Here is an 81,671-nt window from a genome sequence, read left to right as displayed (position 1 = left end):
GGTGTTGTGACCTTCGACAAGCCACAGCCCACTCGGGGGTTCTCGTTACGTCAACGCTTTGAGCCTGGAACCAACGTCATGGCCGGGTACAGCTAGAGCCCCAGCGCCTGCGCCACGTGGGCGTTGAGCAGTGTGCCGTCGGGGTCGACGCGGGCGCGGAGCGCGCGGAAGTCGTCCAGCCGTGGGTACGCCGTGCCGGGCTCGCGCTGCCTCCCGGGCACCTTGCCCCAGTGGGCGCGGGCGGCGTACGGCGCGAGCGCGTCGGCGACGCGCTCGGCGCAGGCCGCCACGCGCTCGGGCTCGAGCCGCCAGGTGAAGTGGATCGCGAGCGTGTCGCGGCCGTGGGCGGGTGAGAGCCACAGGTCGTCGCCGCGCACCGCGCGCAGCTCGGTCACGGAGAGCAGGTCGACCAGCTCGGGGTCGCCGGCGGCGAGCTCGGTGACGGCCCGCAGCGCCGGCACGGCGTCGGCCAGGGCGACGAACCACTCGCTCTGGATCTCCTGGCCGAAGCTGGGCTGCCGGTCGGCGCGGAAGTGCGGCAGCCGCTCCGACCACGGGCCGGGCTCGCCGCGACGGGTGACGTGGTCGCCGTCGCCGAGCGAGCGGAAGACCGCGTCGTCGGCGATCGGCTCGCCCCAGGTGAGCTCGGCGTCGGTGCCGACCCGCGTCTTGACCAGCACGTCGGTGGGCAGGTCGTCGCGCCAGCGACCGAAGACGCTGACGCTGTAGGCGGCCGCGAGCACCTCACCGATCTGCTCGACGACCTCGCTCCAGCCGAGGTGCTCGTAGACCTGCTGCACCACGTCGTAGGTGGGCTCGCAGTCGAGCTCAAGCGCGGTGACCACGCCGAGGGTGCCCAGGGCGACGACGGAGCCCTCGAAGTCGGCGTCGCCCCGGCGCAGCACCTCGAGCGTCCCGTCGGGGCGCACCAGCTCGATCGCCCGCACCGCGGCGGCCAGCACCTGGTTGCCGGTGCCGGAGCCGTGGGTGCCCGTGGCGGCGGCGCCTCCCACGCAGATGTGCGGGAGCGAGCCCATGTTGGCCAGCGCCCGGCCGTGCTCGTGCAGCCAGGGCGCCAGGGCGGCGTACGTCGTGCCGGCGGCGACGCGCACCGAGGCGCCGTCGTCGGCGAGCTCGGGCTCTCCGGTCAGGCCGGCCAGGTCGAGCAGCACGCCGTCGGTGTCGCACATCGCGTTGAAGGAGTGGCGGGTGCCGAGCACCCGCAGCCGCTGCGCGCCGGCCACCACCCGCTGCACCTGCGCGACCGACTCCGCACGCACGTGCTCGCCGGCACGGTAGGTGTGGTTGCCGGCCCAGTTCACGAGGTCGCTCACCGGCTCAGCCTGCCACGCGCGATGATCGGCCGGTGACTCCAGCCGGGACTCCTCTCGTGACCGCCGCCGACGTCGACGCCGCGGCCGCGGTGCTCGTCGGCACCGTGCCCACCACGCCGCTGGAGGACAACGCCCGGCTCACGCGGCGCCACGGCTGCCGGGTGCTGCTCAAGCGGGAGGACCTGCAGCCGGTGCGCTCCTACAAGTCGCGCGGCGCCTCGCACTTCCTGGCGCGGCTGACCGCCGAGGAGCGGGAGCGCGGCGTCGTCTGCGCCAGCGCGGGCAACCACGCCCAGGGAGTCGCCTTCGCGTGCGCCGCGCTCGGCGTCTCCGCCCGGATCTACCTGCCGCGCACCACCCCGCGGCAGAAGCGGCTGCGGGTGGCCGAGCTGGGCGGCGACGGGGTCGAGGTCGTGGTGCAGGGCGACTCCTTCGACGACGCCGCCCAGCTGGCGGGCGAGCACGCCGCGGAGACCGGGCGGGTGCTGGTGCCGCCCTTCGACCACCCGGCCACGGTGGCGGGCCAGGGCACCGCCATCCGCGAGGCGGTCGACCAGCTGGGCGCGGCGCCCGACGTGGTCGTCGTCCCCGTGGGGGGCGGGGGGTTGCTGGCCGGCACGGTCGCCTGGCTCGGCGAGCGCCACCCCGGCGTCCGGGTGGTCGGCGTCGAGCCCGCCGGGGCCGCCTCGATGACGGCCGCGCTGGCCGCCGGCGGCCCGGTCACCCTCGAGCAGGTCGACCCCTTCGTCGACGGGGCCGCCGTACGCCGCGTCGGCGAGGTGACCTTCGCCCAGGTGCGGGCCGCGGGCGTCGAGGTCGTGCCCGTCGACGAGGGCGCGGTGTGCACCGAGATGCTCGAGCTCTACCAGTCCGACGGCGTCGTCGCCGAGCCGGCGGGTGCTCTCGCCACCGCCGCGCTGCACCAGCTCGATCTCGAGCCCGGTGCGACGGTGCTCTGCGTGCTCTCCGGCGGCAACAACGACGTCAGCCGCTACGCCGAGATCGTCGAGCGCTCGCTGGTGCACACCGGCCTGAAGCACTACTTCCTGGTCGACTTTCCGCAGGAGCCGGGCGCGCTGCGCGCCTTCCTCGACGACGTGCTGGGCCCCGACGACGACATCACGCTCTTCGAGTACGTCAAGCGCAACAACCGCGAGACCGGCCCGGCGCTGGTCGGGCTGGAGCTCTCCACCGCCGACGACCTGGCGCCGCTGCTCGCCAGGATCGAGGCGTCGCCCGCCCACATCGAGCGGCTCCCGCCCGACTCCCCGCTGACCCGCTACCTCACCTGAGGGGACCCACTAGGCTGCCCCTCGCGGGTGCCGACGACGTCGCCTGGGCCTGGAGGAGATCGCTGCGACCTCCTCGACCACCGTGCCGCCGACCCCTTGGAGGGCCTGATGTCCGAGCACCTGCCCGCCGACGCCGAGGCGCCGCTGCGCCGCGACATCCGCATGGTCACCTCCATGCTGGGCGAGACGCTGACCCGCACCCACGGGCAGGAGCTGCTCGACCTCGTCGAGGACGTGCGCAAGGCCGCCAAGGACGACTCGCTCGACCTGCCCGAGCTCGACCTCGAGACGGCCACCACGCTCGCCCGGGCCTTCACGGCCTACTTCCACCTCGCCAACGTCACCGAGCAGCAGCACCGCGGCTCGGTGCTCGCCGAGCGTCGCGGGGAGCACGGCGGCCCCCTCGCGGGCGCGCTGCAGCGGGTGCGCGAGGCGGGCATCGGGGCCGACGACGTGGCCGAGACCGTGGCCCAGGTGTCGGTGCGCTCGGTCTTCACCGCCCACCCCACCGAGGTGCAGCGGCGTACGACGCTCGACAAGCTGCGGGCCGTCGCCGCGCTGCTGGCCGAGCCCGAGTCGCCGTCGCGCACCCGTGACCTCGAGGGCGCCGTCGACCTGCTGTGGCAGACCGACGAGCTGCGCATCGACCGCCCCGACCCCGTCGACGAGGCGCGCAACGGCGTCTACTACCTCGAGGGCCTGACCACGGCGGCCGTGCTCGACGTGCTCGACGAGCTGGGCGCGCGGCTGGCGGCCTACGACGAGGAGCAGCCGGTCGCGCTGCCGCTGGAGACCTGCCCGCTGCGCTTCGGCACCTGGATGGGCGGCGACCGCGACGGCAACCCCAACGTCACGCCCGACACCACCCGCGAGGTGCTCCGGCTGCAGGCCACCCACGGCATCGCCGTGATCCGCCGCAAGATCGACGCGCTGCGCCGCACGCTCTCGGTGAGCGTGCGGCTCTCCACCGTCGCCGACGAGCTGGTGGCGCGCACCGAGGAGATGCTCGAGGAGCTGCCGGAGGTGGAGCCGCGCTACCGGCGGCTCAACGTCGAGGAGCCCTACCGGCTCTTCCTGACCTGCGTCGACCTGCGGCTGCGGCTGACCGACCGCCGCATCGCCGAGGGCGCCGTCCACGTGCCCGGCCGCGACTACCGCGACGACGCCGAGCTGCTCGCCGACCTGGTGCTGCTGCACCGCTCCGTGCTCGAGCACCAGGGTCCGCGGCTGGCCGGCGGCGAGCTGGAGCGGCTGGTGCGCACCGTCGCCGCCACCGGTCTCACGCTCGCCACGCTCGACGTCCGTGAGCACGCCGAGAAGCACCACCACGCGGTCGGCCAGCTGCTCGACCGGCTCGACCCGGGTGGCGCGCCGTACGCCTCGCTCGACCAGCCCGCCCGCGCCCGCGTGCTCTCCGAGGAGCTCGCGGTGCACCGCCCGCTCTCGCAGCAGCCGCCCCCGATCGACGACGACGGACGGCGCACGGCCGAGGTCTTCGCCGTCATCGCGGAGGCGCTCGACACCTTCGGCGAGCGCGCGATCGAGAGCTACATCATCTCGATGACCACCGACGTCGACGACGTGCTCGCGGCGGTCGTGCTGGCCCGGGAGGCCGGGCTGGTCGACCTCGCGGAGCGGGTCGCGCGGATCGGCTTCGTGCCGCTGCTCGAGACCGTCGAGGAGCTCGAGCGCGCCGAGCCGATCCTCGAGGGCCTCTTCTCCGACCCCTCCTACCGCGCCGTGCTCGCCGCGCGGGGCGACGTGCAGGAGGTGATGCTGGGCTACTCCGACTCCAACAAGAGCGGCGGCATCGCGACCTCCCAGTGGCAGATCCAGCGCGCCCAGCGACGCGCCCGCGACATCGCGTCGCGCTTCGGCGTGCGGCTGCGCTTCTTCCACGGCCGCGGCGGCTCGGTCGGGCGCGGCGGCGGGCCGACGTACGACGCGATCATGGCGCTGCCCTTCGGCACCGTCGACGGCGAGGTCAAGCTCACCGAGCAGGGCGAGGTGATCAGCGACAAGTACGCCCTGCCGGCGCTGGCGCGGGAGAATCTCGAGCTGCTCGTCGCCGCCACGCTGGAGGCCAGCCTGCTGCACCGCCGCGACCGTCGTACGCCGGAGCAGGCGGAGCGCTGGGACGGGCTGATGGACGCCGTCTCCGAGGCCGCCCACGCCCGCTACGTCGAGCTGGTCTCGCGCGAGGACCTCCCGGCGTACTTCCTGGCCTGCACGCCGGTCGACCTGCTGGGCTCGATGCACATCGGCTCCCGGCCCTCCAAGCGCCCGCAGCAGGACGGCGGCCTGGAGGGGCTCCGCGCGATCCCGTGGGTCTTCGGCTGGACCCAGTCGCGGCAGATCGTGCCGGGCTGGTTCGGCGTCGGCACCGGGCTGGCCGCGGTGGGCGAGGAGGGTCGCGAGGCGCTGCGCGAGATGTACGCCGGCTGGCCCTTCTTCCGCACCTTCCTCGACAACGTCGCGATGACGCTCTTCAAGGCCGACATGGAGGTCGCCGAGCGGTACGTCGCCGCGCTGGCGCCGGAGCCGACCCGCGAGATCCTCGACGTGATCCGGGCGGAGTACGACCTCACCGTGGCGGAGGTGCTGGCCGTCACCGGCGACGAGCAGCTGCTGCAGCGCGAGCCCGTGCTCCGGCAGACGCTCGAGGTGCGGGAGAACTACCTGGAGCCGCTGCACCTGCTCCAGGTGCAGCTGCTGCGCCGGCTGCGGGCCGGTGAGGAGGGGCGCGACCTCGAGCGTGCCCTGCTGCTCACCGTCAACGGCATCGCCGCCGGGATGCGCAACACCGGCTGACCGCTGGCGTGCGTCTCACCGGGCCTCGAGGCCCTCGCCCGGGGGCTCGGGCACCTCGACCACCCCGGCGCAGGGTGGTCGAGGTGCGAGCGCAGCGAGCCTCGAGGCCCCGGCACCCGACGTACGGCGGTGGGCGGGCGTGTGTCTCACCGGGTCTCGAGGCCCCGGCACCCGACGTACGGCGGTGGGCGGGCGTGTGTCTCACCGGGTCTCGAGGCCCTCGCCCGGGGGCTCGGGCACCTCGACCACCCCGGCGCAGGGTGGTCGAGGTGCGAGCGCAGGGAGCCTCGAGACCCCGGCACCCGACGTACGGCGGTGGGCGGGCGTGTGTCTCACCGGGTCTCGAGGCCCTCGCCCTGGAGCTCGGGCACCTCGACCACCCCGGGAGGGGACCCGCGCCCCGACGTACGGCGGCGGGGTCAGCCGCCGTCGAGCTCGCCGGGCACGTCCTCCTCGAAGACCATCGGCTCGGGCACGCCGGCGGTGATCTTGGTGCCGTCGGCGCGGGTGCCGCCCAGGTGCGGCTTGTCGCCGAGCAGCCCCGGGATCCGTGGGCCCTGGTGGTCGAGCGGCACGGTCACGGGCGTGCCCTCGACGACCTGGTGCAGCTGGCCGCGCACCCGGACGTGCACCGAGTCCTCGCCGGTGGCCACGACGGTGAAGGTGATGGCGTCCTGCCGCAGCTCCACGACCATCCGCGAGCCCCGCCAGGCGAGCCGGAAGCGCAGCAGGGGCCAGCCATCGGGCAGCCGCGGGTCGAAGCAGAGCCGGCCGTTGCGGTCGCCCATGCCGGCGAAGCCGTAGGTCAGGGCGCTCCAGATGCCACCGGCGCTGGCGATGTGCATGCCGTCGACGGTGTTGCCGTGGAGGTCGCCGAGGTCGACGTAGAGCGCCTGGCGGAAGTAGTCGAGCGCGAGCTCGTGGTAGCCGACCTCGGCCGCCACGATCGACTGCACCACCGCCGACAGCGTGGAGTCCCCAGTGGTGATCGGGTCGTAGTACTCGAAGTTGGCCCGCTTCTGCTCGTCGGTGAAGCGGTCGCCGTGGAGGAACATCGCGAGCACGACGTCGGCCTGCTTGAGCACCTGGAAGCGGTAGATCACCAGCGGGTGGTAGTGCAGCATCAGCGGCCGCAGCTCGTGCGGGGTGCGGGAGAGGTCCCACACCTCCCGGTCGAGGAAGAAGTCGTCCTGCGGGTGGATGCCGAGGCCCTCGTCGAAGGGGATCGTCATGCCGGCGGCGCAGCGCTCCCACGACTCGATCTCGCCGGGCTTGAGGCCGAGCCGGTGCACCAGCTTCTGGTAGTCGCGGGGGTGGCGCTCCTCGATGCGGCGGCACACCAGGGCGGCGCGCTCGAGGTTGTAGCGGGCCATCACGTTGGTGAAGAGGTTGTTGTTGACCACGGTGGTGTACTCGTCGGGCCCGGTGACCCCGTGGATGTGGAAGGTCGGCTCGCCGTTGGTGCGCCAGAAGCCGAGCTCGGCCCACATCCGGGCGGTCTCGACGAGCAGGTCGGCGCCGTCGCGCACCAGGAAGGCCACGTCGTTGGAGGCCCCGACGTACTGCATCAGCGCGTAGGCGATGTCGGCGTCGATGTGCATCTGCGCCGAGCCCGCGGCGTAGTAGGCCGAGGCCTCCTCGCCGTTGATGGTGCGCCAGGGGAAGAGCGCGCCGCTCTGCGCCATCTCGCGGGCCCGGGTGCGCGCCGCGGGGAGCATCCGGGTGCGGAAGTGCAGCAGGTTGCGGGCGACCTGCGGCTGGGTGAAGGAGAGGAAGGGGACGACGTAGATCTCGGAGTCCCAGAAGTAGTGGCCCTCGTAGCCCGAGCCGGTCACGCCCTTGGCCGGGACGCCCTGGCGGTCGGCGCGCGCGCTGGCCTGCGCGAGGGTGAAGAGGTTGAAGCGGATCGCCTGCTGGAGCACGTCGTCCTGCTCGACCTCGACGTCGCTGGCCGCCCAGAAGTCGTCGAACCACCGACGCTGCTCGGCGTGGTGGTGCGCGGCGTCGTGGCCGGCGGTGCGGTCGAGGGTGCGCTCGCAGCGGTCGGCGAGCTCGCGCACCGGGACGCCGCGCGAGGTGTGGTAGGTGACGGTCTTCTGCAGCCGGATGGTGCGGCCCTCCGAGGCCTCGACGCGGAAGACGGTCTTGGTGAGGTCCTCCTCGCCCCGCACCACGACCTCGTGCTCGTCGTCGGTCTCCAGCCGGTGGTCGCAGGCGACCGCGATCGTCATGCGGGAGCGGGCGCACTGGTAGCCGAGCAGCGAGCGCCGCTCCCCGGCCTCGTGACGCCGTGGCAGCAGCACGCGCTCGTCGAAGGCCGCGGCCTTGCGCGGGTCGGTGCCCTCGCCCATCGCCTCGTACGGCACGTGGTACTCGTCCTGGCCGTCCTGCCGGTTGAGCAGCTGGGAGGAGATCACGATCGGGGCGTCGCCCTCGAGCATGGTGACCTCGAGCGTCATCAGCGCCAGGTGGCGCTGCGTCATCGACACCATCCGCGTCGACTCGATGAGCACCCGCTTGCCCGACGGCGTGCGCCAGACCAGCCGCCGGCGCAGCACCCCGTCGCGGAAGTCGAGCGAGCGCTCGTACTCCTCCACGTCGGCGGTGCCGAGGATGAGGGGCTCGTCGTCGACGTAGAGCTTCATCAGCTTGGCGTCGGGGACGTTGACGATCGTCTGGCCGGTGCGGGCGAAGCCGAAGGCGGCCTCGGCGTGACGGATCGGCCAGGTCTCGTGGAAGCCGTTGACGAAGGTGCCGTGGGCGACGGCGTCGCGACCCTCCTCGGGGTTGCCCCGCATGCCGAGGTAGCCGTTGCCGACCGCGAAGAGCGTCTCGGTGGTGCCGAGGTCCTCGGCCCGGTAGGTCGTCTCGACCAGCCGCCACGGGTCGGCCGGGAAGCGACCGCGGTCGAGCGGGTCGACGACGGAGCCGCGGCGGTTCACTCCGGGGCCCCTGGCACCAGGTCGGCGAGGTCGGGGACGACGAGGTCGGCGCCCGCGTCGGTGAGCACCTGCGCCCCGGCCCCGCGGTCGACGCCCACGACCAGGGCGAAGTCGCCGGCCCGGCCGGCGCGCACGCCGGAGACGGCGTCCTCGAGCACCACGGCGTGCGCCGGGGTGGTGCCGAGCACCTCGGCGGCCCGCACGAAGGTGTCGGGGGCGGGCTTGCCCGGCAGTCCCTCCTGGGTCGCGACGCGACCGTCGACGACGGTGCGGAAGCGGTCGGCCAGTCCCGCCGCCTCCAGCACGGCGGGCGCGTTGGCGCTCGAGGAGACCACGGCGAGCGGCAGACCGAGGTCGCGCAGGTGGTCGAGCAATGCGACCGAGCCGGGGTACGCCGTGACGCCGTCGCGCTCGAGCACCGCGTTGAAGGCGTCGTTCTTGCGGTTGCCCAGCCCCTTGACGGTCAGCCGGTCGCCCGCGTCGTCCGGCTCGCCCTCGGGCAGCTCGATGCCGCGGGAGGCCAGGAAGTCGCGCACCCCGTCGAAGCGGGGCTTGCCGTCGACGTGGGCGAAGTAGTCGGCGTCCCGGTAGGGGGACCGGTCACCACCGCCGGCGTCGGTCTCGGTGAGGAAGGAGTTGAACATCTCCGCCCAGGCGCGCATGTGGACCTCGGCGGTGGGGGTGATCACGCCGTCGAGGTCGAAGAGCACGGCCTCGTGGGAACCCCACGCGACCCGGTTGCTTGAGTCGTCACTCACCAGACGAGAGTAGGGCCCACGCGTGTCGCGCGTGTGTCAGCCCGCCGCACTGGGGCGTCGCGGGAGCCGAGCGGACTGGACCGGCGCGCTGGTCAGGGCCGCGTCGAGCGCCGTGGCGAGGCCGGCGTCGACGACCTGGACCCGCAGCCGCGTCAGCTCGGGACGGGCCTCGTCGGGCAGCACCTCGGCCCGCAGCGAGACCAGCTCGAGATCACGGTCGAAGGCCTGCCAGGTGACCACCGAGCCGAAGCCGCCGATCCCCGTGAGCCGCCACCCCTGCGCCGGCAGGGCGCTCGTCAGCACGGCGACCACCGAGGCTGGTGGTGCCTCGAAGAGGGCCTCGACGACGGGCACGGATGCTCCTGAGCAGGGGGTTCGTCCCATTCAACCGCGTCCCCCCGCAGGCGTCGGGTATTTCCTGCATGTCCTGTGTACAGGTGTTCTGGTCAGGGATTCAACTAGTTGTCCGGTTCGTGAGGCCTCGGCCGTCGCGTCCGGGTCGTCACCGCGGCGCCGGCCTCATCGCGCCGGGAGCACCGTGCCGGCGACCTCGCCGAGGGCCAGCCGGCCACCGCCCGTCGAGGGCGCGGTGTAGCGCAGCACCACCTCGTCGCCGTCGGCGAGCCACGGTCCCTCGCCGTCGGTCAGCTCGAGCAGGCAGCCGCGCTGGTCGTCACGGGGACCCGAGATGGTGCCGGAGGCGAAGAGGTCGCCGGTGCGCAGCGTGGCGCCGTTGGAGGTCATGTGCGCCAGCATCTGGGCGGGCGACCAGTACATCGAGGCGTACGACGGGCGGCTCAGCACGCGACCGTTGAGCACGACCTCGACGTCGACGTCGAGTCCGCGCGGCGTCTCCGGGCAGAGGTACGCCGGCGGCGGCGGGTCTTGATCCGGGCCCTCCACCCAGGCCGCGTCGAGCGCCGCCAGCGGCGTGATCCACCCCGAGATCGAGGTGGCGAAGGACTTGCCGAGGAACGGTCCGAGCGGCCGCGTCTCCCAGGCCTGCAGGTCCCGGGCCGACCAGTCGTTGACCCCGACCACGCCGAAGACGTGGCGGTGCAGCGCCTCGCAGCCCACCGGCTCCTCCGCGCCGACGCCGACCACGAAGCCGAGCTCGGCCTCGAGGTCGAGGCGCCGGGTGGGGCCGACGTCGCCGGGGCCGCGCTGGCCGGTGGGGCGGCGCACGGGCGTGCCGGAGGCGACGACGGTGCCGGCCCGGCCGTGGTAGCCGATGGGCAGGTGCTTCCACGCCGGCGGCAGCGGGTCGCCGTCGGGCCGGAAGAGGGCTCCGACGCGGCTGGCGTGGTGCTCGGAGGCGTAGAAGTCGACGTAGTCGGCGACCGCGAAGGGCAGCTCGAGCTCGATCTCCTCGACCGGGCGCAGGTGGGGCTCGACCTCGGGGCGGCAGGCGGGGTCGGTGAGGAGGCGGACCAGCTCGGTGCGCAGCTGCGCCCACAGGCGCGGGCCGCTGCGCAGCAGCAGGTGCATCCGGGCCGTGCGCAGCAGCGGGCTGAGCATCGCGTGGTCGACCACCGCCGCGACGTCGAGGGCCAGGTCGCCCACGCGCACCGCGATCCACCAGTCGTCACGGTCGGGCGCGCTCGCCTCGCCGTAGGGGAGGTGGTCGACGTCGTACGACGACCCCGCGGCACCCGGCACCCACGTCTCGACCATTGCGGGAACGTACCCACTAACGTCGGGACAGTTCCCCTCAGCGACGAGTGGAGGTCGAGGGTCGATGGCGTACTACCGGCAGGTCGGCGAGGTGCCGCCGCGACGGCACACCGCCTTCCGCGACGAGCGTGGCGCGCTGCGCTACGAGGAGCTGATGGGCGAGGAGGGCTTCTCCTCCGACTCCTCGCTGCTCTACCACCGCGGCGTGCCCTCGGCGGTCGTCGCGAGCGAGGTCTGGGAGCTGCCCGACCAGACCACCACCCCCAACCACCCGCTCAAGCCCCGCCACCTGCGGCTGCACGACGTCGCGGCCGGTGGCGACCCGGTGACCGGGCGCCGGCTGGTGCTCGGCAACGCCGACGTCCGGATCTCCTACGTCGTCACCGACGCGCCCTCGCCCTACTACCGCAACGCCGTCGGCGACGAGTGCGTCTACGTCGAGTCCGGCCGCGGCACCGTGGAGACGGTCTTCGGCACGCTGTCCTACCGCGCCGGCGACTACGTGGTGATCCCGCGGGCGACGACGCACCGCTGGCTGCCCAGCGATGTCGACGGAGAGGTCAGCCGGCTCTACCCGATCGAGGCCAACAGCCACGTCGCGCCGCCCAGGCGCTACCTCTCCCGCTACGGGCAGCTGCTCGAGCACGCGCCGTACTGCGAGCGCGACCTGCACGGACCCACCGAGCCGCTGGTGTGCGAGGGCGACGACGTGGAGGTGCTGGTCAAGCACCGGGGCCACGGCCCGGGCGGGCTCGTCGGCACCCGGCTGACCTACGCGACGCACCCGCTCGACGTGGTCGGGTGGGACGGCTGCCTCTACCCCTACACCTTCAACCTCGACGACTTCATGCCGATCACCGGCAAGGTGCACCAGCCGCCGCCGGTGCACCAGGTCTTCGAGGGCGCGAACTTCGTGATCTGCAACTTCCTGCCCCGCAAGGTCGACTACGCCGAGGGTGCGATCCCGGTGCCCTACTACCACTCCAACGTCGACTCCGACGAGGTGATGTTCTACGTCGGCGGCGACTACGAGGCCCGCAAGGGCTCCGGCATCGACGTCGGCTCGATCACGCTCCACCCGGGCGGCCACGCCCACGGGCCGCAGCCCGCGGCGATCGAGGCGAGCATCGGCGCGGAGTACTTCGAGGAGTCGGCCGTCATGGTCGACACCTTCCGTCCGCTCGAGCTCGGCGAGGCCGCGCTCGTGACCGACGACGGCAGCTACGCGTGGACCTGGGCGGGGCGCTCGCTCTAGCTCAGGCGAGCTGGAAGGTGCGGCAGCTGGCGACGTCGCCGGAGGACTCGATCGCGACGTCCTGGGCGGTGCACTCGAGCGCGGCGTTGAAGACGCACTCGCTGCGGTGGCACGCGCCGACGGAGGCGGTGGCGTCCTGGCCGGCCTGCGTGCCGGACTCGACGTAGGTGCCGCAGGTCGAGGCGTCACCGGTCACGGTGATGGCACCGGCGTGACAGGCGGAGTCGCGGTTGTAGGCGCAGGAGGACGCGCTGCAGGTGCTGACGAGGGGGAGCTGGAGGGTGGTCATGGGCACACCTTGGACCATCTTCTTGATCAGTTCCAGCAAACGTAGCCTTGCCTAAACCGCAGGTCAGAGGCGGTTTGTGAGGTCAGGCTCCCCTCAGTTCGCGGGGGTCAGGCGTCGCCCTCCATGGCGGCGACGTAGTCGCGCTTGACCGCCCGCCAGGCCTCGTCGTCCATGGTGCGGCGCCAGTAGGGCGAGCACGACATCTCCGCGCGCGGGACCTCGCGCTCGACGAGCAGGTGGCGGCGCAGCGCGCGGACCTCGTCGGCCTCGCCGTGCACGAAGGTGCACACGTCGTGCCAGGCCAGGTCGACCGTGCGCAGGGCCTCGAGCAGCTCCTGCCCCGACCCGTCGCGGTGGAGCCAGCGCAGGTCGAGGTCGGCGTCGGTGGGCAGGTCGACCTCGTGGTCGGGGCCGTCGCAGACGAGCAGCACCGTCAGCGGCCTCCCGGCCGGCACGGCCTCCGTCGAGGCCGCGATGGCCGGCAGTGCCGACTCGTCGCCCACCAGCAGGTACGCCGCCGCGTCCGGTCGCGGCCGGTAGCCGCCGCTCGGGCCCTCGAGGACGAGCACGTCGCCCTCGGCCGCCCGCGCGGCCCACGGGCCGGCCACGCCCTCGTCGCCGTGCACCACGAAGTCGAGCGTGAGCTCCCGGGTCGTGGCGTCCCACGCGCGCACGGTGTAGCGGCGTCGCGCCGGCCAGGCCTCGCGCGGGTGCGCGTCGCGGACCTCGCGCGGGTCGAAGACCGGGCCGTACGCCGCCCCCTCGGGCGGCACCGCGATGTTGACGTAGGCGTCGGTGGCGTCGCCGCCCCGCACCTGCGGCATCGCGAAGCCGGCGAGACCGTCGCCGCCGAGCACGACGCGGACCAGGCCCGGCGTCAGACGGGAGGTGCTGAGGACGCGACCGTGCATGGGCTTCTCCTGGGAGGACGAGAAAGTGGAGAGGAGGTCTTGCGCAGTAAGGCAAGCCTTACCTACATTGTACCTCGGACGCGGTCCCGCCCGTCCTGGGCTGGGTACGGGCGGGCCGCTCCCTCGCTCGCAGGACCTTCGGCCCCGCCGTGGGCCGGGGGCATCCGGGTCGGGCCGTGCGCCGCGACGAGCGCGACCGCGGCGTCGTACTCCTCCGGGGAGCACGGGTAGGCCGTGCGTCGGGCCATCCGCAGGATCGGGTGCGTGGCGAAGGCCGACTCGCGCAGCTCCAGGACCGAGACGGGGTCGTGCACGACGTAGTCGGTCACGCTGAGGTCGACGTAGGGCTTCGGCGACCCGGCCTCGGTGGTCGGCTCGCCCTCGACCCGGGCGACGGCGTGCACGCCGCGGTGCGCCGGGTCGCGGTTGGCCAGCCACAGCAGGACGCCGTCGCCCACTGCGACCTGCCGCTGGACGCCGGTCACGCACCAGCGCGTCACCGGCTCGGTCCAGAGGCGGTGCGGATCCTCCCAGCGGGTGGGGTTGCCCTGCAGCACCCAGTGGGCCACGGCTTCCTCCCCGGGGTGTCGACGACGCTCACCGGCCAGCGTGCCACGCCCGGTCGCCGCGGCACTGTCCGGCGGCTCGGCGGGTACCCGGGGACCACGGACGCAAGCACGAGGGAGGGTCTGCGGTGACGGAGCGGGCGCAGCCGACCGACGACGGCCACCACGTCGTCATCGACGGACGCCGCTGGCGCGCGACCGACCCGGAGATCCCGGAGGAGCGGCGCGAGGAGCTGGTGCGGGCGCTGATGGCGTGGCGGCGCGAGGTGCGGCGTACGAAGGGCACCGACGAGGAGCGCACCAGCCGCGACGGCGTGCAGGCCGCCAAGGTCGCCCTCGGCGAGCGCGGCTCGCCGCCCTGGTGGGAGCAGTCCGACGCCGAGCGCCGCGAGCGCTGGTCGCGCGAGGTGCCGGAGCCGGGCTGAGGTCGGCGCAGGCCCGCCTCAGGCCAGGTAGGCACGCAGGTCGAGCAGGGCGTCCTCGAGCCGCCGGCGCAGCGAGGGGCCGGGCTCGCGCAGCCACAGGGTGTACGCCGAGAGCGCCAGGGCGAGCGCGACCTGGCTGACCACCTCGGGCAGCGGGTCGGTGGGCGCGAGGCCGCGGCGGGCGGCGACGTACTCCGCGATGACGGCGCGCCAGTCGGCGTAGCGGTGCACCGAGTGCGCGGAGAGCGCCGGGGTGGTGAGGATGAGGTGCATCCGCTCCCGGTGCGGCGGGTCGGCGTGCTCGTCGTAGACGTTGAAGGCGACCACGGCGCGGTGCACGGCCTCGTGCAGCGGCAGCTCCTCGGGCATCGTGGCCAGGGTCTCGCGGAAGGTCTCGAGGGTGCGGTCGAACTGGCCCCAGGCGATGTCGTTCTTGGAGGGGAAGTAGCGGAAGAGGGTGCGCCGGCTGACCCCCACCTCGCGGGCGATGTCGTCGAGCGTGGTGCCCTCGAAGCCGCGCTCGCGGAAGAGCCGGAAGGTCGCCTGCTCGATGGCGGCGTGCGTGGTCGCGACCGGTCTGCCCCCGGCTCCGCGCGAGCCCTGCTCCTCCGTCATGACGGGGCGGAATCTACCCGTCCGGAGAGGTCCGTTGTGGCACCCGGTGCAGTTACTTTCGGCGCACCACCACCCCACCTCAGGAGGCACCATGAGCCCGGAGCCGCAGGAGCCGCAGGACACCGAGGCGACCGACGTCGCCGCCGAGGACCTCATCGAGGAGGTCTCGATCGACGGCATGTGCGGCGTCTACTGATGCCGGACCCCTTGCTCGGTGAGGCCTGGACCCTCTCGCCGGCGGTGGCGCTGCGCCCCGAGCCCTTCGGCGCGCTGGCCTACCACTTCGGCAACCGCAAGCTCACCTTCCTCAAGCGACCGGAGCTGGTGGCCGTGGTCCGGTGCCTCGCCGAGCACGGGTGCGTGCGCGCGGCCCTCGAGGCCAGCGGCGTCCCCGAGGCCCAGCACGCGGCGTACGCCGCGGCGCTGCGCGGCCTCGCCGAGACCGACATGATCCGCCCCAGGGAGAGGCAGGCCGCCGCATGACGCTCGCCCCCGCACGACCCGCCCCGGCACGAGCCGCCAGGAGCACACGCCTCGTCGACCAGTTCGAGCTCGGCCTCGACGCCCCCATCTGCCTGACCTGGGAGCTCACCTACGCCTGCAACCTCGAGTGCGCCCATTGCCTCTCCAGCAGCGGCCGCCGCGACCCGCGCGAGCTCACCACCGAGCAGTGCAAGGCCGTGATCGACGAGCTGCAGCGGATGCAGGTCTTCTACGTCAACGTCGGCGGCGGCGAGCCGACCATCCGGCCCGACTTCTGGGAGCTGCTGGAGTACGCCGTCGCGCACGACGTGGGCGTGAAGTTCTCCACCAACGGCGTGCGGCTGACCCCGGAGCGCGCCGCCTTCCTGGCGGCCACCGACTACGTCGACGTGCAGATCTCGCTCGACGGCGCGACCGCCGAGGTCAACGACTACGTGCGTGGCCCGGGCTCCTACGACACCGCGATCCAGGCGCTGGCCAACCTCCAGGAGGCCGGCTTCCGCGACGCCAAGATCAGCGTGGTGTGCACCCGGCAGAACCTCGGCCAGCTCGACGACTTCAAGGCACTGGCCGACCGCTACGGCGCGACGCTGCGCCTGACGCGACTGCGCCCGAGCGGCCGCGGCGCCGACGTCTGGGACGAGCTCCACCCGCTGCCCGAGCAGCAGCGCGAGCTCTACGACTGGCTGGTGGCCCACGGCGACGAGGTGCTCACCGGCGACTCGTTCTTCCACCTCTCGGCGTACGGGCCCGAGGACGGCAGCGGAGCGCTGCCCGGCCTCAACCTCTGCGGCGCGGGCCGGGTGGTCTGCCTGATCGACCCGGTGGGCGACGTCTACGCCTGCCCCTTCGCGATCCACGACGAGTTCCTCGCGGGCAACCTGCTCGCCGACGGGGGCTTCGGCCGGGTGTGGCGCGAGAGCGAGCTCTTCGCCGACCTGCGCTCCCCGCAGACCGGCGGCGCGTGCAGCAAGTGCGCCTTCTTCGACTCCTGCCGGGGCGGCTGCATGGCCGCGAAGTTCTTCACCGGCCTGCCGCTCGACGGACCCGACCCCGAGTGCGTGCAGGGCTACGGCGAGCAGGCGCTCGCCGGCGAGCGGGTGGTCCCGGCCTCCAGCCAGGACCACTCCAAGGCAGGGCCCACCCGCAACCAGCCGGTGATGCTCCAGCTCCTCACCCGCCCGCCCGTGAGCGCGTGCGCCGAGAGCCCGCTGGCCGGCTTCGACCCGCAGGCGCCCTCGTGAAGCTCGAGAACCCCTGGAAGCAGAACCCCTGGTTCGAGTCCGTCGCGGTGGCGCAGGAGCGGGCGCGCAAGCGGCTCCCGCAGCCCGTGTACGGCGCACTGGTCGCGGGCAGCGAGCGCGGTCAGAGCGTCTCCGACAACGAGGCGGCCTTCGCCGAGCTCGGGCTCGCGCCGGTCGTGGCGGGCCAGCAGGCCGAGCGTGACCAGGCGACGACGCTGTGGGGCCAGGAGATCAGCCAGCCGGTGGTGATCAGCCCGACCGGCGTGCAGGCCGTGCACCCCGACGGCGAGGTGGCCGTCGCGCGGGCCGCGAGCAACCGCGGCACCCTGACGGGGCTGTCGAACTTCGCCTCGAAGTCGGTCGAGGACGTCACCGCGACCGGCGCGCGCACGATGTTCCAGATGTACTGGACCGGCGAGCGCGACGTGATGCTGCAGCGGATGCAGCGCGCCCAGGACGCCGGTGTGGTCGGGTTGATCGCCACCACCGACTGGTCCTTCTCGATCGGCCGCGACTGGGGCTCCCCGGAGATCCCCGAGAAGGTCGACCTGAGGACCATGGTCCGCTTCGCCCCGAAGGTCGCCACCAAGCCGCGCTGGCTGTGGACCTTCGGGCGGACCGGGACGATCCCCGACCTCACCGCGCCCAACCTCGCCCCGCCCGGTGAGGCGACGGGCCCGACCTTCTTCGGCGCCTACTACGAGTGGATGACCACGCAGCCGCCGTCGTGGGACGACATCGCCTGGATGCGCGAGCAGTGGCAGCAGATCAGCGGCGGCAAGCCCTTCGTCCTCAAGGGCGTGTGCCGCTTGGACGACGCGCTGCGGGCGGTCGACGCCGGCGTCTCCGGCATCTCGGTCTCCAACCACGGCGGCAACAACCTCGACGGCACACCCGCGCCGATCCGGGTGCTCGCCCCGATCGCCGAGCGGGTCGGCGGCGACATCGAGGTGGTGCTCGACGGCGGCGTACGCCGGGGCTCCGACGTGGTCAAGGCCCTCGCGCTCGGGGCGCGGGCGGTGCTCATCGGACGCGCCTACCTGTGGGGCCTGGCGGCCAACGGCGAGGAGGGCGTCGGCAACGTGCTCGACATCCTCCGGATGGGCGTCGACTCCGCGCTGCGCGGCATGGGCCTGGCGAGCATCCACGAGCTCACCCCCGAGCACCTGATCGTGCCCGACGGCTTCCACCGCACGCTGGGGGGACCCGTCCCGGCTCCGGCACCACGATGATCCTGGCCGAGGCCACCTCGCCCGAGACCGCTGATGCGGACCTCGTGCTGGTGCCCGTCGGCTCGCTGGAGCAGCACGGCCCGCACCTGCCGCTCGACACCGACACCACGGTGGCGGTCGCGGTCGCCGAGGCGGCCGCGGAGCAGCTGCCCGGCAGCTGGGTGGCACCGCCCGTGGCGTACGGCGCCTCCGGCGAGCACCAGCACTTCGCCGGCACCGTCTCGGTCGGCCACGTGGTGCTGCGTGCCGTGGTGGTCGAGCTGGTGCGCTCGCTGCGCTGCTGGGCGCGCCGCGCGGTGCTCGTCAACGGCCACGGGGGCAACGTGCGCACCCTCGACAGCGCGGTCGCCCAGCTGGTCGCCGAGGGTCACGACGTCGCGTGGGTGCCGTGCGCGGTGCGCGACGGGGATCTGCACGCCGGTCGCACGGAGACCTCGCTGATGCTCCACCTGCGACCGGCCTCGGTGCGTCTCGAGCGCGCCGTACGCGGTGACACCCGTCCGCTCGCCCAGCTGCTGCCGACCATGCTCGAGGGCGGTGTCGCGGCCGTGACCGGTACCGGCGTGCTGGGGGACCCGGCCGGCGCCTCGGCGCACGAGGGGGAGCGGCTGCTGGCCGAGATGGTCGACGCGGTGCTCGAGCGGCTCGCCGTGGTGGCGCGCCGGTGACACGGGTCGCCCTGGTCACGGGCGCTGCCGGTGGCATCGGGCGGGCCACGGTCGCACGGCTGATCGACGAGGGGTACGCCGTCACGGCGTACGACCGCGACGGGGCGGTGCGCGACCTCGACGGACCGATGGTGCTGCCGGTGGTCGGCGACGTGCGGGTGCGCGAGGAGCTCGACGCCGCCGTGGCGGTGACGCGGGAGCGCCACGGCCGGCTCGACGCGGTCGTCGCCGGCGCGGCCGTCGTGGCGGGCGGCAGTCGGCTGTGGGAGACCCCGGTCGAGCAGCTCGACGACCTCTGGGCCGCCGACGCCCGCAGCGTCTGGCTGACCGCGGCGGCCACCGTGCCGGTCATGCTCGCCGGTCCGGACCCCGCCGGGTGCCGCTTCGTCGCGGTCGCCTCGGCCGCCGGCCACCGCGGGCTCTACGGGCTGACGGCGTACGTCGCGGCCAAGCACGCTGTGGTCGGCATCGTGCGCGGCCTGGCCGCCGACCTCGCGGGCACCGGCACCACCGCCGCCGCCGTCTCGCCGGGCTCGACGCGCACGCCGATGCTGACCCGCACGGCCGAGCTCTACGACGTGCCGGAGTCGGACCTCGCCGCCGCGCAGCTGCTCGGCCGGCTGCTCGACCCCGACGAGGTGGCGGCCGCCGTCGCCTTCTGCTGCTCGGTGGCCGGGGCCGCGGTCAACGGCTCGGTCGTGCACGCCGACGGGGGCTTCCGGTGACGACCGCGCCGGCCGATCCCACGCTGCCCGACGGCTTCCGGGTGCGGGTGCGGCGCGACGTGCGCCGTCTCGACGACGGGCGGGTCCTGGTGGGCGGCTCGCCGCTCCGCGTGATCCGGCTCGGGGAGCCGGCGCAGCGGCTGCTGCACCGCGACGAGGTGCGGGTGGCCGACCGCACCAGTGCGGCACTGGCCGAGCGGCTGCTGGGCGCCAACGTCGCCGACCCGGTCCTCGACGACCAGCGCGTCGACCCCGCCGACGTCACCGTCGTCGTCCCGGTGCGCGACCGCGCCGCCCAGCTCGACCGCTGCCTGCGCGCGATCGGACCGCAGCTCCACGTCCTCGTGGTCGACGACGCCTCCCACGACCCCGCAGCGGTGCGTGAGGTGGTGCTGCGCCACGGGGCCCACCTGGTGCCGCTGGCGGTCAACGGCGGCCCCGCGGTGGCCCGCAACGCCGGGCTGCGGCAGGTGCGCACGCCGTACGTCGCCTTCGTCGACTCCGACGTGCGGGTCACCGCCGCCACGCTGCTCCGCCTCGCGCGGCACCTGAGCGACCCCCGCGTCGCCCTGGTGGGTCCGCTGGTGGCGGGCGACGCGACGTCGGCCCGGCCGCGCTGGTTCGAGCGCTTCGACGAGCGCGCCTCCTCGCTGGCCCTCGGCGACGTCGCCTGCGAGGTGCGTCCGGGGGCTGCCGTGGCGTGGCTGCCCAGCGCCTGCCTCGTCGGTCGCGTCGCCGACCTCGCCGGCGGCTTCTCGGAGGAGATGCGCGTGGGCGAGGACGTCGACCTGGTCTGGCGGCTGGTCGCGCGCGGCCGCACGGTGCGCTACGACCCCGGCGAGCGCGCCGACCACGACACCCGCACGACGGTGCGCGCCTGGCTCGGCCGCAAGCACCTCTACGGCACCGGCGGCGCCCCCCTCGCCGCGCGTCACGGCGACCACACCGCGGTGGCCGTGCTCTCACCGGCGATGGCCGTCGCTGGCGCGGCGGTGCTGCTGCGCCGCCGGTGGTCGGCGCCCGTCGTCGCGCTCGCGACCCTGCGCGCGGCCCGGCTCGTGGAGCGGTCGGTGCCCGCCGACCTCCCCGGACGCCATGCCGAGTCGGCCCGCCTGGCCGTGCGCGGTCTCGGCTGGGCGGTGCGCCAGGAGTCCGCGCTCGCGCTGCGCCACTGGTGGCCGCCGGTCCTGGCGGCCTGCCTGGTCAGCCGCACGGCCCGCCGGATGGTCGCCACGGCCCTGCTCGTCGACACCCTCCAGGCCCTGCCCGCCACCACCCCCCGCGACCTCCCCGCCACCCTGCTCGGCCGCCGCCTCGACGACGCGGCGTACGGCGCCGGCCTCTGGACCGGGGCCCTCCGCGCCCGCTCGCTGCGCTGCGTCGGCGTCCGCCTGCTGCGCTCGCGCTGACGGGGGTGCGGCGTACGCCGCGTCAGCCCACGGGCACGGTCCAGGTCACGGTGGTGCCGGCCTCGGGGGAGGAGGCGACGGTGCAGTGGCCGCCGCGGGCCTCGGCGCGGGCGCGGATGTTGGCCAGGCCGCTCTCGGTGACGTCGGGAGGCAGGCCCCGGCCGTCGTCGCAGACGACCAGCTCGACGGTGCGCGACGACGCGCGCAGCGAGACGGTGACGGCGGTGGCCGAGGCGTGGCGACTGGCGTTGGAGAGGGCCTCGCCGAGCACCGCGAGCACCTCGGGGGCGAGGGCTCCGGTGACCATGGTGCGCACCGGGCCCTCGATGCGCAGCGTGGGGCGGAACTTCAGCGCGACGCCGGCCCGCTCGACGATGCGGGTCACCTCGGCCTGCACGTCGGAGGCGCCCTCGACCGAGCCCAGCGCGAAGATCGAGCGCCGGATGTCGCGGATGGTCTCGTCGAGGTCGTCGACGGCCTGCTCGAGCCGGGCCGTGACGGCGGTGTCGCCGGTACGCCGGGCGGCACCCTGCAGGCTCAGGCCGATGGCGAAGAGCCGCTGGATCACGAGGTCGTGCAGGTCGCGGGCGATCCGGTCGCGGTCCTCCAGGAGCGCGAGCCGCTCCCGGTCCTCGCGCTGGCGGGCGGCGTCCTCGAAGAGCCGGGCGTTCTCGATCGCGACGCCCGCCGCCGCGGCGAGCGCCACCACGATGTCCTCGTCGGCCTGGGTGAAGTCGCCGGTGCCGACCTTCTCGGTCAGGTAGAGGTTGCCGAAGACGCGTCCGCGGATCCGCACCGGCACCCCGAGGAAGGAGTGCATCGGCGGGTGGTGCGGAGGGAAGCCGTACGACGCGGGGTGGCTGGCGATGTCGCGCAGCCGCAGCGGCTCCGGGTGGTCGATGATCAGCCCCAGCAGCCCGTGGCCCGAAGGCAGGTGGCCGATCTCCTGCACCACCTCCTCGTCGATGCCCTGGTGAACGAAGGTGCGCAGCCGGTCGCCGCCGGAGTCGGGGTCCAGCACGCCGAGCGCGGCGTACCGCGCGCCGGCCACCTCGCGTGCGGTCGCGACCAGCCGGGTGAGGACGCCGTCGAGGTGGAGGTCGCTGGCCAGGGTGAGCACGGCGTCGAGCAGCAGCCGCAGCCGCGGCTCGTCGAGCTCGGGTCCCGGCGTCGGTGTCACGGGCGTGGGTGCTTCACGGCGAAGATGGCGGCCTGGGTGCGGCTGGAGAGCCCGAGCTTGGCGAGCATCGAGGAGACGTAGTTCTTCACCGTCTTCTCGGCCAAGAAGAGCTCGCCCGCGATCTGCCGGTTGGTCATGCCCTGGCCGATCAGGTCGAGGATCCGCTGCTCCTGCTCGGTCAGCGCCGCGAGCTCCTGGTCGCGGGGCACCCCGTGCCGCACCCGCTCCAGCACCGCCGCGGTGACCGAGGGGTCGAGCGTCGACTGGCCGGCGGCGACGCGGCGGACCATGTCGACCAGGTCGTTGCCGCGCACCTGCTTGAGCACGTAGCCCGCGGCGCCGGCCATGATGGCGGCGAAGAGCGCGTCGTCGTCGTCGTACGACGTGAGGATCAGCGCCCTGATCGAGGGGTCGACCGACCGGATCTCGCGGCAGACGTCGATGCCGGAGCCGTCGGGCAGCCGGCCGTCGAGGATGGCGACGTCGGGCCGCGCCGCCGGGATCCGGCGGGTCGCCTCGGCCGCCAGCCCGGACTCGCCGACCACCTCGATGTCGGGCTCGCCCTCGAGCAGCTCCTTGATGCCGCGGCGCACGATCTCGTGGTCGTCGAGCAGGTAGACGCGGATCACGGGACCACGGTAGACCCCCGGACGCCTGTCGGCTGGTGCTCGGCGACCCCCCTGGTCGGGACCTTGGTCCCTGCCCGCGGCGCCCGCGTCGGCGCAGCCTGGGCGCATGTGTCAGACCGCGACCGCCGTGCCCCACCGCGCGGCGCTGCGGGTGCTCGAGCTGGCAGGGCGGGCCCCGAGCGCCCACAACGCCCAGCCCTGGGCCTGGCGGGTGCGGCCGCGCAGCCTCGAGCTGCACCTGGACCCGGCGCGCACGGCCGCGTCCGGGATCGACGCCGAGGCCGCCGAGCGCAACGCCGTGGTCTCGTGCGGCGCCGCGCTGCACCACCTCGAGGTGGCGGCCGCGGCCCTCGGCTGGGAGGCCCGGGTGCTGCTGCTGCCCGAGCCCGGCCACCCGACCCTGCTGGCGCGCCTCGGGCTGGTACGCCGCCCGCCCGCCCCCGAGGCGGGCGCCCGGCTCGACGCGCTGCTGCAGCGCTGCACCGACCGGCGCCGCTTCACCGCCTGGCCCGTGGAGCCGGCGGCGCTGGTCGACCTCGCCGCCGTGGCCGCGCCGTACGGCGCCACCGTGCTGCCGGTGCTCGACGCGGTCGACCATGCCCGGCTCGAGCGGCTGGTGCTCCGGGCGGTCGAGGCCTCGGCGCGGTCCGGGCTGGACGATGGCGACCACGCCGTCGAGCTGTGGAGCTCCGACGGCGTGCTCGTGCTGGGGGACGCCGACGACGACCGGCGCGCCTGGCTGCGGTCGGGGCGCGGCCTCGGCGCGCTGTGGCTGGAGGCCACCCGGGCGGGCCTGAGCGTCGTCCCGCTGAGCCGGGTCGTCGAGCTGCCCGAGACCCGGCAGGCGCTGCGCGGCGAGGTGCTCGGCCGCCGGCTGCGGCCCCACCTGCTGCTGCGCATCGGCTGGCAGGCGATCGGGCGCAGCGGCGTACGGCTGACCTCACGGCTCCCGGTGGAGGAGCTCCTGCTCGACGACTGAGGACCTAGGTCCCGGCAGCACGGGCCCGCGGTCCGTGTCGAGCGACCACGTCCGCGTCGTCTGCTTTCTCCCGTGGACCCGACCGACATCGCACGCTGGCAGTTCGCCATCACGACCGTCTACCACTTCCTCTTCGTGCCGATCACCATCGGTCTCTCCGCGATGGTCGCGGGCTACGAGATCGCGTGGCTGCGCACGGGCAACGAGCAGTGGCTGCGGCTGACCCGCTTCTTCGGCAAGCTCTTCTTGATCAACTTCGCCCTCGGTGTCGTGACCGGCATCGTGCAGGAGTTCCAGTTCGGGATGAGCTGGAGCGACTACTCCCGCTTCGTCGGCGACGTCTTCGGGGCGCCACTGGCGGTGGAGGGGCTGCTGGCCTTCTTCCTGGAGTCGACCTTCCTCGGCCTGTGGATCTTCGGCTGGGACCGGCTGGCACCCCGCCTGCACGCGGCCTGCATGGTGCTCGTGCACGTCGGCACGCTCTTCTCGGCGTACTTCATCCTGGCGGCGAACTCCTGGATGCAGCACCCGGTCGGCTACGCCTACAACCCCGAGACCGGGCGGGCGGAGATGGACGACTTCGCGGCGGTGCTGCTCAACGAGGTGCAGCTGGTCACCTTCCCGCACGTGGTGCTCTCGGCGTACCTGACCGCGGGTGCCTTCGTCGCCGGCGTCGCCTTCTGGCTGCTGACGCGTGGCCCGCGCCCCGAGGACCGCTCGATGTACCGCGCCGCGCTGCGCACCGGCGCCACCGTGGTGCTCGTCGCAGGCCTCGGCGTCGCCGTGACCGGCGACCTCCAGGGCAAGGTCATGACCGAGGTGCAGCCGATGAAGATGGCGGCCGCCGAGGCGCTCTACGAGACCGAGGCCCCCGCCGACTTCTCGATCCTGACCATCGGCTCGCTCGACGGGTCGGAGGAGCGCTTCGCGATCAAGGTCCCGCGCCTGCTCTCCTTCCTCGCCCACGGAGACACCACGAGCGAGGTCGTGGGGATCAACGAGCTTCGCGAGCGCTACCAGGAGGAGTACGGCGCCGACCCCGGGGCGACGTACTACTCGCCGGGTGACTACACGCCGGTCATCCCGCTGACCTACTGGACCTTCCGCCTGATGATCGGCTTCGGGCTGGCCGCCGCGGCGGGCGCGGCGTGGCTGCTGTGGGCGACCCGCAAGGGCCGGGTGCCGATGGGTCGGCCGCTGCTGTGGACCGCGGTCTCGCTGCCGTTGCTGCCGCTGGCCGCCAACAGCGCGGGCTGGATCTTCACCGAGGTCGGCCGGCAGCCCTGGGCCGTCTTCGGCCTGATGACCACCGACCGCGCGGTCTCGCCCGGGATGTCGACGGGCGAGGTGCTCACCTCGCTCGTCGTGCTCACCGCGGTGTACGGCGTGCTCGCGGTGGTCGAGGTGGGCCTGCTGCTCGCGGCGATCAGGAAGGGCGCCGACGCGCTGCCCGACGCGAGCCCCGACGGCGACGACAGCGACCGGCCGCTGGCCTTCGCGTACTGACCTGCCCCGAGACCCGGAGGAGAGATCGATGGAGCTCACGACCGTCTGGTTCGCCCTCATCGCCGTGCTGTGGACCGGCTACTTCTGCCTGGAGGGCTTCGACTTCGGCGTCGGCATGCTGCTCCCGGTGCTCGGCCGCGACGACACCGAGCGACGCGTCCTCATCAACACGATCGGCCCGGTCTGGGACGGCAACGAGGTGTGGCTGCTGGTCGCGGGCGGGGCTACCTTCGCCGCCTTCCCCGAGTGGTACGCCACGCTCTTCAGCGGCTTCTACCTGCCGCTGCTGCTGATCCTGGTCGCGCTCATCGTGCGCGGGGTCGCCTTCGAGTACCGCCACAAGCGCGGCGACGACCGGTGGAAGCGACGCTGGGACGCCGCCATCGTGGCCGGCTCGCTCGTGCCCGCGCTGTTGTGGGGCGTCGCCTTCGCCAACATCCTGCGGGGGGTGCCGATCGACGCCGACCTGGAGTACGTCGGCGGCTTCCTCAACCTGCTCAACCCCTACGCGCTGCTCGGTGGCGCGACGACGCTGCTGCTCTTCCTGACCCACGGTGCGATGTTCGTCGCACTCAAGACCGACGGCCCGGTCCGCCACCGCGCTCGCGACCTGGCGCAGCGGCTCGGGCTCGGGGCGGCGGTGGTCACCGTGCTGTTCCTGACCTGGACCCAGGTGACGACCGGGACGCTGGCCTCGGCGAGCGCCTTCGTCGTGGCGGCGCTCGCGCTGGTCTGCGGCCTGGTGATGGCAGCCCTGGGCCGCGAGGGCTGGGCCTTCGCCGGCACCTTCGCGGCGATCGGGCTGGGCGTGGTCGGGCTCTTCCTCGCGCTCTTCCCCGACGTGATGCCGACCTCGCTGGCCGACGGGGTGTCGCTGACGACCACCAACGCCGCCGCGACGTCGTACACGCTCGGGATCATGACCGTGGTGGCCGTGGTCTTCACGCCGCTGGTGCTGGCCTACCAGGCGTGGACCTACTGGGTCTTCCGCCGGCGCATCGCCACCCACCACATCCCGGTGCACGCGTGAGACCCACCGACCCCCGCCTGCGTGCCCGGCTGGCGCCGGCCCGGGCGCCGCTCGCCGGGGTGTTGGCGAGCGGCGTCCTCGGGGCGGCACTGGTGGTGGCACAGGCGTGGCTGGTCACGGGGCTGGTCGTGGCGGTCGTGCGGCGGGAGGACGTGGTGCCGTGGGGCCTCGGCGTCGTCGCGGTGCTGCTGGGGCGCGCGGTGTCGGGCGCCCTCGGTGACCTGCTGGCCGCCCGCGCGGCGACCCGGGTCGCCACCGACCTCCGTGCCCGGCTGCTCGCGCGGCTCGCCGACGGTGTCGCGGTGCCGCCGGTGCTGCTGACCCGGGGTGTCGCCGCCGCGGAGCCCTACCTCACCCGCTATCTGCCCGCGCTGGTGCTGGCGGCACTGCTGCCGCCGCTGGTCGTGGTCGCGATGGCGACCCAGGACCTGCTCAGCGCCGCGATCGTGGTGGCGACGCTGCCGCTCGTGCCCGTCTTCGGGGGGCTGGTGGGGCTCGCCACCCGCGACCGTGCGGCGCAGCAGTGGCGGGCGATGGCCTCGCTGTCGGGGCACTTCCTCGACGTCGTCCGCGGGTTGCCCACGCTCGTGGCGCACCGCCGGGCCGTCGCCCAGTCGCACCGCGTCGCCGAGGTGACCGAGCGCTACCGGGTCGCGACCCTGCGCACGCTCAGGATCGCCTTCGCGTCGTCCGCGGTGCTCGAGCTGGTGGCCACGCTGTCGGTGGCGCTCGTCGCCGTGACGGTCGGCGTCCGGCTCGCCCAGGGTGACCTCGACCTCCGCACCGCGCTGGTGGTGCTCCTGCTCGCACCCGAGGCGTACTGGCCGCTGCGTCGTGTGGGCGCGGAGTTCCACGCCGCCGCCGAGGGCGTGGCCACCTTCGAGCAGGCCCACGCGCTGCTCGACGCCGGGCCGAGCGAGGAGGCGGTGCCGGCCGAGGGCGACCTGGTGCTCGACGAGGTCTCGGTGACCTATCCGGGGCGGACGTCGCCCGCACTCGCCCCGCTCACCGCCGTGGTGCAGGCGCGCGGCGTGACGGCGGTGACGGGACCGTCGGGCTGCGGCAAGTCGACGCTGCTGCGCGTGGTCGCCGGGCTCGTGGAGCACGAGGGCGTCGTCACGGGGCGCCCGTCACGCGAGCAGGTGGGCTGGCTGCCCCAGCAGCCCCGCTTCGTGTGCGGCAGCGTGGCCGACAACCTGCGGCTCGCCCGGCCCGACGCCACCGACGTCGCGCTGTGGGACGCGCTGCGCCGGGTCGCGCTCGCCGAGCGCGTGGCCGCCCTACCGCGCGGGCTCGACAGCACGCTCGGCGAGGACGGGCTCTCGCTCTCGGCCGGGGAGCGGGCCCGCCTCGCCCTGGCCCGCGTCGTCCTGGCCGACCGGCCGTGGAGCCTGCTCGACGAGCCCACCGCCCACCTCGACGAGCTCACCGAGCAGGTCATCTGCGACGTCGTCCATCGGCTCGGCCGACGCGGCGCCGTGCTCGTCGTCGCCCACCGCCCCGCCCTGCGCGCCGTCGCCGACCACGTGTTGCCCCTCCTCCCCGCCGACCCGCCTCAGATGTCCGCCGACCCGCCTGAGATGTGCGCCGACCCGCCTGAGATGCCGGCATTCGAGGCGGATGGGCGTGCAGATGAGGCGGGTCGGCGAGGGGGGTTGGAGGTGGCGACCGTGATCGGGGCGCTGGCGTCGGCGTCCGGGGTGGCGCTCACGGCCACGGCGGGCTGGCTGATCGTGCAGGCCTCGACGCAGCCGGCCGTGCTGACGCTGCTCGTGGCGGTCGTCGGCGTCCGCGCCTTCGGGCTCGCCCGCCCCGTCCTGCGGTACGCCGAGCGCCTGCGGGCCCACGACGCCGCACTGCGGATGCTGGCCCGTCGGCGCGTGCAGGTGTACGACGCGCTGGTGCCGCTCGTGCCCGGCCGCGTGGGCCGGCGCGGCGACGTGCTGGGCGCGGTGGTCGACGACGTCGACGGCGTCGTCGACCGCGAGCTCCGCGTCCGGATGCCGCTGCGCCAGGCCGTCGCCGTGGTCCTGCTCGCCGGTGCGGTGACCGCGTGGCTGCTGCCCGCCGCCGGCGCCGCGGTCCTCACGGGCGGGCTGGTCGCGACGTCGTCGGCGTACGGGCTGGGCCGCTGGGGCGGCTCACGTGCCGAGCGCGACGCCGTGGCCACGCGCGCCCGGCTCTCCGAGCAGGTCGTCGAGGCGACCCAGGTCGCGGAGGAGCTGCGGATGTGGCAGGCCGTCGACGCGGTCGTGGCGCGCGCGTCGGCGACCAGCGACACGCTGGGGCGTGCCGCCGAGCAATCGATGCGCTGGCTCACCGTGGCCAGGGCAACGGTAATGGCCGTGACGGGTCTCGGTGTCGCCGTCGCGGCCTGGCTGGTCTCGCCCGTGGTCGGTCAGGCGGTGAGCGCCCCGGTGGCCGCCCTGCTCGTGCTGGTCCCGCTGGCGCTCGCCGACGTGCTGCTCCCCGTGGCTGACGCCGGGGCACTCTCGGCGCGCACCGCCGCGGCAGCGGCGCGGCTCGCCGCGCTGGAGTCGGCGGCGCCCGCGGTCGACGACACCGGCCGCCACCCCGCCGGCGACGACCCCACCACCGCCGTGCACGGCGCCCGCCTGCGCGGCTTGGCACTCTCGCTCGCGCTCGACCCGGGCGAGCGGCTCGTGGTGGTGGGGCCCTCCGGCTCCGGCAAGAGCACGCTGGCCTCGCTGCTGCTGCGCTTCCTCGACCCCGAGGCCGGTGTGGTGAGCCGCGGCGGGGTGCCGTTGCGCGAGCTCGCCCTCGACGAGGTGCGGCGCACGACCGGGCTGGTCGACGACGCGCCGTACGTCTTCGCCACGACGCTGGTGGAGAACGTGCGGCTCGCTCGCCCCGGCGCCACCGACGCGGAGGTCGCGCGGGCGCTGCGACGGGCACGGCTCGGTGGCTGGCTCGACGCGCTGCCCGACGGGCTGCACACCTGGCTGGGGGAGGGCCACGCGGAGGTCTCCGGGGGCGAGCGCGCCCGACTGGGGGTGGCGCGCTCGCTCCTGGCCGACCAGGCCGTGCTGGTGCTCGACGAGCCGACCGCCCACCTCGACCACGCCACCGCCGAGGAGCTGGCCCGGGAGGTGCTGACCGGCCCACGCGAGCGGTCCGTGCTCTGGATCACCCACGAGCCGGTCGGCCTGCCGCACGCCGACCGGGTGCAGGACCTAGGTCCCGCACCCGCGGGGTCTTCCGCCGCTGCCGCTCGCGCACTAGCGCGACGAGGCTGAGAGCGAGCCAGAGGAGGCGAGGACCATGACCACTCAGACCACCCGCATGACCAGTGACCGCAGCGCGACGTCCCCGACGAGGGAGGTGGAGGTCGTGCGCAGCAGCCGCGCCCGGCAGGCCCTGGCCGTGCTGCGCCTCGGCTTCGGGCTGACCTTCCTGTGGGCCTTCGTCGACAAGCTGCTCGCCCTCGGCTTCGCCACCGGGCGCGGCGAGGACGGCGTGGTCGACCGCTTCGGTCCCGCCGCCTGGGTCAACGGGGGGAGCCCGACCGAGGGCTTCTTGAAGTTCGGCGCCGACGGGCCCTTCGCCGACCTCTACGGCTCCATCGCCGGCGCGGCCTGGGCCGACTGGCTCTTCATGCTGGGCCTGCTCGGCATCGGGCTCGCGCTGACGCTGGGCATCGGGATGCGGATCGCCGCCGCCACCGGCGCCCTGCTCTACGTGCTGATGTGGACCGTCGTCCTGCCCCCGCCCAACAACCCCGTCCTCGACGACCACCTGCTGGGTGCGGTGACCCTCGTGGTCCTCGCCCTCACCTACGCAGGGGACACCTGGGGCCTCGGCCGCCGCTGGGCCGAGCTCCGCGTCGTGGAGTCGAACCCGGTGCTCCGCTAGTTGTAGTTCCCCGTGAGGTTGTGAATGCGGTCGGCGGGTGTGAGGCCCTCGATGCCGGTGTGGGGTCGGTGGTGATTGTAGAAGTGCAGCCAGTCGGCGTAGGTCGCTGCGCGTGCGGCGTCTGATAGGTAGACGACGGCGTAGGCCCACTCGGCGGCGAGCGTGCGGTTGAAGCGCTCGACCTTCCCGTTGGTCTGGGGTCGGTAGGGGCGGGTGCGACGGTGCTTAACCTCGCCGAGTGCTTCGGCGAAGACCTTGGAGCGGTAGCAGGCACCGTTGTCGGTCATCACCGTCGTGACGCTGATCCCGGCTTCGGCGAAGAACTCCTTGGCACGCAGCCAGAAGCCGGCGGCGGTTTCCTTGCGCTCGTCGGGGAGCTGTTCGGAGTAGGCCAGCCGGGAGTGGTCGTCGACAGCGTGATGGAGGTACACGTAGCCACGTGAGGCTGGTGCCCCGGCGCGGGCTGCTCGATCGCTGACCACCTGCGCCCTGCGGTGCTGCGCCGATGTGCGACCGAAGGCCCGCCACCCGCCGCCGTCGGGGATCTTGCCGAGCTTCTTGATGTCGACGTGGACCAGGTCGCCCGGCTTGCCGGCTTCGTAGCGCACGGGTGCAGGTCGGCGGACCGGGAGTCCTGTGGCTTGGTCGAGGTGAGCCAGCAACGGCATCCGGTACCGGGCCAGGACCCGACCCACTGTCGAGCGTGGGACGCCGAGGTGGAAGGCGATGCGGTGTGGCCCCCAACGCCGCGTGTGGCGCAGCTTCACGATCCGGTGCTCGAGCCGGCGGCTGCAACGTCGCGGGCTGCTGCGTGGTCGGGAGAGCCGGTCCGTCATGGGTTCGCCGCGGCGATACCGGGTGGCCCACTTCGACACCGTGGCCGGCGAGACCTGGAACCGTTCAGCCGCCCGCTGGACCGTCCACTTCTTCTCAACGACCGCGACCGCGAGTCGACGACGTCCCTCAGGAGTCAGCGGGGCATTAGCGTGGGTCATGAGGACCTCCAGACGGTGGGTTGGTGTGGTAACCCCCTCCGTACTGGAGGTCCTCGTCATTCGTCTACCGTCCGGCATTCACAACGTCTGTGGGAACTACAGCTAGTCACCTCTGCGCTGGTCCCCCTGCGACAGCCCCCGATCACGCCCCCCGTGGTCGGGGGCGCCGCGCGTCACGCACGCCGGGTCAGCGACGGACGACGGCGGCGAGGCCGCCGACGACGGCGAGCACGGCTGCAGCGGCGGCCGCACCCCAGAGCGCGAGCCGGAGGTCGGTGGTGACGCCGTCCCAGACGGCCGCGCTCAGCGCGCGGTCGGAGCCGGGCACCGCGGCGACGGCGCGGTCGCGCACCTGTTCCAGCGCGAGGAGCATCAGCAGCAGGGTGGCGGCGCTGCCGGCGCCGAGCAGGGCCAGCACCCGGCTGCGCTGGCGCGCCACCAGCAGTGCGAGCGCCACGAGCACGACCCAGACGACTGGCAGCACCACGCCGGCGGCGGTGAGCGCCTGGTACGCCGTCCGCGCGCGCGTCACCTGCTGGCCCTCGAGCACGGTGACCGGCGCCTCGACCTCGGGCGGGCTGACCGCGACCGGCAGCGAGTCGCCGACCTCCTCGACGACCGCGTCGAGCACCCGGCCCAGGTCGAGGGACACGTCGGCAGCGTCGGCGCCGGGGCGCAGCCCGGCGACCAGCTCCTCGTGCGCCGCGGTGTTGGCGGCGTCCCAGGCGGGCCGGAACTGCGGGCTCCGGACGACGAGCCGGACGCCGTCGGCGATGCGGTCCTCCAGCCTGCCTGCGACGAGCCCGCCGACCGCGCCCCCGCGGGCCTCGACCTCGGCGACGACGCGCTGCGTCAGCGAGCGCTCCACCGCGGCGAGCACGCGCGGATCCTCGGCCAGGGGGCTCACTGTCCGGACGTAGCGGTCGGTGTCGTCGACGACCGCCCCCAGCCACACCGCGACCATCGCGACCGGCAGCACGACGCACGCGGCGAGCGCCGTGAGCCAGGCGACGGCGGCTCTCACGGGGTGGGCCACCCCGCGAGCACGACCTTGCCGACCGCGCGGCCCCGCTCGACGAAGGCGTGCGCGCGCTGCAGCGTGGCGGCGTCGATCGACCCGTAGACCGCGTCGGTCGTGGTGCGCAGCGTGCCCTCGTCGACCAGCGCGGCGACCTCGGCGAGCAGCCGCTGCTGCTCCTCCATGTCGGGGGTCTCGAACATCGAGCGGGTGAACATGAACTCCCAGTGCAGCGACCCCGACTTCTGCTTCAGCGGCATCACGTCGAGCCCCGCCGGGTCGTCGATCACGCCGAGGTGGCCCTGGGGCGCCAGCACCTCGACCAGCTGCTCGTAGTGCTCGTCGGTGTGGGTGAGCGAGGCGATCAGCTCGACCGACTCCACGCCGAGGTCGGCCAGCTGCGGCGCGAGGGGGGAGCGGTGGTCGATCACGTCGTGGGCGCCGAGGCGGCGTACCCAGTCGGCGGACTCGGGACGGGAGGCGGTGCCGACCACGCGCAGCTGGGTCAGCTGCGCCGCCAGCTGCACCAGGATCGAGCCCACGCCGCCCGCGGCGCCGACGACGAGCAGGGTGCTGCCCTCGCCGCGGTCGCGCTCGACGCCCAGCCGGTCGAAGAGCAGCTCCCACGCGGTGATGGCCGTCAGCGGCAGGGCAGCGGCCTGCGCGAAGTCGAGGGAGGCGGGCTTGCGCGACACGAGGCGCTCGTCGACGAGGTGCAGCTCGGCGTTGGCGCCGGGCCGCACGAGCGACCCGGCGTACCAGACCTCGTCGCCGGGGGCGAGGTCGACGACCTCGCCGCCGACCGACCGCACGACCCCCGCGACGTCCCAGCCGAGCACGTGGTGCGTCTCGCCCTCGCCGGGTCCCTGCCGACGCCGCACCTTGGTGTCGACGGGGTTGACCGAGATGGCGCGGACCTCGACGAGCAGGTCGCGCCCGGTGGGCTCGGGGTCGGGGAGCTCGACGTCCTCGAGCACCTCGGGGTCGCCGGTCTGCTGGTATCCGATGGCACGCATGGGCCCCATCCTGTCCCCTTCGACCCTGGCGGGTCACGGGCGGGCGCGCGTACGTTGCTGACGACGCCCACCCCCGCCGAGGAGTACCGATGAAGAAGCTCATCAACGACCCAGACGACGTCGTCAGCGAGGCGCTGCTCGGCATCGACGCGGCCCACCCGGAGCTCCGGGTCGACCACGCGCAGAAGGTCATCTACCGCGCGGAGCCCACCCGTCGCGGCAAGGTCGCCATCGTCTCCGGCGGTGGGTCGGGCCACGAGCCGCTGCACGGCGGCTTCGTCGGGCTCGGCATGCTCGACGCCGCCTGCGCGGGGGAGGTCTTCACCTCGCCGGTGCCCGACCAGATCCTGGCGGCCACGCAGGAGGTCGACGGCGGCGCGGGGGTGCTGCACCTGGTGAAGAACTACACCGGCGACGTCATGAACTTCGAGATGGCCGCCGAGATGGCCGCGGCCGCCGCCGACGTCGAGGTGGTCTCGGTCGTCACCGACGACGACGTCGCCGTGCAGGACAGCCTCTACACCGCCGGACGCCGGGGGGTCGGCGTCACGGTGCTGGTGGAGAAGATCGCCGGCGCGGCCGCGGAGGAGGGTCGCGACCTCGCCGAGGTGGCCCGCGTCGCCACCGAGGTCAACGCCCGTGGCCGCAGCATGGGCGTCGCGCTGACGCCGTGCACCGTGCCGGCCGCCGGCAAGCCCGGCTTCACCCTGGCCGACGACGAGATCGAGATCGGCATCGGCATCCACGGCGAGCCCGGCCGCCGCCGCGCCAAGCTCGGCACCGCCAAGGAGACCGCCGCGCTGCTCGTCGACCCGATCCTCGAGGACATGCCGCTCGACCGCGGCACCCGCGTGATCGCCTTCCTCAACGGCCTGGGCGGCACGCCGCTCATCGAGCAGTACCTGATGTACCACGAGGTCAGCACCCTGCTGGAGGGTCGCGGCATCGAGATCGCGCGCTCGCTGGTGGGCAGCTACATCACCTCCCTCGAGATGGCCGGCGTCACGCTGACGCTGCTCGAGGTCGACGACGCGATGCTCTCGCTGTGGGACGCGCCGGTCTCCACCCCCGGCCTCCGCTGGGGGGTGTGATGACCGACGCGCTCTCCCTGGAGCAGCTGCGCGCCTGGGTCGACGGCTTCGCCGCGTCGGTCAAGGAGCACCGCGAGGAGCTGACCGAGCTCGACTCGGCCATCGGCGACGCCGACCACGGCAGCAACATGGACCGCGGGCTGCGGGCTGTCGGCGAGGCGCTCGAGGCCAAGCCTCCGGCCGACGCCGCCGCCCTCTTCACCACCGTCGGCATGACGCTGGTCTCCAAGGTGGGGGGCGCCAGCGGGCCGCTCTTCGGCACCTTCTTCATGCGTGTCGGCCAGGCCCTCAAAGGCGTCGACGCCGTCGACGTCGCGGCCCTGACCGCGGCGCTGGAGGCCGGCACCGAGGGGGTGGTCGCGCGCGGCAAGGCCGAGGCCGGCGACAAGACGATGTACGACGCCCTCGCGCCCGCCGTCGCGGCGCTGCGGGAGGCCGGCGCCGCCTCGCCGGGGGAGGCCCTCGCCGCCGCGGCGTCCGCCGCCCGCGCGGGGGCCGAGGCCACGGTCCCGCTGCAGGCCCGCAAGGGCCGCGCCAGCTATCTCGGCGAGCGCAGCATCGGCCACCAGGACCCGGGCGCCACGTCGGTGGCGCTGCTGCTCGAGGCGGCCGCGGCGGCAGGGGGAGGGGCGCGCGCGACGTGAGCGTCGCGATCGTCGTCGTCTCCCACAGCGAGCCGCTGGCGCGCGCCGCGGTCGCGCTGGCCGGCGAGATGCTGCAGGGCGGCGAGGTGCGGGTCGAGGTCGCCGCCGGGCTCGACAACGGCTCGGGAGGGTTCGAGGTCGGCACCGACGCGATGCGGATCAAGGAGGCGATCGAGGCGTGCGTCGACGCCGACGGCGTCCTCGTGCTCGTCGACCTCGGCAGCGCGGTGATGAGCGCCGAGATGGCGCTGGACTTCCTCGACGACCCCACCCTGCGCGAGCGCGTCACGATCTCGCCGGCGCCGCTCGTCGAGGGCCTCGTGGTCGCCACCGTCGCCGCCGCGGGTGGCGCCACGCTCGCGGAGGTCGCCGCCGAGGCGCTCGACGCCACCGCCGCCAAGGCCGCCCACCTCGCCGACCCGCCTGAGATGCAGACCGACCCGTCCTCGCCGGTCGAGCCGTCCTCGCCGGTCGAGCCGTCCTCGTCGGTCGAGCTTGTCGAGACCCCTCCTGCCATGTCGGGCCGCTTCACCGTGCGCAACCCCCACGGGCTGCACGCCCGCCCCGCGGCCCGGCTCGTCCAGGAGGTACGCCGCCTGGCCGCCGACGTCGAGCTGGTCAACCTCACCACCGGCGCGGGCCCCGAGCCCGGGTCGAGCATGATCCGCGTCGCGGTGCTGGGGGCCGCCCAGGGCCACGAGGTGGAGGTGCGCGCCCGCACGCAGGAGGCGGTCGACGCGGTCGTGGCGCTCGCCGAGCGGGGCTTCGACGAGTCCTTCGAGACGCCTCACGAGCCGGCGGCCGACCAGGAGCCGGCGACGTCGGCGGGTGGTCCACGAGGCGCCTCGCCCGGCGTGGTGCTGGGCCCGGCGCGACGGCTCGTGTCGGCGCCGCTGGAGGTCAGCGAGGCGGGCGGCACGCCCGAGGAGGAGTCGGGCCGGCTGGACGTGGCGCTGGCCGCCGCGCGCGGCGAGGTCGAGGCGACGCACCGCGCGCTGCGGCAGACGCCGGAGGCGGAGATCTTCGAGGCCCACCTCGCACTGCTCGACGACGACAGCCTGCTCGGTCGCGCCCGCGCGCTGGTCGCGGAGGGGCGCAGCGCCGCGGCCGCCTGGACCGACGCCGTCGCCGAGGTGCACGACGAGTGGGCGGCCCTCGACGACCCCTACCTGCGCGAGCGCGCGGCCGACGTCGACGCGGTCGGGGAGCAGGTGCTGCGCTCGATCACCGGGGTGGCGCCGGCAGCGATGCCCGCCGCGGGCGTGCTGCTGGCCGACGACCTGACGCCCGCCGAGGCCGCCGCGCTCGACCTCGACCTGGTGCAGGGGGTCGTGCTGGCGGCGGGCAGCCCGACCTCGCACGCCGCGATCCTCGCGCGGGCCCGCGACGTGCCCCTGGTCGTCGGTGCGGGCGACTTGGCGCGCACCGCCCCCGACGGCGCCACGGTCGCGCTCGACGGCAGCACGGGGGAGGTGCACGTCGACCCCTCCGACGAGGTGCGGCGTGACTTCGAGCGCCGCGCCGAGGCGGAGCGCGAGCAGCGGCGTACGGCGCTCGACGCCGCGCAGCGGCCCGCCGCCACCACCGACGGTGTCACCGTCGTCGTCGGCGCCAACCTCGGCTCGGTGGCCGACGCCGAGCTCGCCCGCGCGAGCGGGGCCGACAAGGCCGGCCTGGTGCGCACCGAGCTCCTCTTCCTCGGCCGCGACGACGCGCCCGGCGAGGACGAGCAGGCCACGACGTACGCCGCCGTGGCCGCCGCCCTCGACCGCCGGGTCACGCTGCGCACCCTCGACGTGGGCGGCGACAAGCCGCTGCCCTACGTCGCCGCTCCGGCCGAGGACAACCCCTTCCTCGGCGTGCGCGGCGTCCGGCTGAGCCTGCGCCACCCCGACCTGCTGCGCACCCAGCTGGCGGCGATGGCCAGGGTGGCGGACGACGCCGACGTCGAGGTGATGGTGCCGATGGTCGCGGTCCCGGCCGAGATGGACGCGGTGCGCGCGCTGCTGCCCGAGGGGTCGAGCCTGCGGCTCGGGATGATGGTGGAGGTGCCCAGCGCGGCGCTGAAGCTGCCGGCCCTCGCGGCGCACGTCGACTTCGTGAGCATCGGCACCAACGACCTCACCCAGTACGCCGTCGCGGCCGAGCGCGGCAACCCCGGCGTGGCCGAGCTCGGCGACCCGCTCGACCCGGGCGTGCTGCAGCTGGTCGAGCGGGTCGTCGCCGCCGGCCTCCCGACCGGCGTGTGCGGGGAGGCGGCGGCCGACCCGGCCGGCGTACCGCTGTTGCTCGGGCTCGGCGTCCGCGAGCTCAGCGTGGCCCCGCCCGCCGTGCCGCGGGTCAAGGCGCTGGTGCGCACCCTCGACACCGCCAGCTGCGCCGCGCTCGCCCGGGAGGCGCTGACGCTGCCCGACGCGGCCGCCGTACGCCGCCTGGTGGCGGGGTCGTGAGCGCGCAGGGGCGGCCCGCGTCGCTGTCGATGACGGTGCTGATGACGCCCGACCTGTCGAACTTCTCCGGCAACGTGCACGGCGGGCAGCTGCTGAAGTTCCTCGACCAGGTCGCCTACACCTGCGCCAGCCGCTACGCCGGCACGTACGCCGTGACGCTGAGCGTCGACCGGGTCGTCTTCCGCGAGCCGATCCGCATCGGCGAGCTGGTCACCTTCGACGCGAGCGTCAACCACACCGGCCGCACCTCGATGGAGATCGGCGTGCGCGTCAGCGCCGAGGACCTCAGCACCGGCGAGCGCCGCCACACCAACAGCTGCTACTTCACGATGGTCGCGATGCACGACGGCGCGCCCGTGCCCGTCGCCCCGCTCGAGCTCGACACCCCGACCAAGCGCCGCCGCTCCGAGGCCGCCGTACGCCGCCGCGAGCTGCGCGCGGAGATGGAGCGCCGCGAGGCCGAGATCCGCGAGCGCTGAGGCGTCAGCCCAGCAGCGAGCGGACGAGCAGGGCGCCGGCGGAGGCGCCACAGACGACGAGCACCGCCGGCCGCACCAGCGAGGGGCGAAGGCGGTGGCGGAGCAGCCGGCTGGTCTCGGCGCCGAGCAGCAGCAGCGGCACCATGAGCAGCGCGACCTCGGCCTGCAGCCAGGTCAGCTCCCCCGCCAGGGCCAGCCCGAGGAGGCTCATCGAGGCGCCGACGAGGAAGTAGACCGCGAGGGTGGTGCGGATCTGCCGCGGGTCGCGGCGCGCGTAGAGCAGGGCCATGGGAGGTCCGCCGATCGAGCTGGCGGTGCCGGTGATGCCGCTGACGAAGCCGGCGGTGGCCAGGGTGCCGCGGTTGACCGGTGGGGTGACCGCCCGCCAGGTGAGCAGCACCGCGGCCAGCACCATCGCCCCGATCAGCACGCCCAGCTGCCGGTCGTCGACGCGCGCCACCACGACGACGCCGACGACGGTGCCGAGCAACCGGGTGGGGAAGGACCAGCCGAGTCCGCGCCAGTCGATGTCGGCGTGCTCGCGCGAGAGCGTCATCAGCGGCAGCACCGAGACGATCAGCAGCATGGTGCCGGGCATGAGGGAGGGCGCCACCAGCGCGGTGACCGGCGCGGCCACCAGGCCGAGCCCGAGTCCGACCGTCGTCTGCACCAGGGTGCCGACGACCACGGCGAGGCATAGCACCGTCAGCGTGGGAAGTCCGAGATCGAGCACCCCGACAGCGTCTCAGCCGAGGTCGCGCAGCGCCGCACGGGCCGCCAGCCAGCCGCACATGCCGTGCGCGCCCGCCCCCGGCGGCGTCGCGGCCGAGCACAGGTAGACGCCCGGCACGCCCGCGGCGTACGGCGCCAGCGTCACCCGCGGCCGGAAGACCAGCTGCCGCACCGTGTTGGCGCCGGTGACGATGTCGCCGCCCACGTAGTTGGGGTTGTCGGCGGCGATGGTGCGGGTGCTGCGGGGCGTCATCGCGACGACGCGCTCGCGCAGGCCCGGCGCGAAGCGCTCGAGCTGGGCCAGGATCGCCTCGGTGGCGTCGCCGTCGTAGCCCGCCGGCACGTGGGCGTAGGTGTCGACGGGGTGCACGTCGCCGGCCGACCGCGCAGGGTCGGCGAGGTACTGCTGGCCCGCCAGGACGAAGGGCCGCTCCGGCATCCGGCCGCGCCACGCCTGCGCCTCCGCGTCGGCCACCTGCTCGAGCGAGCCGCCGACGTGCACCGTGCCGGCGCGGCGGGAGGGCTCGTGGGCCCACGGCACCCCGCCCTCGACGGCCAGGGCGACCTGGAAGGCGCCGGGGCCGTGCCGGTAGCGGCGGTAGGCGCGGCGTACCCGCGGCGGCATCAGGTCGCCGGCGATCTCCGCAGCCGCCCGCGGCGAGGTGTCGAGGAGCACGACGTCGGCCTCGCACTGGGCGAGGTCGGTGACGCGCACGCCGGTCTCGACCCGCCCGCCCGCCTCGGCCAGGCGGGTCAGCAGCGCGGCGGTGATGGCCTCGCTGCCGCCGATCGCGACCGGCCAGCCGGTGTGGTGCGCCGAGGCGCCGAGGGCCAGCCCGATGCCCGACGTCGCCGGGCGGTCGAGCGGCCGGAAGGCGTGCGCCGCCGCGCCCGCCCACAGCGCCCGCGCCTCGTCGGTGTGCCAGCGCCGGGCCAGCGTCGTGGCCGGCAGCAGGGCCGGTACGCCGAAGCGAGCGAGCGCCACCGGGTGCCGCGGCAGGTGCAGCAGCGGCTGCAGGAACTCCTCGGAGACCGCGCCGAAGCGGTGCGCCGTACCCCCCAGCAGGCGGCGGTACGCCGCCGCGTCCGGCCCCAGCGCGCTCGCCGTCCGCTCGGCCGAGCGCCACGCCGCCGCCCCGCGGCCGCCGTCGAGCGGGTGGGCGTACTGCACCTGGGGCCACGCCCAGCGCAGCCCGGCGCCCTCGAGGTCGAGGTCGCGGTAGCAGGCGGAGCCGACCGCGAGCGGGTGGAAGCCCGAGCACTCGTCGTGCAGCGCCCCGGGCACCGTCGCCTCCACCGACCGCGCACCCCCACCCGGCCGGTCGGCCGCCTCCAGCACGGTGACCTCGAGCCCCGCCCGGGCGAGCGTGACGGCGCCCGCGAGCCCGTTGGGTCCGCTCCCGACGACCACCGCCCGCACCATGTGAATCTAGGCCATCTCTTGCGCATGCCGAGCCCGCTCGCGGGAAGTTGCTTGTGCGCCGTCTCCTCCGCGTGGTCGAGGAAGGCACCCTCGCGAATCACCGTCCGTCCACCAGCCTTGAAAGCCTAGTAAGGCTCGGTAGGCAGCGGGACGGCGACGCCGTGTGCAGAGCCAGCCTGACTCCCATCCGCGAAGTGCCTTAGGTCATCCGGGTGGCCGTGAGCGCGCTATCGGAGTGAGTCGTCTGGCGGCACGCCAGCGTTGGCGTCACCCGTAGCGCCACGGCGTGCCGCGCCACCGAGGCGAGGCCACCATGGGGCTGGCGATCACGGCCTGCCCGGTGCCACAAGTGTCGCCGGCCGCTGCCATGCTTCAGCTGTGCTGAGCGCTGAGGATCCACTCATCCCTGTACCGATTGAACTGGACTCCTACGTGGCGTGGGCGATGCACGAGGACTCGACAGTCGACGTGTGGTCCGTACGATCGCGCTACTTCCACGAGTTCGCCCCCCGGATGGCCGGGTTCGACTCGCTGGGAACCCCGCTGATTCCGCCCGACACGCACGTCTTGGACCACCTGGCACGCGTATGGGATCTCGTCGACGAAGACACGGCAGCACACCGCCCTGCTGCCGCCACCGTGGCCTGCCCGGTCGAAGAACTTGAATGCGACCTCTGTGAGTCACGAGCGCGCTACGAGACCCCGGTGCTGAACCGCGGCGAAACGGTGCCCATCTATGCCTGCCTCGATTGCACGCGCGCCCACGGCGATCCGGTCCTGGGTCCAGGTTCATCGGTCTATCTGATGTACGAGGACGAGATCCCGCAGCGCGTTCGCAAGGTATGTGATGAGATCCGAGATCTTCAAGGCAAGAACAGCATCTGGTCCTCGACCACCGGCCCCGAACCTGCCGAAGGCCCCGCTGGCGGCGATCGAGCCGCGTCGGTAATCCAGAGCCTGCGTTCAATCATCCGTGAGGAAATGAACGCGGTCCGCAGCGACGCCGAACGCATGGTTGAACGGTTCGAGTTAGGCGAAGACGGCAAATACAGTTTGACGCGCAGCGAGTACGACGCCTACGTGGGACTCGTGACGCGAGCCAACCGTCTCAAGTCTGCGCTAGACGAGTCGGCAGATGGCTCCAGCAGCCGACAGGCGCAGCCTGCGCCAACCATGGAGCGATCGACGACAAGTGTCGTCGGAACCACCACGGCACTGGCACGGTCGGACCAGGATCCACTCACGCTGGACGCAAAGGCGGTCTCTGTGCGTCTCCGCTCCTTGTGGGTTGGAGCGATCGGTCCGATGCTCGAAGAGCACGAGCATGACCTAGCCGAGGTGTGGTCGCGCGCGAGCTTGCAGCGGGTCGGATCGGAGCTCGTGATCAGCGCCCCCATGAACTTCGGCGAGGGCGATCCCCTTGACGACGAGCATGGCGCGACACTCAAGACACTGATCACCCAGGAGTCCGGAGGCGTAATTACGACGGTGACCTACCAATACGCCGACCGCCCACTTCCAAAGCTCCGCCGCGCAAGGACCCACAGCCTCGACATCTACCACCCCGAAGACGCCGCTGCACCAGACTGCACCGCTCTGGCCGCTGCGCTAGCAGGGAAGCTAGTCGGCGCAGGCGCGCACGCGAAACCAGTGCTCGCACAACTGACTGTGGCCGGCGCGAGCAAGTTCAGACTCTGGCTCGCGGCGCCGACCGAGGCCGACCGAAAAGCCGTCGGATCGACTCCCGGCGCGGCTGCAGACTTGCACCTGGCCATCGCCGCGATCCAGCGCGGTCAACCGCTTTATGACATCGTGGTCGACCCCCAATCCTGGCAGCGCTACCCAAAACTGGAGCTCGGGTGATCGCCTCAGAAACCCTGTGGATTGGAAGCCGAGAGGTTCACTCAACTTCTCATCCGCAGCTGCGCCCCCGTGCCTCCACGCGGGGCGCACGCCCGGCATCTGAATCGGCGGCACCGCGACCGCCCCAACGTCGGTAATGCCCTCACACTAGAAGCGCTCGCCCCCCGTGGGCGGGAGCATCCTGTTGCTGAAGTCCGCTGCGCCTGTCATCTCCGCGTAGCGACGGAAGAGCACCTCTTGCCGCTCCTCCTCGGATTCGCACATGCACTTGGCCCCGAAGGCCCGATCGACGACGTCATCGAGCGCGACGTGAGCCGCGAGCAGCTCGGGCGACATCTGGCTGGGCGTGTAGTGCTGGGCGAGCGACTTGTCCGGCTCAAGCTCCCGGGCCGCGAGGACTGATTTGCCGCCGGCGATGATTGCGGCCCGCTCGGGTGACCCCAACACGGGGAGCGGAAGGGTGTTCCATACGAGGGAACTGGAGAACGACGGACGTGACTCCAATCTTCCGCCTACCGTCTTTTGCCAAGCGATGAACATGCCCGACGAGATCAGACCGAATAGGAATCCGTCCTCGTCGGGGGCAGTGAAGAGCTTGATCGACGCGATGACGGACTGGTCCAGCCTGCCCGCAGTGGCATACATGCGATTCTCGCTGAAGGTCTGCGGGATGCCGAGGTAGTGGCCCGATGGCTGCCGGCGTTCACCGAACAAGTGCGGAGTATCCGCCAGGGCGTTCGTTGCTGCACGATCACTTTTGTGCAATCTCACCTCACGTACCTTGCGCACACGCTTCCGTAGGACGGGGCTTTTGGCGGAGTCCGCCTTGCCGCCAGGCCCATCCAGCCAGAGGCACCACCGCTCCAGGTCATGGATGAGCTCCTTGCCCCCGGCGAAGCGTCGCAGATAAGTTCGCGCGATCGGGTCGGAGCGCGCCTCTGCGAGGTCAGCCAGCTCAACCGTGAGATGACCCCAGTCGATCGGCGTCGACCCGGCCCTGATCTTGGGCAATCCTTCGTGGAGTGGCTGCCGACGTGGCGTCACGACGACGTCAACTCCCGGAACTAGGTAAGGATTGATGTTCGGGACACGATGCTCCGCAGGCGGACCCTTCGGGTGGTCGTAGGAGAAGAGGCGACGGTCCCCGAGGGATCGTGTGAACCCGACGATGACGCAGTGAACCGCTGCCTGGCCGGTAGCCTCGGAAGACCATGCGAATGTCCGATGGGCGAACATGATGTGCCAACCTCGGTCCTTGATCTTCGGGAAGAGGAGCGGCACAGACTCGCCTTGGGCGACAGAATTGGTAGAGACGAAGGCCCAACGCCCTGGCAGTGACTCGAAGTAGTCGAGCGCCTTGGCGTACCAGCCTGTGACGTAGTCGAGATGCCCGACTTTCGTGGTGCGCCACACATGCTTCAGGTCGTCGCCCTGTGCCGTTGATCGCTCTTTGTGACCCAAGAAGGGAGGATTGCCGGCGACGACGACAGAGTCGCCCGGCGGGCAGACCTGGGCCCATTCCAGTCGCAGTGCGTTACCGACGACGATCTTCGCTTCGCGCTGAATCGGCAGCCGCTGCGGCGCCTCTCCGAAGCGTTCCTTGAGTCGCAGGTCGCACTGCCGGTCGACGAGGAACATCGCGGTCTCAGCGATGCGCGCTGGCCATTCGTCGACCTCAATGCCGTAGAAGTGGTCGAGGGTGACCTTCAGGTCCAGCGTCGGATCGAACGAGAGTTGCGAGTAGCCGGTCAGGTCCTGGAGCGCGAGCATGATGTCGAGCTCGATGGCTCGGAGCTCGCGGTAGGCGACGATGATGAAGTTGCCGCATCCGCAGGCGGGGTCCATGTAGCGGAGTTCGGCAAGCCGCTCCCACAGCGCGTTGAGCGCGTTGGCCTTCTTCTTTTCGGTGTCGCGCGCGAGGGCGGCTTCGTGCTCGGCGCGGAGCTCGTCGAGGAAGAGTGGGTTGAGTGTCTTGAGGATGTTCTCCTCGGATGTGTAGTGCTCGCCGAGCTTGCGGCGGGTCTGGGCGTCGCGGACCGATTGGAACATGGACCCGAAGATGGCGGGGCTGATGGTGGACCAGTCCACAGCTGCGGCGTCGAGCACGGCGTTGCGAAAGTCCTCATTGAGGTCAGGGAGGACGATGCGTTCCTCGAAGATGCCGCCGTTGACGTACGGGAAGGCCGACACTTCCGAGGCCTGGCCTTTCCGGGAACTCGGCGGGGTATCGAGGGCTCGGAACAGCTTGTTGAGCTTCGGGCCGAGGTCGGAGCCGTCCCGGTTGGTGTGGTCCTTGATGAAGTCCTGGAACAGTTCGGTGGACCACATCTCGGTGTCGTCGCCGAAGAGCAGGAAGAGGATGCGGGCAAGGCTGACCGAGATTTCGTGGTCGCGCTTCTTAGGGTCGTAGCCGGCCGGGTACGCCTTCTCCAGGGCGGTGTACATGCGCGCCATGAGCTTGGAGGCGCGCTTGGACTCGTTCTTGGTCTCGACGTCGAAGGCGCCGCGCACTTTGGCGAGCACCTGGTTGGCGTCGAGCACGATGTCGTCGGGCAGGTAGATGGCGTCGAGCTTTGCCGCGAACTTGGGGTCGTTGGATCCGGTCCGGTGGACGTGGCGAGCTGGTCGGGAGCTGACGATGGCGCCGCGGGTGGTGCGCGAGGGCCAGCGCCAGGCCTGCTTCTTCTCGTCGTGGAAGATGACGATGCGGTTGGTGGTGGTCTTCGCGAGCAACTGGTCCAGCTTGGCTTCGGCGACCGCTCCGGGCAGGTGTGGGATTTCCCAGACGCGCAGGCCCTGGTAGGAGGAGACGTTGGTGGCGGTGTAGGTCTCACCGTCCACCTCGAGGGTGATCGCGTCCTGGTCGGGTGAGCTCCAGTTGAGGTCGAGCCGGAACAGGTCGGAGTAGTTGCGCGTCTCCGATCGGGCGACGAGGTCGTGGGTCATCGGTCGGTCACTCCGATCGAGCAGACGATCGTGATCGCGTCCTTGTCGCTGGTTCCGATGACGAGTCGCTCCTCTTCGTGGAGTTGCTTGATGAGGTCGGCGAGGTCTTGGTCGCCGTACTTGCTTCGGCGGGCTTGGCGCAACCGCAGGTTGGCGTGTTCGGTCAGGGGCCGGTCCATCATGGCCGCCAGGGCTTGGCTGGCGTCGTCGCCGAAGATGGTGCCGCCCAGCCGTTCGACGGCCCACTTGCGGGCGCCTTTGAGATTCCCGGCGGCCACCATCTCCGTGGTGAGTTTCCCGTGCACCAGGGCGCCTTCACGTTCGAAGTGGTCCTCACGCAGCGGGGCGGTCGGGGTGGTGTCCTCGGCGCGGAAGATGTGCAGGGCCTCCAGGGGGGTCAGGAGGCGCTCCACTTCGCGGCCGCCGTCGCCGGTGTACGACGTTGCGAATGCGTGCACGCCGGAGGCGGTGCTGGCGAAGCAGGTGACGCCGGTGCGGAGTTCGTGGTCGCGGGGATCGCGGGTGCTGTGGACCATGTCCTGCATCCGGACCACCTTGGCGGCTAACTCCGGCTTGTCGTCCTTGACGCGGGACCAGACCAGCCAAGCCTCGCTGACGGCGTCGGCCTCACCTTCGGAGCTGTCCAGCTCGTCCTCGCTGGGGACCGAGCCCTTGTAGAGGTCGTCGAGGAGGTTGATCTCGTCGTCTCCGCCGAAGAACTGTTCGTCGGAGCCGAAGGCGGCGGCGTTGTCGCCGAGCCGCTGGCGTATCCGCTGGCGCAGCCTGATCGCCTGCTCCACCTTCTCGTGGGTGATTAGGTAGATGTGGACGGTGTCGGACTTCTGTCCGACGCGGTCGACGCGGCCGGCACGCTGGATGATCCTGATGATCGCCCAGGGGAGGTCGTAGTTGACCACGACGTGTGCGTCCTGCAGGTTCTGTCCTTCGGAGAGGACATCGGTCGCGACCAGGACATCGATCGGGTCGTCCACGGTCGCCTCGGCTTCCTGGCCAGGGAGCCGGTTGCTCTCCGGGGAGAATCGCCGGGCAAGGTCGGCGAGGTCTTCGGTGTTGCCGGAGGCGAGGCCGACGTTGTCGATGCCCGCCTCGCGGAGAGCCTGGGCGACGTAGTCAGCCGTGTCGACGTACTCGGTGAAGATCAGCACCTTGTCCCCATCGTGAGTGGTGCGGAGCAGGTTCACTAGGACGTCGACCTTGGAGTCCTTGCTGGGGTCCCAGGCCCCGAATGTGTCGAGCAGCTCCGTGATGATCTTGTTGTCGCGCAGCAGGTCCTTCTTCAGGCTCGGCTTGAACACCGTGGTGCTCAACCACTTCGTCGAGGCGGGGAGGCGGCGTTGGAGCTCGGTGTAGCGGGTCTCCGTGGTGCCGTGGAGGTCGGTGCCGTCCTCCACGTCTTCGTCGGTGATCCGGAACTGCTGATCGCTGAAGGTGCCCAGGGGAACGTCGAGACCCTGGTCGATCGCGTACAGGAACAACTCGTTGCGGGCTCGCTGTCGCTGCAGGCTCAAGATGAAGGAGTGTCCTGAGGACGACAGGCGCTTGAACAGCCCGATCCTGACGAAGCCGCTCACGTTGCCGCGACCGGAGCGGATGTCGGCGAGGATCTTGGCGTCCTTGTCGCTGTGCTCCGCCCGCGGGTTGTCGTAGTCGGCGAGCCGATAGCGCGGCAGGCACAAGTCACGGATCGCGTCGAGGGTGTCGTCGTCCTCCATCAACCGGGCGGGGTCGTCCTTGGCGAAGTCGTGACTCAATGGCTCGGAGATCCGCGTAGGGAAGTGGAACCGCTCCCCACTCGCGAACTGTAGGAACTCGCGTTCCTCGGTGGTGCCGTCTGGCAGCGCGACGATCTCCTTCTTGGCGGTCCGCTTGATGAACGAGCGGGTGCGGCGCACCAGGTGGTCGCTCATCAGCCGCTTCCAGTCCTCCGGCTCCTCGGACCTACGGAACGCGGCAAGGGTGGTGACCTTGCCGTCCACCTTGTCGGCCAACCCCGGGTCCTGCGACATCGCTGCGGTTGGCTGGATGCCCAGGTCCTCGTCGTCGTCGATGTAGAGGCCGATCTGGTTGGCCACGTCGGCGAACGCCAGGTTGTACGGCGTGGCCGTCAGCAGCAGCACCTTGGAGCCGTTGCGGCGGATGTAGTCGTGAATCGCCTCGGCGGCCTTGGTGCTGTTGTTGCGCAGGTTGTGCGACTCGTCGCAGATCACCAGATGGAAGCGCTTCAGCTCAGGCAGCTTCTTGTCCACCATCGAGTACGGCATCACCCGCGCACCCACCAGGCCGTAGCGCTCGAGGTGCTCCTCCCACATCCGCTCGAGGTTCTTTGGGCACAACACGAGAGTCGCGTAGTCCTCTGCCCCCTCCAGCATGAGCGCGGTGGCGACCGCGGTCAGGGTCTTCCCCAAGCCAACCACGTCTCCGAGCATGGTCCCGCCGCGTCGCACAATCCGTCGTGCGAGGGTCCGGACCGCGGTCTCCTGGTAGTCGAGCAACAGGTTCTGCATCGAGGGCGGCAGCACGTAGCCCATGCCCTCGCGGGCGTCCTCTGAAAGGCTGTGGCAGACCTTGAGGTACACCTCGTACGGGGTCGGTTGCTCCTCGGATGCCCACGACTCCTCGATCAGGTCGATGATCTCGGTGGTGATGTCGCGGGAGAACTTGCTCGACCAACGGTCCTCGAACCACCGGGCGAGCTTGTCGGTCGCGTCCCCGTCAGCGACGTCGATATTCAGTTCCAGGTTCCTGAAGAACCCCGCCGCGGTCAGGTTGGAGGATCCGACGTAGCCACGCCGCTTGAGGAAGGCGTTGTCTGGGTCATGGAAGAGATACGTCTTGCCGTGCAGCGGTGCCTCTGTGAAGACCTTCATCCGCACCGCTCCCGACGCCAGCTGTGCGCGGAGTTGTTGCAGCGTCCGCTGCTCTGCCCGGTTCGGGACGCCGCGCATTAGCTGGCTGCGCAGGTGCTTGACCAGGTGCTCCTTGGCTGCCAGAGCCTTCTGCGCGTCGGGAAGGTTTGACCCGTGGTGGGGCGGCTGTACCTGATCCTGCAACCTGCTCAGCATCGCCGCGGCGTCGGAGGGCATCATCATGCCCACCAGCACTCGAGCGACCGGCTGTCCGTCCTCGCCGGTGTGGCTCTCGTCGGCGTCGATGATGTCGGCGAATCCTGCCCAGCCACGCAGGTCGAGATAGCCGGTGGCCACGTCGACAGTGTCGAAGTTCTTTAGGTCTTCTTGCAGCATCGGCCCAAGCCGAGACTCGTCGCTGATGTTGTCGAAGATGTTCGGCACGCGCGGCCCTTCCTGGTTCGTGAGGGTTTGACCTTATGCAGCGCCTGGCTCGGGCAGCACGGAATGCGCTCACGAACCGCTCGTCAGCGAGTGAGTTCGGCGCAGACGCAGCCCTCGGGACTCATGCTGGCCAAGTCAAGCGCTGCTCGTTCAGCACGACTGATTGGGTCAGCATGTGCAAACGGGTCAGCCTGCTCGGAAAGCGGACAAACTAGCGGACTTGCGTCGTGCTCGGGAGCGGTCGATTGTTCCGAATGATGGTGCTTGAGACCGGAGGCGTGACTCCAGCCGTCCGCCCACGGTCACCTGCCAGGCGATCATTTTCGCCGATGTATCAGCCCGCTTAGGTTGCTCGCGCCGTGGGGACATTCCGTATCCGGTCGCGGAGCGGCGAAGGATTACTCCAGCGCCCCGTACTCAAAGTCGGCACAGATCGCAGCTCAGGAGGTCCAGGCGCGCCAGAGGGCGGCGTACTCCCCGTCGGGCCGGTCGACCAGCTCCTCGTGGCTGCCGAGCTCGACGATGCGGCCGTCGACGACCACGGCGATCCGGTCGGCGTCGTGGGCGGTGTGCAGCCGGTGGGCGATGGCGACGACGGTGCGGCCGCCGAGCAGCGCGTTCATCGAGCCCTCCAGCGAGCGCGCCGTGCGCGGGTCGATCAGCGAGGTCGCCTCGTCGAGCACCAGCGTGTGGGGGTCGGCGATGATCAGTCGGGCCAGCGCGATCTGCTGCGCCTGGGCGGGCGTCAGCGACTGCTGGCCCGACCCGATCCGGGTGTCGAGTCCGCGCGGCAGCCGCTCGACCCAGTCGCGCGAGCCGACCGCGGCGAGCGCGCTCCAGACGGCCTCGTCGGGGGAGTCCTCGCGCGCCAGCACGATGTTGTCGCGCACCGTGCCGATGAAGACGTGGTGCTCCTGGGTGACCAGGGCGACCTCGGTGCGGAGCACCTCCAGCGGCAGGTCGACCAGCGCGACCCCGCCCACCGTGGCCGAGCCGGTGCGGGGCCGGTTGATGCCCGAGAGCAGCCGGCCCAGCGTCGACTTGCCCGAGCCGGAGGGCCCGACGATCGCGAGCCGCTCGCCGGTGGCCAGCTCGAGGTCGACGCCGTGCAGCACGTCGTGGTCCTCGCGGTAGGCGAAGCGCAGGTCCTTCCCGACCAGCCGCGGCCCGTCGGGGCGTACGTCGAGGGGCGTGCGGTCGGGAGGCACCTCCGCGATGCCGAGCAGTCGCGCCGTGGAGGTGGCGCCGACCTGCAGCCGGTCGAGCTCGCCGATGAGGCGGTCGAGCGGACCGGCGAGCGCCTCGACGTACAGCACGGCGGTGGTGATCTGGCCGAGCGAGAGGTAGCCGTAGGCGTAGCCCCACGCGCCGACCGCGAGGGTGACCACCCGCGGGGTGTTGAAGGCGACGTCGATGACCGCGAAGAGCAGGTTGCGCAGCGACATCGTGTAGCGCTCGGCCTGCGCGGAGACCTCGATGTCGTCGTCGCCCTGCCGGACCCGCCGGCCCGCGAGGCCGAGCGCCTCGACGGTGCGCGCGCCCTCGACGGTCTCGGTGAGCGTGGTGTTGATGCGGGAGTAGGTCGCGCCCTCGGTGATGTAGCCGCGCGGCGCGGCGCGCAGGTAGCGGCGGACCGCGACGTAGCTGGTGCCGATCACCAGCAGCGACGGCACCGCCAGCAGCACCGAGTTGAGCAGCATCGCCACCACCGAGAGGGCGACGGTGAGCAGCGAGATGATGGCCATGGGCAGGCCGAACTGCACCGCCCGGCTCATCGTGCCGACGTCGCGCGTCACCCGGGTCACCAGGTCGCCGGTGCTGGCGCCTTCGACCCGGCTCAGCGGCAGCCGCAGCACGGTGTGCACGACGTACTCGCGCGCCGAGGCCAGCAGGTCCTGCCCGAAGAGCGTCGAGGTGCGCTGCGCCAGGAAGGTGAAGAGCGCCTGCAGCACCACCACGCCCACGACGAGCAGCCCGATGCGTCCTGCGCCGGCGCCGTCGGACTCGACGGTGAGGTCGACGAGGTCGCCCAGCAGCCGGGGCACGACGAGCGCCGTCGCCGCGGCCAGCGCGTTGAGCGCCACCAGCGCCACGAAGGCGCGCTTGCGCTCGGCGATCAGGGTGCGCGCGAAGCGCAGCACCTCGCGGTCGCCCGCGACGGGCCAGCCCCGCGCCGGGTGGCGCGAGGCGGCGTAGACCTCGTCGGCCTGCTCGCGACGCAGCCGGTGGCGCCGACGCCAGGCGGCGAGCCGCTCGCGCGGTGGGGCGTCGTACGGCACGCGCAGCCGGGGGTCGACGACGTCCTCGGGCTCCGGGTCGTCGCGCCAGGTGGCGGCGGAGGTGTCGAGCAGCGACGCCGTCATCGCGAGACCTCCTCCTCCTGCATCGTGCGGGTCACGACCGCGCGGTAGGCCGCGTCGTGCGCCAGCAGGTCGTCGTGGCGCCCGTCGGCGACCACCCGGTCGTCGTCGAGCAGGACCACCCGGTCGGCGTGGTGGAGCCACAGCGGCGAGACGGTGCACACCACGGTGGTGCGCCCGGCGCGCGCCCGGCTCACCCGCTCGGCGATCCGCGCCTCGGTGTGGGCGTCGACCGCCGAGGTCGGCTCCACCAGCACCAGCACGGGAGCGTCGACGGCGAGGGCCCGGGCCAGCACGACCCGCTGGCGCTGGCCGCCCGAGAGGCCACGGCCGCGCTCGTCGAGCTCGCCCTGCCAGCCTCCGGGGAGCGCGTCGTAGACGTCGACGGCGTCGGCGGCCAGCAGCGCCTCCTCGGCCTGCTCGCGGGTGAGCCGGCGGTGGGGGTCGACGGCGTCCTGCAGCGTGCCGGCGAAGAGCTGGCTGCCGGTGTCGCTGACCAGGATCGTGGCGCGCACGTCGGCCATGGCGGCCGCGGCGAGGTCGACCTCGCCCAGCCGCACGCCCCACGGACCACGCGTGCGCTCGGCGTCGCGGGCGGCGATCTCGGCGCGCCGCCGCGCACGCTCGCTCCGGGCGCGGCGCGCGGCGCGGCCCTTGAGTCGCAGCTCGGGCTCCTCGCTCACCGGCTCGGTGTCGGCCGGGAGGTAGCGGCCGAGCCGATCGGCCAGCCGCGCGGAGTCCTCCGGCACGGCGCTGACCACCACGGTCAGCTGGCCGGGTCGCAGCGTCAGCCGGGTCAGGTCGTCGGTGAGGGGCGCGGTGGCGTCGAGCGGGGCGGCGGCGGTCGGCTCCTGCCACGGGGAGTCGGGGGAGAAGATGGCGATCGCCTTGCGGGCGCTGACCAGCGAGCGGGTGAGCTTCTGCGCGAACTCGAAGAAGGTGCGGATCGGGCCGATCAGGTAGAGGCCGTAGCCGAGGAAGGCGATGAGCTCGCCGACCGTCAGCCGTCCGGCGAGCAGCTCGCGGGTGCCGAGCCAGAGCAGCAGCACCAGGAAGACGCCGGAGAAGAGCACGCCGAGCGCCTCGATGACGGCCTGCCAGATGCCGGCGGAGACCCCGGCCGCGCGGGAGCGCTGCGACTGCTCGGCGTAGTTGCGCCCGAAGGTGCGCTCGCCGCCGATGCCGCGCAGGATCCGCAGCCCGGCCACGATGTCGGTGGCCATGGAGGTGAGCTCGGAGTTGCGGGAGCGCTCGAGCTCCTGGCGCCGGTGCAGCGGGCGGAGGAAGGGCAGCGCCACGCCCACCAGGAGCGGCGCCGCCAGCAGCACCACGACGCCGAGCCGCGGCGAGGTGGCGAGCACGATCGCCGCCACGGCGAGGAAGGAGAGCAGCTGCGAGCCCGCCCGGGCGATGATCTCGGTCAGTGCCCCGAACTCGTCGGAGTCGCTGGACGCCACGCTGAGGATCTCGCCGGTCGGCGAGCGTCGGGGCAGCACGTGGCCCATCTGCGCGGCCTTGCGCGTCACGTTCTTCGTCGTGCCGTAGAGGCTGATCAGCCAGCTGCGCACCACCAGGGTGTGGAGCAGGATGCCGAAGACGGCGCCCACCAGCGTGACGGCCAGGAGCACTCCCGCGCCCACCGCCACGGCTGCCGGGTCCTGACCCACGACACCGGTGTCGATGGCCCGCCCGAAGATCCAGGGCCCGACCACCAGCGGCAGCTGCCACAGCACCCCGAAGAGCGTGGCCACGACGACCACTCCGCCTTGCTGCCGCAGCACCCACCACAGGAAGCGCACCGGGCTCCGCGTGTCGGGCGCTTTCGCCACCGGCTCCCCGTAGGGCGACCAGAAGGTCGAGACGAGGGGAGGGAAGTCACGCATGGCCCGACGAGCCTAGGTCCGGGGCCCGACAACAGACGAACGGATTTCTGCACGCACGTTTTGTCCGGTTCGTCTGACAGCTCGTCTGCCGCGAGGCATCCTCGACGTCTTCGGGGGGAGACCGAGATGAGCGAGCTCGCCGTACCGGCGGACGGGACGACGGTGACGCGGTGGCGTCGCTACGGGCACGACCGGCTCTACGTCAGGGACGCCGCAGGGGGCGACCTGGGCTACTGGGACCTCAAGACCGACGAGGTCCGTCCCGCCGAGGAGCGCTGGCGTGACGCCGTGACGGCTGCGGCCGTCGCCTGGCGGCTCGGCGACACCCCGACTCCGGCCCCGCCCCCGGCCGCGCTCCCGCCCGAGCCGCCGGCGCCCGTCCTCGAGCGCGCGTGGCTCGACCTGGCGACCAACCGACCCGGCGCCAGCGTCCGCGAGACCGCCGAGGCTGCGTACGCCGCCGCCCCGGTCCGCTCCACCCTCGGCCGTCTCCTCGGCGTCCGCACCGAGGAGACGGCGTGGCGGCTCGGGGCCAAGGGTGAGGAGAAGGTGGGCGCCCAGCTGACCAAGCTCGAGCGCCGCGACCCGCGCTGGCGCTCGCTGCACGCCATCCCGATCGGCACCCGCGGCTCCGACATCGACCACCTCGTGATCGGGCCGGGCGGCGTCTTCACCGTCAACGCCAAGCACCACCCCGGCAAGAAGATCTGGGTCGGCGGCAGCACCTTCCTCGTCGACGGCTTCCGGCAGCCCTACGTGCGCAACGCCCGCTTCGAGGCGGCGCGCGCCGCTGACCTGCTCTCCCGAGCCTGCGGGCTCAGCGTCGCGGTGCACGGGCTCGTCGTCCCCGTCAACGCCGCCGAGGTCGTGGTCAGGAGTCAGCCCACCGACGTCGACGTCGTGCCACGCCGGCAGCTCGCCGGGTGGCTCCGGCGCCTCGGCCCGTCGCTCGACGACGACCAGGTGGCCATGGTGTACGACGCGGCGCGCCGCTCGACGACCTGGCGCTGAGCACTTTTCCGCAGGCGACACTCGGCGCGCTCTGTGGCTTCCCTCAGGTACGCCGGTCAGGATGGCGGCTCCGTCCGAGCCGCAGGAGGTCCCGTGCCGCGCACCAGCACCGGTCGTCTCGGCGTCGCCGTCACCACGGCCGCGCTGAGCGGTGCCGCCCTGCTCGCGACGTACGCCGTCGCCGTGCGCACTGCCGGCGGGCAGGCGTGGGACACCGCGGTGATGCTGCGCCTCGGCTCGCTCACGCAGTCGTCGCGGTGGGCGGAGCTGCCCGGCGAGGTCCTCGGCCTCGTCTCGCCCGTCACTGTGCTCCTGGGCGGCGTCGCCGTGGTCCTGCTCGGCCTGGCGGCCGGGGGTCTGCGCGCCGCCGCGGCCGGCGGCCTGACCGTGCTCGGCACGGTGCTGGGCGCGCAGGTGCTCAAGGCGGTGCTGGTGCGCCCCGAGCTGCTCGACGGCGCGAGTGCCTACGGCTCCAACAGCCTGCCCAGCGGTCACACGGCCGCCGTCGCGGGACTCGCCGCGGGGCTCGTCGTCGCGCTCGGCCTGCACGGCCGCGGCTGGGCCTGGCTGCTCGCGGCGGGCGTCACCGGCCTCGCGGGGCTCTCGACCGTCGCGCTGCAGTGGCACCGTCCGAGCGACGTCGTCGCCTCGACGCTGCTGGCGGTCGGAGTCGCGGCGACCGCCTGGGTCGCCTCCGGCCTGGCCCGCCCCGCGGTGCGCGGGCGGGCGCCGTACGCACGCGCGGCCTGAGCCCTCGCCGCAACGACGTACCCTGGCGGGCGGTCCACCCAGAGCAGGAGCAGCGCCCCCATGAGCACCCCCGACCGCCGCCCGCGGCGTACCTTCGCGGTCATCAGCCACCCCGACGCCGGCAAGTCCACGCTGACCGAGGCGCTCGCGCTGCACGCCCGCGCGATCCAGGAGGCGGGCGCGGTGCACGGCAAGTCCGGCCGCAAGGGCACCGTCTCCGACTGGATGGAGATGGAGCAGCAGCGCGGCATCTCGATCACCTCGGCGGCGCTGCAGTTCGAGTACGACGGCCACGTCATCAACCTCGTCGACACCCCCGGCCACAGCGACTTCTCCGAGGACACCTACCGGGTGCTCTCGGCCGTCGACTCCGCGGTGATGCTCGTCGACGCGGCGCGCGGCATGGAGCCGCAGACGCTGAAGCTCTTCAAGGTCTGCGCGCTGCGCGGCATCCCGGTCATCACCGTGATCAACAAGTGGGACCGCCCGGGCCTCGACCCGCTCGAGCTGATGGACCTCATCGAGCAGCAGATCGGTCTGCGCCCCACGCCGATCACCTGGCCGGTGGGGGAGTCGGGCGACTTCAAGGGCGTGCTCGACCGCACCACGGGTGAGTTCGTGCAGTACACCCGCACCGCGGGTGGCGCGACGATCGCGCCCGAGCGCCGGATGGGCTCCGACGAGGCGCTCGAGGTCGAGGGCGACCTGTGGGCCGTCGCGGTCGACGGCGACGAGCTGCTCGCCGCCGACGGCGCCGACCACGACCAGGAGGCCTTCCTCGCCGGCCGCACGACGCCGGTCATGTTCGCCTCCGCGCTGCTCAACTTCGGCGTCGCGCAGCTGCTCGAGCGCCTGCTCGAGCTCGCCCCCGCGCCGCACGCGCTGGAGACGGTCGAGGGCACGCCGCGCGAGGTCGACGACGATTTCAGCGCCTTCGTCTTCAAGGTCCAGTCGGGCATGAACGCCGCCCACCGCGACCGGCTCGCCTACGCCCGCGTCTGCTCGGGCACCTTCGAGCGCGGCATGGTCGTGACGCACGGCCCGAGCGGCAAGCCCTTCGCCACGAAGTACGCCCAGGCCGTCTTCGGCCGCGAGCTCTCCTCGGTCGAGACCGCCAGCCCCGGCGACATCATCGGCCTGGTCAACGCCAACGCGCTGCGCGTCGGCGACACGGTCTACGTCGGCGACCCCGTCACCTACCCGCCGATCGCGACCTTCGCCCCCGAGCACTTCGTCACGTGCACGGCGTCCGACATCAGCAAGGACAAGCAGTTCCGCAAGGGCGTCGAGCAGCTCGACCAGGAGGGCGTCGTGCAGGTGCTGCGCTCGGACCTGCGCGGCGACCGCAGCCCCGTGCTCGCCGCGGTCGGGCCGATGCAGTTCGAGGTGGTGCAGGCGCGGATGGAGGCGGAGTTCAACTGCCCCGTGCGGCTCTCCCCGCTCGGCTTCGCGCTCGCGCGGCGTACCGACAAGGACGCGCTCGACGTGCTCAGCACGATCCGCGGCGTCGAGGTGCTCGAGCGCCGCGACGGCTCGCTGCTCGCGCTCTTCCCCGACCAGTGGCGCGCGACCAAGACCGAGCGCGACCATCCTGACATCACCCTCGAGGCCCTCGCCGCCGGCTGACCCACCCGCTGGCCGGCCGTGCTCTCTGCCGGTCGAGCCTGTCGAGACCCCGCGTCAGCCCTTCCGGAGACCCCACCACCGCAGCAGCAAGAGCAGCGGTACGGCGAGCACCGTGGTGACAGCCGTCTGCACCAGTCCCTGACCGGCGCTGCCGCCCTGGACGACGACGGCGAAGCCGCTCGCCACGCCCACGGCCACACCGGTGAAAAGGGTGGTGCGGAGATCGAGTGTCAGCTCCGCCGTCGCGACGGGCCGGCCCGCCTCCCGAGGCCATGACCACAGGTGGCCACCGACGAGCACCGCTGCCAGGACCAGCGCCCAGACGATCGGCGCGACCCGCCCCAGCGCCGCCGCGACCATCGCGACCCCGAGCAGGGCGACGACGAAGAACGTCAGGACCGACCGCGTACGCCGCAGCGGGGTGCCTTCCGGGCCGAGGAGAGAGGTCACCGTCGGCTCAGCCCTTCGCGAGCCGGCGTACCTCGCGCGCCGAGGGGTTGGTCAGCCACCGCTCGCCCACGCGCACGGTCGGCACGGTCTCGTCGCCGCCGTTGTGCTCGCGCGCGAGCGCCCGCGCGTCGTCGTCCTCCCAGATGTTGCGCCACTCGGCCCGTACGCCGAGCACCCGCAGCGCCACGCGCAGCTTCAGGCAGAAGGGGCAGCCCGGCCGCCACAGCACCTCGGGCGTGGTCGTCGTCCCCGGCATCCGCAGACCTCCTCGCGTGCGCGGTCCGCGTCGCTCGCCAGGCCGCACCTCCGACGCTACCGTCGGCGCGTGCTCCACCTGCTCGCCGTCGTGCTTCCGCTGGCGCTGGCAGCGGCGGTGAGCCCGGTGATGCTCACCGAGCAGGCGGTGATCCTGGCGGCGCCGGGTGGTCGCAGGCTCGCCTGGCGGTACGCCGCCGGCACCGCCGTCGTCCTCTCGGCCCTCGTCGGCGTCGTGGTGACGGCCGGTCAGTCGCTCTCGCTGCCGCAGGCGCCGCGGCTGAACGCCTCGCTCGACCTCGCCGTGGGGGCCGCACTGCTCCTTCTCGCGCTGGTGCTGTGGCGCTTGCAGCGGGAGCGCCCGCCGCGGGCGAAGCCGCCCCGCGAGCGGATGTCCCCGTCCCGCGCGTTCGGCTTCGGTGCCTTCTCGATGGCCACGAACGTCACGTCGCTCGCGCTCGTCGTCCCGGCCGCCAAGGAGATCGCGTCGAGCGACCTCGCGACCGCCTCGTGCGTCGTCGCCGCGGTGCTGCTCGTCGGCGTCGTTTGCCTGCCCGCCTGGGGTCCGGTCGCGGCCACCGCGCTGGCTCCGGCGGTCGCCGAGCGGGTGCTCACCCGCCTGCACGACCTGATCGACCAGCACGGCCGGACCCTGGTCGTCCTCCTGGTCGCGGCCGCCGGCACCTTCCTGGTCGTCCGGGGGGTCGTGCGGCTCGTGACGGGCTGAGCCTCAAGCGCGGGGAGCGCGTCCCCAGCCATGCCCACGAGGGATCGGTCCCACGTCCGTACGACGCCCCGGCGCACGCGCCGCGTGCTGCTGACCCGGGCCGAGCCCGTCGCGGGCACGAGGGCGTCGGCGACGAGTCCCGTCGCGAGGCCGTAGACCGTCTTGTGGAGCAGGTCGACGGCCAGCTCGGCGCGAGGCCACGTCTGTGGTGGCGCGCCGACGCCGGTGGCGTTCTCGAGGATCTGGTCGTTGGTCAGCCGCACGACCGCGAACTGCGCGGACGCCCACGGCCCACGCAGCCCGACCTGTGCCATCAGCGCGCGCACGACGCCCAGCGCGATGCCCACACCGGCGTGCATCAGCAGGTTGTCGCGCTCCCGGCCTCGGCGTTCGGCTGTCGGGAGAGCCATCGGCGTCCTATGATCCAGCACCGGCTCGGCCGGTTCGGGAGTTGGGGGACGCGGTGCTCGGACGGGTCATGGGTGCGCGCTGGCTGGCGGTGGCCGGTCTGCTGGGCTCCTCCCTCGCCATCGCCGCGGCGCCGGGGGCACAGGCGGCCACGGACCAGCCCACGGTCGTCGAGCTCGGGGCGGAGTGGCGGGCGGACCCGCGCGCCGTACGCCTGGTCGGGCGCAGCGACGACGGTCACGTGGCGTTCGAGGACGAGCTCGATCCGGCTCCCGACAGTGGGCCGGACGGCATGGGTGCGTCGGTCACCCGGGTGCGGAGCCCGCAGGGTGCCCTGGAGGAGTCCTCCGAGGGGATCGGCGGCGTCGTCGGTGATCGACTGGTGGGGTCGTGGACCTCGTTCGGCCCACCGAGCGAGGTGCGGCACCGTCAGCTGGACGACGACGCGTGGTCCCGGCTCGCCGTGCCCGCGGCCCACACCCTTCTCGACTACTCCGCCGACGGCCTGCTGCTGCGGTCGGACGCGTCGGCCGAGGCACCGCTGAGCCTGCTCCCATGGACGGGCGGGGCGCCTCGACCGGTGACCGGCGTCCCTGCCGACGTCCGTCCCTCCGCCGCAGGCAAGGGCGTGTCCGACGGGTCGCTCGCCCTGCTGAAGTACACCCGCCCCGACGTCACGAACGGGCTCCTCCTCGTCGACACGGCGACGAGCCACGCGACCTTCGTCGCTTCGACGGAGCCCGACTGCCCCACGGCCCACGGCAGCACCTGGGCCGTCAACGAGGGCGTCGTCGCCTGGCAGGGCAGGTACGACGGCCAGGAACGACGCGCGCTCTGCACGGTGACCATCGATCCGCTCACCGGGGAGCCCAGCGCCGTACGCCGACGCACGGGCGTCTCCGCCGGCGACCGGGTGTACGAGGACGCCTACCGACTGCTGCCCGTGGGCGAGGAGGTCCTGGTCTCCAGTGCCCCGCGTCACGACGGCACGTGGGGCGCCGACCCGGGTCAGCCGCTCGTCGCCGTGGCCGCCGACGGGTCGGCCCGCACCCTGGCTCGATGGGCCCACTCGGTGGTCGCCTCGACCGACGGGCACGTCCTGGCCGTCACGGGCGACGCCCCGGGATCGGCCGCGGTCGTCGACCTCGACGTGAGCGACGGTGCGGTCACGCCAGTGATGCCCGTCGACCCGGTGAGGGCGTGGCACCGCGGCATCGCCGTCGACGGCGCGCGGGTCGTCACGGTGGACGACTCGGGGCACCTCGGCGGCGTCCGCGAGCGCATCGTCGATTTCGCGGGCGGCACGGCGGGGCGGTCGACGCTGCTCGACTCCGACGCACGCCCCGGCCTCGCGGCCGGTGAGGGTGGCACGGCGTGGTCGAAGTCGGGGTGGCAGGGCCACTACTCGGCGCACAGGAGCCCGGCCGGCGTGGTGGCACGGAGCAACCTCTCGGGGGTCGCGCAGGCCGACGCCCGCTTCTCCGCCTCGTCCGGGGGCTTCGTCCTGGACTCGCGCACCGGATCCATCCGGCCGCCGCACACCTCCAGGACCTCCACGGCGCTCCAGAGCGGCGTCTCCTACATCCCCGGGGGCCAGGTGCCGGGCGGTCCGGGCACGAGCGTCGTGGCGACGAACCTCGCCTCGGGGACGGCGGCCGAGATCCCCGTCGGGTGCCACGTCAACGAGGTGCAGGTCGCCGGGTCCTGGATGCTGGTGTCGTGTGCGGTGCCGTTCCCGGAGCCGAGCCTGCTGCTGGTCGACAGGGCCGGGGTGCACCCTCCCCGCCGGTTCGTCGCTCCGGGCGAGCCGCTCCTGGGCAACGGGTTCCTGGTGGCACGCGCGTCCGGCGGCGACCTGCGCTGGACCCCGCTGACGGGCAGCCTGGGCGGCACGTGGCGCCTGCTCGCCGCCGCGGCTGCGCCGAGGGAGGCAGGGGAGAGCGCGGTGGCCGTCTCACGTGGGCAGGTGCCCACGGTCGGCTGGGTCTCCGGTCGCCGGGCGTACGCCGCGAGGCTCCCCGGTGTCGTGGCGAGCGCCGTCCCCGGCCCGCTCAGCGGCGTCGCGCCACCCACCGTCCCCGACGTCACGGCGGCCGGTGTGGAGAGCGGTGTCGTGGTGCGCTGGAAGCGAGCGCCGGGGCAGCAGATCCGGGCCTACCACGTCACCGCGAGTGCGACGCGCGGCCTCGACCGTCGCTTCGGTCGCGCGGAGGTGGCAGGCGACGCCGACAGCGCCGTGGTCACCCAGCTGGCGAACGGCGTGCCGTACGACGTCACGGTCACCGCGTGGAACCTCGCGGGTCGCGCCGTGACCTCCACGATGCGCGCCACCCCGGTCCCGGCCCCGTCACCGCCGACCGACCTCAAGGCGGTCGTCGACCCGGCCAACGGCCGGGTCAAGGTCACCTGGCAGCACACCGCGGGTCCTGACGAGGAGCCGGTGCGCGTCTTCACCATCGAGACCGGACCCGACTGCATCGACGTACCGGGTGGGCAGCGCTCGGTGTCCCTGCCGTGGCCGGCAGGGACGGAGGGGATGCTGATCATGAGAGCGCAGGGAGCGGCCCAGGGCAGCGCTGATGTGCTCAGCAACCGCTTCACCATGCCCGTGACGCCTCCTTCCACGGTCGACGCGGTGGCCCCGACCGCGCGGGTGGGCGCGCTGCCTCGTGCGTCCTTCTCCAGCAGCCTCGACCTGTCGCTGACGGCGCGCGACGACGTCGCGCTCGCCGCGCAGCCCATGACGGTGCGGTGGCGGGTGGGCTCGCCGGGTCGATCGCTGGGCGGTTGGTCCTCCCCGGCGCGCTGGCAGCAGGTCCCGGCGGGGCGACTGCGGGTCACGGGGCTGCGTGCCGGCCAGACGGCGTGCTTCTCGACCAGGGCCGCCGACGCCGCGGGGAACGTGTCGGGCTGGTCCGCCGCGACCTGCACGTCGGTGGCGCTCGACGACCGGGCCCTCAAGCGGCGCGGCACCACCCGCGCGAAGGCGTCCGGCGCCTACCACCGGAGGGCCGCGACCCAGCTGCGCGGGACCACGGCGTCGCTCGCGACCTCCAGCCGAGTCGCCAACCGTGGGTGGATCCTGGCCACCACCTGCGCGAGGTGCGGCAAGGTGCGGGTGCACCTCGGGGCTCGCTCGTACGGCGTCGTCGACCTCACCAGCCGCACCACGCGCCACCGGCAGCTGCTGCGGCTGCCGGGTCCGGCCACGGCCAAGGGCGTCCTGCGCCTCTCGCCGGCAGCCAGGACCAAGCCGGTCACCATCGACGGACTGGTCCTGCCGGTGCGCTGACAGGTCCGCGGCTCAGACCCAGTGGGTGTCGTGGCGGATCATGAAGGCCGCGCGCTGCTCCTCGGTCATCTCCTCGCGGCGGGCCAGGGTCTCGAAGTAGTCCTCGCGGGGGCCGCCGGGGGCGAACATCAGCAGCATCGAGGCGCCGCCCCCGCCGCGGAAGGCGTGCAGCCCGCCCTCGGGGACGTAGAGGAAGTCGCCGGGCCGCGCGGTGATCCAGGCGCGACCGTCGTAGAGCCGCACCTCGCCGGAGAGCACGTAGAACTGCTCGGAGATCGACCGGTGGAAGTGGGCGTCGGGCCCGGTCTCCTCCTCGCCGAAGGTCCAGCGGTAGAGGCCGAAGCGTCCCTCGGTCTGGTCCCCACGGGCGAGGTACTCGCAGGTCCCGCCGCTGGCGTAGGTGATCTCGGGCTCGGTGTCACGGCCACGGAGCCAGGCGGAGACCTCGCCGCCCTCCCCGCGGTAGAGGTCGGGCGGATAGCTGCGCGGCAGTGACACGTCGTCCTCCTCGTCACCGGCAGGCTGCCATGACCAGCGACACAGGTGAAGGGATCGGTGACAGCGGGTAACCAACGACGTGAGCACCTTCCCGAGCAACTCCGCCAGCACCGCCCCTGACCACCCGACCGCCCTGGTCGTCGGCGCGACCGGCATCGCCGGCTCCGCCCTGTGCCGCCTGCTGGTGGAGCAGGGCTGGCGCGTCCTCGGCCTCTCCCGCAGCGGGGGTACGCCGGTGGACGGCGTCGAGCCGGTCAGTGCCGACCTCACCGACCCCACGGCGCTGGAGCGGGCGCTGGCGGGCCACGAGCCGACGCACGTCTTCCTGACCGCCTGGATCCGCCAGCCCACCGAGGCGGAGAACATCGAGGTCAACGGCGCGCTCGTGCGCGACCTGCTCGGCGCCGTCCGCGGCGCGGGCTCGGTGCGCCACGTCGCCCTGCTGACCGGCCTCAAGCACTACCTCGGCCCCTTCGAGGCCTACGGCCAGGGCGAGATGCCCGACTCGCCCTTCCACGAGGACGAGCCGCGGCTGCCCTACGACAACTTCTACTACGCCCAGGAGGACGAGCTCTTCGCCGCCGCCGAGCGCGACGGCTTCGCCTGGAGCGTCCACCGCGCCCACACGATCATCGGCCACGCCGTCGGCAACGCCATGAACATGGGGCAGACGCTCGCGGCGTACGCCGCCCTGTGCCGCGAGGCGGGCCGGCCCTTCGTCTTCCCCGGCTCGGAGACGCAGTGGAACGGGCTGGTCGACATGACCGACGCCGGCATCAACGCCGAGCAGATGGTGTGGGCGGCGACGACGCCGGAGGCGGCCGACACGGCCTTCAACATCGCCAACGGTGACGTCTTCCGCTGGCGCTGGCTGTGGCCGCGGCTCGCGGACCGGCTCGGCGTCGCGTGGGAGGGGTACGCCGACGCGCCCCGCCCGCTCGAGGAGCAGATCGCCGCGTGGGACGACGCCGAGGGCACGTGGTCACGGATCGCCGAGCGCGACGGGCTCGTGGAGCCCGACCTCTCGCGGGTCGCGTCGTGGTGGCACACCGACAGCGACCTCGGTCGCGACGTCGAGTGCCTGACCGACATGACCCGCAGCCGGGAGCGCGGCTTCACGGCGTACCGCTCGACGCCGCACGCCTTCGAGGCGCTCCTCGACCTGCTCGAGGAGCAGCGGGTGGTGCCGCGGCCCGGCTCGGCCGGCTGAGGAGGTCGGGGAGGGGTCCGCGCGGGACGCTCGTGAGGGACCGGTCGTGACTGGGGTCACAGGTAGTCTCGGCCCATGCCGGACGCACCGCCGCGGGCCTCGTCGGGCACCCGGACGGGTGCCCCCTCAGGCAGCACCGCGGGCGGCGCCGCGCCTCGCGCGTTCTCCACGGTCGGCCTGCCCCTCGAGCAGCGCGTCGAGCTGTGGGAGACGCACAACGAGGACGCCCTGATCGGCCTGCGCTGCCGCACGCTCTCGGGGGGCGTGCTGGAGGCGACCGAGGTCAACGTGCAGGTCGACCGGCTGCACCTGGCGCGTGTGCGGGGGAGCTCGCACGTCGTGGAGCGCGACCTCGGCCTGGTGCGCCGGCGTCCGGCGGAGTCGGTGGCGCTGTTCTTCAGCCTGGTCGGCGAGGCGTTCTTCTACCACGACGACGGCGTCCGCAAGCTGCGTCCGGGGCAGCTGCTGATGTGTGACGCCGACCGGCCCTTCATGCGCGGCTTCTCCCAGGGCCTGGAGGAGCTGGTGGTCAAGGTCCCGCGCCCGCTCTTCGCCGAGGTCACCGGCATCGAGCGGGTCGACCAGCCGCGCGTGGTGAGCTTCGAGGCGGGCGCCAACGCGGTGGCCCACACCCTGGCCAGGACCGTGGGTCGCGCCGCGCGCGAGGACGGCGCCACCCCCACCGAGGAGGACAGCCTCCTCGACCTCGTGGCCGCGCTCACCGGCAGGGCCGAGCGCGACCCCTCGGCGGCGCACCGCGCCGCGGCGCACACCTATATCGAGCAGCACCTCGCGGACCCGAGCCTGTCCGCCGACGTCGTCGCGGCCGCCATCGGGCTCAGCACCCGGCACCTCTCGCGGGTCCTCGCCTCCACCGGCACCGGCTTCCGCCCGTATCTCCTGGGGCGTCGCCTCGACGCGGCGCGCAGGCTCCTGGAGGGGCCCGCAGCATCGTCGACGACGATCGCGCAGGTCGCCCACCAGTGCGGCTTCGCCTCGGCCGCCCACTTCTCCAGTGCGTTCACGACGCACTTCGGCGAGACCGCCAGCGAGGTGCGTCGCAGGGCGGCGACCGCCCGCGCCCTCCCGCTCGCTCTCTGAGCGCGACAGCCGTCGCGGCGCGAGCAGAGGTCGACCTTCGTGGATCGGCCATCGGTGCGCAGACGCGCCGAGATGCCGGTCACACCGTCGACACCCTCCGCGCCGACGCGGACACTGGCCGGCACACCGGCGGGGCGCCGGACGAGGAGGGTGGATCACGTGCCAGTGTTCGACGACGGCCAGCAGGAGACCGAGCTCCCCACCTCCGGCCTGGTGGAGACCGACGTGCTGATCGTCGGCTCCGGCCCCGCGGGCTCGGCCGCCGCGCTCTTCCTCGCCACGCTCGGCGTGCCCAACATCATGATCACGAAGTACCGGTGGACGGCCAACACCCCGCGCGCGCACATCACCAACCAGCGCGCGATGGAGATCTTCCGCGACATGGGCATCGAGCAGCAGGTGCTGGCCGACGCCACGGAGCACAGCCTGGTCGGGGACACCGTCTTCTGCACGTCGATCGCTGGTGAGGAGATCGGCCGCATCCACACCTGGGGCACGAGCGCCGCCCGGGAGGCCGACTACCAGCTGGCCTCGCCCAGCCTCATCGTCGACATCCCCCAGACCTACCTCGAGCCGATCCTGGTCCGCAACGCCACCGCACGCGGCACCCACTCCCGGTTCTCCACCGAGTACCTCTCCCACACCCAGGACGCCGACGGCGTCGACGTGCGGGTCCTCGACCGCGTCACGGGCGCGCCGTACACGATCCGGGCGAAGTACCTCATCGGCGCCGACGGTGCGCGCTCCAAGGTCGCTGCCGACGTCGGCCTGCCCTTCGAGGGCGCCATGGACATCGCCGGCTCCATGAACATCACCTTCAAGGCCGACATCAGCGCCTACTGCGACCACCGTCCCTCGGTCCTCTACTGGGTGATCCAGCCGGGCTCCAACGTCGGCGGCATCGGCGCCGGGCTCGTCCGCATGATCCGGCCGTGGAACGAGTGGCTGATCGTGTGGGGCTACGACATCGCCGAGCCGCCGCCGGTCGTCGACGAGGCCGCGGCGACGCAGATCGTGCGCAACCTGCTGGGCATGCCCGACCTCGACGTCGAGATCACGGGCACCTCCCTGTGGGGCAACAACGAGATGTACGCGACCCACCTGCAGTCCGGCCGCGTCTTCTGCGCCGGCGACGCCGTCCACCGCCACCCGCCGAGCAACGGCCTGGGCTCCAACACCTCGATCCAGGACTCCTACAACCTCGCCTGGAAGCTCGCGGCCGTCCTGCGCGGCCAGGCCGACCCGTCCCTGCTGGAGACCTACTCCGTGGAGAGGGCGCCCGTGGCCGAGCGCATCGTCAAGCGCGCCAACCGGTCGAGCCGCGAGTTCGTCGACCTCTTCGTGGCGCTCGGCGTGACCGAGGCCGAGACCGAGGAGGAGATGGTCGCCGCCATCGAGGAGCGCAAGGCCAACACCCCCGAGGGTGCTGCCAAGCGCGCGGCGCTGGTCAAGGCGATGGAGCTGAAGAACTACGAGTTCAACGCCCACGGCGTCGAGCTCGGCCAGTTCTACGAGTCGAGCGCGATCGCCTCCGACGGCACCACCCGGCCGGAGCCCACCCGCGACCCGGACCTCTACTACGAGGCCTCGACGGTGCCCGGCTCGCACCTGCCGCACGCGTGGGTGGGGGACCACAAGGTCAAGCTCGCGATGATGGACCTCGCCCCCTACGACCGCTGGACCCTCGTCACCGGCATCGCGGGCGAGGCGTGGGAGGAGGCGGCGGCCGAGGTCTCCGCCGAGCTGGGCGTCCCGGTGGAGGCGGTCGTCATCGGTCCCGGCCGCGAGGTCACCGACCTGTACTACGACTGGGCCAAGCTGCGCGAGGTCGACGAGGGCGGTGCGTTGCTGGTCCGCCCCGACAAGCACATCGCCTGGCGCTCGCACAGCCTGCCGGACGACCCCGCGGGCCAGCTGGGCACCGCCCTGAGGCAGGTGCTGGGGCGGACGCCCGGCCGGGGGAGCGGCGAGTGAGCCTCTCCTTCCGGCACGACACCCTGGGGCAGCGGGTCCGCTTCGGGTCCGGGCAGGCGGCCGAGGCGCTCGCGGCGGAGGTCGAGGAGGGCGGCTGGAGCCGGGTCATGGTCGTCGCCGGCGCCTCCGAGGCCGAGCTGGCGGCCCGCGTCACCGGCGGCCTGCCGGTCGCCCACGTCCACGACGAGGTCGTCATGCACGTGCCCGTCCCCGTCGCCGAGCGCGCCCGTGCCGCGGCCGCGGCCCACGACGCCGACGTGCTGGTCAGCGTCGGCGGCGGCTCCACGACCGGCCTCGCCAAGGCGGTCGCGCTCACCACCGGCCTCCCGATCGTCGCCGTCCCCACGACGTACGCCGGCTCGGAGGCCACGAACGTCTGGGGGCTGACCGAGGGGTCGACCAAGACCACCGGCGTCGACCCGCGGGTGCTGCCCCGCACCGTGGTCTACGACGCCTCGCTGACGCTCTCGCTGCCGGTCGGGCTGAGCGTGGCCTCGGGGCTCAACGCGCTGGCGCACTGCGTCGACTCGATGTGGTCGCCGCACACCGACCCGATCGACCAGGCCCTGGCCACGGAGGGCATCCGGGCGCTCGACGCCGGGCTCCCACGCGTCGCCGCGGACCCCACCGCCTTGGAGGGGCGCGAGGAGACGCTGTACGGCGCGTACCTGTCGGCGGTCGCCTTCGCCTCCGCCGGGTCGGGGCTGCACCACAAGATCTGTCACGTCCTGGGCGGGCGGTACGACCTGCCGCACGCCCCGACGCACGCCATCGTGCTGCCCCACGTCCTTGCCCTCAACGGTCCTGCGGCGCCGGCCGCCGACGCCCGCATCGCCCGCGCCTTCGGGGCCGACGACGGCCTGGCGGGGCTGCAGCGCCTGCGCGCCCGGCTCGACGCGCCGCGCGCCCTGCGCGACGTCGGCCTCGAGGAGTCGCAGATCCCCGACGCGGCGCGCGCGATCCTTCCCGTCGTACCCCCCAGCAACCCCGCCGACGTCGGCGTCGAGGTCCTCGGGGACCTCCTGCGCCGCGCCTGGGAAGGAGCAGACCCCCGATGAGCCCAGAGACCGGTCCGGAGATCAGTGCCGAGCAGCGCGAGCGTGAGGAGAGCCTGGTGCGGGCGGTCCTCGACTCCTTCGACGGCACCGAGAGCCCCCGCCTCAAGCAGCTCGTGCAGGGAGTCGTGACCCACCTGCACGCCTTCCTGCGCGACGTCCGGCTCACCGAGGAGGAGTGGCGGCAGGGCATCGACTTCCTCACCGCCGTGGGTCACATCACCGACGAGCGGCGCCAGGAGTTCATCCTGCTCTCCGACACCCTCGGCGCCTCCATGCAGACCATCGCCATCAACAACGAGGCCTACGCCGACGCCACGGAGGCGACCGTCTTCGGCCCCTTCTTCGTCGAGGACGCCCCTCGCATCGACCTCGGGGGCGACATCGCCGGTCCCGCCAACGGCCAACCCTGCTGGGTGGAGGGCACGGTCCGCGACACCGACGGCAAGCCGGTGGCGGGCGCCCGCATCGAGGTGTGGGAGGCCGACGAGGACGGCTTCTACGACGTGCAGTACGACGACGACCGCGTGGCCGGTCGCGCCCATCTCTTCAGCGACGACGCGGGCGCCTTCCACTTCTGGGCCATCACCCCGACGCCCTACCCGATCCCGCACGACGGCCCCGTGGGCCGGATGCTCGAGGCGACCGGTCGCTCGCCGATGCGGGCCTCGCACCTGCACTTCATGGTCAGCGCCCCCGAGAGCCGGACCCTGGTCACCCACATCTTCGTCCGCGGCGACGAGCTGCTCGAGCGCGACAGCGTCTTCGGCGTCAAGGACTCGCTGGTCAAGGACTTCGTCGAGCAGCCGGCGGGCACTCCGACCCCCGACGGGCGGGACCTCGGCGGATCCACGTGGTCGCGGGTCGCCTTCGACATCGTGCTGGCCCCCGACGGCGTCTGAGCCGGTGGGCCGTCAGCGGGGCGCGAGGGAGTCGGTGACCGGGAAGACCGGCCACCCGATCTCGGTGCGCCAGGTGGAGGGGTCCTCGGTGTCTCGCGGTCCGACCAGGTAGGTCTCGCGGATGGGTCCGGCGACCTACAGGGCGTTGGCCACCACCCAGGCTCCGACCTCGCCGTAGGTGACGTCGATGTCGTCGTGGTCACCGACGTGGGTGGCCACGGCCAGCTCGACGGCGGGCAGCTCGACAGGGCGCACCCGTCCCCGGCTGGGTGGGTCCTGCGTGGGCCGGTGCACGAGCACGTGCCCCCGCCCGGTCTCGAAGAGCGCGTTGTCGTACACGCCGCCGGGGGTGCCGAGCGGGCCGTCGAGGGTCGCGTCGAGCTCGGCCATGGCGCCGGCGTACCAGCCCAGGACGTCGTCGAGCTCGACGTCGTCCTCCACCGCGGCCACCGTGGTGGCCGGGAGGCTGCGCACCTCGACCTGCACCGGGGCGGGCTCGGGCGCCAGCAGCCTCCGCAGCGAGCGCACCGCGGCCCAGGTCCGGTCCAGCTCGGACTCCAGTCGGCGCAGGTGCTCGGCCACCAGCGCGGAGCGCGCGCCGGGATCACCGGCGTCGAGGATGCGGCGTACGGCGGGGAGCGGCACGTCGAGCTCCCGCAGCCGGTGGATGACCTGGGCCGTGGGGATCTGCGCCGCGCTGTAGTAGCGGTAGCCGGTGAGGTCGTCGACGTGGGAGGGCACGAGCAGCCCGCCCTCGTGGTAGCGGCGCAGCGTGCGCACGCTCAGGTGGGTCAGCCGGGAGAACTCCCCGATGCTCAGGCCGGATCGCACCCGCGCAGTGTGCACCCTCCCCCCGAGGGAGGGTCCAGTGCTTGACCCTCCACCGGCGGCCGGCCCCACGCTCGCCCCATGACCACCACGCAGGACATCCACCCCGACCAGCTGCCCACCACGATCCGCGCGTTCCTCGCCGCCCACACCGCCAGGGAGGCGAGCGCCGCCCTGCGCTGCCTCACCGAGGACGTCGTCGTCACCGACCAGGGCGAGACCTTCCGCGGCACCGAGCAGGTCCGCGACTTCCTGCTGCACGCGGGGAGCGAGTTCACCTACACGACCCAGCTCGTCGCGGCCCGCCGCCTCGACGACATCCACTGGGTGGCCGTCCTCCACCTCGAGGGCGACTTCCCCGGCGGCGTCGCCGACCTCGACTACCGCTTCACCCTCACCGACGGTCTCGTCAGCGAGCTGGCGATCGGCTGAGGCGTCGTCCGGCGGCCTCGCGCCGGGACGGTCAGTCGAAGGCGTAGTGCACGTCGTCGAAGGAGCCGGTCGCGAAGACGTAGAAGAAGCGCAGCGGTCGGTCTCCGGTGTTGCGGGTCGCGTGGACGGTGTCGCTGCCGATCATCACCGCCGACCCGGCCTGCACGTCGAAGACCTCGTCGCCCAGCCGCTGGCTGCCGGTTCCCTCCAGGAAGAAGTACGACTCCGTCACGGCATGCCGGTGGGCAGCGAGCTCACCGCCCACCGGGACGACACACACCCCGGTGGTGAGGTCGCGGGTCCCGGTGACGTCCGACGAGAACAGGGTCTGCCAGGTCGCGCTCCCTCTCGTCTCGTCGTCCCACCTCTCCACGGGGAGGTCAGCGAGGTGCCGGACCGCAGGCGTGTCGTCGTCCACGACGTCAGCACACCACGGGCAGCACCCTGGGGGACGCCCCCGACCTGGGTGCGTCCGTCGTCGGGGACGCGCACAGCGACGAGCGAGAAGCACGAAGCCCCCGTCGGCACGACCGACGGGGGCTTGCTGTCCTGCGCGCCTGTAGGGATTCGAACCCCAAACCTTCTGATCCGTAGTCAGATGCTCTATCCGTTGAGCTACAGGCGCCCGTCCCCTTGCGAGGACCGGGCAACTCTAGCCGACGCGGGCGGCGGGGCCGAAATCAGGGCGCAACGCAGCGCTGGATCGATCCAATATGCCGCCGGTGTGATTCGTCGTAGCCTCGCCAGCACCTCACGGGGGCATGCAACGGTGCGGCACCCGGCGCCCCAGACCCACGGTTACGCCGAGACACATCGATGAGAGGCCACGCGCCATGACGGCTACGTCCGAGACCACCAGTGCTCCCACCACGCACCAGGGCATCCTCGACTTCGTCGAGGAGACCGCGGCACTGACCAAGCCAGACCGGATCCACTGGTGCACCGGCTCCGAGGAGGAGTGGGTCGAGCTGACCGACGCGCTGGTCGCGACCGGCACCTTCGTCAAGCTCGACGAGGCCAAGAAGCCCAACTCCTTCTACGCCGCTTCCGACCCCATCGACGTCGCCCGCGTCGAGGACCGCACCTACATCTGCAGCCGCGACGAGCGCGACGCGGGCCCCACCAACAACTGGATGGACCCCGAGGAGATGAAGGGCCTCATGCGCGGCCTGTACGACGGCTGCATGCGGGGCCGCACGATGTACGTCGTGCCCTTCGTGATGGGCCACCTCGAGGCCGAGGCGCCGATGTTCGGCGTCGAGCTGACCGACTCGGCGTACGTCGCCGCGAGCATGCGCGTGATGGCGCGCATGGGCAGCCACGTGCTGCGCCGCATGGAGGAGCTCGAGGCCGAGGGCGGCGTGAAGTGGGTGCCGTGCCTGCACTCGGTCGGCCACCCGCTGGCCGAGGGCGAGGCCGACGTGGCGTGGCCGTGCAACGACACCAAGTACATCGTGCAGTTCCCCGAGGAGCGCACGATCTGGTCCTACGGCTCGGGCTACGGCGGCAACGCGCTGCTGGGCAAGAAGTGCTACGCCCTGCGCATCGCCAGCGTCGTCGCCCGCGACGAGGGCTGGATGGCCGAGCACATGCTGATCCTCAAGCTGACCAGCCCCGAGGGCGTCACCAAGTACGTCGCCGCGGCCTTCCCGAGCGCCTGCGGCAAGACCAACCTGGCCATGCTCGAGCCGACCATCCCCGGCTGGAAGGTCGAGTCGATCGGCGACGACATCGCCTGGATGCGCATCGGCGAGGACGGCCGGCTGTGGGCGGTCAACCCCGAGTACGGCTTCTTCGGCGTCGCGCCCGGCACCAACGAGCACACCAACCCCAACGCGATGAAGACCATCAACATCGGCAACTCGGTCTTCACCAACGTCGCGCTCACCGACGACGGCGACGTCTGGTGGGAGGGCCTGGAGAACCCGCCCGCCCACGCCACCAGCTGGAAGGGCGAGCCGTGGACGCCGGAGAGCGAGGAGCTCTCCAGCCACCCCAACAGCCGCTACTGCACGCCGATCAAGCAGTGCCCGATCCTCGCCGACGAGTACGACGACCCGCGCGGCGTCCCGATCGACGCGATCCTCTTCGGCGGCCGCCGCAAGACCACGGTGCCGCTGGTGGTCGAGGCCCGCGACTGGACCCACGGCACCTTCATGGGCGCCACGCTCTCCAGCGAGACCACCGCGGCCGCCACCGGCGCCGTCGGCGTGGTGCGCCGCGACCCGATGGCGATGCTGCCCTTCATCGGCTACAACGCCGGCGACTACCTCTCCCACTGGATCAACATGGGCAAGGAGAACGACGCGGCCAAGATGCCGCGGATCTTCTACGTCAACTGGTTCCGCCGCGACGACGAGGGCGGCTTCCTGTGGCCCGGCTTCGGGGAGAACAGCCGCGTGCTGAAGTGGGTGCTCGAGCGGATCGACGGCCAGGCCGCCGCGGTCGAGACCCCCATCGGTCACGTCCCGACGCCCGACGCCCTCGACGTCGAGGGCCTCGACCTCTCCCGCGAGCAGCTCGAGGCGGCGCTCGACGTCGACGTCGAGGAGTGGCGCGCGGAGATCCCGCAGATCACCGAGTGGTTCGAGAAGTTCGGCGACGACCTCCCCGCCGTGCTCTGGACCGAGCTCGACGGCCTGAAGGCACGCCTCGGCGAGTGAGTCGGTGGCGCACGTCCGCCATGATGGCGTCCATGGACGCTGACGACGGGGCGCGCAGGCGCGAGCTCCTGGCCGGGCCGGCGGGCCAGCTGTACGCCGAGGCGGTGGCCGCCGGTGGCCTCCGCGCCGACGACCCTCGGCTGGGCGGGAGCCACGACGACCGCGAGGCCGTCGAGGCGGTGGCGACCCTGCGAGAGCTGGGCCTGCTGCGGCAGGACGGCGACGGGGTCTGGCGCGCCGCCGACCCGGCGCTGGTGCAGTCGAGCCTGGTCACGCCGCTGAGCCGCGAGGCCGCGCACCTGCTGGACGAGAGCGCCGCCTGGGCCGAGACGCTGGGCGAGCTGGCGCACGCCTGGCGCCGGGCGGGGGAGAGCGGCGAGGGCCTGACCCAGCTGCGGGGCATCGACACCGTCAACGGCTTCCTCGAGACCGCCGTCGAGGACGCCCGCAGCGAGATCGTCACCGCCCACCCCGCGGGGCCACGCCGCGCCAGCGTGCAGGCCGCAGCCCGCTCGCGCGACGCCCGAGCGCTGGAGCGCGGGGTGCGCATCCGCACGCTCTACCAGCACACCGCCCGCCACAGCCGCTCGATGCGGACCTACGTCGACACCATGCGCGAGCTGGGGGCCGAGATCCGCACCCTCGACGAGTTCTTCAACCGCCTCATCATCATCGACCGCCGCCTGGCGCTGATCCCAGGGGACGTCGCGGAGTCCGCGGTGCTGATCCACGACAAGCGGGTCGTGGCCTACCTCGTCGACATCTTCGAGCGCTCCTGGGAGCGCGGCCGCGCCTACGACCACGAGACGCGCACGGCGAAGGGCCAGATCGCCGAGGAGGTCAGGCAGCTGACGGTGCGCATGCTCGGCGAGGGCCACAGCGACTCCGCCAGCGCGAAGCGGGTCGGCGTCAGCACCCGGACCTACGCGTCGTACGTCGCCGCGCTCAAGGAGGAGTACGGCGTCGACACCCGCTTCCAGCTGGGGCTGGCGATGGGACGGCAGCAGGACAGGGCCCTCGTCGCGGACGACGACACCCCCTGAGTCGGTGTCGTCGTCCGGCGAGGGTCATGCCGGGCCCTGCGGTCACTCCCAGGCGGTGTCCTGCACGGTGCTGCTGGTGGTGCGCTCCCAGGCCGTGTCGGCCTGGGCGGGGGAGGCGCTGAGCGCGACGGCGCCGACGGTGACGAGCGAGAGGGTGCTGGCGGCAGCGAGACGACGGATCTTCATGACGATCTCCTCGTGTGCATTAGGGGGCATGGAGATGCTCCCCCGCCTCACCCGGGCGAACCGCATCGCTCGGGCACACGAGTGTGCAATGCACGATCCTGCAGAGTTTGCGGGCAGGACGAGGTTGCCCGTCCCGGTCCGAGGACCGGGACGGGCGCTTGGCGGAGGTGGAGGGATTTGAACCCTCGATGGGGTTGTAGCCCCAAACCCGCTTAGCAGGCGGGCGCCATAGACCGGACTAGGCGACACCTCCAAGCCGCAGCACAGGCTACCCATGACGCCCGGCCGCGGCGAATCAGGGGGCGGCGGCGCCCGCCGGGCTCACCGCAGCCGGCGGTAGCCGTGGGTGCGGTCGAGCTGCTCGGCGATCAGCGAGGTGAGCTCGGTCGGGTCACCCGCGAGGGCGTCGACCGGCAGCGTCGTGGAGCGCCCGTCACGCAGCCGCAGCGTGGTGCAGCGCACGCCGTCGACGGTGCCGGCCTGCACGTCGAGCACCTCGCTCCAGCGGGCGGAGCGCGCCCGGGCCGAGCGCAGCAGACGGACCCGGTAGCCGTCCTCGTCGAGCCGCACCACCCAGTGACGGGGCAGCAGCAGCGCGAGCAGCACGCCCAGCGCGACGGCGGCGAGGATGACCGTCACCGTGACGACGGCGCCGGGGAGCGAGAGCAGCCAGGTGGCCAGGACGCTCAGCAGCACCAGCGCCGCGACGACGACGAGGCCGGCGCCGAGCAGCCGGGCACGCAGCGCGGGGGCCAGCGGGCGCAGGACGGGGAGACGGTGCGACATCGCGTCCCGAGGATAGTCCACCCCGCCCTGGAGACCCTGACCGGCAGAGGGGGCGGGATTCGAACCCGCGGCTGACATCGCTGCCAGCGACCGCTTTCAAGGCGGTTCCGATAGGCCACTCCGGCACCCCTCCTCGGCCCTCCGCGGAGGACCTCGCAGGTCACGGTAGTTGCTCCCCGGGCGGCCGTCAGCGCAGGGCGCGGATGCGGGAGGGCTCGGGGCGGTGCCCCCGCGAGCCGGCGCGGCCGAGCAGGCGTAGCAGCCCGAGCACCAGCAGGCCGAGCAGCAGCCCCAGCGCCGCGGCGTACGCCGTCGCGAGCAGCAGCGTGGTGGCGTCGTCGCCGGTCACCAGGCCCACGGTCACCGGGGTGGTCGCCGTGGTCCCGAAGGCGCAGACCCACCAGCCCTGGCGACGCCGGTCGCGCACCGCCACCCCCACGACGAGGGCCGGGACCCCCACGAGCACCTGCAGCGGTGCCGGCACGGCGCCCAGCAGGTCGCGCGCCCGGTCGCGCGCCGCGGTGACGTCGGCGACGAGCGACGGCGCCCCCCAGCGCTGCAGGGCCCAGGCGTAGGCGAGCGAGAGGGCCAGCAGCAGCACGCCGCCGAGGACGAGCAGGACGCCGGCCCGCCCGAGCGCGTGCACCCCGCCCGCCGGACGGTGCACCACGACCAGGGTGAGCAGCAGGGCGAGCCCGAGCGCGACGTAGGAGAGCCGGGTGTCGTCGACCGGGGCGCCGTAGCCCCAGGTGGCGAGCGCCGCGACACCGGCGACCACCAGGGCCAGGACCACCTCGCGCACCACGGCCGGCAGGGAGCGCGCCGGCACCGTGAGCAGGACCGCCAGCGCCGCGCCGACGACGGCCGCGCCCAGCGCGGCGCCGGCGAGCAGAGGGTCGTAGCCGGTCACCACCGCGGTGGCGGTGAGCAGCCCACCGACCACCGCCGCCACGAGCGGTCGACCGCCGGTGCGCCAGGCCAGACCGGTGGCGAGCAGGGTGGTCAGCGCCGCGGAGAGCGTGGGTGCGACCGGCACGCCCTGCAGCGCGAGGTCGGCTTCGGCGCGCACCCGCACCGCCGCCAGCCCGACGGCCGCGGCGAGTGCGAGCAGGGTCCAGGCGGTCGCGAGCACCGTGCGCTGGCGGTCGTGGGTGCGTGGTGGCGGCAGGGCGTCGCCGGCCGGCCCGCGGCCGGGGTCGCGGACCCGGGCGAGGCCCGAGGGCGGCGGGGCGTCGTGCGCCACGGTCACATCCTGCGGTTGCTCAGCGACGGGTTGGTGCGGCGTACGTCGGCCACCGCGGCGCGGTCGAGCACCGCGTCGAGCTCGGTCTCCGTGTCGCCCGCCTCGACCACGACGTCGCCGGTGGGCGCGATGACCGTGGAGTGCCCGGTGTAGCGGGGGCCGGGCTGACCGACGGCGACCACCCACACCGTGTTCTCGATCGCGCGGGCGCGCAGCAGCGTGCGCCAGTGCTCGACCTTGCGCTCCCCGGCCACCCAGGCCGCGGGCACGACCAGCGCCTCGGCGCCACGGACCGCGAGGGTGCGGGCGAGCTCTGGGAAGCGCAGGTCGTAGCAGGTCATCAGCCCGAGCGGGAAGCCCGCGACGTCGACGACCGCCGGCTCGACCGGGCCCGGGCTCACGGTCGCGGACTCCACGTAGCCGAAGGAGTCGTAGAGGTGAATCTTGCGGTAGGCCGTCACCTGCCCGGCGGCGGCCAGCACCAGCGTGTTGAGCGGTCGCGCGGGGTCGTCGGCGGTCTCGAACATGCCGCCCAGCCACGCGGTGCCCGACTCGCTGAGTCGCCGCAGCCGCTCCGCGAAGGGCCCGTCGAGGCCCTGCGCGTACGGCGCCAGGTCGCTGCCCGCCTCGCCGAAGTCACGGGCGAAGGCCTCGGGCAGCACGACCAGGTCGGGCGGCGGCGACTCCTGCGCCGCCCGCGAGGCGGTCTCGTCGACCACCGCCAGGTTGGCCTCCGGGTCGAGCCCGGAGGCGCGCTGGACGAGGCGCACGCGCAGGGTCTGCTCCGACACGGGATCAGGCGCTGACATGGGTCCAGGGTGACAGACTCGTGGGGTGGAGAAGGTCGGTGCCGTGGTGCTCACCGGGGGCACGGCCCGCCGGCTGGGCGGCGCCGACAAGGCGGCGCTCGACCTCGGCGGTCGCACCATGCTCGACCGGGTGCTCGGCGTCGTCTCGGACTGGCCCCACGTCGTGGTGGGGGAGCCGGTCACGGGCGTGCCCACGGTGCGCGAGCAGCCCGCGGGGGCCGGGCCGGCGGCGGCGCTGCTCGCCGGGGCCGAGGCGCTGCCCGACGACACCACGCTGGTGCTCGCGCTCGCCGTCGACATGCCCCACGTGACGGTGCCGACCCTGGAGCGGCTGCGCGACGCGGTGCGTGACGACGGGTCGCTGGACGGGGCCCTGCTCGTCGACGCCGACGGACGCCGCCAGTACCTGTGTGCGGCGTACCGGCGCGCCCGGCTGCTGGCCGTCGCGCCCGACGACCGCGACGGCCTGCCGCTGCACCGGCTCGTCTCCGGTCTGCGCCTCGTCGAGGTCGCGGCCGTGGGTCACGAGGCGCACGACGTCGACACCTGGGAGGACCTCGCGCGGGCCCGGGAGCGGCTCGACCCCTGATCCGGGGGCCGCGGTGGTTGCAGAGCGGTCGGCCCCCGGCCAACACTGGGGCGGTGAACCTCCACGACTGGGTCGACGAGCTGTGCGACGAGCTGGACATCGAGGTCGAGGTCGACGAGGCGCTGGTGCTCGACCTCGCGCGGGACGCCGCGCACCACGTCGAGCGACCGGCGGCACCGATCTCCACCTTCCTGCTGGGGTACGCCGCGGCGGCCTCCAGCGGTGCGCCGCAGGAGGTGGAGCGGCTCGCCGGGCTCGCCACCGCGCTGGCGCTGCGCTGGGACAAGTCGCCGGACCAGCTCGCCCACGAGGACGACGACCCCGAGGCCGACGCGGAGACCGAGGTCGAGGTCGAGGCGGTGGCCGAGGGAGCCGACGAGGAGGAGTAGCCGGGCGGCATACGGTGGCGGCATGCGTGCCGTGACCGCCCCCGAGCCCGGAGGGCCCGAGGCCCTCGTCGTCAGCGACCACCCCGACCTGGAGCCCGGCCCGGGCGAGGTGCTGGTGGAGGTCGTGGCCAGTGCGGTCAACCGAGCCGACACGCTGCAGCGCCAGGGGGCCTACCCGCCGCCCGCGGGCGCCTCCGACGTGCTCGGGCTGGAGTGCTCCGGCCGGGTCGCCGCCCTCGGCGAGGGTGTCGAGGGCTGGGCGGTCGGGGACGAGGTCTGCGCGCTGCTCGCGGCGGGCGGCTACGCCGAGCAGGTCGTGGTGCCTGCCGGCCAGCTGATGCCCGTGCCCGACGGCGTCGACCTGGTCACGGCCGCCGCCCTGCCCGAGGTCGCGTGCACGGTCTGGTCCAACGTCTTCGTGGTCGCCGGCCTGCAGCAGGGGGAGACCCTGCTGGTGCACGGCGGCGCCGGCGGCATCGGCAACATGGCGATCCAGCTCGGCGCGGCCCTGGGTGCCCGGGTGCTCACCACCGCCGGCACCGCCGAGAAGCGGGCCTTCTGCGAGTCGCTCGGAGCGGAGCGCGCCATCGACTACCACGAGGAGGACTTCGTGGAGGTGGTGAAGGAGGCCGGCGGGGCCGACGTCATCCTCGACAACATGGGGGCGTCGTACCTCGGCCGCAACGTCGCCGCCCTCGCCGCCGAGGGCCGGCTCGTGGTCATCGGCATGCAGGGCGGGGTGAAGGGCGAGCTCAACCTGGGCGCCTTGCTGGGCAAGCGCGGCGCCGTGATCGCCACCTCGCTGCGCGCGCGCCCGGCGGAGCAGAAGGCCGCCGTGTGCCGCGGCGTCGTCGAGCACGTGTGGCCGCTCGTCGCCGACGGCACCGTGCGCACCTTCGTGCACGAGACCTACCCGCTGGAGGACGTCGCCCGCGCCCACGCCGTGATGGCCGAGGGCAGCCACACGGGCAAGCTCGTGCTGACGACCGGGAAGTAGTGTCGTGACCATGTCGATGCAGCACGGCGAGCAGCCGCAGCCCGGGTCCGACGACGACCACGTGGTGGTGATCGGGCCCGACGGCCAGCCGGTCTCCGTGCCGGCCGCGGCGGTGCGCCCGGTCGAGCCCACCGACGGCGAGGAGGAGGAGGGCGCCCGCCCGCTGACCGACCTGGTCGAGCAGCCCGCCAAGGTGATGCGGATCGGCCGGATGGTGCAGCAGCTCCTCGAGGAGGTGAAGTCCGCGCCCGTCGACGAGCCGGGCCGCAAGCGCCTCGCCGACGTCGTGCACACCTCGATCGCCGAGCTCAAGGACGGTCTGGCCCCCGAGCTCGACGAGGAGCTCGACCGGCTGATCAAGCCCTTCGAGGACGGCACGCCCACGGAGTCGGAGATCCGGATCGCGCAGGCGCAGCTCGTCGGCTGGCTGGAGGGCCTCTTCCACGGCATCCAGACCGCCATCTACGCCCAGCAGATGGCCGCGCGCGGCCAGCTGGAGCAGATGCGCCGCGCGCTGCCCCCGGGCGCCGTCCCCGGCCAGCACCCGCAGCAGCCGGCCGACGAGGCCGAGCAGCAGGGCAACCGCGGGGGCATGTACCTCTGAGCGCGCTCTCGGGCGCCCCGCTGGTCGTCACCTTCGACCTCTTCAGCGCGCTCACCGACACCCGCACGGGCGCGTCCGCGACGCTGGACGCCCTGGCGGCCGAGCGCGGCTGGGAGGCGACGGGCCCGGAGCTCTACGACGACTGGGACGCCCGCAACAAGGCCGCCCAGCGCACCGCGCGGTGGCCCACGACCTTCGCCGAGGTCTCCCTCGACGCCCTCGCCGCGACGTACGCCGCCCGCTCGCTGTCGCCGGAGCACGCCCGGGCCGACCTGGGCCGGCTCCACGGCGCCGTCGGCGACTGGCCGTTGTGGCCCGACGTGGCCGAGGCCGTGCGCGCCGTCGCGGCGATGCCGCAGGTGCGCGGCGTCGGGCTGCTCTCCAACGTCGACGACGCGCTCGCGCGGCGCACGAGGGCCGCGGCGCTCGTCGAGGCCGACCTGATGCTCACCTCGCAGCGCCTGCGCGCCTTCAAGCCCGATCCGAGCATCTACACCGAGGCGGCCGCCGCCGTGGCGCCGGCGGCGCTGGTGCACGTGGCGGCGTCGGCCCGCGACGTCCGCGGAGCGCTCGAGGCGGGCCTGGCCATCGTGCGGCTCGCCCGACCCGGCCACGCCCTCGACCCCGACGGCCCCCGGCCCGACCACGAGGTCGCCGACGCCGCCGACCTCCCCGCCGCCCTCGAGGCGCTCGCCCGCTGACCGGGCGGCGTACCGGGTCTCGAGACGGTTGCTGCGCAACCTCCTCGACCACCCGAACGCTCCGGGCGGGCGGCGCACCGGGTCTCGAGACGGTTGCTGCGCAACCTCCTCGACCACCCGGACCCCCGGGTGGTCGAGGAAGGCGCGCAGCGCCTGTCTCGAGACCCGGTGAGGCGGACGGCACGCGGGTCCCGTCGGTAGGTTGCGCGGCTGACTAGTCAGTCGTACTGTCTAGCCATGGTCGACGAGGCGTCCCCCTGGCCGGGGGAGTGGATGCGGGGCGTGCTGACCCTGTGCGTCCTGGCCGTCGTCGACGAGGGACGCACCTACGGCTACGCGATCGCCGCACGCCTCGCCGAGGCCGGTCTCGGGACGGTCAAGGGCGGGACGCTCTACCCGATCCTCGGCCGCCTCGAGCAGGACGGGCTCGTCGCGTCGACCTGGGGGGCCGGGGAGTCCGGCCCGGGTCGGAAGTTCTTCGAGGCCACCCCGCTCGGTCGGGAGCACCTGGCCGAGCGCACGGCCCGGTGGGACGACTTCGTCGACCGCGCCGGCTCCCTGCTGCACCACTCCACCGCCGCACAACCGAGGACCCGCCATGACGTCTCCTGACCGCACCGCCGTCGACTCCTACCGCGAGCGGCTGCTCCTCGCGCTGCGGATGCGCGACGTGCCCGGTGACCGGATCGGCGAGGTCCTCGCCGAGGTCGAGGCGCACGTGGCCGAGACCGGGGAGGACCCCGTCGACGCCTTCGGGCCGCCGCGTCGCTACGCCGACCAGGTCGTGGAGGTCAGCGGTCGCCGCGGGCGCTGGCACCTCGACCGCGGCACCGTCGTCAGCTCGCTGCTGATCGCCGTCGTCTCCTTCGCCGCGACGAGCCTCACCATGGGTGGCGCCGTGGGCGTGCTCGGCGACGGTGATCCCGGTCCTCTCGGGATCCCGGCCGGCGTCGAGCTGGCGCTCGGGCTTGCCCTCGCGGCGGCCGTGCTGACCGGGCTGGTGCGCTACACGCGACGGATGGACGACCCGGTCGTCGACCCCCGGTCCGGACAGCGGGTCGGAGACCTGCCGGCGTGGGTCCCGCCGACGGTCTTCACGGGGCTCTTCGCTGCCGTGGTGGTGCTGGCGCTCGTCGTCGACCACCTCACCTCCTGACCTGCCGGCGTGCGGGGTCAGGAGTGGGGGTGCAGACGGGCGGCCTGGCGGGTGAGGTGGTCGCGCTCGGCGGTGCTGGTGGCGGCGCGGGCGGCGGCGGTGTACAGGCGGGCCGCTGCGGCGAGGTCGCCCGCGCGCTCGTGCAGGTACGCCGCGACGGCGTCGTGGCGGGGCAGCGAGGGGTCGACCTCGGCCAGGGCGGCGAGCCCCGCCGGTGCGCCGTCGGCCTCGCCGACGGCGACGGCGCGGTTGAGCCGGACGACGGGGCTGTCGGTGAGGGCGAGCAGCTCGTCGTACCACTCCACGACCTGCACCCAGTCGGTCTCCTCCGCGCTGGGGGCGTCGGCGTGCAGCGCGGCGATCGCGGCCTGCGCCTGGTACTCGCCGAGCCGGTCGCGGGCCAGCGCCGACTGCAGCAGGGCGACGCCCTCGGCCACCATGGCGGTGTCCCAGCGGCCGCGGTCCTGCTCGGCCAGCGGGACGAGCGCGCCGTCGGGCCGGGTGCGGCTGGCGCGGCGGGCGTGGTGCAGCAGCATCAGGGCCAGGAGGCCGTGCACCTCGGGCTCGTCGGTGAGCCGGGCGAGCTGCCGGGTGAGCCGGATGGCCTCGGCGGCGAGGTCGACCTCGCCGGAGTAGCCCTCGTTGAAGACGAGGTAGAGCACCCGGAGCACCGTCGCCAGCTCGCGCGGCCCGTCGAGGCCGGCCTCGGCCACGGTGCGCTTGGCGCGGCTGATCCGCTGGGCCATCGTCGCCTCCGGCACGAGGTACGCCGCCGCCACCTCCCGGGTGGTCAGTCCGCCCACGGCGCGCAGTGTCAGCGCCACCGCCGAGGTCGGCGAGAGAGCGGGGTGGGCGCACAGGAAGTGGAGCAGCAGGGTGTCGTCCCCGGCGGCCACCGGCCCCGGCTCCGGGATCGTGGCCACCTGCTCCTCGCGGCGGCGCCGAGCGCCCTCGGAGCGCGCGGCGTCGACGAAGCAGCGCCACGCGACCGTGACCAGCCAGGCCTCGGGGTCGTCCGGGGTGCCGTCGTCGGGCCAGCGCCGCCAGGCGCGCAGCAGGGCCTCCTGCACGGCGTCCTCGGCCGTCGCGAAGTCGGCTCCGCGACGGACGAGGACGCCGAGCACCCGGGGCGTCAGCTCCCGCAGCAGCTGCGGGTCGACGGGTGCGGGCACGGTCAGTCGGCGACTGTGGGCGCCGCGCCGTAGACCGGACGCACCTCGAGCCACTCGTGCAGCGGCTCGCCGCCGGGGCCGGGGGCGGCCGACAGCTCGGCGGCCAGCGCGTGGGCACGCGCCTCGTCCTCGACGTCGATCATCATCCAGCCGGCGATGAGGTCCTTGGTCTCGGCGAAGGGACCGTCGGTGACCGGCGGCCTGCCCTCGCCGTCGTAGCGCACGAAGGTGCCCCCGGGCGCGAGCGCCTGCTCGCCCACGAACTCGCCCGACTCCTCCAGGCGGCGGGCGAAGTCGCGCATGTAGCCCACGTGGGCGTCGACCTCCTCGGGCCGCCACTCCTCCAGCGGGCCGTGGTCGACCACGCGCTCGGGGCCGCCGCGGTAGTGCTTCAGCAGCAGGTACTTCATGTCGTTCGCTCCTCCGGTGTCGCGGCCCCCGTGGCCGCTCTCACCCCTGGGACGGAGCCGCGGAGCCCGTCTCGACATCCTCGGCGAGGATCCTCTCGATGACCTCCGCCACGCCGTCGTCGTCGTTGCTCCCGGCGGTGCGCGTGGCAGCCTCCGCCGCCAGCGGGTGCGCCTGCGCCATGGCGTACGACGTGCCGGCCCACCGCAGCATCGCCACGTCGTTCGGCATGTCGCCCAGGGCCACCACCTCGCCGGGCTTCACCCCCAGCTCCTCGCACAGCAGCGCCAGGGTGGAGGCCTTGGTGACGCCGGCGGCGCTGATCTCGAGCAGGTCGTCGCCGTTGGAGAAGGTCACCTCCACCC

General features: G+C 73.3%; 73 protein-coding genes, 3 tRNA genes and 1 pseudogene (1 of these 77 only partly in view). 42 read left to right on the top strand and 35 right to left on the bottom strand.

Annotation, left to right across the window (positions count from 1 at the left end; all coding sequences use genetic code 11):
* Positions 1-92: 92 nt before the first annotated feature.
* Complete coding sequence (locus IG63_RS0106430) at positions 93-1,334, bottom strand: FAD-binding protein (protein WP_030483552.1); 1,242 nt, start codon at positions 1,332-1,334, stop codon at positions 93-95.
* A gap of 56 nt (positions 1,335-1,390) precedes the next feature.
* On the opposite strand from IG63_RS0106430, the gene ilvA reads away from it, so the two are divergent.
* Both ilvA and ppc read left to right on the top strand, forming a co-directional pair.
* Positions 1,391-2,626: a threonine ammonia-lyase IlvA gene (gene ilvA, locus IG63_RS0106425; RefSeq protein WP_030483551.1), complete on the top strand. Its 1,236-nt coding sequence runs from the start codon at positions 1,391-1,393 to the stop codon at positions 2,624-2,626.
* Positions 2,627-2,734: 108 nt separating this feature from the next.
* Positions 2,735-5,437: a phosphoenolpyruvate carboxylase gene (gene ppc / locus IG63_RS0106420; protein WP_030483550.1), complete on the top strand. Its 2,703-nt coding sequence runs from the start codon at positions 2,735-2,737 to the stop codon at positions 5,435-5,437.
* 419 nt (positions 5,438-5,856) lie between these two features.
* On the opposite strand, the gene IG63_RS0106415 is transcribed toward ppc, so the two are convergent.
* From IG63_RS0106415 to IG63_RS0106400, 4 genes are all read right to left on the bottom strand, one after another.
* Positions 5,857-8,379, bottom strand: a complete 2,523-nt coding sequence (locus IG63_RS0106415; protein WP_036194441.1) for a glycoside hydrolase family 65 protein — start codon at positions 8,377-8,379, stop codon at positions 5,857-5,859.
* The gene (locus IG63_RS0106410) at positions 8,376-9,137 is read right to left on the bottom strand and encodes an HAD family hydrolase (protein ID WP_030483548.1); all 762 of its coding nucleotides are present in this window, start codon (positions 9,135-9,137) and stop codon (positions 8,376-8,378) included. The genes IG63_RS0106415 and IG63_RS0106410 overlap by 4 nt, the downstream gene beginning before the upstream one ends.
* 36 nt (positions 9,138-9,173) lie before the next feature.
* On the bottom strand, positions 9,174-9,491 hold the full coding sequence (locus tag IG63_RS0106405) for a hypothetical protein (RefSeq protein ID WP_030483547.1): 318 nt from the start codon (positions 9,489-9,491) through the stop codon (positions 9,174-9,176).
* Between the two features lie 165 nt (positions 9,492-9,656).
* Positions 9,657-10,811 carry a fumarylacetoacetate hydrolase family protein gene (locus IG63_RS0106400; RefSeq protein WP_030483546.1) on the bottom strand — a complete coding sequence of 385 codons (1,155 nt, stop codon included), beginning with the start codon at positions 10,809-10,811 and terminating at the stop codon, positions 9,657-9,659.
* Positions 10,812-10,875: 64 nt separating this feature from the next.
* Between IG63_RS0106400 and IG63_RS0106395 the strand changes: the two genes are divergently transcribed.
* Entirely contained in the window at positions 10,876-12,066 is a 1,191-nt protein-coding gene (locus IG63_RS0106395) for a homogentisate 1,2-dioxygenase (RefSeq protein WP_030483545.1), read from the top strand.
* 1 nt (position 12,067) lies between these two features.
* Here the strand turns inward: IG63_RS0106395 and IG63_RS0106390 are convergent, their stop codons facing one another.
* From IG63_RS0106390 to IG63_RS20475, 3 genes are all read right to left on the bottom strand, one after another.
* Entirely contained in the window at positions 12,068-12,355 is a 288-nt protein-coding gene (locus tag IG63_RS0106390; RefSeq protein ID WP_030483544.1) for a DUF1540 domain-containing protein, read from the bottom strand.
* 107 nt (positions 12,356-12,462) lie between these two features.
* The gene (locus tag IG63_RS0106385; protein ID WP_030483543.1) at positions 12,463-13,266 is read right to left on the bottom strand and encodes a siderophore-interacting protein; all 804 of its coding nucleotides are present in this window, start codon (positions 13,264-13,266) and stop codon (positions 12,463-12,465) included.
* A 62-nt stretch (positions 13,267-13,328) separates the two neighbouring features.
* A complete protein-coding gene (locus tag IG63_RS20475) occupies positions 13,329-13,835 on the bottom strand; it encodes an EVE domain-containing protein (protein ID WP_036194439.1) in 507 nt (168 codons plus the stop codon).
* A 125-nt stretch (positions 13,836-13,960) separates the two neighbouring features.
* Here IG63_RS20475 and IG63_RS0106375 point away from each other — a divergent pair, with 125 nt between their 5' ends.
* Positions 13,961-14,257, top strand: a complete 297-nt coding sequence (locus IG63_RS0106375; RefSeq protein WP_030483542.1) for a hypothetical protein — start codon at positions 13,961-13,963, stop codon at positions 14,255-14,257.
* Between the two features lie 18 nt (positions 14,258-14,275).
* Here IG63_RS0106375 and mftR read toward each other — a convergent pair whose 3' ends face one another.
* Positions 14,276-14,872, bottom strand: coding sequence for a mycofactocin system transcriptional regulator (mftR, locus tag IG63_RS0106370; RefSeq protein ID WP_030483541.1), 597 nt, complete (start codon positions 14,870-14,872; stop codon positions 14,276-14,278).
* A gap of 91 nt (positions 14,873-14,963) precedes the next feature.
* Here mftR and mftA point away from each other — a divergent pair, with 91 nt between their 5' ends.
* Genes mftA through mftF form a run of 7 tightly spaced genes read left to right on the top strand, consistent with a single transcriptional unit; the run spans position 14,964 to position 20,633 of the window.
* Positions 14,964-15,068 carry a mycofactocin precursor MftA gene (gene mftA / locus IG63_RS22575; protein ID WP_157210050.1) on the top strand — a complete coding sequence of 35 codons (105 nt, stop codon included), beginning with the start codon at positions 14,964-14,966 and terminating at the stop codon, positions 15,066-15,068.
* The gene (gene mftB / locus IG63_RS0106360) at positions 15,068-15,355 is read left to right on the top strand and encodes a mycofactocin biosynthesis chaperone MftB (RefSeq protein ID WP_030483540.1); all 288 of its coding nucleotides are present in this window, start codon (positions 15,068-15,070) and stop codon (positions 15,353-15,355) included. Before mftA ends, mftB begins: the two co-directional genes overlap by 1 nt.
* Positions 15,352-16,599 carry a mycofactocin radical SAM maturase gene (mftC, locus tag IG63_RS0106355; RefSeq protein ID WP_030483539.1) on the top strand — a complete coding sequence of 416 codons (1,248 nt, stop codon included), beginning with the start codon at positions 15,352-15,354 and terminating at the stop codon, positions 16,597-16,599. The genes mftB and mftC overlap by 4 nt, the downstream gene beginning before the upstream one ends.
* Positions 16,596-17,831, top strand: coding sequence for a pre-mycofactocin synthase MftD (gene mftD, locus IG63_RS0106350; protein WP_030483538.1), 1,236 nt, complete (start codon positions 16,596-16,598; stop codon positions 17,829-17,831). Before mftC ends, mftD begins: the two co-directional genes overlap by 4 nt.
* Positions 17,828-18,499 carry a mycofactocin biosynthesis peptidyl-dipeptidase MftE gene (gene mftE / locus IG63_RS0106345; protein ID WP_030483537.1) on the top strand — a complete coding sequence of 224 codons (672 nt, stop codon included), beginning with the start codon at positions 17,828-17,830 and terminating at the stop codon, positions 18,497-18,499. The genes mftD and mftE overlap by 4 nt, the downstream gene beginning before the upstream one ends.
* Positions 18,496-19,224: a mycofactocin-coupled SDR family oxidoreductase gene (locus IG63_RS0106340; RefSeq protein WP_030483536.1), complete on the top strand. Its 729-nt coding sequence runs from the start codon at positions 18,496-18,498 to the stop codon at positions 19,222-19,224. The genes mftE and IG63_RS0106340 overlap by 4 nt, the downstream gene beginning before the upstream one ends.
* Positions 19,221-20,633, top strand: coding sequence for a mycofactocin biosynthesis glycosyltransferase MftF (mftF, locus tag IG63_RS0106335; RefSeq protein WP_030483535.1), 1,413 nt, complete (start codon positions 19,221-19,223; stop codon positions 20,631-20,633). The genes IG63_RS0106340 and mftF overlap by 4 nt, the downstream gene beginning before the upstream one ends.
* A 22-nt stretch (positions 20,634-20,655) precedes the next feature.
* Here mftF and IG63_RS21365 read toward each other — a convergent pair whose 3' ends face one another.
* Together IG63_RS21365 and IG63_RS0106325 are read right to left on the bottom strand one after the other, a co-directional pair.
* Positions 20,656-21,813 (bottom strand): GAF domain-containing sensor histidine kinase, encoded by a 1,158-nt coding sequence (locus IG63_RS21365; protein ID WP_051706205.1) that lies wholly within the window; start codon positions 21,811-21,813, stop codon positions 20,656-20,658.
* Positions 21,810-22,442, bottom strand: a complete 633-nt coding sequence (locus IG63_RS0106325; RefSeq protein WP_030483533.1) for a response regulator — start codon at positions 22,440-22,442, stop codon at positions 21,810-21,812. Before IG63_RS0106325 ends, IG63_RS21365 begins: the two co-directional genes overlap by 4 nt.
* A gap of 106 nt (positions 22,443-22,548) precedes the next feature.
* Here IG63_RS0106325 and IG63_RS0106320 point away from each other — a divergent pair, with 106 nt between their 5' ends.
* From IG63_RS0106320 to IG63_RS0106300, 5 genes are all read left to right on the top strand, one after another.
* Entirely contained in the window at positions 22,549-23,421 is an 873-nt protein-coding gene (locus IG63_RS0106320) for a nitroreductase family protein (protein WP_030483532.1), read from the top strand.
* A 72-nt stretch (positions 23,422-23,493) separates the two neighbouring features.
* Positions 23,494-24,927 (top strand): cytochrome ubiquinol oxidase subunit I, encoded by a 1,434-nt coding sequence (locus tag IG63_RS0106315; RefSeq protein ID WP_030483531.1) that lies wholly within the window; start codon positions 23,494-23,496, stop codon positions 24,925-24,927.
* Positions 24,928-24,955: 28 nt separating this feature from the next.
* A complete protein-coding gene (cydB, locus tag IG63_RS0106310; protein ID WP_030483530.1) occupies positions 24,956-25,957 on the top strand; it encodes a cytochrome d ubiquinol oxidase subunit II in 1,002 nt (333 codons plus the stop codon).
* On the top strand, positions 25,954-29,214 hold the full coding sequence (cydD, locus tag IG63_RS0106305; RefSeq protein WP_051706203.1) for a thiol reductant ABC exporter subunit CydD: 3,261 nt from the start codon (positions 25,954-25,956) through the stop codon (positions 29,212-29,214). Before cydB ends, cydD begins: the two co-directional genes overlap by 4 nt.
* 25 nt (positions 29,215-29,239) lie before the next feature.
* Complete coding sequence (locus tag IG63_RS0106300) at positions 29,240-29,830, top strand: hypothetical protein (protein WP_030483528.1); 591 nt, start codon at positions 29,240-29,242, stop codon at positions 29,828-29,830.
* Here IG63_RS0106300 and IG63_RS0106295 read toward each other — a convergent pair.
* The 3 genes from IG63_RS0106295 to IG63_RS0106280 all read right to left on the bottom strand — a co-directional run bounded on the left by IG63_RS0106295 (position 29,827) and on the right by IG63_RS0106280 (position 32,859).
* Positions 29,827-30,825: an IS481 family transposase gene (locus tag IG63_RS0106295; protein ID WP_030483527.1), complete on the bottom strand. Its 999-nt coding sequence runs from the start codon at positions 30,823-30,825 to the stop codon at positions 29,827-29,829. The two genes, IG63_RS0106300 and IG63_RS0106295, sit on opposite strands and share 4 nt — an antisense overlap.
* Before the next feature lie 187 nt (positions 30,826-31,012).
* Entirely contained in the window at positions 31,013-31,849 is an 837-nt protein-coding gene (locus IG63_RS21360; protein WP_157210049.1) for a hypothetical protein, read from the bottom strand.
* Positions 31,846-32,859 carry a zinc-binding alcohol dehydrogenase family protein gene (locus IG63_RS0106280; RefSeq protein WP_030483525.1) on the bottom strand — a complete coding sequence of 338 codons (1,014 nt, stop codon included), beginning with the start codon at positions 32,857-32,859 and terminating at the stop codon, positions 31,846-31,848. Before IG63_RS0106280 ends, IG63_RS21360 begins: the two co-directional genes overlap by 4 nt.
* An 89-nt stretch (positions 32,860-32,948) precedes the next feature.
* On the opposite strand from IG63_RS0106280, the gene dhaK reads away from it, so the two are divergent.
* From dhaK to IG63_RS0106260, 5 genes and pseudogenes are all read left to right on the top strand, one after another.
* Positions 32,949-33,950, top strand: a complete 1,002-nt coding sequence (gene dhaK / locus IG63_RS0106275) for a dihydroxyacetone kinase subunit DhaK (RefSeq protein ID WP_030483524.1) — start codon at positions 32,949-32,951, stop codon at positions 33,948-33,950.
* A complete protein-coding gene (dhaL, locus tag IG63_RS0106270) occupies positions 33,950-34,594 on the top strand; it encodes a dihydroxyacetone kinase subunit DhaL (RefSeq protein WP_030483523.1) in 645 nt (214 codons plus the stop codon). The genes dhaK and dhaL overlap by 1 nt, the downstream gene beginning before the upstream one ends.
* Positions 34,591-35,013: pseudogene (dhaM, locus tag IG63_RS23525) on the top strand (dihydroxyacetone kinase phosphoryl donor subunit DhaM); the annotation flags it as partial. The gene dhaL and the pseudogene dhaM, both read left to right, overlap by 4 nt.
* Positions 35,014-35,022: 9 nt before the next feature.
* Entirely contained in the window at positions 35,023-37,044 is a 2,022-nt protein-coding gene (gene ptsP, locus IG63_RS0106265) for a phosphoenolpyruvate--protein phosphotransferase (protein WP_342665946.1), read from the top strand.
* Positions 37,041-37,523, top strand: a complete 483-nt coding sequence (locus tag IG63_RS0106260; protein WP_211249203.1) for an acyl-CoA thioesterase — start codon at positions 37,041-37,043, stop codon at positions 37,521-37,523. The genes ptsP and IG63_RS0106260 overlap by 4 nt, the downstream gene beginning before the upstream one ends.
* 4 nt (positions 37,524-37,527) lie before the next feature.
* On the opposite strand, the gene IG63_RS0106255 is transcribed toward IG63_RS0106260, so the two are convergent.
* Both IG63_RS0106255 and IG63_RS0106250 read right to left on the bottom strand, forming a co-directional pair.
* Positions 37,528-38,256, bottom strand: coding sequence for a sulfite exporter TauE/SafE family protein (locus tag IG63_RS0106255; protein WP_030483520.1), 729 nt, complete (start codon positions 38,254-38,256; stop codon positions 37,528-37,530).
* A 12-nt stretch (positions 38,257-38,268) separates the two neighbouring features.
* Positions 38,269-39,678: a phytoene desaturase family protein gene (locus IG63_RS0106250; RefSeq protein ID WP_030483519.1), complete on the bottom strand. Its 1,410-nt coding sequence runs from the start codon at positions 39,676-39,678 to the stop codon at positions 38,269-38,271.
* A gap of 378 nt (positions 39,679-40,056) precedes the next feature.
* On the opposite strand from IG63_RS0106250, the gene IG63_RS0106245 reads away from it, so the two are divergent.
* A complete protein-coding gene (locus IG63_RS0106245; protein WP_157210048.1) occupies positions 40,057-41,541 on the top strand; it encodes a hypothetical protein in 1,485 nt (494 codons plus the stop codon).
* A 147-nt stretch (positions 41,542-41,688) separates the two neighbouring features.
* Here IG63_RS0106245 and IG63_RS23520 read toward each other — a convergent pair whose 3' ends face one another.
* From IG63_RS23520 to IG63_RS0106225, 4 genes are all read right to left on the bottom strand, one after another.
* Complete coding sequence (locus IG63_RS23520) at positions 41,689-44,487, bottom strand: class I SAM-dependent DNA methyltransferase (RefSeq protein ID WP_051706200.1); 2,799 nt, start codon at positions 44,485-44,487, stop codon at positions 41,689-41,691.
* Positions 44,484-47,798: a helicase-related protein gene (locus tag IG63_RS0106235; RefSeq protein ID WP_030483516.1), complete on the bottom strand. Its 3,315-nt coding sequence runs from the start codon at positions 47,796-47,798 to the stop codon at positions 44,484-44,486. The genes IG63_RS23520 and IG63_RS0106235 overlap by 4 nt, the downstream gene beginning before the upstream one ends.
* A 440-nt stretch (positions 47,799-48,238) precedes the next feature.
* Positions 48,239-50,161 (bottom strand): ABC transporter ATP-binding protein, encoded by a 1,923-nt coding sequence (locus IG63_RS0106230; protein WP_030483515.1) that lies wholly within the window; start codon positions 50,159-50,161, stop codon positions 48,239-48,241.
* The gene (locus tag IG63_RS0106225) at positions 50,158-52,041 is read right to left on the bottom strand and encodes an ABC transporter transmembrane domain-containing protein (RefSeq protein WP_030483514.1); all 1,884 of its coding nucleotides are present in this window, start codon (positions 52,039-52,041) and stop codon (positions 50,158-50,160) included. The genes IG63_RS0106230 and IG63_RS0106225 overlap by 4 nt, the downstream gene beginning before the upstream one ends.
* 126 nt (positions 52,042-52,167) lie before the next feature.
* Between IG63_RS0106225 and IG63_RS20460 the strand changes: the two genes are divergently transcribed.
* From IG63_RS20460 to IG63_RS0106210, 3 genes are all read left to right on the top strand, one after another.
* Positions 52,168-53,052, top strand: a complete 885-nt coding sequence (locus IG63_RS20460) for a nuclease-related domain-containing protein (RefSeq protein WP_051706199.1) — start codon at positions 52,168-52,170, stop codon at positions 53,050-53,052.
* A 93-nt stretch (positions 53,053-53,145) separates the two neighbouring features.
* Complete coding sequence (locus IG63_RS21355; RefSeq protein WP_051706198.1) at positions 53,146-53,802, top strand: phosphatase PAP2 family protein; 657 nt, start codon at positions 53,146-53,148, stop codon at positions 53,800-53,802.
* Between the two features lie 60 nt (positions 53,803-53,862).
* Positions 53,863-55,428 carry a peptide chain release factor 3 gene (locus IG63_RS0106210; RefSeq protein WP_030483511.1) on the top strand — a complete coding sequence of 522 codons (1,566 nt, stop codon included), beginning with the start codon at positions 53,863-53,865 and terminating at the stop codon, positions 55,426-55,428.
* Between the two features lie 54 nt (positions 55,429-55,482).
* Here IG63_RS0106210 and IG63_RS0106205 read toward each other — a convergent pair whose 3' ends face one another.
* Together IG63_RS0106205 and IG63_RS0106200 are read right to left on the bottom strand one after the other, a co-directional pair.
* Complete coding sequence (locus IG63_RS0106205; protein WP_030483510.1) at positions 55,483-55,878, bottom strand: hypothetical protein; 396 nt, start codon at positions 55,876-55,878, stop codon at positions 55,483-55,485.
* 7 nt (positions 55,879-55,885) lie between these two features.
* The gene (locus tag IG63_RS0106200; protein ID WP_036194434.1) at positions 55,886-56,134 is read right to left on the bottom strand and encodes a glutaredoxin domain-containing protein; all 249 of its coding nucleotides are present in this window, start codon (positions 56,132-56,134) and stop codon (positions 55,886-55,888) included.
* 69 nt (positions 56,135-56,203) lie between these two features.
* On the opposite strand from IG63_RS0106200, the gene IG63_RS0106195 reads away from it, so the two are divergent.
* Together IG63_RS0106195 and IG63_RS0106190 are read left to right on the top strand one after the other, a co-directional pair.
* Positions 56,204-56,860, top strand: coding sequence for a GAP family protein (locus tag IG63_RS0106195; protein ID WP_030483508.1), 657 nt, complete (start codon positions 56,204-56,206; stop codon positions 56,858-56,860).
* 478 nt (positions 56,861-57,338) lie between these two features.
* Positions 57,339-60,560 carry a fibronectin type III domain-containing protein gene (locus tag IG63_RS0106190; protein ID WP_030483507.1) on the top strand — a complete coding sequence of 1,074 codons (3,222 nt, stop codon included), beginning with the start codon at positions 57,339-57,341 and terminating at the stop codon, positions 60,558-60,560.
* A gap of 12 nt (positions 60,561-60,572) precedes the next feature.
* Here IG63_RS0106190 and IG63_RS0106185 read toward each other — a convergent pair whose 3' ends face one another.
* Positions 60,573-61,058, bottom strand: a complete 486-nt coding sequence (locus IG63_RS0106185) for a cupin domain-containing protein (protein WP_030483506.1) — start codon at positions 61,056-61,058, stop codon at positions 60,573-60,575.
* A gap of 79 nt (positions 61,059-61,137) precedes the next feature.
* Between IG63_RS0106185 and IG63_RS0106180 the strand changes: the two genes are divergently transcribed.
* The 5 genes from IG63_RS0106180 to IG63_RS0106160 all read left to right on the top strand — a co-directional run bounded on the left by IG63_RS0106180 (position 61,138) and on the right by IG63_RS0106160 (position 67,300).
* Positions 61,138-62,268, top strand: a complete 1,131-nt coding sequence (locus IG63_RS0106180; RefSeq protein WP_030483505.1) for an SDR family oxidoreductase — start codon at positions 61,138-61,140, stop codon at positions 62,266-62,268.
* A gap of 75 nt (positions 62,269-62,343) precedes the next feature.
* The gene (locus IG63_RS0106175) at positions 62,344-63,369 is read left to right on the top strand and encodes a helix-turn-helix domain-containing protein (protein ID WP_051706197.1); all 1,026 of its coding nucleotides are present in this window, start codon (positions 62,344-62,346) and stop codon (positions 63,367-63,369) included.
* Between the two features lie 159 nt (positions 63,370-63,528).
* Complete coding sequence (locus tag IG63_RS0106170; protein ID WP_030483503.1) at positions 63,529-65,343, top strand: FAD-dependent oxidoreductase; 1,815 nt, start codon at positions 63,529-63,531, stop codon at positions 65,341-65,343.
* Entirely contained in the window at positions 65,340-66,401 is a 1,062-nt protein-coding gene (locus IG63_RS0106165; protein ID WP_030483502.1) for a maleylacetate reductase, read from the top strand. Before IG63_RS0106170 ends, IG63_RS0106165 begins: the two co-directional genes overlap by 4 nt.
* Positions 66,398-67,300 (top strand): dioxygenase family protein, encoded by a 903-nt coding sequence (locus tag IG63_RS0106160; RefSeq protein WP_030483501.1) that lies wholly within the window; start codon positions 66,398-66,400, stop codon positions 67,298-67,300. The genes IG63_RS0106165 and IG63_RS0106160 overlap by 4 nt, the downstream gene beginning before the upstream one ends.
* Before the next feature lie 135 nt (positions 67,301-67,435).
* Here IG63_RS0106160 and IG63_RS20455 read toward each other — a convergent pair whose 3' ends face one another.
* Complete coding sequence (locus tag IG63_RS20455; protein ID WP_245604343.1) at positions 67,436-68,131, bottom strand: MerR family transcriptional regulator; 696 nt, start codon at positions 68,129-68,131, stop codon at positions 67,436-67,438.
* A gap of 78 nt (positions 68,132-68,209) precedes the next feature.
* On the opposite strand from IG63_RS20455, the gene IG63_RS0106150 reads away from it, so the two are divergent.
* The gene (locus IG63_RS0106150; protein WP_030483500.1) at positions 68,210-68,560 is read left to right on the top strand and encodes a nuclear transport factor 2 family protein; all 351 of its coding nucleotides are present in this window, start codon (positions 68,210-68,212) and stop codon (positions 68,558-68,560) included.
* Positions 68,561-68,591: 31 nt separating this feature from the next.
* On the opposite strand, the gene IG63_RS23515 is transcribed toward IG63_RS0106150, so the two are convergent.
* Both IG63_RS23515 and IG63_RS0106140 read right to left on the bottom strand, forming a co-directional pair.
* Positions 68,592-68,840: a cupin domain-containing protein gene (locus tag IG63_RS23515; protein ID WP_281174272.1), complete on the bottom strand. Its 249-nt coding sequence runs from the start codon at positions 68,838-68,840 to the stop codon at positions 68,592-68,594.
* A 272-nt stretch (positions 68,841-69,112) separates the two neighbouring features.
* Positions 69,113-69,185: transfer RNA gene (locus tag IG63_RS0106140), tRNA-Arg, on the bottom strand.
* Between the two features lie 208 nt (positions 69,186-69,393).
* On the opposite strand from IG63_RS0106140, the gene IG63_RS0106135 reads away from it, so the two are divergent.
* The gene (locus IG63_RS0106135) at positions 69,394-71,223 is read left to right on the top strand and encodes a phosphoenolpyruvate carboxykinase (GTP) (RefSeq protein ID WP_030483498.1); all 1,830 of its coding nucleotides are present in this window, start codon (positions 69,394-69,396) and stop codon (positions 71,221-71,223) included.
* 32 nt (positions 71,224-71,255) lie between these two features.
* Positions 71,256-72,266 (top strand): hypothetical protein, encoded by a 1,011-nt coding sequence (locus IG63_RS0106130; RefSeq protein ID WP_030483497.1) that lies wholly within the window; start codon positions 71,256-71,258, stop codon positions 72,264-72,266.
* 42 nt (positions 72,267-72,308) lie between these two features.
* On the opposite strand, the gene IG63_RS22570 is transcribed toward IG63_RS0106130, so the two are convergent.
* The 6 genes from IG63_RS22570 to IG63_RS0106100 form a co-directional block, all read right to left on the bottom strand.
* Positions 72,309-72,452, bottom strand: a complete 144-nt coding sequence (locus IG63_RS22570; RefSeq protein WP_157210047.1) for a hypothetical protein — start codon at positions 72,450-72,452, stop codon at positions 72,309-72,311.
* A 159-nt stretch (positions 72,453-72,611) separates the two neighbouring features.
* Positions 72,612-72,705, bottom strand: a tRNA-Ser gene (locus IG63_RS0106120).
* Positions 72,706-72,773: 68 nt separating this feature from the next.
* A complete protein-coding gene (locus IG63_RS0106115; RefSeq protein WP_051706196.1) occupies positions 72,774-73,238 on the bottom strand; it encodes a hypothetical protein in 465 nt (154 codons plus the stop codon).
* A gap of 44 nt (positions 73,239-73,282) precedes the next feature.
* Positions 73,283-73,371 (bottom strand) — tRNA-Ser (locus IG63_RS0106110).
* A 54-nt stretch (positions 73,372-73,425) separates the two neighbouring features.
* A complete protein-coding gene (locus IG63_RS0106105) occupies positions 73,426-74,481 on the bottom strand; it encodes a hypothetical protein (protein WP_051706195.1) in 1,056 nt (351 codons plus the stop codon).
* Positions 74,482-74,483: 2 nt separating this feature from the next.
* Entirely contained in the window at positions 74,484-75,290 is an 807-nt protein-coding gene (locus tag IG63_RS0106100; RefSeq protein WP_051706194.1) for a carbon-nitrogen hydrolase family protein, read from the bottom strand.
* Positions 75,291-75,315: 25 nt separating this feature from the next.
* Between IG63_RS0106100 and mobA the strand changes: the two genes are divergently transcribed.
* From mobA to IG63_RS0106065, 7 genes are all read left to right on the top strand, one after another.
* The gene (gene mobA / locus IG63_RS23225) at positions 75,316-75,879 is read left to right on the top strand and encodes a molybdenum cofactor guanylyltransferase (RefSeq protein WP_030483493.1); all 564 of its coding nucleotides are present in this window, start codon (positions 75,316-75,318) and stop codon (positions 75,877-75,879) included.
* Between the two features lie 53 nt (positions 75,880-75,932).
* Positions 75,933-76,268 carry a DUF6457 domain-containing protein gene (locus IG63_RS23220; RefSeq protein WP_211249201.1) on the top strand — a complete coding sequence of 112 codons (336 nt, stop codon included), beginning with the start codon at positions 75,933-75,935 and terminating at the stop codon, positions 76,266-76,268.
* A gap of 22 nt (positions 76,269-76,290) precedes the next feature.
* Positions 76,291-77,265 carry an NAD(P)H-quinone oxidoreductase gene (locus IG63_RS0106085; RefSeq protein WP_030483491.1) on the top strand — a complete coding sequence of 325 codons (975 nt, stop codon included), beginning with the start codon at positions 76,291-76,293 and terminating at the stop codon, positions 77,263-77,265.
* Between the two features lie 10 nt (positions 77,266-77,275).
* On the top strand, positions 77,276-77,869 hold the full coding sequence (locus tag IG63_RS0106080; RefSeq protein WP_030483490.1) for a bacterial proteasome activator family protein: 594 nt from the start codon (positions 77,276-77,278) through the stop codon (positions 77,867-77,869).
* Positions 77,866-78,570 (top strand): HAD family hydrolase, encoded by a 705-nt coding sequence (locus IG63_RS23905; protein WP_342665945.1) that lies wholly within the window; start codon positions 77,866-77,868, stop codon positions 78,568-78,570. The genes IG63_RS0106080 and IG63_RS23905 overlap by 4 nt, the downstream gene beginning before the upstream one ends.
* Before the next feature lie 237 nt (positions 78,571-78,807).
* Positions 78,808-79,182 (top strand): helix-turn-helix transcriptional regulator, encoded by a 375-nt coding sequence (locus IG63_RS23800; RefSeq protein ID WP_051706193.1) that lies wholly within the window; start codon positions 78,808-78,810, stop codon positions 79,180-79,182.
* A complete protein-coding gene (locus IG63_RS0106065) occupies positions 79,169-79,726 on the top strand; it encodes an HAAS signaling domain-containing protein (RefSeq protein ID WP_030483487.1) in 558 nt (185 codons plus the stop codon). The genes IG63_RS23800 and IG63_RS0106065 overlap by 14 nt, the downstream gene beginning before the upstream one ends.
* A gap of 17 nt (positions 79,727-79,743) precedes the next feature.
* Here the strand turns inward: IG63_RS0106065 and IG63_RS0106060 are convergent, their stop codons facing one another.
* The 3 genes in view from IG63_RS0106060 to IG63_RS23505 are tightly spaced (at most 40 nt apart) and all read right to left on the bottom strand, a layout consistent with a single transcriptional unit that may run on beyond the window.
* Positions 79,744-80,898, bottom strand: a complete 1,155-nt coding sequence (locus IG63_RS0106060; RefSeq protein ID WP_157210045.1) for an RNA polymerase sigma factor — start codon at positions 80,896-80,898, stop codon at positions 79,744-79,746.
* A gap of 2 nt (positions 80,899-80,900) precedes the next feature.
* Positions 80,901-81,308, bottom strand: coding sequence for a YciI family protein (locus IG63_RS0106055; protein ID WP_030483485.1), 408 nt, complete (start codon positions 81,306-81,308; stop codon positions 80,901-80,903).
* Between the two features lie 40 nt (positions 81,309-81,348).
* Positions 81,349-81,671, bottom strand: partial view of a Cof-type HAD-IIB family hydrolase gene (locus IG63_RS23505; RefSeq protein ID WP_084596697.1) — the 3' portion only. It continues 1,087 nt past the right edge of the window; 323 of the gene's 1,410 nt are visible here — the last part of the coding sequence; its start codon lies beyond the right edge, outside the window; the stop codon is at positions 81,349-81,351.

It is taken from the genome of Nocardioides aequoreus (assembly GCF_000720335.1).
Classification (GTDB): Bacteria; Actinomycetota; Actinomycetes; order Propionibacteriales; family Nocardioidaceae; genus Marmoricola; species Marmoricola aequoreus.
Note: the sequence above shows the minus strand (reverse complement) of the source record. Positions and strands in the feature narration are given on the sequence as shown.

Bases quoted from the DNA above. Each gene is read 5' to 3' on its own strand.
- ptsP (WP_342665946.1), top strand. From the start codon at position 35,023: ATGCAGACCGACCCGTCCTCGCCGGTCGAGCCGTCCTCGCCGGTCGAG.
- IG63_RS0106230 (WP_030483515.1), bottom strand. From the start codon at position 50,161: ATGACGGCGTCGCTGCTCGACACCTCCGCCGCCACCTGGCGCGACGAC.
- IG63_RS0106160 (WP_030483501.1), top strand. From the start codon at position 66,398: ATGAGCCCAGAGACCGGTCCGGAGATCAGTGCCGAGCAGCGCGAGCGT.
- mftB (WP_030483540.1), top strand. From the start codon at position 15,068: ATGCCGGACCCCTTGCTCGGTGAGGCCTGGACCCTCTCGCCGGCGGTG.
- IG63_RS0106300 (WP_030483528.1), top strand. From the start codon at position 29,240: ATGACCACTCAGACCACCCGCATGACCAGTGACCGCAGCGCGACGTCC.
- IG63_RS0106400 (WP_030483546.1), bottom strand. From the start codon at position 10,811: ATGGTCGAGACGTGGGTGCCGGGTGCCGCGGGGTCGTCGTACGACGTC.
- IG63_RS0106100 (WP_051706194.1), bottom strand. From the start codon at position 75,290: ATGTCAGCGCCTGATCCCGTGTCGGAGCAGACCCTGCGCGTGCGCCTC.
- mftE (WP_030483537.1), top strand. From the start codon at position 17,828: ATGATCCTGGCCGAGGCCACCTCGCCCGAGACCGCTGATGCGGACCTC.
- IG63_RS0106115 (WP_051706196.1), bottom strand. From the start codon at position 73,238: ATGTCGCACCGTCTCCCCGTCCTGCGCCCGCTGGCCCCCGCGCTGCGT.
- IG63_RS23800 (WP_051706193.1), top strand. From the start codon at position 78,808: ATGGTCGACGAGGCGTCCCCCTGGCCGGGGGAGTGGATGCGGGGCGTG.
- IG63_RS0106280 (WP_030483525.1), bottom strand. From the start codon at position 32,859: ATGCGTGCCATCGGATACCAGCAGACCGGCGACCCCGAGGTGCTCGAG.
- IG63_RS0106385 (WP_030483543.1), bottom strand. From the start codon at position 13,266: ATGCACGGTCGCGTCCTCAGCACCTCCCGTCTGACGCCGGGCCTGGTC.
- IG63_RS0106395 (WP_030483545.1), top strand. From the start codon at position 10,876: ATGGCGTACTACCGGCAGGTCGGCGAGGTGCCGCCGCGACGGCACACC.
- IG63_RS0106150 (WP_030483500.1), top strand. From the start codon at position 68,210: ATGACCACCACGCAGGACATCCACCCCGACCAGCTGCCCACCACGATC.
- mftC (WP_030483539.1), top strand. From the start codon at position 15,352: ATGACGCTCGCCCCCGCACGACCCGCCCCGGCACGAGCCGCCAGGAGC.
- IG63_RS0106225 (WP_030483514.1), bottom strand. From the start codon at position 52,041: ATGCGTGACTTCCCTCCCCTCGTCTCGACCTTCTGGTCGCCCTACGGG.
- IG63_RS0106200 (WP_036194434.1), bottom strand. From the start codon at position 56,134: ATGCCGGGGACGACGACCACGCCCGAGGTGCTGTGGCGGCCGGGCTGC.
- IG63_RS0106250 (WP_030483519.1), bottom strand. From the start codon at position 39,678: ATGGTGCGGGCGGTGGTCGTCGGGAGCGGACCCAACGGGCTCGCGGGC.
- IG63_RS0106390 (WP_030483544.1), bottom strand. From the start codon at position 12,355: ATGACCACCCTCCAGCTCCCCCTCGTCAGCACCTGCAGCGCGTCCTCC.
- IG63_RS0106055 (WP_030483485.1), bottom strand. From the start codon at position 81,308: ATGAAGTACCTGCTGCTGAAGCACTACCGCGGCGGCCCCGAGCGCGTG.
- IG63_RS0106135 (WP_030483498.1), top strand. From the start codon at position 69,394: ATGACGGCTACGTCCGAGACCACCAGTGCTCCCACCACGCACCAGGGC.
- IG63_RS0106320 (WP_030483532.1), top strand. From the start codon at position 22,549: ATGTGTCAGACCGCGACCGCCGTGCCCCACCGCGCGGCGCTGCGGGTG.
- dhaK (WP_030483524.1), top strand. From the start codon at position 32,949: ATGAAGAAGCTCATCAACGACCCAGACGACGTCGTCAGCGAGGCGCTG.
- ppc (WP_030483550.1), top strand. From the start codon at position 2,735: ATGTCCGAGCACCTGCCCGCCGACGCCGAGGCGCCGCTGCGCCGCGAC.
- IG63_RS0106210 (WP_030483511.1), top strand. From the start codon at position 53,863: ATGAGCACCCCCGACCGCCGCCCGCGGCGTACCTTCGCGGTCATCAGC.
- IG63_RS0106295 (WP_030483527.1), bottom strand. From the start codon at position 30,825: ATGACCCACGCTAATGCCCCGCTGACTCCTGAGGGACGTCGTCGACTC.
- IG63_RS0106080 (WP_030483490.1), top strand. From the start codon at position 77,276: ATGTCGATGCAGCACGGCGAGCAGCCGCAGCCCGGGTCCGACGACGAC.
- IG63_RS20460 (WP_051706199.1), top strand. From the start codon at position 52,168: ATGAGCGAGCTCGCCGTACCGGCGGACGGGACGACGGTGACGCGGTGG.
- IG63_RS0106085 (WP_030483491.1), top strand. From the start codon at position 76,291: ATGCGTGCCGTGACCGCCCCCGAGCCCGGAGGGCCCGAGGCCCTCGTC.
- cydB (WP_030483530.1), top strand. From the start codon at position 24,956: ATGGAGCTCACGACCGTCTGGTTCGCCCTCATCGCCGTGCTGTGGACC.
- mftA (WP_157210050.1), top strand. From the start codon at position 14,964: ATGAGCCCGGAGCCGCAGGAGCCGCAGGACACCGAGGCGACCGACGTC.
- IG63_RS0106190 (WP_030483507.1), top strand. From the start codon at position 57,339: ATGGGTGCGCGCTGGCTGGCGGTGGCCGGTCTGCTGGGCTCCTCCCTC.
- IG63_RS0106065 (WP_030483487.1), top strand. From the start codon at position 79,169: ATGACGTCTCCTGACCGCACCGCCGTCGACTCCTACCGCGAGCGGCTG.
- IG63_RS22570 (WP_157210047.1), bottom strand. From the start codon at position 72,452: ATGAAGATCCGTCGTCTCGCTGCCGCCAGCACCCTCTCGCTCGTCACC.
- IG63_RS0106175 (WP_051706197.1), top strand. From the start codon at position 62,344: ATGCCGGACGCACCGCCGCGGGCCTCGTCGGGCACCCGGACGGGTGCC.
- IG63_RS0106130 (WP_030483497.1), top strand. From the start codon at position 71,256: ATGGACGCTGACGACGGGGCGCGCAGGCGCGAGCTCCTGGCCGGGCCG.
- dhaL (WP_030483523.1), top strand. From the start codon at position 33,950: ATGACCGACGCGCTCTCCCTGGAGCAGCTGCGCGCCTGGGTCGACGGC.
- IG63_RS23520 (WP_051706200.1), bottom strand. From the start codon at position 44,487: ATGACCCACGACCTCGTCGCCCGATCGGAGACGCGCAACTACTCCGAC.
- mftR (WP_030483541.1), bottom strand. From the start codon at position 14,872: ATGACGGAGGAGCAGGGCTCGCGCGGAGCCGGGGGCAGACCGGTCGCG.